This is a genomic window from Kribbella sp. NPDC050470 (assembly GCF_044458365.1).
Taxonomy (GTDB): Bacteria; Actinomycetota; Actinomycetes; order Propionibacteriales; family Kribbellaceae; genus Kribbella.
This window is the reverse complement of sequence record NZ_JBITHV010000002.1, coordinates 674,210-786,381: the sequence shown is the minus strand read 5'-3', so window position 1 is coordinate 786,381 and position 112,172 is coordinate 674,210. Positions and strand designations below refer to the sequence as shown.

The following is a 112,172-nucleotide window of genomic DNA, read 5'->3' as shown; positions in this document are numbered from 1 at the left end:
GCGGGCCCAGCAGGCGTTCGACCGGATCATGGAGATCGGGCTCGCGCTCGGTGGCACGATCACCGGCGAGCACGGGGTCGGCGTGCTGAAGCGGACCTGGCTGGCCGAGGAGATCGGCCCGGTCGCGCTCGACGTGCATCGGGCGATCAAGGCCGCGCTGGACCCGAAGAACATCCTGAACCCGGGCAAGGTGGTGGCCGAGTAGGGCGGCTGTGACCCAACCGCAACGGAACTGCCGAGGCCATTCGACGTCTATGGCCGTCGAATGTGACGTCCGGCCAGCACTATGGAAGGCAGTTGTCTGAATCTCCCGGGGGAATCGATGAGGCAGGGTAGGAGGCGCCCTATGCGCATGTGGCGAACCGGGCGCGCCTCCGCCGGTGCCTGTCGCCGTACCCTGCTGACCGCGGTCGTGACTGCCTCCGCCCTGGTCGGCCTGTCTGCCTGCGCGAACGGCGGCGGCCTGCGGGTCGAGGGCGCCGACGCGCCGGCCACCAGCGCGGCTCCCTCCGGCAGCCCCTCGGTGATGGGCGAGGGGATCGCTCCGGAGGAGACCGTCCGGACCCCCGCAGCGGCCGTCGACCTGGCCCAGGTGCGGGTCAAGCTGCTGGCCGACAAGCGCCTTCCGGACATCTCCCGGCGGGTGCTGACGAATTGCACGGTGATTTCGCGTTGCCTGAGCAGGGGTAAGTCCGTTGATGTTATGCACAACGGAACGCCTCAGCAGATCGTCCTGATCCACACCATCGAGAACTTCGTCTTCGGTATCTTCCTGATCGCGCTCGAACCCGCCGGTCCGCGGCCGATCTGGAGCCTGAAGGTCGAGCAGCCGACGATCAACGCCAGCCCGCAGGGTGACCTGGTGGTCGAGTCGAAGATCTACACACTCGACGACAAGGTCTGCTGCCCCTCGGGTCGGCGGGTCGAGGTCTACCGTTGGAACGGCCGGCAGATGACCAAGGTGAGCTCGACGGACAACAAGGGAGACTGAAGTTCGGTGGTACCGGAAGAACCGGCAGCGCGGATCCTGATGGTCGAGGACGACGCGGTGATCCGTGAGGCAACCCAGTTGACCCTCGAGCGGCATGGCTACGACGTCACCACGGCCGAGGACGGCCTGGAGGCGATCGAGCGTTTCGAGAAGATCCACCCGGACGTCGTGATGCTCGACATCATGCTGCCCGGGCTGGACGGCATCTCGGTGTGCCGCCGGATCCGCGAGACCAGCACCGTCCCGATCGTGATGGTGTCCGCCCGCGGCGACGCGCTGGACGTCGTACTCGGGCTGGAAGCGGGTGCGGACGACTACGTGACCAAGCCCTTCGACACCCAGGTCCTGGTGGCCCGGCTGCGCGCGGTGATGCGGCGGGCGGTGTCCGACCCGGAGCGGCCGGCGCCGACGGCCGGGTCCGGCGTGGAGTCGTTCGGCGACCTGGAGCTGGACCGGGAGGCGCTGGAGGTACGGCGGGGCGGCTCGTCCGTCCAGCTCACGCCGACCGAGCTCAAGCTGCTGATCGAGTTCGCCAACAATCCCGGGGTCGTGCTCAGCCGCTCCACGCTGCTGCAGCGGGTCTGGGACTACGAGTGGGGCGGCGACGGCCGGCTCGTCGACGTGCATCTGCAACGGCTGCGAACCAAGATCGGGGCCGACCGCATCGAAACCGTTCGCGGATTCGGATACAAGCTGCGGGCCTAATAGTGTCCTCCGGAGGCACACCGACCTAGGACGGAAGGCACTGACGTGGGACTGCGCGGGAAGCTCGGTCTGATCTTCCTGCTGGTCTCGTCGCTCGCGATCCTGGTGCTCTGCGTCGCGGTCTACACCCAGGCCCAGTCGGCCCGGCTGGACCGGACGCGGAGTTTCGCCGACGAGCGGATCCAGCTGGCCGCGTCCGCCTACGACCGCGACGGCGTGCCGGTGTTCGGGTCCAAGCTGGACGACCCGGACCTGCCGCCGCAGCTGCGGGACGCGGTGCTGGAAGGCAAGCGGGCGACGTTCAAGACCGGGTCGCCGAACGCGAAGATGTGGGCCGCGGTCGGGGTCAAGGACGGCAAGATCCTGTCGATCGTGCAGGACTACGAGACCAGCGACGACTCGATGAACGCGCTCCGGCAGGCGCTCATCCTCGGCGGGATCGGCACTGTCGGGCTGGTGGCGCTGGTCAGCGTGATCCTGGCCGGCAGCCTGTCCAAGCGGATCGTCGCGGTCGCCGGGACGGCGCGCCGGATCGCGGCCGGCGACCTGGATGCGTCCGCGGCCGAGGCGGTCGGCAAGGGCAAGGACGAGGTGCAGTCGCTCGCGACCGCCCTGGACACGATGGCCAGTTCGTTGCGCGGTCAACTGGAGGCCGAGCGACGGTTCACCGCTGACGTCGCGCACGATCTACGTACGCCGGTCACCGGGCTGACCACCGCCGCCGAGCTGCTGCCACCCGGGCGTCCGAGTGAACTGGTCCGCGACCGGGCCAAGGTGCTGCGACGACTCGTCGAGGACCTGCTCGAGATCGCCCGGTTCGACTCGGGCGTCGAGCAGGCCGACCTGGAGCTGGTCGGGCTGGGCGCGTTCGTCGGGTCGGCCGTCGGCCGGTTGCGGATGCAGCAGTCGCTCGCTCCGGACAGTGTCGTGGTCCACCAGAACGGCGCGGACGTCACGGTGTCCACCGACTCGCGCCGGATCGAGCGGATCCTGGCCAACCTGATCGTCAACGGGCTGCGGCACGGCAAGCCGCCGATCGAGGTCAAGGTGTCCGGCCGGACCGTCGAGGTGGTTGACCACGGCAACGGGTACCCGGAGGAGTTGATTGCCGAGGGCCCGCGCCGGTTCCGGTCCGGGATGGCCGAGCGCGGCGTGGGTCACGGCCTTGGCCTGACCATCGCCGCCGGCCACGCCAAGGTCCTCGGCGCCGACCTGACCTTCGGTACCGCCCCCGGAGTGGGCGCCCTTGCCCGCCTGGTCCTCCCGCCCGAACCTGAGACTCAGTCTTAACCGCGAGTCCCACAGCGGCGCGCGGGTTGCCGGCCTCCGGGGGTGGTGACAGAAACTGGGGGCCTTGCAGAGGAAATAGCCTGTGCAGGGCCCCCAGTTGGCGTGGTCGGGGCCCGCTACCTGGTCCCGTAGACGTTCAGCTCGGCGGCCGAGCCGAAGACCGCGCCGTTGAGCGAGCTCGTGCCGACGAACTTCACGTACCGGCCGGGCTTGGCGGTGAAGCTGAGCCGCTGGTTGGCCGTGGAGTTCGGGAACTCACCGGTCGCGACCGGTGTGCCCCAGTCCTGGCCGTCGGCGCTGACGTAGAGCTCGTAGCCCTTGAACATCCCGTTCGTCCCACTCTGCCGCGGCAGGTAGCCGAACCCGTCCACCTGGTACGTCGATCCGAGGTCGAGCGTGATGTGGTGCGGGAAACCGGCCGGCGGCGACACCTGAGACCAGGCGGAATGCCAGAGTGTGCTGGGGTTTCCGTCCAGCGCCTCGGTCGCGGCCCCACCGGTGGCGACGTCCTCACTGCTCACGTCGGCCACCGTGATCCGGGACTGCGGCACGATCCCCGGCGGCAGGACGGTCGCCTCTGCGGTGGTCGTCGCGCGGCCACCTGTTGCCGTCAGCATGTACTTGCCTTCCGGCGTGCCGGCCGGCGGCGTGACATCCCACTTCGTCGTCACACTGGTGCCCGCAGCAACGGTCGCGTGGGTCGCCGGAGTCGTTGCCGTGACCGTCCAGCCGTCGGGAGCGGTCAGCCCCAGCGTGATGTCTTTGGCGGCCACAACGTCGTTGTTGGTGAACGTGGTGACGAGGGTGTTCGCCTCGCCGGAGACCAGGCCGGTCACGCCGGTCAGCGCGATCGACGTGCAGTCGGCCGGCTCGGACGTCGTACCCAGGTCGGTGACGGCGAAGTCGTCCAGGATGAAATCGGCCTGGTCGCCACCGCCGGACAGCTTGCGCAGGCCGACCCAGTAGTCGCCGCCGCAACCGGCCACGAACTCCTGGCTGAAGGTCGCCTTCGTCCGTCGCTCACCGATCGGCGCCGCCTTGACCTCGACGGAGTCCGGCCGGTCGACGCCCTGCACCCAGGCGTACTGGCCGGCGCGACCGCTCTCGTAGCCGAAGCTGACCCTGTACTTGTGACCGGGCTGGAAGTTCACCGTCCACGGCGTCGTGCGGTAGACGAGGCCCGCGTTCTCCTCGTGCGACTTGAGCGACCACTCGCCGTCGAGCACGTCGTCGACGAGCTTCCCGTTCCACCCTGCTTGCGTGTACGGCGCGTGCTTCTTCGCGAGGCTCGTCCGTGGGTCGGTGACACCGCCGGAGTCGCCCTTCACGAACGGGCCCCAGCCTTGGTCGACGTTCTCGAAGTCATCGACCAACCCCGCGGCGGGCCGCTTGGTCTCGACCACGCGGACGTCGTCGATCCGGACCTTGGCGGCGCCGGCCGCCGCTCCGACGGCAAGTTGAGCGGTGGTGCCCTTGGCGGTGAAGACGACGCGGACGCGCTGGTAGTACGCGTCGTGCTTGTCGTCCGAGGCAACCATGTTCTGGGCGGTCGAGCGGGTGATGGTGTTCTTGACGCCGTCGACGGTGATGGTGGTCGGACGGGACTTGCCGGGCTCGACCTCGATCCAGGCGGAGGCGCTGTAAGTGCGGCCGGCGGTGAGGCCGGTGATGCGCTGCCGCAGGGACGACGCCTTGGCGCCGAGACTCGCGACGTACTGACCGTTGTCCAGCCGGGCGATCGTCGCGCCGGTGGCGTCCCAGGCCTGCAGGTTGCCGGCGTTGAAGCCCGGGTCCTTCAGGTGCGAGCCGTCACCCCAGTTCGCCGGACTCGGGGTCGGCGCCGCGTCGGGGTAGAGGACGTAGGGCTGGCCGGCGGTGGCGTCGAGGGTGACAGCGCCGTTGCGGACCGGGGCGCTCGCGACCTTGACCCGGCCGGTGTCGGTCAGCTTGTAGACCGAGAACTTCTCGACCCGGTTGAAGGCTGCCGGGAGCTGCCAGGTGGTGCGGCCGCCGGCCGGGTTGTAGTGGTACAGCTTCTTGTTGCCGTCCCACGGCAGCAGGTACTTGTCGCCGTCGAGCACCTTCGCGGTTCCGTCGTACACGGTCCGCTTGCCGTTCTCGACCGTCCCCCGGACGCCGCCGGTGAAGCTGATGCCGTCGGCGTTCCAGTCGGTGATCTGCTGCTGCTGGAGGTACTTGGCCGGCAGGTTCTTCTGCCAGATGTTGGTGTAGAACGCGTTCCAGTCGGTCTCGCCGGTCCAGCCCTCGAATTCGACCAGGCTGGTCTGGCCGAGGATCGGGTCGTTGTTCCAGACGTCCTTCTCGTGGTTGCGGACGAACCGGATGATCTTCGAGTTCAGGCCCTTGTTGGTGGCGCCGCCGTAGTCGAGGTCGTTGGCCCAGTGCGACCACAGCGACGTCCGCTCGTGCCGGTCGGCCCACTCGGTGGCGATCTGCCACCCCTGATCAGCCAGCTGCCGGGTCAGGCCATCGGCCAGCCAGCCGGACTGGTAGTACACGTCGATGTACAGTTCCTGCAGGTTCGCGTCGGTCTCGTCGCGGAGCTGCTGGAACCGCTTCACGATGTTGCCGGAGGCAAGGTCAGGGCGCTGCTTGATGTAGTAGCTCTGGTTCAGCCAGTTCCAGCCCTTGGCGTTCTTGTCGACCAGGTCCTCGCTGAACGCGTTCGCCTCCGGGTACGACTCGGTCGCGTTCACGTGCACCCCGAAGGCGGCGTTCCAGGCCTTGCCCTTCTTCAGCAGGGTGTTGAGGTCGGCGAGACCGCCGGCCCGGGTGTTGTAGTTGCCGCCGTAGTCCGGGTGCGCCGAGTCGTGGCCCTCCGAGCCGTACCCCTTCAGCACCGCTATCTGGCCGAGGCCGTCGGTGGCCAGCGAGATCCGCTTCACGTCGTCCAGAGTGCGCAGGAACGGGTGCGTCGCCTGGCTGGCGAAGTTGAACGGGATGTGCGTGACGACGCGGTCCTTGACCTGGTCGCCGCCCTTCGGCCCGGTCATGATCGAGCGGAACGCGATCGCGCCGTCCTGCCAGTCGACCGTCTGGTCCTGGTTCGCGTCGGGGGTGACCACGACCTTCGCCCAGGGCAGCGGTTCGGTGTACGGCGAGGTGTCGGCGCGGTACGTCCACTGGCCGCTCCAGACGCCGACGCGGGTCGTGCCGTCGGCGGCCTTCCGGGCGCGGTGCCAGAACCGGGCGCCGTCGTCGACGGACTGGCCGGACGGCTTGTCGTAGACCGAGTTCGACTCGATGCCGGCGGCCAGGCCGGTGGTGTTCACGAAGGCGTACGCCGCTCCGGTCGCGGACGGCTCCGCGGGCGTTGCGGATGTGATCGGAGTGATCTTGTCCGCGGTCCGGGTCGAGTCGGGGTCGAGCGTGGTGAACGCGGTCGTCGCGCCGGTGTCGGTGCTGGCGACGGACACCAGATCGTGGTTCGGGATGTCGATCGTGTGCACCCGCGACGCCTCGGTGTCCCGGACGGCGTCGACCTTGAACGTCGTCACCCGCCCGGTCACGCTCAGGCTCGCGTCCAGCTCGACGCCGGGAAGCGCGTCGAAGGCGAGTTCGTACGACGCCGTGCTGCCGCTGACCGCGGGTGGCGCGGTCAGGTGCGCGGTCCGCGCGACACCGTCGATCGTGACTGTCGAGATCGTCTCCGGTTGGCCGCCGAGCGCCTGGCCGGACGCGTTGTCGACGTACTTGATCACGCGTGGGAAGTCGGCTCCCACGGTGACCGTCAGCTCGTTCGACCGCAGCGTCAGGTCGCCGGCGGCGTGCGCGCCCGCAGGCACGCTCAGCACACCGGCAGCCAGTGCTACAGCCAGTACCCCATGCCCCACTGAACGTTTCATGCGGAGAAAGTTCGCACGTAACCGCTAGCAGGTCAAGAGAAACGAACAGTAATGAACAAGATCAGCCTCGCCTTCGGCTCGGCGGAGTGGGTGAGGTGGGGGGTTGGGTTCAGGCGGGAAGGATTTTGCCGGTGACCTCGCCGAGGCCGAGGGGGCCTGCGGGGGTGGTGGCCCAGGCGGTGATGGTCACTTGGTCGCCGTTCTCGAGGAAGGTGTGTTGCTTGCCGTCGAGGGTGAGTGGCTCGCGGCCGCCCCAGGTGAGTTCGATGAACGAGCCGCGCTGGTCCGGCTCGGGCCCGCTGATCGTGCCGGACGCGTACAGGTCGCCGGTGCGGACCGAGGCGCCGTTGACGGTCATGTGGGCGAGCATCTGGGCCGGCGACCAGTAGGTCTCCTTGTACTGCGGCGAGCTCACCAGGTGCCCGTTGAGCCGGACCTCGAAGGTGATGTCGTAGTTCTCCAGCTTCTCGCCGGCCAGGTACGGAAGGACCGGCGGATCCTGCGCCGGCAGCGGTACGGCGGCCTCCGCGAGCGCGTCGAGTGACACCACCCACGGGGAGATCGAGGTGGCGAACGACTTGCCCAGGAACGGGCCGAGCGGGACGTACTCCCACGCCTGCAGGTCCCGTGCCGACCAGTCGTTCACCAGCACCACGCCGTACACATGCTCGCGGAAGTCCTCGACGGAGACGGGCTTGCCGAGCGTGGACGGCGTACCGACGACGTAGCCGAGCTCGACCTCGATGTCGAGGCGCTGGGACGGTCCGAAGGTCGGCGCGGGCGCGTCCGGGGCCTTGCGCTGACCGGACGGGCGGACGATTTCGGTGCCGCTGGCAACGATCGTGCCGGACCGGCCGTGGTAGCCGACCGGGAGGTGCTTCCAGTTCGGGAGCAGCGGCTCGGAGTCCGGCCGGAACAGCCGGCCGAGGTTGGTCGCGTGGTGCTCGGAGGCGTAGAAGTCGACGTAGTCGCCGACCTCGAACGGCAGCTGCATCGTCACCGCGGACTGCGGGATCAGGTGCGGCTCGACCACGTCGCGGTCGTTCTCGTTGCGGACCAGGTCGAGCAGCCACTCCCAGGTCGCCTGCCAGGCCGGGCGGCCGAGCGCGAGGAAGTCGTTCAGCGACGGCCGGGCGAACAGCTGCGATCCGTCCAGCATCTGCGCGGACGCGACCGGCGCGAGATCGATGACCTGGTCGCCGATCGCGGCGCCCACCCGCGGCTCCTCGTCGTTGTGCCGGAACACGCCGAGCGGCAGGTTGTCCGGCCCGAACGGCGAGCCCGCGGGGATGTCGATCCAGCTCACTGCTGAGCCTCCATCAGTTTGAGGGCGGTCAGGTCGTGGCGCGGCTCCTCGATGCTGCAGGAGCCGAACGAGGTGAACCATCGGCGGGTGCTTGCCGCCTGGTCGTCCGAGAGTTCGTTCGCGCGGGCCGCGAGCTGCTCGGCGTCGCGATCGGCCAGTACGGCGGCCAACTCGTCCTGCGAAGCGCCGTCGAGCGAGGCGCGAGTGGCGAGCAGCACGTTGAGGAACCCGTGGTGCTCGAACCCGGTGTCTGCCGCGGTGTGCCGCACGGCGTTGTGCAGGCCGGCCGTGCACTTGAACGCGACCTCACGATCGAGGCAGGCGGTGATGAACGCCGCGACCTGGGCCTCCGACGGGAACAGCGCGGCGTCGAGGCCGCCGGTGCGGAGCTTGGCCGCGTACCCGGCGTCGGCGACGACGTCCAGGGCGCGCTCCCAGGCGCCGTCCAGGCCGACCTCGACGAACGCGTTCTCCTCGTCCAGGCAGTCGTCGCAGGCACGCACCACGCGGAGCGCGTTGCGGGACAGGTCTTCCTCGTTGCGCAGCCGCACCTCGACCGCTTTCACCTCGACGTCGGCGGACCGGTCGCCGTACCGGACGGCGGGCTCGATGCCACCGGCGCCGCCGGTGATCACGACGGTGACCTCGAGCGGGGCCGGCCCGGTCCGGGCGGCCTCGGCGGCGACCTTCATCAGGTCCTCGTCGGCGCACACGAACGGCCCGACCAGGTCGGCGTACGCGGACTGGCGGTGCGCCCGGTGCGCGGCGACCGCCTCGGCCAGCGGCAGGTCCCCGGGCGGGAACACGGAGGCGTCGTCGACCAGGTGCCGGAACAGGGCAGGGACGGTTGACATGGGTCCGAGCCTAACGGATGCTTTCGGTAAGCGGACGCATGCGTTCGACTATCGTACACCTGGAGTCAGTGAGATGGCGTTCTACCGGCAGGTCGGGGAGATTCCACCGAAGCGGCACACCCAGTTCCGGAAACCGGACGGCGGGCTGTACTACGAGGAGCTGATGGGGGAGGAGGGGTTCTCGTCGGACTCGTCGCTGCTGTATCACGCCGGCGTACCGTCCGCGATCGTCGACTCGCAGGTGTGGGAGCTGCCCGACCTCGCCACCGTCGCGAACCATCCGCTCACGCCGCGGCATCTGAAGCTGCACGATCTGTTCACGGACACGTCGAAGAGCAACGCGGTGGAGGACAGGCGGCTGGTGCTCGGCAACGGCGACGTCCGGATCTCGTACGTCGTCGCCGAGCAGCCGTCGCCGTACTACCGCAACGCGATCGGCGACGAGTGCGTGTACGTCGAGAAGGGGTCGGCGACCGTGGAGACCGTGTTCGGTGTGCTGAACGCGGTCGAGGGCGACTACGTCATCATCCCGCGGGCGACGACGCACCGCTGGCTGCCGGGGGTGGACGGCGTACACGCGTACAGCATCGAGGCAAACTCGCACATCGCGCCGCCGAAGCGGTACCTGTCCCGGTACGGGCAGTTCCTCGAGCACGCGCCGTACTGTGAGCGCGACCTGCATGCGGCGGCCGAGCCGTTGGTTGTGGAGGGCAACGACGTCGAGGTGCTGGTGAAGCATCGCGGCAACGGGCCGGGCGGGATCGTCGGGTCGCGAATGGTGTACGCGACGCATCCGTTCGACGTGGTGGGGTGGGACGGGTGCCTGTACCCGTACACGTTCAACGTGAGCGACTACGAGCCGATCACGGGGCGTATCCACCAGCCGCCGCCGGTGCACCAGGTGTTCGAGGGCTACAACTTCGTCGTCTGCAACTTCGTGCCGCGGAAGGTGGACTACCACCCGTTGTCCGTCCCGGTGCCGTACTACCACTCGAACGTCGACTCCGACGAGGTGATGTTCTACTGCGGCGGCGACTACGAGGCGCGCAAGGGCTCCGGCATCGGCCTCGGCTCCATCTCCCTGCACCCCGGCGGCTACGCCCACGGGCCGCAGCCCGCAGCCATCGAAGCCTCCCTCGGCGCCGAACGCTTCGAAGAACTCGCCGTCATGGTCGACACCTTCCGCCCCCTCGAACTAGGCGAAGCCGGCCAAGCAGTAGACGACGGCGTCTACGCCTGGACCTGGTCCGGCCGCCGCAACACCTGAACCGCGGTTGGGGTGGCTGTGGGAGTCTTGGGGGGTGAGTGTGGATGGGGCGTTTGTGGTGGGTATTGATCGGGAGGCGGTGCGGGGGCGGCGGGTGCATGTGCGGAGGGTGCAGCGGCGGGGAGCGTGGGTGACGCTGGCGCTCGGCGTGGTGGGGATCCTGGCGGCGCTGTACGCGTTGGTGTCGTTTCGGGGAGCGGGCCTGTGGCCGTTTGCGTTGTTGCTGATCGTGGCGATGGCGCCGCTGGTGCTGAGCACGGTGCTGTTCTTCCGGCTCGACGGCGAGCGGCAGCGGTGGTACGACGCCAACGACGTGCAGCCGATCGCGATGCGGATGTCGCCCAAGGCGCTCGAGTTGGCGTGTGAAGGGGCGGCGTACCCGGTGGTGTTGCCGTGGCAGACCGTCCAGGGGTTCCGGCAGGTGAAACTCTTCGGGCAGTACGCGCTGGAGCTTCAGCTCGCTCCGGGCATCGGCGCCACCACGGCTGGCGTCCGCGGTCTGGACCAGCCAGCCGTACGGACCGTCGTCAAGCCCAACCCGCTGCTCCGGCCGACCGGGCTCTTCCTGGTGAACGCGCTCGACCAGCCGGTGCACGTCATCGACCAGGCGCTCAAGCACTTCTCCGGCGGCCGCGCCGGCGTCGTCACCTGACCGGCCTGGGGTGGCTCGTTAGCTGCCGATCATGAGGTTGCCAGTGGCGAGCGGGGTGGCCAGTTCGCAGGCGCCGGTGGAGATGGTGCAGCGGATGATCGCGGCTCGCGTCTCCTGACCGGTGTCGGCGCGGATCAGCAGGTGCTGGTCGTCCTCGGCGACTGTCTGCAGGAAGACGCCGGACCACTCGTGCAGCAGGCGGCCGGTCTTCGCATCCAGGGCGGCTGCCATGCCGTCGCCGTACCCGTCGCGGTAGATGGGGCCGGCGATCGCGGTGGAGCCGTCCTGCGTGAAGCTGTCGACCTGGTACTCACACGTGCGCCACAGCCGCTTGCCACTCGCGATCGACAGCACACTCGTGCAGCTGTGCTGGTCGTTCAGAGCGGTCAGCGACGCGGCCACCGCACCATCGCCGGACACAGCCGTCGGCTTCGGCACGCTCTTGAGCGCGGTCGCCTTCGCGGCGCCCGGAGTCCACTCGTACAGAGTCCAGGTCTTGCCGTCCTGCGTGCCCGAGGCCTGGAAGTAGACCTTGCTGTTGACGTAGCCGAGCAGGGTCGCGTGCCAAACCCCTGGCACGGTGACCTTCTGGACCTTGTCCGCTTCCGCGTACACGGTGGTGCCCGCCTCGTCCTCACCGAGATCGGACATCAGGGTGGTGTTGTACGCCGCGGCCGTACCGTCCTCGGTGGTGACGATCCCGGTGACGTTCGGAGTCCGCCGCAAGATGGCGCCGTCCGAGCCCAGCGTCAGCATCTCGGTCGTGTTGTCGCCCGCGCTCACCACCGCGAGCACCGACTGCCGCAGCCGCGCGATCGCGTGGATGTCCTGCAAGCCGGGGACCTTGACGTCCCCACCGGCTCCACCGCGGACCGTCCGGCCGCTCAGGTAGGCGATCTGCGGCACCCGTCCGGTGGGGAGCTTGTCGAGTATTACGGCCGTCTTGACCGGCCCCGAGGGCTTCTGCGTCGGCTTCACGGCGACCGAGGCGTTCGGAGTCCGGCTCGGCGTGGACGGGCTCGGACTCGGCGTGGTCGCGCCGGCCGGGGTCGGCAGGCCGCCGAGCGGCTTGGCGGCAGACTCCGCGTCGGCGCGAGGACCCTGGCGGTAGGCGACGGCGCCACCAGTGGCGACCGCAGCCATGGCGATGGCTGCCACCACAGCGATGAGGGTTCGGTTCTTCTGCATCGGTGAGCTCCTTGGGTCACGATCCGGCAGTCCGCCGGTCGTGAGGTAGCGGCTCCGTCCCCGACTGTGACGCAGAGTATGCCGACTTTGTTCGCTAGCAGGGCAGGGCCTGGTAGGTGTACCCCTGGCGAGTCAGTTGAGTGAGCGCGCGGTCGAGCGCGGCGACGGTCTCGGCGCGGTTGCCGCCGCCGTCGTGCAGCAGGATGATCGCGCCGGGCCTTGCTCCTTGCAGGATCGCTCGCTCGATCTTCGCCGTACCCGGCTTGGACCAGTCGAGAGTGTCGACGTCCCACAGCACCTGGCGCTGGTGGTTCGACGCGGCGACCGCCTCGACGTGCGCGTTCGTGTCCCGGAACGGCGGCCGGAAGCACTTCGACTTCACCCCGGTCAGGATCTCCTGCCGCATCTTGTCCGCGGGGAGCTTGGTCAGCCTCGGGTGATCCCAGGTGTGGTTGCCGATCCGGTGACCCGCCGCCCTGGTCAGCGCGACCAGGTCGGGATGCGCGGCCGCCTCGCGGCCGAGGACGAAGAATGTTGCCTTGGCGCGGTGTTTCGCCAGCACCTGCAGGACCTTCGGCGTCCACTCCTTCTGCGGCCCGTCGTCGAAGGTCAGGTACAGGACCTTGCCGTGCGCAGCCAGGTTCCAGTCGGTCGTCGTGGATGTTGCCGTGGTCGACGTACGGCGTTGCCGCGCCGGCTGCTGCTTCTTCCGCGGCACCGCGGCCGGATGACGTACGACGGGAATCGTCAACGGCGCATGGGTTGAGGCCTGCACCGCAGGCGCTGCACTGGTGACGGAGTGGTCGGCCGGTTCGGCGGCCTGGGCGAGAACGGCACCGCAGAGGAGGGCGGCGACCAACGGCAGAAGCTTGCCGGGCGGCTTGGTCATGACGGGCATCCTCTCGTGCATGCGGGGCCAACCCGGCATCGGGGTGGGGCGCGTCGGCCGTATCGTTTGCGGTCCAGGCCGGCAGTCCCGGCGTGAGCGACTCGTGAGGCGGATGCATGACTGGTGAGACGGTCCGGCTGACCGTGATGGGCACCACCGACCTGCACGGCAACGTCCTCAACTGGGACTACTTCAAGGACACTGAGTACGACGACTCCGCGCACAACGACATCGGGCTGGCGAAGGTCTCCACCCTGGTCACCGCGGTCCGGGACCGCATCGCCGCCGACCCGCGCGCCCCGCGACCGCTGCTGCTGGATGCCGGCGACACCATCCAGGGCACCCAGTTGGCGTACTACTTCGCCAGGATCGCCCCGATCACCGACGGCCACCTGCACCCGGTCGCGGCCGCGATGAACGAGATCGGGTACGACGCCGCTGCCCTGGGCAACCATGAGTTCAACTACGGCCTCGATGTGCTGCGGAAGTTCCAGCAGCAACTCGACTTCCCGCTGCTTGGGGCGAACGCGCAGGACTGGACGACCGGCGAGCCCGTCTTCCCCCCGTACGTGCTGAAGCAGATGCAGGTGCCGGGCGAGCAGCCGATCACCGTCGGCATCCTCGGCCTGACCAACCCCGGGATCGCGATCTGGGACAAGGCGGTGGTCGAGAACAAGATCAAGTTCGGCGGTGTCGTCGAGCTCGCGCAGGTGTGGGTCCCGCGGGTTCGCGAGGCCGGCGCGGACGTGGTGATCGTGGCCGTGCACTCCGGGATGGGTCTGTCCTCGTCGTACGGCGACGCCCTGCCGGTCCCCGAGAACGCGTCCGCGCTGATGGTCGAGACCGTGCCGGGCATCGACGCCGTACTCGTCGGGCACGCGCACCAGGAGATCCCCGAGCGGCTGGTGACGAACCTCCAGACCGGCGAGCAGGCGGTGCTGACCGAGCCGCTGAAGTGGGGCATGCGGTTGTCGCTGATCGAGCTGGACCTGCGCAACGACCACGGCCAGTGGAAGGTCGTCGATCGGCACGCCCAGGTGCTGAACGCAAACACCGTCGACGCGGACCCGAACGTGGTCGCCGTACTGCAGCAGGACCACGACACGGTGATCGAGTACGTGAACTCGAGGATCGGCACCTGCACGGAGGCGATGTCCGCGGCGACCGCGCCGTGGGAGAGCACCACCGCGCTGGACTTCGTCACCTTCATCCAGGCCGACGCGGTCGCGAAGGCGCTGGCCGGTACGCCGGAGGCCGCGCTGCCGGTGCTGGCGATCGTCGCGCCGTTCAACCGGGCGGCGGCGATCCCGGCGGGTGACGTGTCGATCCGGGACGTGGCCGGGTTGTACGTGTTCGACAACAGTTTGCTCGCGGTGACGATGACGGGGACGCAGCTCGGGGAGTACCTGGAGTACTCCGCGCAGTACTACAAGCAGGTGACGGGGACCGGGCCGTTCACGTCCGACCAGGTGACCAACGCGCCGACGCAGACCGCGCCGAACGGCACGCCGGACTACAACTACGACATCGTCGGCGGGCTGACGAAGCCGCTCAGCTACGTGATCGACATCGCGAAGCCGGTCGGGTCACGAATCACGGACCTCGCGTACGGCGGGGTCGCGGTGGCGGCGGACCAGCAGTTCGTCGTGGCCGTGAACAACTACCGGCAGTCGGGCGGCGGCAACTTCCCCCACATCACGACCGCCCCGGTCGTCTACAACCGCCAGGTCGAGATCCGCCAGCTGATGATCGACTACGTCACCGCCACCGGCACTGTCGACCCGGCCACCTTCGTTGGCGGTGACTGGTCCTTGGTCTCCGGCGGTGCTCCCATCATCATCAACCCCTGATGTATGTGGTCGCTGTGCTCAACCTCTCCAAGCTCGCGCCGCTGGGCTTGGCCTGAATTAGGTCAGCCACTCGCAGAAGCCGCAGCCGACGGAGTCTGCGGCGAGCGGCCAGGCGGAGCGCGGTTCAAGGTCGCGGGCGATCTGCTCGGCGCGCGCATCGTGCCTGCGCTGGGCGTCGCCGCCGCCGTACGTCCCGGCTCGTACGTAGGCCCACTGGCGTTCGTCGGCGTGCACGAAGTACTGGCTCTCGCCTTCGGGGCCGCGTGCTTGCCACAGGCCGGGTTCAACCTCCGAGCACTGCGTGACCGGTCCTCCGGTCACGTCGGTGAAGCCGGTACAGGGTGCCTGGTCGGGGGCGAGGTTGCGGATGCTGACCTCCACCTCGGCGATGCGGGAACCGTTGGACGGCGGCTCGAAGACTAGGTAGTCGATCCCCGTGCTCGAGTACTCAACGGAGTACGGCCAGGTGCCGTCCAGGTCGGTTTGCAGCGGCCGCTCGACGACTTCCTCGATCCGCTGCTGCTCGGACCACACGTCGCCCAACATCCACCCCGCAGGCAGCCCGGCGAGCACCAGAAACCCGGCCGCAACCAGCAGCGAACCCCGCGACGGCCGAGCCCACTGCCGCCGCTGGCTGCTGTTGAGCACGCAGGCGACGACAAGCACGACTCCCGCCAGAAACACCAGCAACCGAGCCTGCCCCAACATCGCAACCCAGACCGCGCCGACGAGCAACCCCATGGCCACAGCCACCCCGACCCCGAAGATCGCCCCGACCCGCAACCGAACCGCCAGCACGATTACCGCGATGGCGGCGGCGATCACACCGGCGATGAGGCCGTACGCCATACCGCTCAGAACCGCAAGGCACTCCTCCTCAGGCAGGCACTCCCCAGCCGAGATCGCCGTCCCGACGATCCCGACCACCACCCCGACGCCCACCCCAATCCCCAGCCCCCCGAACACACTGGCCGTGACACCCGCCCCGAAACTCCGCTCATCCACCCCGGCACGATAAGCACCACCCCGGTCCACCCCGAGCCCACACACCCGCCACTACAAGTTCCTCCGCAAGCCCGGAGCTCGCATGAGCAGCCGTTGTGCGGAGGAAAAGTGTCAGCGGGTGGCGAAAAGTCTCCGGAGACTCGCGGAGATGACGACCGACGAGGCGCAGGACGCCGTACGGCGGGCGCCGTTGGTCATCATCCCGGTCGGGGCGCAGGAACAGCACGGCGGCGGGATGGCGATGGCCACCGACACCGTGTGGGCCGTGGGTGTCGCCGACCTCGTGGCCGAGCCGCTGGGTGGGCGTGCAGTGGTCGCCCCGGCCGTCCCGTACGGCGCCTCGCCGCATCACATGGCCTTCCCCGGGACGGTGTAGTTGTCTCCGGCAACCTTCATGAACGTGCTCAGGGACGGGGTCGCCAGCCTGCGGGAGCACGGTTGGCGGCAGTTCCTGGTGGGCGCTCGGGATCCCACTCGGCCCGGGGGCGCCGGTCAGGTGAGCTTGACCCCGGCGGCGCTGAGCTCGGTGAGAGCCTGCTCGGTCGTCGCCGGGGCGACTCCCGCGGTCAGCCGGGTCAGGACCGTCGTACCGAAGCCTGCCTGCTTGGCGTCCAGGGCGGTCGCGCGGACACAGTAGTCGGTGGCGAGCCCGCAGACGTCGACGTCGGTGACGCCCTTCTCCCGCAGCCAGTCCGCGAGCGCCCGGCCGTCGCCGTGGGACTTGCCCTCGAAGCCTGAGTAGGCGGCCGCGTACTCACCCTTGTCGAAGATCGCGTCGAACGGCTGCGGGTCCATGTTCGGGTGGAAGCTGACGCCGTCGGTGCCGGCGACGCAGTGCCGCGGCCAGGAGTCGACGTAGTCGGGGGTCTTGGAGAAGTGGTCGCCCGGGTCGATGTGATGGTCCCGGGTGGCCACGACGTACTCGTACTGCTTGTCACCCGGGTCGGCCTCGTACCACTTGTGCAGCAGCTCGCCGATTCGGAACGCCACGTCCGCACCACCCTTGACGGCCAGGCTCCCGCCTTCGCAGAAGTCGTTCTGCACGTCAACCACAATCAGTGCCCGGGCCATCGCGACGCTCCTTCTCCAGGGTCCTGTGCCCACGGTACAAGTGTCACCGCCCCGGTACGGCGAGCGCGCGCCGCGGGTGCGTTTTCGCCCCGGCCTGCGCTGACAGTTATCGTGTGGTGGCACAACGTCACAGGTCGGGTCACAAGTCGGGTTCGCGCACGGGGGATTCATGATGAAGAAGGCATTTCTGGCGGTGGTCACGACCGCGGCCGTGGTCGCTGCGGCCCTGATTCCCTCGGGCCGTCCGGTGGAAGCCGCGGCGCCGGGGTTCGCCTCGGCGGTGTCGGCGGTCAGCCAGACGACCTGGCAGACCAACGCCAGCGTGAACGCGCTCGCCGTCGCCGGGAACACCGTGTACGCCGGTGGCCTGTTCACCCGGATCCGGCAGCCCGGCAAGGCGCTCGGGCAAGGTGACGCGGCCCGGACCTACCTCGCCGCCTTCGACCGCAGCACCGGTCTGCCGACGCGCTTCGCGCCGACGCTGAACGGCGCGGTGTGGAGCATCGCCACGAGCCCGGACGGCAAGTGGGTCGTCATCGGCGGCGACTTCACCACGGTCAACGGTGTGTCCCGCAAGCGGGTCGCGTTGTTCAGCGCGGCGACCGGTGAGCTCGTCAGCGGCTGGGACCCGGCGGTCAACTACCGGGTCGCGGCGCTGGCGATCGGGGGCAACACCGTCTACGTCGGCGGATCGTTCGGCCGGGTGGACAACGTGGTGCGGAACCGGCTGGCCGCGATCAACCTGAAGACCGGAGTCCTGACGTCCTGGAACCCGGACGCCGACGACGACGTACACGCGATCGAGCTCTCGGCGGATGGGAAGCGGGTGTTCGTCGGCGGCGGGTTCGTGACCCTGCAGGGCGTGCCGCACCACGCGCTCGCGATGCTGAACACCACCACGGGCGCTGCCTACCCGATGCCGGCCGCCGCGGCGATCCCGGCGAAGACGGTCGACTGTGACAGCCGGGTCAAGGACATCGACATCCTCGGCAACAAGGTCTTCGTCGCGAACGCCGGCAGCGGCATCGGCTGCTATGACGGTGTGCTCGCGGCCGACGCGTCGACCGGCAAGCTGCTCTGGCAGAGCAAGTGCCTCGGCGCAACAGAGGCGGTCAAGGCGATCGGCAACTGGGTCTACAAGGGCTCGCACGCGCACGACTGCAGCCGGGACGGCGGCTTCCCGGACAAGACCGGCATGCACCACCTGCTGGTCTACAGCGGGATCACCGGCAAGCTCGGCCCGTGGTTCCCGAACACGAACGCGGGCGGCAGCACCGAGGTCGGTCCGCTGGCATTCGCGTCCGGCGGGAACGACGTCTGGGTCGGCGGCGACTTCACCCGGGTGAACGGCGTCCGCCAGCAGGGGCTGACCCGTTTCACCAACGCTCCCGGTGGCGCGCGGCCGGGGCTGCCGGCGGCGCCGAAGGTGTCCAGCACCCGGGTCAACCGGGCGGCGGTCAGCTTCCCGACCGTGCTCGACCTGGACAACATCTCGCTGACCTACACGCTGTACCGGGGCAAGACGAAGGTGGGGAGCTGGAAGCGTACGTCGTACTCGTGGACCAAGCCTGTCGTGACGACGTTCAGCGACAGCGGCCTGACCAGCGGCCAGTCGGTCGCCTACCAGGTCGAGGTCAGCGACGGCCGCAACGTCCGGAGGAGCGCGGCCGCCGCTGTCAGGATCCGCTAGCCCGGGATCAGGCTGCCGCCGGTGACGCGGAGGATCTCGCCCTGAATCGCGGTCGTCCGCGGTGAGGTGAGGAACAGGATCGCGTTGGCCAGTTCAGTGGTGTCCGGCAGTTTGCGGGCGCTGAACGTGGCCGCGATCTGCTCGAGCGCGGGTTTCGGGATCGCCCGGTGCTCACCGTTCTCCAGCGTGATCCCGGGCATCACCACGTTGACCAGTACGCCGTCCTGGCCCAGGTCGTGCTGGAGACTCGCGACCAGGCCGTGCAGCCCGGCCTTCGCGGCGGAGTACGGCCAGGAGCCGGGCAGACCGCGCTCGGCCAGGTCCGTCGAGATCAGTACCAGCCGGCCGTGCTCCGACCGTCGCAACGCGGGCGCCACCTGCTGCACGAGGTGGTAGTTGCCCTCGAGATTGCCGCGCATCACCGGAACCCACCAGTCGGCCGGGCCGTCCTCGACCTTCATCGGCCGGTCGTGGAACCCGGCGTTGCCCCAGTTGACCGCGTTCCCCACCACCACGTCCAGCCCGCCCCACCGCTGCACGGTCGCTTCCACCGCGGCGGCGATGGTGTCCGGCTCGTTCAGATCCATCGGTACGACGTACGCCGTACCGCCCGCCGCCTCGATCTCCTCGGCCACCGCCTCGGCCGCGTCCTTGCGCGCGTTGTAGGTGATCGCAACCCGCGCCCCTTCCCGCCCATATCCGATCGCAGCAGCCCGCCCGATCCCGGACGACCCACCCGTCACCAGCACCGCCACATCCTGCAACCCCAGGTCCATTGCCGTACCCTTCATGTAGTTAGTCGGCTAATCACAAAACTTAGCCGTCTAACTACCAGGATGCAAGGCAACTTTTGCGGCGTGCCGTGCATCCCCTCGGGTAGTGCTTTTCTACCGGGGGTGAGAGATGAATCGGTATGGCATCAGGGGAACGATGGCGGCGACGATCTTGGCGGCCGGCTTGCTGGTCGCGGCGGCGCCATCCACGGCACACGGCAGTACGGCGGGGGCCGCAGCTGCCTGTGAGGTCAAAGCAGGGGCGGTGACGGCCGGCGGGGACCACTGGATCCAGGGGTTCCGGGCGACCGCGCCGATCACCCGGACAGAGAACAGGGTCGTTGCCCGGGGCCTCTATCCGGACGGCCAGGCCCGGCTCAGCAGCAGCTGGGAGTACGGGTCGCACGCGGAACTGCCCGGGACGATCCACTCCGGCTTGGTCACCTTGGGAACCGTGCTGTACGAGCACGGGTACATGATGGAGCCGGACGGCAGCGGGCCCTTCGGATCGATGGATCGGATCGGGGGCGGCTGGGGAGCGTTCAAGGCGCTCGACCTGTCGACCGTCCTGACGTCGTCGACGACCGAGCGCTGGACCGGCTACGGTCTGCGGACCGACGGGATCCTGCAGCGCTGGAACGTCACCCACAACGCCGGGCAGCCGGTCTGGCGGCCCAGTGGTACGGCGACCGGGTTCGGGGCGGTCAAGGCGATGGCGTTGATCAGCCAGACCAGGACCTACGACACGTTCCTGATGAACACCGGCAGCGGTGGGCTCTACACGGTCCGGATCCCGACCACGACCCCGATGAAGCCGGTGGTGAAGAAGGTTCGGAGCTCCACCTGGCAGGGGTTCGAGTCGCTGGTGACGGCGCGCTGCGGCAGCACCGGCACGCTGCTGCTCGGCATCGACAAGGACACCGGCAACGGCTACCTGTACGCCGTCGGCCACGGCGCCACCGTGATCAAGGGCCTCGGCAAGGTGCCCGGAACGTTCACCAACCCGGTGAACTTCTCCTGGCGCCGGGACCGCGACCTGCCGACCGGCGCGTGAGCTTCGGGCGGCCGGCGGTCCGATCCGCCGGCCGCTACCGCCGTCGTGGCTGAACCAGGCCCGACTCGTAGGCGGTGATGACGAGTTGGGCGCGGTCGCGGGCGTGGAGCTTGGCGAGCAGGTGGCCGATGTGCGTCTTCACGGTGCCGTGGCCGACGTGCAGGTGGTCGCAGATCTCCTTGTTGGACAGGCCGCGGGCGATCAGGGACAGGACCTCGCGCTCGCGCTCGGTCACGCCGTCGAGTCCGTGCAGCGGCGCCTGGCCGGGCTCGGCCAGGCGGGCGAACTCGGCGATCAGCCGGCGCGTGATGGAGGGTGCGAGCAGCCCTTCGCCGGCCGCCACGACTTTGATTGCCTGGAGCAACTCAGTGGGCGGGACGTCCTTCAGGAGGAACCCGCTCGCGCCGGCGCGCAGGGCGGCGTACACGGAGTCGTCCAGGTCGAACATCGTCAGGATCAGCACCCGCACCCCGGCGTCCTCGCGGCAGAGTTGCCGAGTGGCCTCGATCCCGTCGAGGCGCGGCATCCGGACATCCATCAGGACGACGTCCGGCCGCTCGCGACGGGCGAGCTCGACGGCCTCCACGCCGTCCGCTGCCTCGCCGACCGTGACGAGACCGGGAGTGGTGTCGATCAGCACCCGGAAGCTGCCGCGCAACAACGCCTGGTCGTCCGCCACCAGGACCCGGATGTCAGTCACGCGCGCACTCCGATCGGCAGTTGGACGACGACCTCGAAGCCACTCGGCGATCGGGGCCCGGCCCGGAACGTCCCGCCGTACATGCTCACCCTCTCCCGGATCCCGATCAGCCCATGCCCTTCGGTCACCGGGCCGCCCACGCCGTCATCGGTCACTTCCAGCCGTACGGCGGATGCGTCACCGGAAACGTGCACCCGGCAACGACGTGCCCGCGCGTGTCTGGTGACGTTGGTCAAGCACTCCTGGACGATACGATGGACCGCCAGCTCGACCGCCTCCGGGAGCGGGTCGGTCACTTCGACGAGGAGTTCGACCTGGACCCCGGTGGATTCCACCCGGGCCGCCAGTTCCGGGAGCGCGGACAGACCTGCCGTCGGCGGCTCATCCGTCGTACGCAGGAGGCTGAGCATGTGGCGAAGCTCGACCAGTGCGTCGCGGCTCGTGGTCTCGATGACGGACAGCGCGTCGGAGACCTCTTCGGGCTTGACATGCAAGACGTGGTTGGCGACGCCGGCCTTGACCGCGATCAGTCCCATGCTGTGGGCAACGATGTCGTGCAGCTCGCGGGCGATCCGGAGCCGTTCGTCCGAGACCGCCTGCTCGGCGAGCGCTTGGGCCGCCCGCACCGCCGCGGCGCGCCGGTCCCGGACCACGCGACCTAGCGTCCAGGCGCCGTACATGCCGGCTAGGCCGGTCAGCACCAGGACGACACTCGTCGAGCCCTGCGGCGAGCCGCCGATCAGGGCGAGGACGAGGACGACGAAGGCGGTTCCGCCGCCCGCGCTGACCAGGCGCCTGGTTGCCGGCGGCCGTGGTCGCGCGTAGGTCAGGCCGACGACGTACAGGACGTAGCAGGCGGCGAGCAGCGGGTCGTGCAGGGTCTGGGTGGCGATCGCGGCGGCGGATGCGACGAGTACGGCGGCCAGCGTCGGCAGCGGCCAGATCCGCCGGACGGCGACCGGCACAGCGAGCGCCACCATCAAGATCAGGGACCACCAAGGAGCGTCCGAAGGAGCCGTGAAGGCGTACACGACGGCGATGAAGCAGTCGGCGGCGATCAACTGTCGCCGGGTCAACGCGGACTCCGTCACTCGACGAACCTAACCGACCGGCCGGCCGCCGACCTCGGACCCAGGTCTGTCGGCCCGCCGTCCGATGTGCTCGCCTGCCATCGACGGCAGCGTGGCCGGCATGGTCAAACTACTCACGATCGCTGCGCTCGCGATGAACGCGGTGACAGTGCCGGCACCGAGCCTGGACTGGGGCGAGTGCCCCGGTGGGCCGGGCGAGGTCGGGATCGAATGTGCGTCCGTGCAGGTCCCGGTCGACTGGGACGACCCGGGCGGCCGGCAGCTCACCTTGATGGTCGGCAGGTTGCGCTCGACCGCCGCCAAGCCGCAGGGCTCGGTGCTGGTCAACTTCGGCGGGCCGATGGGGATGAGCATCGACCTGATGCGCTCGTACGGCGGCGCCGAGGCGTTCGCCGGGTTGCGGCAGCAGATGGACATCGTCACCTGGGACATGCGCGGCGGGCCCAACGTGCCCGGCTTGAGCACCAACCTGGACTGCGAGTGGAGTGGGGCGCGACTGCCGCGGCTGCCGCGCAACCAGGCCGAGTTCGACCAGCTCGCGGCGGCGAACCGGGCCGTGGCGTCGAAGTGCCAGGCGAAAGATCCACAACTGTTCGAGTCGATGCACTCGGCCAGCCAGGCGCACGACCTCGAGGCGATCCGGCAGGCGCTCGGCGAGTCGAAGATCAACTTCTACGGGGCGTCGTACGGCGGCTTCCTGGCGCAGGCGTACGCCCGGCTCTACCCGCACCACGTCCGCGCCCTCGTGCTGGACGGGACCTGGAACCACAGCGCGGCCAACTGGGACCGTGAGTTGCCCAAGCTGGCGCGGGACGTGCAGAGCTTCCTGACGCGCTACTTCGATTGGTGCAAATGCTCACCGGCGAAGTGGCAACGGCTCGTGGCGAAGGCGAGTCGCACGCCGATCCCGGCTTCGGCAGCGGGGACGACGTACGACGGGAACGACCTGCGGGCGCTCGGACTCCAGCTCGCGAGGCGCGGGCCCGAGGCGTACCCGAAGCTGACCCAGGCGATCAAGCAGGCCCTCGCGGGTGACGCGTCCGGGTTCACGCCGGCTCGGCCCAACCCGCCGTACCCGTACACGCCGACGCCCGGCGTGGTCGAGTGCACCGACTGGCCGCGGCCGGCCAACCAGCGCGAGCTGCAGCGACAAGTACGGCGGATGGAGGCGGCAGCGCCGTACACGGGTGCATCCGGCACGATCGCCTACGCGATGTTGTCGTGTGTCGGCTGGCCGGTGCCGGTGCAGAACGAGCCGGCCGCGCTGCCGAAGGGACTGCCGCCGTTGCTGATGGCCGGCAACTGGAGCGAGTACGACTCGGCCGCGCGGGTGATCGACCAGGTCCCGGGGAGCGGGTCCGTGTACCACGACGGTCCGGGGCACACGCTCTACATGGTCAACGCCTGCGCCCGCGCGAAGATCGACGCCTACTTCGCGGACGGCGTCGTACCGCCGCGTGGTATCCGTTGTTGACACCAGTTAATTGCAGTAACTAGTGTCGCAAGATGATCACGGGACCGCACCAGCCGCGAACCATCAGCTACCTCGGACTGCGAGAGCTCGACGGGTGGCGGGTGAAGTACTACGGCATCGCGAAGAGCGGCCGGCCTGATGCTGCTCTGGTCGCGGCGGCTGAGCGTGCCGTGAAGCAACTGCCGACCTTCCTGGACGATGACGAGCCGCATGGCGTCGGGTTCGTCATCGTCCACGAGGCCGGCCGGCGTTCGTACGTCCTGATCGACTGGTGGGCCGCGCAGAACGAGATCCACCAGCGGATGCTGTCGGCTCCGGGCGACGAGCCGGACCAGCTCGCGCCACACTCGAGCGCTGCGATCGGCTGTGTCTGGGAGCTCGCGGTCACCGACTTCGAACGGCGCGCGTGGCTGCAGCATGTGCTCGCGAACCCCGGCGGCCCGGACCTCGACGCGTATCTCGCCGCCAGCTTCGAAGCCAAGCTATGACGTCCTTGCCCACGGACGTCGCCCTGGTCCACGCCTTCGTCAACACCCTCGACCTCCGCGAGTTCCGCCGTCACGGCGAACGCCTGCAGCCCCACGACACCTTGGATTCCCCGACTGCCCTGCGCGACTGGCTACGAGACCACGACCTCATCGAAAACCGCCAAGTCACCAAAGCGCACCTCGCGCAGGCGCTACGCCTTCGCACAGCCTTCCGCAACGGCACCAAGCAAACCCCCGGCGAGGCAACCCACCTGGACCTGACGCTCACCGTCACCGTCGATCCAGACTCCGGTGTCGCGCTGTCCCCCGCAGGTGCCGGCGTCGAGGCAGCCCTCACCAAACTCCTCCTGACCGCCGCCGACCTCACTGCTCGCGGCCGGTGGACCCGGCTCAAGATGTGCCCTGCCGACGACTGCCACTGGATCTTCTACGACCAGTCCCGCCCGGGCCGCGCCCGCTGGTGCTCGCCCGACCGCTGCGGCAATCGGACCAAAACCCGCGCCTACCGCGAACGCCGTACCTGAGGAAATCCGCTGGCCCCGCCGGGAGCGCGGTGGCTAGGGTGCGGGGGAGTCGAGAGTGCGAGGAGTTGGTGATGGTCGGTCGCCCCGGCACGCGCTGACGCACCTGTCATCGCGTGCTGCTTCGGTGGAGGTGGCACGGTTTCCCCTGCCCGGATTCGGGCTGACTCGAAGGAATCCTTGTGCCGTCTTTGTGGGCGGAAGCCGACTTTCGCAAGCTCTGGATCGGCCAGAGCGCCTCGTTGTTCGCCGCCTACGCCAGTCAGGTGACGCTGCCGTTGGTAGCGGTCGTCTCGCTCGGCGCCAGTGCTGCTCAGCTCGGCGGCCTGCGGGCCGCGCAGCAGGTACCGATCCTGCTGGTCTCCCTGTTCGTCGGCGTGCTGGTCGACCGGTGGCGAGCGCGCCGGATGATGGTGTACGCCGACCTCGGCCGGGCCGTCCTGCTCGGGCTCGTCCCGATCGCGTGGACGCTCGGGCTGCCGTTCCTGTACGTCGTCGCGTTCGTCATCGGCGTGTTCAGCGTGTGCTTCGACGTCGCCTGCCAGGCGTCCTTCACGCGGCTGGTCCGCCAGGATCAGCTTGCCCAGGGCAACAGCATCCTTGAGGGCAGCAAGTCGGCGGCGCAGATCTCCGGGCCGGCGATCGGCGGTGCGCTGGTGTCGTTGCTCACCGCACCGCTCGCGGTGCTGGGGAGCGCGGTCGGCTTCCTGGTCTCGGTCGTCTCGATCTGGCGTCTTCCCGACGCCCGGCCGGTCGCCCCGTCCGGCGGCATCCGGGACGGGCTGTGGCTGGTCGTCCGCGACAGCTCGCTGCGGGCGATCGCGATGGCGACCTGCGTCTACCAGTTCTTCTTCACCGCCATGATGACGGTGTACATCCTGTTCCTGTCCCGCTCGCTCGAACTGCCGGGCGCGGCCATGGGTCTCGTCCTGGCGGCCTTCGGCCCGGGTGCGTTGGCCGGGTCGCTGCTCTCCAGCCGGATGCCGCGCTGGTTCGGCTACGGCCGAGTCGTCGTCTTCGCCGCGCTCATCTCCGACCTGGTGATGCTCTCGACCGCCGCCTTGCACGGCTCGACCACGGTCACCGTGGCCGCCCTCGTCACCATCAACTTCCTGTACGGCGTCTTCAGCCAAACCGTCGACGTGGCCATCATGGCGATCCGCCAAGCCATCACCCCGGACACCGTGCAGGGCCGAGTGGTGGCCACCATCGCCTTCCTCGGCATGGGTCTGACCCCGGTCGGCGCCTTGCTCGGCGGCGCAGCGGCCGGCGTCTTCGGTGTTCGGGCAGCCCTCGTCGCCACGATCGCCGGTCTGTTCCTGTCCCCGCTGACCCTCAGCCTGTCCCCACTGGCACGCCTCGGCCGGATAGTCCGGTGAGGCGGGCTGCGCACTCGGCCGCCACGGCCTGGCAGAAAGACTCAGGGGTGTCGGGCTCGGGGATGACGTGGTGAACGGCCCCGACAGATTCGAGTGCCGCGGCGGTGATGCGTTGTGAGGCGGCCATCTGGGGAGCGTGGTGGTTCCTTCTTCCGGGGATGCCTACTTGGCAGTATTTGGCTCAGTGGCCTAGCCAATAGCCCAATGGGCCAGTTGTCAATAAGCTGGGTTGTATGGACTCGCCGCTGCCCGGAAGACTGGTACCGCCTCGTCCGGTACTTCGGTCGCGCCTCTACGAGCAGGTCGCCGACCAGATCTCCACCTGGATCAAGGAGAACGGCCTGCTGCCCGGTGACCGCCTGCCACCGGAGCGTGAACTGGCCCAGCGGCTCGGCGTCAGCCGGGCGACCCTGAGCCAGGCGCTGGTCGCGCTGGAGGTGATCGGCGTGGTCGTGGTCCGGCACGGCGATGGGACAGTGCTGACCGAGCGGGCCCGGACCGGAGCGGTGATCGAGGCGATCCGCGCGCATGCCGATCGGTTGCCGGAGATCATCGAGGCCCGCGACGCGCTCGAGTCGAAGCTGGCCGCGCTGGCAGCGGTACGGCGTACCGACGACGACCTCACCGCGATCCGGGCGGCGCTCGACCGGATGGAGCGCGACATCGAGACCGGCGGACGCGGGGTGGACGCGGACGAGCAGCTCCACGGCGCGATCACCGCGGCGGCGCGGTCGGACTTGCTCACCCAGATGATGGCGGCGATCCACGACCTGATCCGGGAGACCCGGTTGGAGTCGCTGTCCCAACCGGGGCGGCCGCGCGAGTCGCTGGCCGGTCACCGGAAGGTGGCGGACGCGATCGCGGCCGGTGACCCGGATGCCGCGGCCGCAGCGATGCACGAGCACGTCATGCTGGTCTCCGACGTCGCGCTGCTCCGCGAGCAGTCGTGACGGGACCCGAACATCTGGCGGTGGTCGCTGCAGGTCTCGGCGCCGGCGTGCTGACGTCGACGGTCGGGGTGGCGTCGCTGCTCAGCTTCCCGGTGCTGATCGCGCTCGGGATTCCGCCGGTCGTGGCGAACGTGTCCAACACCGTCGGCCTGCTTCCGGCCGCGGCCAGTGGGTCGTTCGGGTACCGGCGCGAGCTTCGCGAAGTGCCACGAGCCCACTCGGTTGCCGTCGTACTGACTTGCGCGATCGGCGCGATCGGTGGTGCGGCGCTGCTGCTGGCACTGCCGCCCGGTGTGTTCGCCTCGCTGGCGCCGTGGCTGATCCTGTTCACCTGCCTGATCGTCGGCGTGCAGCCGTGGATCACGAAGTGGCTGCGGTCGCGGCACGAGGGCCCGCACACCGAGCGGACCACGATGTCGCCGGCAACCACGTTCTTCGCCGCGCTGACCGGCGTGTACGGCGGCTACTTCGGCGCCGGCGCGGGCGTGATGATGATGGCGGTGCTCGGCCTCGGCCTCGATCTCGACCTGCGCATCGTCAACGCCCTGAAGACCCTCGCGCTGCTGGCCGCGAACCTCGTCGCCGGCCTCATCTTCGTCTTCGTCGCCGACCTTGACGTCACCGCCGCCGGCCTCCTGGCCGCCGGCTCCGTCGTCGGCGGCTACGTAGGCTCCCACATCGGCCGCCGCCTCCCGGCAACGCTGCTGCGCGTGCTGATCGTGGTCGCCGGGGTGACGGCCGCGGTCCTGATGCTGGGCTAGGCCGAGGTTATGCTCGAGCCGTCTTCTGCTGGGGAAGGAGCCCGATGACGGCACTACCGAACGACCTGCCCATCGTCGAGCGGGACGTGGTCCGGCTCGTCGTCCGCGACGACCAGGACCGGATCCTGCTCTTCCACACCCGCGAGTTCGGCGCCCCGGAGCTGGGGGTCTGGTGGGAGCTCCCCGGTGGCGGCATCGATCCGGGGGAGACCGTGGTGGACACGGCGTTGCGCGAGTTGCAGGAGGAAACGGGAATCGTTGCCACGGCCGACCAGGTGGGGACACCGACCTGGCGCCGTACGGCGGCCTTCCGGCATCGGGCGGCCCGGCACCTGCAGCACGAGGTGGTGTGCCAGGTGCGGCTCAGCGGACCGGGGCCGGACATCGACGAGTCCGGGCGGTTCGACGACGAGAAAGAGGACTACTTCGGCTTCCGGTGGTGGCCGATCGCCGAGGTCGTGGCCAGCGAGGAGCTGTTCTACCCCCGGAACCTGCCGGGCCTACTGACCGGGTTCCTGGCCGGTGAGGAGATCGACGAGCCGTTCGAGCTCTGGTCCTGATCCGCTAGAGGTGCTGGGTGATCGCGGCGGCCGCGATCAGCAGGCAGATGGCGCCGTTCAGGTAGCGGTGGGTGTAGAGGATGGCGACGAACTCGCGGATGGTTGCCGTCGGCCAGTAGTAGGTGGCGGTCGGGGAGCCGACGACCTGGCCGTTGACCTTCGCCCGGCGGGCGGTGAGGGCGGCGCGGAAGGCGTGGAAGTTGTTCGTCACGATCAGGCAGCGGTACTTCGGCTTCCGGGCGACCATCAGTTCACGGCTGAAGGTCAGGTTCTCCCAGGTGCTGGTCGACTTGTCCTCCCGCAGCACCCGGTCGGCCGGGACACCGCGCTCGATCAGGTACGACGCCATCGCGTGCGACTCGGGGATGTCCTCGTCCGGGCCCTGACCGCCGGAGGTGATGATCACCGGTGAGCGGCCCTTGCGCAGCGCCCGGTCGTACACCTGCTTCGCGCGGTCCAGCCGGCTCGCGAGCAGCGGCGGGACCCGGGAACCGCGCAGGCCGGAGCCGAGGACGATGATGAAATCGACCTTCCGGGACGAGCGGACCCGGCTGTAGACGAAGGCGTAGGCAAGGAAGCAGACGAACAGGAACGAGATGTAGGTCAGGACGCCGATCAGGACCGAGCGGACCGCGGCGAGTGGTTCCCAGCCGAGCTGCTGGACGGCGATGCCGAAGACGACCAGGCCGATGATGCCGAGCCCCGCGGCGAGGGAGAGCAGGTTGGCCGGGCGACGGCCCTCGCGGCGCAGCATCGTGATGCCGTTGACCACCAGGAACACCGCGAGGACGGCGATCGTCACCGGGATGGCGGCCAGGATCGCGACCACGAGCAGCCGGGCGGCGGTGTCCGAGACCGCGTCCAGCGCGAAGATCACGCCGAGCCCGGCGAACATCAGCGTCAGCACCAGGAAGATCCCGTTCCGGAACAACCGCCGGTCCCGCCAGAAACTCAGGCAGAACACCAGGAACCAGAACCCGGCCGCCCCGAAACAGATGATCATCGGGAGCCATCCAACCACGCTGTCCGTCAGGTGGAGTCGCGCCCGACCAGGGTGGTGCCGACGCGTTCGAACTGCTCCCCGCCGCCCGAAACCTTTCGCCGTACTCCAAGGGATAAGACCGTCCTGCCCGGGCGTGGGCGGATGTGCGAGAGTCGGGCCGGAGAGAAGGGGCCATCGATGACACAGCTGACCAACTGGGCCGGGAACATCAGCTTCGAGAGTCCGCTCGAGCGGCCGGCGTCGGTGCCCGAGCTGCAGGAGCTCGTCGCCCGGAACGAGAAGGTGCGCGTGCTCGGCACCGGGCATTCGTTCAACCGGATCGCCGACAGCACCGGCACGCTGGTCACCGTCGCGGACCTGCCGAAGGTGATCGAGGTGGGCGACGGCGGCGTGACCGTCGCAGCCGGGCTGCGGTACGGCGAGATCACCGCGGCCCTGCAGTCGCGCGGACTCGCCCTGCACAACCTCGGCTCGCTGCCGCACATCTCGGTCGCCGGCGCCTGCTCGACCGGGACGCACGGCTCCGGTGACACCAACGGCCCGCTGGCGGACGCGGTCAACGCGATCACGTTCGTCGACGCGTCCGGCGAGTTGGTCACGCTGACCCGCGGCGACGCCGACTTCGCCGGCTCGATCATCTCGGTCGGCGCGCTCGGGGTGACGGTGAGCCTGACGCTCGACGTGCAACCGTCGTACGAGATCAGCCAGGTCGTGTACGACGGATTGCCGGTCGATCGGCTCGGATCCGACTTCGCCGAGGTGATGGGCAGCGCGTACAGCGTCAGCGCGTTCACCGACTGGGTCGACCCGGACGTGATGGTCTGGCGCAAGCAGCGCGCGGGTGCGCCGATCGAACCCGACTGGCTCGGTGCGCACGTCGCCGACGGAGCCCGGCACCCGATCAAGACGATGCCGGCCGACTACGCCACCCAGCAGGGCGGTGTGCCGGGGCCGTGGAACGAGCGGCTGCCGCACTTCCGGCTCGAGTTCACCCCGAGCAACGGCGACGAGCTGCAGTCCGAGTACTTCGTGCCGCGGGCCAAGGCCGCCGAGTCCTTCGAGGTCTTGCGAGCCCTGGGCAACCAGCTGGCGCCGGTCATCCAGGTGTCCGAGGTACGCACGATCGCCGCCGACGAGCTGTGGCTGAGCCCGAGCCAGGGCCGTGACACGGTCGCCCTGCACTTCACCTGGATCCAGGACGAGGCCGCCGTACGCCCGGTCGTGCTCGCGCTCGAGGAGGCGCTCAACCCGCTCGGCGCCCGGCCGCACTGGGGGAAGGTCTTCGCGGCCGACGCGGCGTACCTGCGCTCGTGCTACCCGAAGGTCGCCGACTTCATCGACCTGGCCGCGAAGTACGACCCGAACGGCAAGTTCCGCAACCCTTACCTGGACACCTATTTACCCGCTCAAGCCTGATCCATCGGCTCGAGGGTTGTCGTGATGGTCCACAGCAGGTTGCGGAGCAGGCGACGGTCCTCGGGGCTGAGCGCGGCGAGGGCGCGGCGGCCGGCCCGGTCGTAGATCTTCTGGACGGTCTTGGCCAGCTCGGCGCCGCGGTCGGTGAGCTCGATGCTGACCTGACGGGCGTCGGTCGAGTTCTTCACCCGGCGTACCAAACCGGCGGTCTCCATCCGCTGGGTGGTCTTGGTCGCGGTCGGCACCTCGACGTCGAGCACCTTGGCCAGCTTGGCGACCGGCAGCGAGCCGTGGTGCAGGAGCTTGGCCAGCACGAGCTCCTGCCCGGTGTGCAGGCCGGTGCCGGCCAGCTCCTCGGCGACCGCCTTGCGGGCCGCGCGGTCCGCGAACCGCATCGCGACCAGCACGTCCGCCTCACTGGCCGGCGCGTCGGCGGGCCATGCCTGGGGTTCAGTGCTCACATGTGGCTCCGCGAGAGGAACGGATTCCGGGCGTCGTAGTCGCCGACGTACTCGGTCGGGATGGCGGCCTCGCCGCGGCTCAGCTGGCTGGCGTAGCGCGGGAGCTCGTCGCGGACCTTCAGGTGGTGCGCCTGGGACTCCTCGGGCGTGGTGCGGCCGACGATCTTGCCGCCCTCGACCAGGACCTTCAGCAGCTCGCGGTCGTCGCCGTCGTCCGCCGGCGGCTCGCCGACGACGATCAGCTCGACCTCGGCGACCCCGGCGGCCGTGCGCCGGCGCAACGCCCACTTCCGGCCGCCGATCGAGATCTTGTCCGGACTCTTCTTCGCCACCGGGAGCAGCGTGCCGTCGGCGTCCTCGCGGGCGACCAGCTTGTAGACGAACCCGCTGGTCGGGTGGCCGCTCCCCGTGACCAGCGCGGTCCCCACGCCGTACCCGTCGACCGGCGCCGGCGCCAGGGCGGCGATCTGGAACTCGTCCAGGTCGCTGGTGACGATGATCCGGGTCTTGGTCGCGCCGAGCGAGTCAAGCTGCTCACGGACCTGGCCGGCCAGCGACGGCAGGTCGCCGGAGTCCAGCCGGACCGCGCCCAGCTCGGGCCCGGTGATGTCGATCGCGGTCCGGACCGCCTCGGCCACGTCGTAGGTGTCCACGAGCAGCGTCGTTCCCTTGCCGAGGGCATCGACCTGGGAGGTGAACGCCTCCCGCTCCTTGTCGTGCAGCAGGGTGAACGAGTGCGCCGCCGTACCGGTGCTGGGGATGCCGAACCGGCGGGCGGCCTCCAGGTTCGAGGTGGCGGTGAAGCCGCCGATGTACGCCGCCAGCGCGGCGGCGACCGCGGCCTCCTCGTGCGTCCGGCGCGAGCCCATCTCGATACAGGGCCGGCCGCCGGCCCACCAGGTCATCCGGGACGCCGCCGAGGCGACCGCGGAGTCGTGGTTCAGGATGGACAAGAAAACGGTTTCCAGGAGCACCGCCTCGGCGAAGCTGGACTCCACCACCAGCACCGGGGAGCCCGGGAAGTAGATCTCGCCGTCGGCGTAACCGGAGATGTCGCCGGTGAACCGGTAGTCCGCGAGCCAGTCGCGGGTAGCCTGGTCCACGACACCCCGATCGGCCAGGAACGCGATCGACTGCTCGTCGAAGCGGAACCGGTCGAGCGCGTCGAGCAACCGGTTCACGCCGGCCACCACGCCGTACCGGCGGCCGTCCGGGAGCCGGCGGGCGAACAGCTCGAAGACCGATCGGCGATGCGCCGTGCCGTCGGCCAGGCTGGCCTGCAGCATGGTGAGCTCGTAGTGGTCTGTCAGCAGCGCGGTCGAGTGCGTCACAAGGGCAGCCTATTGCGAACGACGAACCGATGATGGAGAGAATGGACCGGTGAGCACCGCACCCAGCGAACTCGAGAGCCCCGAGGTCGACGAGGCGATCGAGCTGAGCCCGCCGTGGGTGACGATCGTCTGGAACGACCCGGTCAACCTGATGGACTACGTCACCTTCGTGTTCCAGACCTACTTCGGCTACTCCAAGCACAAGGCGGAGAAGCTGATGCTGCAGGTCCACCAGGAGGGCAAGTCGGCGGTGTCGAACGGGAACCGAGAGGCGATGGAACGCGACGTCGAAGCCATGCACTCCTACGGCCTGTGGGCCACCTGCGAGAAGTCGTGACACGGTTCCGCAAGCGCCGCAAGACCGTCGTCGTCAGTTTCGCCGAGCACGAGGCGGACATCCTGGCGAACCTGCTCCGCAACCTGGTCGAGCTCCTGTACGACGGGATGCCGCCGCGCGCCACCGAGTCGTCGGACCCGCTCGCCGCGCTGCTCGACAGTGACGGGCCGACGTCGCCGCCGGAGGACGTCGTACTGCAGCGGCTGCTGCCGGACGCGTACTCCGAGGACGACATGGCGTCGGCGGAGTTCCGCCGGTTCACCGAGCGCGGGCTGCGCGACGGCAAGATCACCGACGCCAAGCGGGTGCTGTCCGCCCTGGAGGAGTCCGGCGCCGACGAGATCGCCCTCGAGCCCGACGAGCAGCTGTCCTGGCTGCGAGCTCTCAACGATCTCCGGCTGGCGATCGGCACCCGCCTGGACATCAAAGAAGAAGACGACTACGCCACCTGGGAGAAACTCCCCGACGACGACCCCCGCCGCCTCACCTACGACCTCTACGACTGGCTCGGCTACCTCCAGTCAGCCTTACTCCACAACATTCGCTGAAGCCCGCGAAAGGACACCGCCTCCGGCGGCGGCTGCTCGTTCGGCGCGTCGCAGGCCGGGATTACGCTCCAGCCAGGTGGGCGAAGGCGGGTGTGGTTGCTGCGGATGAGACCTGCCGACAGGACGTAGGGGAGTCTGCTCGGTCAGGTGGCATCTGGTTCCTGCCTGAGCGCTGGCCGCCAGGGCGGGGACCTCCTGTCCGTCGGCACCACCAGGCAGACCCTGAGTCCACCCCATCAGGAGGGGTGGATATCCACTGGTGTTGTGCCTCCTCCTGGCGTGTGTCAGGGGAGAAGGCGTGACGCGCGGGGTTATCCGTCCGCGGGGGCGGTCGGTTGGTGTCGCGCTTACGATCGGCGGGTGAGTTATCCGAGGACTGGTGGGCGGCTGGGTGGGGTTCCGGACTTTCCGGGGGTTGAGCTTGGGGTGCTCGAGTACTGGGAGCGGGACGGGACGTTTCAGGCGTCGGTGGACGGGCGGGAGGCGGGGCAGGACGGGAGTAACGAGTTCGTCTTCTACGACGGGCCGCCGTTTGCCAACGGGTTGCCGCACTACGGACATCTGCTGACCGGGTACGTGAAGGATGTCGTGCCGCGGTACCAGACGATGCGGGGACGGCGGGTCGAGCGGCGGTTCGGGTGGGACACGCATGGGCTGCCGGCCGAGCTGGAGGCGCAGCGGGTGCTCGGGCTGAAGACGAAGGCGGACATCCTCGAGCTCGGGATCGAGAAGTTCAACGAGGCCTGCCGCGCCTCGGTGCTCAAGTACACCGGTGAGTGGCGCAGCTACGTCACCCGGCAGGCCCGCTGGGTCGACTTCGACAACGACTACAAGACGCTCAACCGCGACTACATGGAGTCGGTGATCTGGGCGTTCAAGACGCTCTACGACAAGGGCCTGGTGTACGAGGGACTGCGGGTCCTTCCTTACTGCTGGAACGACGAGACCCCGCTGTCCAACCACGAGCTGCGGATGGACGACGACGTCTACCAGCCGCGCCAGGACCCCTCGATCACGGTCGCGGTCGAGTTGGAGACTGGCGAGCGGCTGCTCGCCTGGACGACCACCCCGTGGACCCTGCCGAGCAACCTGGCGATGGCCGTCGGCCCGGACCTCGACTACGTCGTCGTGAACGATGCCGAGGGTCGTCCGGTGATCCTGGCCGAGGCGCGGCTGGCGGCGTACGCCGGTGCGCACGGCGACTTCGCCGGCCTCGGAGGCGAGGTGCTCCGCCGGCTCAAGGGGTCGGAGCTGATCGGCCGCCGCTACACCCCGCTGTTCGACTTCCTGGCCGGCACCGCCAACGCGTTCCAGATCATCGCCGCCGAGCACGTCACCACCGACGAGGGCACGGGCGTCGTGCACATGGCTCCCGCGTACGGCGAGGAGGACCAGACCGCCTGTGAAGCGGTCGGGATCCCGACCGTGCTGACCGTGGACGACGGAGCGCGGTTCACCGGCGTCGTCCCGCCGTACCAGGGGTTGCATGTCTTCGAGGCGAACCGGCCGATCATCCGGGACCTGCGGGCGTCCGGCGCGCTCGTCCGCGAGGACAGCTACGTGCACAGCTACCCGCACTGCTGGCGGTGCCGGAACCCGCTGATCTACAAGGCGGTGTCGAGCTGGTTCGTCGAGGTGACCCGGGTCCGGGACCGGATGGTCGAGCTGAACGAGCAGATCACCTGGGTCCCGGAGCACGTGAAGCACGGGCAGTTCGGCAAGTGGCTGTCGAACGCGCGGGACTGGTCGATCAGCCGGAACCGGTTCTGGGGCTCGCCGATCCCGGTGTGGCGGTCGGACGATCCGTCGTACCCGCGGATCGACGTGTACGGGTCGATCGAGGAGCTCGAGCTGGACTTCGGGGTGCCGGTCACCGATCTGCATCGCCCGTACGTCGACCAGCTGACCAGACCGAATCCGGACGACCCGACCGGGCGGTCCACGATGCGCCGGGTGCCCGACGTGCTGGACGTGTGGTTCGACTCGGGATCGATGAGTTTCGCGCAGGTGCACTACCCGTTCGAGAACACGACGTGGTTCGAGCACCACTTCCCCGGCGACTTCATCGTCGAGTACATCGGCCAGACGCGCGGCTGGTTCTACACGCTGCACGTGCTGTCGACCGCGTTGTTCGACCGGCCCGCGTTCTCGTCCTGCCTGAGCCACGGGATCGTGCTCGGCAACGACGGGCAGAAGATGAGCAAGTCGCTGCGCAACTACCCGGACGTGACCGAGGTGTTCGACCGGGACGGCGCGGACGCTATGCGGTGGTTCCTGATGTCCAGCCCGATCCTGCGCGGCGGCAACCTGGTCGTCACCGAGCAGGGCATCCGGGACGGCGTCCGGCAGGTGCTGATCCCGCTGTGGAACGCGTGGTACTTCTTCGCGCTGTACGCGAACGCAGCGGGCGCGTCGGGATCCTGGTCGACCGCGTCGACCGACCTGCTGGACCGGTACCTGCTCGCCCGCCTGCGGATCTTCGTCGGCGACGTCCAGGACCGGCTCGACCGCTACGACATCGCGTCCGCCTGCGACGCGGTGAACGACTACCTCGAGGTGCTGACGAACTGGTACATCCGGCGCTCCCGGGACCGGTTCTGGGCCGGCTCGGCGGAGGCGATCGACACGCTCTACACGGCGCTCGAGGTGGTCTGCCGGACCGCGGCGCCGCTGCTGCCGCTGGTGTCCGAGGAGGTGTGGCGCGGTCTGACCGGGGAGCGGTCCGTCCACCTGACCGACTGGCCGACGGCTTCCGACCTGCCGGAGGACGCCGGCCTGGTCGCGCGGATGGACCGGGTTCGGGAGATCTGCTCGGTTGCATCGTCGATCCGCAAGACGGCCGGGATTCGGGCCCGGCAACCGCTGCAGCGGCTCACCGTCGCGGCTGCCGACGCCGAGGAACTGCAGGCACTGGCTCCGATCATCAGCGCTGAGGTCAACGTGCGTGAGGTCGTGCTGACGTCCGCGGATGCGGCGGATGCGCCGGTGTCGCAGCGGCTGACGGTCAACGCACGGGCGGCCGGCCCGCGGCTCGGGCGGGACGTGCAGTCGGTGATCAAGGCTTCCAAGTCAGGTGACTGGTCGGTCTCCGCCGATGGTGTTGTGGTTGCCGGTGGCATCGAGTTGGCGGAGGGCGAGTACACGCTGGAGACCACGCTGGCCGAGGGCGGGGCTGCGAGTGGACTGCTGGCCGGCGGCGCCTTCGTCGTACTGGACACTGGTCTGACGCCTGAGCTGGAAGCCGAGGGGGTGGCGCGTGACGTGATCCGGTCGCTCCAGCAGGCGCGGCGGGACGCCGGTCTGGAGGTGACGGATCGGGTGCGGTTCTCGGTGACGGCGCCGGCCGAGGTGGTCGCCGCGGTCGAGGTGCATCGCGAGTTGATCATGGGGGAGACGCTGGCGGTGGAGCTCGCGTTGGCGGAGGGTCCCGAGGTGCGGGTCGAGGTCACTCCCTAGGGTTGGCCCCATGGAGACGCGCAGGCTTGGTCGTACGGGTCGTGATGTGGGTGTCGTCGGGCTCGGCGCCTGGCAGCTCGGGGCCGACTGGGGGTCGGTCGACGAGAGCGACGCGCTCGCCGTACTGCGGACCGCCATCGAGGGCGGGGTCACGTTCATCGACACGGCGGACGTGTACGGCGACGGACGCAGCGAGCGGCTGGTCGGTCAGGTCATCAAGTCGACAGCGCTCAACGGGTCTGGCGGCCTCACCGTGGCGACCAAGATGGGGCGGCGGGTCGAGCAGGTGCCGTCGGCGTACAACCTGGAGGCGTTCCGCGCCTGGAACGACCGGTCCCGGGAGAACCTCGGTGTCGACACGATCGACCTGGTCCAGCTGCACTGCCCGCCGACGCCGGTGTACTCGAACGACGCGGTCTTCGACGCGCTCGACACCCTGGTGGACGAGGGCCGGATCGCGTCGTACGGCGTGAGCGTCGAGACCTGCGCGGAGGCGCTGACCGCGATCGCCCGGCCGAACGTCGCGTCGGTCCAGATCATCCTGAACGCCTTCCGGCTCAAGCCGCTCGACGAGGTCCTGCCGGCCGCGCAGGAGGCGGGTGTCGGCATCATCGCCCGGGTCCCGCTGGCCAGCGGGCTGCTGTCCGGGAAGTACGACGAGAACACGGTGTTCGGCGCGGACGACCACCGCACGTACAACCGGCACGGCGAGGCGTTCGACGTCGGCGAGACCTTCTCCGGCGTCGACTTCGGCACCGGCCTGGAGGCCGTCCGCCGCCTGATGCCCTGGCTCCCCGCCGGCACCACCATGGCCCAGTTCGCCCTCCGCTGGATCCTCGACCAGCCCGGCGTCACCGTGGTCATCCCCGGCGCCCGCAACCCCACCCAAGCAGCCGCCAACCTCACCGCCGCCACCCTCCCCCCACTCACCCCCGACCAGTTGACGGCCGTCCGCGACACCTACGACACCCTCATCCGCCCCCAAATCCACAACCGCTGGTAGTCCGCATAGTGGACCGACCGCCGGGTTGGCAGGCCCGGTCCGGCGGCCCCTTTACCGTGGTCTCGTGCTGATCATAGAGCGTGCGACGTACGACGCGATCGTTGCGCATGCGCGGCGGGATCATCCCGACGAGGCGTGTGGGGTGGTTGCGGGGCCGGTGGGGTCCGGGCGGGCGGTGCGGTTCATTCCGATGCTCAACGCGGCGATGTCGCCGACGTTCTACGAGTTCGACTCCGGCGATCTGCTCCGCCTGTACAAGGAGATGGACGAGCGCGACGAGGAACCCGTGGTGATCTACCACTCGCACACCGCGACCGAGGCTTACCCGTCCCGCACGGACATCAACCTGGCCCAGGAGCCCGGCGCCCACTACGTGCTGGTGTCGACCCGGGACGGTGCGGAGTCCCCGGCGTACGACGGCCCGGTCGAGTTCCGGTCGTACCGGATCATCGACGGCGAGGTCGTGGAAGAAGAAGTCCGCGTGGTTGGTTCCTATGAAGAGACCGAAGGAGAGAAATAGAGATGGCGATCGAACTGCGCGTCCCGACGATTCTGCGCACCTACACCGGCGGTGAGAAGGCGGTGAACGGCGACGGCGCCACCCTGGCCGAGCTGATCGACAACCTGGAGGGCACCCACCCGGGCCTGAAGGAGCGCATTGTCGAGGGTCAGCCGGAGGAGCTGCGCCGGTTCGTGAACGTGTACGTGAACGACGAGGACGTCCGCTTCACCGGCGGCCTGCAGACCGGTGTCAAGGACGGCGACGTCGTCGTCGTGCTGCCCGCGGTGGCCGGCGGCTGATCATGCGCTTCGACAGCCTGCTCGACTCGGTCGGGGGCACGCCGCTGGTCGGGCTGCCCAAGCTGTCGCCCTCGGCCGACGTCCGGCTGTGGGCCAAGCTGGAGGACCACAATCCGACCGGCTCGATCAAGGACCGGGCCGCGCTGCGGATGCTGCTGGACGCCGAGAAGGAAGGCCGGCTCCGGCCCGGCAACACGATCCTGGAGCCGACCTCGGGCAACACCGGGATCTCGCTGGCGATGGCGGCCAAGCTGCGTGGCTACCGGATGGTCTGCGTGATGCCGGAGAACACCTCCGAGGAGCGCCGGCAGATCCTGCGGATGTGGGGGGTCGAGATCATCTCCTCCCCGGCCGCGGGCGGCTCGAACGAGGCGGTCCGGGTGGCCAAGCAGGTCGCCGAGGAGCACCCGGACTGGGTGATGCTCTACCAGTACGGCAACCCGTCGAACGCGGCCGCGCACTACGACGGCACCGCGCGCGAGATCCTCGCCGACCTGCCGTCGGTGACGCACTTCGTGGCCGGCCTCGGCACCACCGGAACGCTGATGGGCGCGGGCCGGTTCTTCCGCGAGCACAAGCCCGAGGTGCGGATCGTCGCCGCCGAGCCGCGGTACGGCGAACTCGTCTACGGGCTGCGCAACCTCGACGAGGGCTTCGTCCCCGAGCTGTACGACGAGACGCTCATCGACGCCCGGTTCTCGGTCGGCCCGCGGGACGCCGTCCGCCGGGTCCGGGAGCTGCTCGACAACGAAGGCATCTTCGCCGGCATCTCGACCGGCGCGATCCTGCACGCCGCGCTCGGCCAGGCGGCCAAGTGCGTGCGCGAGGGCGAGTCCGCGGACATCGCGTTCGTGGTCGCCGACGGCGGCTGGAAGTACCTGTCCACCGGCGCCTACGAAGGCACCATCGACGAGGCCGAAGACCGCCTCGAAGGCCAGCTCTGGGCCTGATTCCCAGGCGCTACCTGTCCAGGATCCAGGCCGCGGACCGTGGCGGGGCCGTCCTCCGGACCCGGTCGGCCGGGGCTGGGGGTCGGTAGTCACCGGGTGGGCCGGCGGAGGAGCCCGTCCCGGTGCCGGTGCCTTATTGTTGCCTTGGGCACCTGATGGATACTCAGGTCATCTGCGGCCTACGGTTGCTTGAAGAGGATCCTGCGTCCGATCCGGGGATGAACGCCGCGGCCCTTGCAGCTGGTGCAGGGGCGCTGTGCGTAGCTGAAGATGCTGCCGTGGTGCCGCCCGGCGCCTTTGCAACGGTGGCACTTGGCGTTCGGGTGCAGCGACAGCGAGACGACGTACAGAGCGAACGCCGCCATGGCCAGCACCAGCATCGTCCCGGTCGGCCCGAGAGTCGCCAGGACATCCGCCATGGTGCTGTTGGTCTCCGCAGCCTGACCGGCGGCCTGCCCAGCGGCCGTGGCGTTCTCCGGTTGCGGATTCGGTGCGGCGGTGGTGCTCAGCGCCACCACGATGTGGTGCGCCAGATTCATGGCATCACGAAGGGCGGTCGTACAAACATCGCTCCAGAGTGGCGCGCATCACGCGAAAAGGCAACTCCGGAGAGTAAAGATGTGGATAAGTCCGGCGTGTCGGTTGATCACGTTAGGTAAGGCTCGCTTCAGAACTGCCCGATCCCGGGTTTGTCCAGAGGTGTGGCCGGCCGGCCCGCGGCCGCCGGTTAAGCTTTCCGGCGTGGCTGACGCACCGGTGGGGATCTTCGACTCAGGCTTCGGGGGACTCACGGTCGCGAGGGCGGTGCTCGACCAGTTGCCGCACGAGCCGATCCTCTACCTGGGCGACACCGCGCGGCAGCCGTACGGCCCGAAGCCGATCGCCGAGGTGCGTGAGTACGCGCTGGAGTGTCTCGACCACCTCGTCGAGGCCGGCGTGAAGATGCTCGTGATCGCCTGCAACTCGGCCAGTGCGGCGATGCTCCGCGACGCCCGCGAGCGGTACGACGTACCGGTCGTGGAAGTGATCCTGCCCGCCGCCCGCCGCGCCGTCGCCGCGACCCGGAACCAGCGCGTCGGCGTGATCTGCACCCGCGCGACCGCGGCCTCGCTGGCCTACGAGGACGGTTTCGCCGCGGCGCCGCAGGTCGAGCTGTTCACCAGGGCCTGCCCGCAGTTCGTCGACTTCGTCGAGTCCGGCGTGACGTCCGGCCCGGAGCTCCTCGAGGCGGCCCACGAGTACCTCGACCCGCTGGTCGAGGCCGGCGTCGACACCCTGATCCTCGGCTGCACGCACTACCCGTTGCTGACCGGCGTCATCTCCTACGTGATGGGTGACAACGTCACCCTGGTCAGCAGCGCGGAGGAGTGCGCCAAGGACGTGTACGGCGTGCTGACCAAGACCGGCCTGCTCCGCCCGGACAACCTGCCCGAGCCGCGGCACCGGTTCGTCACCACCGGTAGCCCGGCCGAGTTCGCCGCGATCGGCTCCCGCTTCCTCGGCCCGGTCCTGTCCGGCGTCGACCAGTTCGCCTGGATCCGCTGACCCCGCGCCGGCACCTCGTCGTACCAGCGCTCGATCGTCCCGGTTCGTTCTCGCGGGTGTGACGGGTCTCGCACTGGATGTTGTCCACGGCACCGGATCGAGCGTGGATGTGCGCGAAATCATTGCCAGGCAGCTGGATCGGCTCTTCGGTGACGCCACCGGCTTCCCTGCGAAGCAGGCAACCCGCCGGTAATGTTCAAGCTATGAAGCTCACCGTGCTCGGCTGCTCCGGGTCCGTCCCCGGGCCGGACTCGGCCGCCTCGAGCTATCTGGTCACCGCCGACGGGTTCAACCTGATCCTGGACCTCGGCAGTGGCGCGCTCGGCTCGCTCCAGCGGCACCTCGCCGTCCCGGAGATCGGCGCCATCGGCCTGTCCCACCTGCATCCTGACCACTGCATGGACCTGTGCGGCCTGTACGTCTCGGCCAAGTACGCGCCAGGCTCCCCGATCCCGCGGATCCCGGTCTACGGCCCACCCGGTACGGCGTACCGGATGGCGCTCGCGTACGACCTGCCGCTCGACCCGGGGATGGAGGAGGAACTGGAATTCCACAGCTGGAAGGACGTTCAGCAGATCGGCCCGTTCACGGTGCGCACCGCGTCGATGGTGCACCCGGTGCCGGCGTACGCGATCCGTGTTGAGCACGGCAACAAATCGCTCGTCTACACCGGCGACACCGGGCCGAACGAGGCGCTGATCGAGCTCGCCCGCGGCGCCGACCTGCTGCTGTCCGAGGCCGCCCTGCAGGACAACAACCCGCGCAACCCGACCGACCTGCACCTCACCCCCGCCGACGCCGGCGAACAGGCCAAGAAGGCCGGCGTCAAACGCCTCGTCATCACCCACGTCCCACCCTGGTACGACCGCGAGACCCAGGCCGAGAACGCCCGCAAGACCTACCCCGGCTCGGTCGACCTCGCCACCCCGCACGCCGTTTTCGAGATCTGACGCCGGGCGCTGGACAAATCTGGATTCTGAGATCTACTCTCAAATTAGAGTTGATCTCAGAAGGGGTATGTCATGGATACAGATCCGCGCCGGTGGTGGGCGCTGGGGGCGATGTCGGTCAGTCTGCTGGTGGTCGGGCTGGATCTGACCGTGCTGAACGTGGCGTTGCCGACGCTTGCGACCGAGCTCGGGGCGTCGACAAGTCAGCTGCAATGGTTCGCGAACGCGTACACGCTGGTGCTCGCGGCGCTGTTGCTGCCGGCGGGGTTGCTGGGGGACCGGTTCGGGCAGAAGCGGCTGCTGATCTTCGCGCTGGTGATGTTCGGCGCCGCGTCGGCCGCGTGTGCGTTCTCGTCGTCGCCCGAGCAGTTGATCGCGGCTCGGGCGGCGCTCGGGGTCGGGGCGGCGTTCCTGATCCCGCTGTCGATGTCGCTGCTGAACGTGCTGTTCGCGCCGGAGGAGCGGGCGCGGGCGATGACGATCTGGGTGATGGCGAACTCGCTCGGCATCCCGCTCGGGCCGGTGCTCGGCGGTTGGCTGCTGGACAATTACCGCTGGGGCTCGGTGTTCCTGATCAACCTGCCGCTCGTCGCGGTCGGCCTGGTCGCGGTGGCCGTGCTGATCCCGGCGACCCGCGGTCATCGTTCGGGACGGATCGACGTACTCGGGATTCTGCTGTCGGGGGCAGGTCTGGTGGCGCTCACCTACGGGTTCATCACGGCCGGGGAACGTGGTTGGGGCTCGATCGTGACGCTTGGGTGCATCGCGCTCGGGGTGGGGTTGCTGGCGGCGTTCGGGGCGTGGCAGGTGCGGGCGACAGATCCGCTGGTCGACCTTGCGTTGTTCAGGTCGCCGCGGTTCATGTGGGGGACGGTGCTTGCGACGTTGGCGTCGTTCGCCTTGATGGGCTTGCTGTTCGTGCTGCCGCAGCTCTTCCAGGCCGTGCAGGGTGCGGATGCGTTGTCGACCGGGCTGCGGTTGCTGCCGATCATCGGCGGCCTGCTGGTCGGAGCGAAGATCGCCGAACGGCTCGTCGTCGCGGCCGGGGCGCGGGTGGCCGTCTCCGTCGGCTTCGTCCTGATGCTCGCCGGGCTGGCGATGGGGGCCTTGGGCAACGTCAACTACGGCTACACGGCGATCTGGGTCAGCCTGGTCGGGCTCAGCATCGGGTTCACGTTGCCGCCGGTGATGGAGCTGGCGATCGGCGCGCTGACGGTCGAACGCAGCGGCTCGGGTTCGGCGCTGATCCAGGCGTTGCGTCAGGTCGGCGGGACGATCGGGGTCGCGATCCTCGGGACGGTGCTCAACTCTGCGTACCGGGACCGGCTGGACGTCTCCGGACTGCCTGCTGACGTGGCGCACGCGGCTCGCGACAGCGCATCCGGAGCCGTGGCCGTCGCAGCCCAGGCGAACCTGCCGGCCTTGGCCGAGTCGGCCCGCGATGCCTTCATGCATGGCATGACCGCAACCCTCTGGACGTGCTGCGCGGTCGCCTTCGCCGGACTCGTCCTCGCCCTGGCCTTTCTCCCACGCCGGCCCGTGTCCGCCGAGAACGCGCCGGAAGAAGTTGCCACAATCGGTTCATGACGACGGACAAGCCGGCCGGGTTGCGCGAGCGGAAGAAGGCGAAGACCCGGGCGGCCATTCAGGAGCACGCGCTGCGGCTGTTCCGGGAGCAGGGGTACGCCGAGACGACGGTGCAGGAGATCGCGGCCGCCGCCGAGGTGTCGCCGGCTACGTTCTTCCGGTACTTCCCGACCAAGGAGGACACCGTCGTCTTCGACCGGCTCGACCCGGTGATGATCGACCTGTTCCGGTCCCAGCCGGCCGGCCTGAACCCGACCGAGGCGTTGCGCGCGACGCTCCGGGACGGCGTGGCCGGGCTGTCCGACGAAGAGTGGCAACTCGAGACGGAGCGGCAGCGGCTCGTCCTCGGCGCCCCGGAACTTCGTGCCCGGATGCTCGACCAGTTGTACGCCACCATCGACCTGCTCGCTGAGCTGGCCGCCGAACGCGTCCAACGGCCGGCTGACGACCCCGCCGTACGCGCGTGGGCCGGTGCCGTGGTCGGAGTCGTGATGGCCACCTACGAGATGACGCCTGACCTGTCCCTGCCGGACAGCCTCCGGTTGATGGACCAGGCCTTCGAGCACCTGCAGGCGGGGCTGCCGCTATAGCTCGGTGATGGCAACCGACATGGTCGCGCCGGGGATCGGCATGGCGAGCGCCTCGGCGTCGATCGCTTCCCTGTCGCCGGGGGAGAGCTTGATGGATCGGACGTCGACGTTGCCCTTCCGGCGGCCCCAGGTCCCGACGAGCTTGCCGTTCAGCAAAAGTCCGTTCGGGTGGAACGTGTCGTGGAGGTGGATGCGCGGCTTCAGGCCCGGGGCGATGAACAGCCCGTGCTTGTCCTGACCGAACAGGCGCAGATCCGGTGCCGCGAGGAACCTCACGCCCGTCACCTCCGGTGCGGAGCGCATCGCGTCTCCGTCCGCCGTACGAATCCACCCCTGCCGGCCTTCGAGGTCTACCGGCGTTAACTCGTCCGCCAGCCTTCGCCACACCGCGGCTGCGTCCGGCTTCGACAACCCCGCCCACCAGGCGAACGCCTCGACCGTGGTCGGGCCGAACGCCTGCACATGCCGCCGACACAGGTCCAGATGCGCATCCCAGAAGTCGATCTCGGGTCGCGGAACCTCCCGGACGTACAGCGCAATCGTCGTCCACCGAAGCGCCAGCCGCCCACTCCCACACGACCCCCGCAACTCCGGCCCCCGCCCACCGCGATGCTCACCACCCGCCAGGTCCCGGCAGATCCGGTCGGCCTTGTCCTCGATCGCCTTCCGCTCCTCCGGATCCAGCGGCAACCGCCCGATCGTGAACACCCCGAAGTCCACCTCCGGCAACACGTACACCGCCCACCGCGGACTGTAGGTCTGGATCAACCCAGGAGCCTCCCAAGCCCCGGCCTCACACTCCTCCACACGCCCGTACAACCCCACCAACGCATCCCGCGGAGCCGTGTCCTGCAACCCGAACCGAGCCGCCTCCACATAAGCACCAACGGGCAACCGCTCGACCAGCCGATTCACCCACAACCGGTAGCGAACGGCTTCCTCGTAACTGATCGAGAGGCTCACCCAGCAGATTCTGCTGGGCGGAGGGGTGCGTCGCCGGGTTGGAGGTTGAAGTGGGTGGCAGCGGAGGCGTTGCGGATGACGAGTTCCAGGTAGCCGGTGCCGGAGCTGCCGGGGATCAGGCCGGGGGTGTTGCGGGGGACGGCGGTGAGGTGGGGGTAGCAGGTGACGTGGGTGATGGTGGTGTCGCCGGTGAGGGTGCGGTGGGTGACGGGCAGGGTTTCGCCCAGGGCGAAGCCGGCTTCGGCGGGGAGGCAGTTGAGTTTGCAGTTGCCGAAGTTGTCGATGACGCTCACGGTCGGCGGCTCGTCCGGGGTCAGGGGTACGACGGTTGCCGTCGAGACCACCGGGCGGTCGTCGGCGACCCACTTGGCGAGCAGCGGCAGGTACCAGAGGCTGCGGAACTGGGTGTCCGCGATGGTGTCCACGTCGGCAGGCGTGAGGTTCGTCCACGATGCCGCGGCGAGGACCTCGCGGATGTCCGTGACGAACACCTTGTCGATGTCGAGTTCCCGCCGTACCAGGGCCAGGGCTCGTGGGTTGAACGTGCTCGCGACCAGGTGCTGACCGAACCAGAAGTAGCAGAACGGCACGCCGTTCGGCCAGGCGCCGTCGCGGGGCGCGATGTTGAGCAGGGTGATGGTCGGATGGCCGTCCTCGCCCAGGGACTGCGTCGATCTCAGGCAGTCCAGCAGGGTCAGGGCCGCGAAGGCCTCCGGGTCGGGGCCGTCGGCGGCCACGATGGTCGGGGTCTGGCCGAAGAGCGCGCCGATGCGGGTGCTGAGCCGGGCCCGGGCGTTCCCGTCGGAACAGTCGGTGATGTAGGTGATCGGGTACACGATTCTCCAAGTGACGTTTGCAGCCGGAAGGAAATGAGAGAGGCCCCCGACGCGTCGGGGGCCTCTCTCGCTGCAAGCATCAGTGCGTGCGCCGCTAGAGTCCTCCGCATCGAGGGCTCAGCATTCGCATAGCGGCGTACCAGGTCACGAGATGCGATGGTACTAGCGACTTTGGCCGTTGTCGAAGTACGAGACCAGCGCCGGGTCCAGGGCCGGGATGTCGATCGGGGTGCCGTTCTCCCGCAGGGACGTGGTCGCGGCGTACCCGGCGGCCACCGCGGCGCGGGCCGCGACCGGCGACGTGAGCGTCGCGCCGCCCTCGCGGACGAACCGGATGTACTCGTCGACCAGCCGCGGGTCCGCGCCGGCGTGACCGCCGTCGGCGTCCGGGATGTCGACGACCAGGTCGGCGTCGTCGCGGTACCCGGACCGCTTGCTGTTCCACACCTTCACCACGCCGCCCGGGCTGTCGCCGAAGTTCTCCAGCCGGCCCTCGGTGCCGATCACGGTGTAGTTGCGCCAGTAGTCCGGCGTGTAGTGGCACTGCTGGTAGGTGAGGTAGACGCCGTTGTCCAGCAGCAGGTTCGCCATCGACAGGTCCTCGACGTCCATCACCGGCGCCATCCCCTGCTGCGACAGCGGCGGCCAGTTCGACTCGGACACGAAGTCCGCGAACCGCTGCCCGGACCGATCCAGCCGGTCCTCGATCCCGCCGTACAGGGTGAGTGCGCCCATCGCGTTGACGCGGGTCGTGTAGCCGCCGGCCAGCCAGTGCATCACGTCGATGTCGTGGGCGCCCTTCTGCAGCAGCAGGCTGGTGGTGCGGCGCCGGTCCGCATGCCAGTCCTTGAAGTAGAAGTCGCCACCGTGGCCGACGAAGTGCCGGCACCAGATCGCCTTCACCTCGCCGATCGCACCGGACTGGATCAGGTCGCGCATCGTCAGGACGACGGGCATGTGCCGCATGTTGTGGCCGACGTACAGCCGGGAGCCGCTCTCGTAGGCCGCCTGCAGCACCCGGTCGCACCCGGACGTGGTGATCGCCAGGGGCTTCTCCACGAACACCGCGACGCCGGCCCGGAGGAAGTCGATCGCCGGGTCCTCGTGCAGGTCGTCCGGCGTGGTCAGGAAGACCCCGTCGAGCTTCTGGTCGAGCAGCTCGGTGTGGTCGGCGTGTGTGGTGGCTTCCGGGTACTGCGCCTGCGCGGCGTCTCGCTGAGCGGCGGCCGGGTCGGCGAGCGCCACGACCTCGGACCCTTCGCCGGGACGGTGGGCGTACTGCGCGATGCGGCTGCGGGCGCCGAGGCCCACCACACCGAACCGAAGATCAGTCATAACCAGGCAACTCCTGCACATAGTTGTTTGCAGCACCCTAACTCCGAGCAGTTCCGTCCTTCAATCACCCGTCCTCCAGCTGGAATTGCCCCAGTCGTCATCCGGGCAACACCAGCGGCTCGACCGGTGACGTCACCATGACGGAATGTGAGCCTCCACTACGTGGCACTGGGCGACTCGACCACCGTGGGTGTCGGGGACCCGATGAACGGCAGTAGCACGACCGACCTTGCCGGTGCCGGTGCGCGCCCGGGCGAAGGGTGGCGGGGCTGGGCCTCGCTGCTCGCCGACGCCCTGGCCAGCTCCCACCGTGTGACGTTCTCCAACTTCGCGACCAGCGGCGCCACCGCGTCCGCCGTCGCGACCGACCAACTGCCCGACGCGGTCTCGACCGAGGCCCCGATCGACCTCGCCTCCCTGATCGTCGGGGTCAACGACACCCTGCGTTCCACCTTCGACCCCGGCCGGATCCGCGACTGCCTGTACCTGTGCGCCGAGCAGCTGACCGGGCGCGGCGCGCTGCTGCTCACCGTCCGGTTCCACGACCACGGCCAGGTGTTCGGGCTGCCCGCCTGGCTGCGCCGGCCGCTGTGGCAGCGGATCGAGCAGGTCAACCTCGCGTACGACGACCTGCACGCGAGGTTCGGCGGCATCCGGCTGGACATGGCCGACTACCCGGAGGTGTATCGCCGGGACTTCTGGAGCGTCGACCGGCTGCACCCCGGTGAACGCGGTCACCGCCGGCTGGCCCGCGGGTTCGCCGACGAGCTCGCCCGGCGTGGGCTGCAGATCGACGTACCGCCGGAGCTGGACTGCGCCTACCGGCCGCCGAGCAGGTGGGCGGACGCGGTCTGGATGGTCCGCGAGGGCGTGCCGTGGCTCGGCCGCCGGGCCGGCGACCTGACCCCGTGGGCAGCCCGGATGGCAGTCAGCCAGCTCAAGCCCGCCACCAATGCGGAGGTGCAGCGCGTGGAGGCATAGGGCATGACTGGCAGTTCCCTGCGTGCTGCGCGGCACTTGGCGGGCGCCTCGGTGCACTGGAGGGAAGGTCACGATGGATCCGCATCGAGCCCTCCCCTCCAGCACACCGAGGCACTCCGCCGAGCACCTGCTCGCGACTGCAGGGAACTGCCAGTCATGCCCTAGGGTCGGGGGCATGGCGCGTATCGATGGACGTACTCCCGACCAGCTTCGGCCCGTGACGCTGACCCGGAAGTGGCTCGACCACGCGGAAGGCTCGGTGCTGGTCGAGTTCGGCCGCACCCGGGTGCTGTGCGCGGCGAGCGTGACCGAGGGCGTGCCGCGCTGGCGGAAGGGCTCCGGGCTGGGCTGGGTCAGCGCGGAGTACGCGATGCTGCCGCGGTCGACGAACACCCGCTCGGACCGGGAGTCGGTCAAGGGCCGGATCGGTGGCCGCACGCACGAGATCTCCCGGTTGATCGGGCGTTCGCTGCGGGCCGTGATCGACTACAAGGCGCTGGGTGAGAACACGATCCTGCTCGACTGCGACGTGCTGCAGGCCGACGGCGGCACCCGGACGGCCGCGATCACCGGCGCGTACGTCGCGCTCGCGGACGCGGTCTCGTACCTGCGCGACCGCAAGCTGCTCAAGTCCGAGCCGCTGACCGGCTCGGTGTCCGCGGTCTCCGTCGGCATCATCGACGGCGCCCCGATGCTCGACCTCTGCTACGAGGAGGACGTCCGGGCCGAGACCGACATGAACCTGGTGATGACCGGCGACGGCCGGTTCATCGAGGTGCAGGGCACCGCCGAGGGCGCGCCGTTCGACCGCTCCGAGCTGGACAGCCTGCTCGAGCTCGGTACGGCGGGATGCTCGGAGCTCACCAAGCTGCAGCAGGAGGCGCTCGCGTGACGCGGGTCTTGCTTGCCTCGAACAACAAGAAGAAGCTAGAGGAGCTGCGTCGCATCCTGACCCCGATCGTGCCCGGGATCGAGGTGCTCGGACTGGGCGACGTACCGCCGTACGAGGAGCCGGCCGAGACCGAGCCGACGTTCGAGGGGAACGCGCTGCTGAAGGCGCACGCGGCGATGGCGGCGACCGGCCTGCCGTCGATCGCGGACGACAGCGGGATCTGCGTCGACGCGCTGAACGGGATGCCCGGCGTCCTGTCCGCGCGCTGGTCGGGGCCGGCCAAGGACAACCACGCGAACAACGTGCTGCTGCTCGGCCAGTTGGAGGACGTGCCGGACGAGCGGCGCGGGGCGTCGTTCATCGCGGCAGTCGCGTTCGTGCGGCCGGACGCCGAGGACGAGATCGTGATCGGCGAGATGCGCGGGCACGTCATCCGCGAGCTGCGCGGTACCGGCGGCTTCGGGTACGACGTCCTGTTCGCCGCCGATGGCTACGACCGGACCACGGCGGAGCTGTCGATCGAGGAGAAGGACGCGATCAGCCACCGGGGCAAGGCACTGCGAGCCCTCGCCCCGATCGTCGCGAAGGCGCTGGGAGGGTAACCATGCTGTTCGCAGGATCGGATCGGGACGGGGTCGCGGACGGCAGGATCACCACCGCGTACCGGCGCTGGGCCGAGGCACGCGTGGTCGAAGGCCGGATCTACCGCACCAACGCCGGCCGGATCGAGATCGAGAGCGTCCGCGAGGTCAACCCGGACCTGATCGCCGACAACGACGACGACGTCGCGGCCGCGGACCGCCGCAACGCGAAGGACGTGCGCCGCCGGCTGCGCGGCAACGAGGACTGGCCCACGTTCCTGATCAGGTTCCACCTGGTCGAGGGTCCCGACCCCCGCGAGCAGCTCGCCGCCCAGTCGACGCTGACCGCCGCGGACCTCGAGGACCTGACCGCGCGCCTGGAGAAGTTCGACTCGCTCAGCCACCACGGCCCCTGGACCACCGCCACGCTGCGCCTGATCCAGGCCAAGCCGGCCACCCGGGCCGCCGACCTCGCCACCGAGCTCGGCCGCGAGACCGCCCCCTTCAAGCTCGACGTCCGCAAGCTGAAGAACCTCGGCCTCACCCACAGCCTCGAAGTCGGCTACGAGCTCAGCCCCCGCGGCACGGCGTACCTGGACTCCCTGCACATCTGAGGGGTAGGGGGCGGTTTCTGAGGGGTTGTCTCCGATGTGGGGACCGGGGCCGGAATCCGATCGTGAGATCAAGCGGCGAATCCGCCGCCGGTCTCACAGGAGGAATCATGAACCGCAGGTGGTCAGCCCTCGCACTGTCCGCAACCGCAGTGGGCGCGTTCGCGTTCACCGCCACCGAAGCCGCCGCCGACCCGCATCCGGACCGGGAGTTCACCGCGGTCTCGACGGATCCGCCCGGTTGGCCGGACGAAGGCACCGGTTACCCCGGTGACGGTGCCAAGGTCCCCGAGTACAGCTACCCGAACTACGACCCGGCGTACGAGCAGCCGCAGCGCCACCCGCGGTACGGCGTGACGCCCGTGCAGGACGTGCCCGCTGCCGAGGTCAGCAAGGCCGACACCGGAGACACCGCGCTGCAGGTCGGCGCCTCCGCGCTCGGCGCCGCCGGACTCGCGTTCGGCGGGATCTGGATGCTCCGCAGGCACCACCGCGCGGCCACGTAGGCGTATCCGGAGGAGGGGGACCAGCTGTCCGGCGGGCCTGCACGCCGGACAGCTGGTACAGACAGGCCAGGCCGGCGGGCGCAGACTGAACCCTGTGGGAGGGGGAGCTGCCGGGCTTGCGGGTCGGGTCGAGGAAGCGGAGGTCCTCGGATCCGCGATCCGGGGAGCAGCCGAAGGTCGGCCGTGTGCGGTCTTCGTGCACGGTGAGGCAGGTGTGGGCAAGACCCGTCTGGTCCAGGCCGTCTGCGCCGAGGCCGCAGACAGCGGCATCGCCGTCTTGTGGGGACGCTGTGTCCGCTTCGGCGCGGTGGACTCGCCGTACGGGCCGCTGGTCTCCGCACTGGAGGGTTGGGTCGAGTCGGCCGAGCCCGCTGAGGTGACCGAGGTGCTCAAGGCAGTCCCGGCCGCAGGCGAGTTGTTGCCGTCGCTGGGAGGCTTCGCCGACGACCGTGAGGTCCGGCTGTTGTCCGTGGTCGATGCGCTGGTGATGGCGATCGCCGTGCGCCGGCCGACGGTTCTCGTCGTGGACGACGTGCAGTGGGCCGATCCGGCGTCGCGGGACGCGCTGGCCTATCTGGTGGCCGGATTCCGCCGGCAGCGGCTGGCGGTCCTGACGACGTGTCGCGACGAGGAGCTCGGCACCGGTCATCCGATGCACAGCTGGCTGGCGGATCTCCGCCGGCTGCCGGCGGTGAGCGTCGTACGCCTGGACCGGTTGAGCTGGGACGAGACCGAGCAGCAGGTGGCGATGTTGCTCGGCGGGCGTCCACATCACCGCCTGGTGGACGACGTCGTACGACGGTCCGACGGCAACCCCTATCTCAGCGAGCTACTCCTCGAGGGAGTCCCGGTGACCGCCGACGAACTGCCCGCCGGTCTGCCGGCCGAGCTGAGCGGCGCGTTGCTCGCCGCCTGGCACCGGCTTCTGGCGACGGCGCGCGAGGTCATGCGGCTGCTGGCGGTCGCGGGCCGGCCGACGTCGATCGACGACCTGCGGGAGGTCGCCTCGGCGCACGGGATCGGTCCTGCTGCGGTGACCAGCGCGCTGGCCGAGGCGACGAACACCGGGATCACCGTGGCGCAGGGGGCGGGCTTGTGCTGGTTCCGGCACTCGTTGCTGGCCGAAGTTCTGTACGCGACCTTCGTGCCCGGCGAGGCCGAGTCGGTGCACGCCGCCTGGGCGAAGACGCTTGCCGCGCGTCCGGCGACCGGCCTCGACGAGGTCCAGCGACAGGGCGATCTCGCGTTGCACTATGAGGCTGCCGGTGACCTGAAGGCCTGTTTCGAGGCGTCGCTGCGAGCGGCCGACCTGGCGAGCGGGATCAAGGCCCGGCGCGAGGAGGCGGTCCATCTGCGTCGGGCGGCAAGCCTGATGATCCACACTGGAAAGGTCGACGACGAGGTGCGCCTGCTGGAGCGGGTCGCGCGGGCGAACGACCTGGTCGGCGACGGCGAGGCGAGCTTCCAGGCGTGGAGCCGCGCGCGCGAACTCGTGGACGAACGCACGGACCCGCTCCAGGCCTGCCGGCTGCTCAGACGCTGGGCGGACTCGGCCTTCGCGACCGGCCGGACCCGTGGGCGCCCGATCGCCGAGGCGGAGCACGCGGTCGAGCTCAGCCGGGGCTTCCCCGACAGCGAGGAGTACGCCGAAGCCCTTGCCTACCTGAGCTGGTGCCAGTGGTGGAACAACGAGCTCGAGCTGTCCGCGACGTACGCCGAAGAAGCCGTGCAGGCCGCTCACCGCTCGGGTGCGAAGGCGGCGTTGAGCCTTGCGTACGCCGCTCGCGGAAATGCTGACCGCCACAGTGAGCGAGCGGACCAGGACACCGCCACCGGCTTGGGATTCGCCGAGGAGACCGGCGATCCGGAACTGATCTGGCGGATGCTCGTGATCCGCCAGAACTACCTGAGCCGGCGCGGCCGGGTCGACGAGTGCATCGACCCCACCAAGCGGTTCCTCGCGTTCGCCCTCAACGCCGGAGCGCAGTCGGTGGCGGTCTTCGCGGCCGGGCTGCTGTCCCACCACCTGCTGATGTTCGGGCGCCTGCAGGAGAGCGCGGAGGTCATCCGGGAAGGACTCTCCCTGAGTGGTCTGCCGAATGCGGCCGCGATGGTTCGCCTGAGTGCGGCCGCGTTGGCGGTGCGGCAAGGCGACACGGACGTCGCGGGCCTGCACCTCGAGCGGGCGAAGGAACTGATCCCGGGACTCGAGAGCCGGGTGGGCCTGTTCTCGCAGCCGGTCCTGGCGGAGTACCTGCTCGCCACCGGCCGAGCCGAAGAGGCGCTCGACCTGCTGTCGCACACGATCGGCGCGCAGAACGTCGACACCCGCGACGCCGACGAGCTGCTGGTGTGGGGAGGACGCGCCGCGGCAGAGCTGATGGGCGCTGCCAGGGACCGGCAGGACAGCAACGCCCTGCAGACGACCCAAGCCGCCTTCGACAACCTCCGCGCCGCGCGCAGCACGATGCAGCCGGCACCCTTCGAACCCGGCGGTCCCGCTGACCTGATCCAACCGGCGATGCAGGCGTTGTTCGAGGCGTCCGCGACGTCCACCTCGGCCGCCTGGGCGGACGCCGTACGGCGGTGTGCCGTCGCGGGACTGCGTTGGGACGAGGCCGTCGCCTCATCACGGTGGGCACAGGCGCTCCTCGACGAAGGGGCCGCCCGGTCCGTCGTCGCCGTACCGCTGCGGTTTGCGCACCGGTTTGCTGGCGAGGTCGGTGCGCGGCCTTTGCTCAACCAGGTCGAGGCCTTGGCGGCTCTCGGTGGCATTCCGCTGCAGGAACCGACGCAGCCCGTACCGGACGAGGCGCCGGAACGCTTGCGTTCGTTGACTAAGCGGGAGCACGAGGTGCTGTCCTACCTGGTGGCCGGCCGGACGTACGGCGAGATCGCGAAGGCGCTGTTCATCAGTGAGAAGACGGTCAGCGTGCACGTGTCGAACCTGCTGCACAAGACCGGCACGTCGTCCCGCCATGAGGTGGCTGCGCTGGCAGTCCGGCTCGGTCATCCACCGCCGGACTAGCCGTTCTCCAGTCGGCCCAGCGCGCGGCGGGTAGTGCGGTCGGCGGACGCCGGTCGGCCGACGGCTGCGCCGTACAGCGGTATCTCGTCCCTGAGCTGCAGCAGGCCGGACAGCTCGTCGTCGAGGAAGCCGCCGAGGTTGACCACGCCTAGAGCGAGCCCAGTCGCCGCGAGTACGACGTTCTGCGCGACGTGACCCGCTTCGAGCAGCAGATAGCGGTGCCCGCGGTCGCCGTACTTGTCCATAGGGCGCGCGGACAGCACCAGTACGACGGCAGCCTCGGCAGCCCACGCCTGGTCCAGAAACAGCCTGCTGACGGATGACGGCGGCACCGCAGCCTCCTGGACGACCTCGAGGCCGACCGCGAGCGGCACGTAGTGGTAGATCCCGGCCGGCAGGTCGTCCACGCAGCGCACGATGACGCTGAGCTCGAGCGGATAGAGCCCGCCTCCGGATGGCACCGGTCGATCGACTACGTAGAGCGGGCCGTCATCGGTCACTCCGGTGCTGCCGTAGCCGACCCGCAGTAGCGTCGCGAGCTCCGCGAAGCCGATCGGCCCGTCCTGGAACGCGCGACAGGACACCCGGTCGCGGACCAGGTCGGCCAGCGGCATGTCGAGCTTGATGCCCGGCGGCAGCGGGATCCACGGCGCCGTCGGGTCCTCTCGTCCTGGGGTCGGAAAGTCGGGCATCTCAGGCCAGTGGGTGTGGGGCGAGGTTGAGCTCGTCCAGCCGGGCCGGCGCCGGGCGCAGGCCGATCCGGGCCGGCATCTCCAGCAGCCGCGATCCGCCGAGCCGCGCCTGGTTCGCGCCGAACCAGATCGGCACGAAGCCCGGCACCAGACCGCGCACCACCCGGACGCCGACGGCCTCGACATCAGGCGGCGTCACGTCCACCGCGAGCACGTCCGGCGCGACCTGGGCCAACGACCGCACGAGCGCCCCCAGGCTGTCGTCGCCGGGGGACGCGTCCGGCCACGGCAAGCGCGGGCTGTCCCGGAGGAATCCCAGACCCTCGGCAGCAGGGTCGGCGTACAACAGGTCGTGGTCGTCTATCGTCGCGACCTTCGCCGGTGCGGCGGCCAGCTCCACCATGCGAGCCCGGACGGCCGGCAACCGGAGCCGACTGCGCAGCAGCGGCCGGACCTGCGCCACCTCCAGCACCGCGGACCGAGCAGCGACCACCGGGTCCATCGCAGCAGCAGCCCCGACCACGGCAGCCGGTGCCCGGTCGGACCACGCGACGGCGAGTACGGCGGTGGCCGCCGTGTCGGTCGGGAGCAGATGCACCGTCAGCTCGACACCACGCCGTGCATGGGTCGCGGCGATCCCGCGGATCACCTCGTCGGGCACGTCCGCCGCTGCAACGCAACGGCCGGCCAGCTGATGCGTCCATGCGATCGCGAACGCGTCCCGCTCAACCACCTCGAGCAACGCTCGCAGCGTGGCGCTGTCCCGATCTGCGCCGGCCGCGAAGCCGTTCGACGTGGCTGGGAACAGCGCAGCCGGGGACCGGTAGCCCAGATGCGTCGCCAGCAAGGGGATCCAGATCTCCTGGCCGGTCACCAGCGACTGCGCCGGCACCCACTCCAGCTCGGTCTCCGGCCGCCACGGCTGGAAGGGCAGGTCGTCGTACTGGTGGTCGGCGAACAGCACCAGGTCCCGCGGATGCAGGCCGGGCCGGTCCAGTCCGTCGTACGTCGACGTGAGCTTGCGCTCGGGGTGCCAGGTCATGGCGGCGTACCGCTCGAGGGCCTCGCCCAGCGCGCCGTCACGCGCCGCACGGTGGGTCCAACCCTTGCCGGTGCACGAGATGAACGCGTCGCGGCCGGTGCGGAAGTGAGCGTTCGCCAGCTCGGCGCGTACGACGTACGGACGCTCTGGCTCGTCGACATCCTTCGGCATCACCTCCAGGACGCGGACGACACCGCACAGCCGATCGACAGTCCGCCGTTCGACCTCGTCCATGTCGGTGACGACCGCTGCCGATGGTCGCTGGACCTTCGCACACGCCGGACAGTCCGGGCGGGGCAGCACCGGATGCAGCTGCTCGGCGCCAGTCCGCGCGTCGAGGGTCAGCACGCCGTCGGCGAGCTGCGCCTGAGTGACCATCGCCAGCAGCGCTGGCAGCACGGGCCGGGCCGCATCCGGCGAGCGACGGGCATCAAGCTCTTCCTCGACCGCCATCGCTGCCGCGAAGTCCTGCTCGCACGCGAGCGCTCGCATCCGCCAGCACAGGTAGCACGAGCCCTCGCCGGCCAGCACCAGCGGACCAACGGTCGCCCGGTGCCCTCGTACGGCAACGTGCAGCGTCGGCACGCCTAGCCGCAGCCCGATCGTGTTGACCCAGGAGTGCAGCACCGGAAGCGCACCGTCGTCGGCCGCGATCACCAGATCGGCTCCCGTCATCACCGCCGGCAACTCTTCGCGCTGTCCCGGGTACGGCGCGGGAACCCAGCGGGCAGGCAGTATCGCCGACCCCGCCAGGGCCGTGGTGAGTTCCGGGTGGCCGACCAGGACGACGTGCGCCCCGGACAGCCGGCCGGTCATTCGCCGAGGTTCGCGAACCGCTGGACAGCGCCGGCGTCTGCTTCGCCGAACGTGCCCTGCTCCCCGGATGTCTCGAAGATGCCCATCATGGCGCAGCGCAGCCCATCCAGGTGCGCCGAGCCGGCGTCCGCGCCGGCAAGGATGTCCCGGACCTTGACGTAGCCCGCCCATTCCTGGTCGGTCACCGTCTCCAGCCCGTCTTTCATGCTCTGCAGCTTGGCCTTCAGCTCGTCCAGCTCCGGAACGGCCATCGTTCCCCCTCCCGTCGTCCCCAGTCGCAGTATCGACCGGGGACGGACGGGCCACAAGGTGCGAGAGGCGGGACTCGAACCCGCACGCCCGGGGGCACCGGCACCTAAAGCCGGCGTGTCTGCCGTTCCACCACTCTCGCCGAGGGAGTCGCCTCCCCTTCGCAGGACATCCTAGGGGAGGCGACCGGGCTCAGCGGCTCTGGAGGGCGTCGATGAAGACCTGGCGCAGGTCGCCGGGGTTGCGGGCGACGTAGCTCTGGCCGCCGGTGGCCTTGGCCAGGGCGCGGAGCTCGTCGGCGTTCGCCTCCGGGCCCATGCCGAGCGCGATGATCCGGACCGGGCGGGCCGGGTCGGTCAGGCTCTCCAGGGTCTTCACGGTCTGCTGCAGGGTGGGGCTGCCCGGGTCGTCGTTCTTGCCGTCGGTGAACAGCAGGATCGAGTTGACCGCGCTGGAGTCGTACTGCTGGCGGACCGCCCGGACCGCGGCGATCGCGGTGTCGTACAGACCGGTGCTGCCGTTCGGGATCGGGCGCTGGATCTTCAGGTTGTCGAGGATCTTCTTGCGCTGCCGGTCCGACAGCGGCGCGATCGGGACCAGTTCCTTGTAGTCGGCGTCGTCCGGGCCGATCTTGGTGGAGAACGTCCACAGGCCGAGCGAGGCGCTGTTCGGGAACAGCGACAGGCCGCCGCCGGCCGCCTCGATGGTGAGCTGCATCCGGGTCTTGGCGCCGACCTTCTCGGCCATCGAGCCGGAGATGTCGATCACCGCGAGCGAGTGCGTGGACAGCGACAGCCGGGTCCAGTTCAGCAGCGTCTTGTCGATCGTCTCGCCGTTCGGCTTCGGCAGCTGGGTGACGTCGCCGACACCGCGGCCGCCGCTCAGCGGGCTGAGCTGCGCGTCCCGGAAGCCCGAGTCGTCCCGGGCCTGGCCGGACCCGTCGGTCAGCAGCTCGGCGGCGAGCGCCTTGGCGGCGTCGGTCGCCTGCTGTGCCTCGGACTTGGCCGTGACCACGACCGGGTAGTCCAGCACCAGCGTGCCGGTGGACGGCACGATCGCCCGGAGCTGGGCGTCCGGGTGGTCGTCCTGGTACTTCACGAACGTCTGCTCCGACACCGGCACGACGACCTTGCTGCTGTCCTGGTCGGCGCGGCCGAGCAGGGCGTTCGGGTCGGTGTACGGCTTGGCCATCGAGCCGAGCCGCTGCGCCAGCGGTACGACGACCGACGCAACCTGGGTGTCGGACGCCGACGTCCGCTGCCGCTCCGACTGGATCGCGAGCAGCGACAGCGCACCGGGCGACGTGCTCAACGGGTCCAGCAGAGCCGGCTCGGCGCCGCCGAGCGCACGCAGCCAGGACGAGGTGTCGGCGAAGTTGGTGTTCCGTCCGACCAGCACCAGCGGTGAGGAGGCGACGGACGGTACGGCGACGGTCGGCACGCTCTGGCCGTCGTCGGCCTGGGCGACCCAGAGCGAGGAGTCCGGGATCCACAGGTCGGGACGGTTGTCGCTGTTGCCGGCGATGTCCTGGGCGACCTTCGCCGAGGGAGCCGCGCTGATGGTGAACTGCAGACACGGAGTTCCGTCGTCGCCGCCCTTGCCGGCCAGCGACTTGGCCGCCGACTCGAGTGCGGGCTGCAACTCGGGCGTGGTGCTCAGCGAGATCTGCGTGGGATCGTCGCACGACTGGCCGCCGCCGCTCAGGAAGCCGTCGGCTCCCGACTCGGATCCGAAGGACCGGACCACGAACACGGCGCCCAGCGAGATCACCAGAAGCCCGACCGCGGTGATGTACACCGATCGACGGTTGTTGTTACTTCGCGTCACCGCAGAGGAATGTTTTCCCATCGCGGCAGGTCCCTCCCTCCCAGAGGCTGACTGCGCGCGCAGATTACCCGCTTTCGGCTGGTCACGGCGAAGATCGCCGTGGTTCCGGACACACCCCCGGAACGGCCGCAACGCGACGCTGAGGGGTGCGGGAGTACCGGTCTTTCACAGGAACGCTGGAAAACTCACCGACGGTAGCGCTCCGGCTGCGGTCCGCTGAGATGGGCGTGTGATCCAAATCACACTGGATCGCCGACTCAAACGACCGTTCCATAGACCAGTCCCGTGAAACGGTCGAAGGTTTCCCCCTGCCGGAGCCACCAGGTGGCTCGGTCACGGTGACTCAGAGACCCAGGTCGCGGCGGAGCTTGGCGACGTGGCCGGTCGCCTTGACGTTGTACTGCGCGACCGCGATCTTCCCGTCCGGGTCGACGACGAAGGTGGAGCGGATCACCCCCGTGACCTTCTTGCCGTACATGGTCTTCTCGCCGAACGCGCCGTACGCGGTCAGGACCTGCTTGTCCGGGTCGCTCAGCAGCGGGAACGTGACCGCGTCCCGCTCGCGGAACTTGGCCAGCTTCGCCGGCTTGTCCGGGGAGATGCCGAGCACGGCGTACCCGGCGGCCTGCAGCGAGTCGAGCGAGTCGCGGAAGTCGCAGGCCTGCTTGGTGCAGCCCGGGGTCATCGCGGCCGGGTAGAAGTAGACGATCACGTTCCTGCCGCGCAGGCCGGCCAGCGAGACCTCGTTGCCGTCGGCATCCGGCAGGGTGAACTCGGGTGCGGTGTCGCCGACGGACAGACGTTCGGACATCAGGGCCCTCCACACGGATCGGTTGACTGTGCGCAATGTTACGTGCGGGATAACTGGAGACGGTTCCGGGTGCGAGCGCGGCCGACCTGGGTGAAGATGCGCAGATGAGCCGCGCACCGTCCCGCCCCGCGGGCCCCCAGCTGTTCGACGGGTACCTCGACCCGCGGCGTCCGCACGCCGGCGCGTACGACGAGATGTTCGACCCGGTCGACGGGGTCCGGACGGCGTACAAGCGGCTGCACGACTCGCTCAAGCCGCTGCAGCCGGGCGACCTCACCGCCCGGTCCGAGGCGCTGGACCGGGCGCTGGTCGACCAGGGCATCACCTTCAGCCTGTCCGGCCAGGAGCGGCCGTTCCCGCTGGACCTGGTGCCGCGGGTGATCACGGCCTCGGAGTGGTCCCGGCTGGAGCGCGGCATCGTGCAGCGGGTCCGCGCGCTGGAGGCGTTCCTGGCCGACATCTACGGATCGCAGCAGATCGTCGCGGACGGTGTGCTGCCGCGGCGGCTGATCACCTCGTGCGAGCACTTCCACCGGCAGGCGGCTGGGATCGCGCCGCCGAACGGGGTCCGGATCCACGTGGCCGGGATCGACGTGGTGCGTGACGAGCAGGGTGACTTCCGGGTGCTGGAGGACAACCTGCGCAGCCCGTCCGGGGTGTCGTACGTAATGGAGAACCGCCGGACGATGACCAGGGTGTTCCCGGACCTGTTCGCCAAGCACCGGGTCCGTGCGGTCGGCGACTACGCCGTCCACCTGCTCAGAGCGCTCCGGGCGGCCGCTCCATCGAGTGCGACCGACCCGAACGTCGTCGTACTCACGCCGGGCGTCTACAACTCGGCGTACTTCGAGCACTCGCTGCTGGCCCGCCAGATGGGCGTGGAACTGGTCGAGGGGCGTGACCTGCTCGCCCGCAACAACGTGATCTACCTGCGCACCACCGAGGGCGAGCAGCGGGTGGACGTGATCTACCGGCGGATCGACGACGACTTCCTGGACCCGGTGCAGTTCGTGCCGGACTCCGTGCTCGGTGTCGCGGGCCTGGTGAACGCGGCGCGGGCCGGCAACGTGGTGATCGCCAACGCGATCGGCAACGGCGTCGGCGACGACAAGCTGATCTACACCTACCTCCCGGAGATCCTGAAGTACTACCTGGGCGAGACTCCGCTGCTGCCGAACGTCGACACCTACCGCTGCTGGCTGCCGAACGAGCAGACCGAGGTGCTGGACCGGCTGGACGAGCTCGTCACCAAGCCGGTCGAGGGCTCTGGTGGGTACGGCATCGTCTTCGGGCCGGATGCCTCGCCGAAGGAGCTGCTGGCCCAGCGGCGCCGGATCAAGGCCAATCCACGCGGCTGGATCGCGCAGCCCGTCGTACAGCTCTCCACTGTGCCTACCAAGGTCGGCGAGCGGCTGCAGCCGAGACATGTGGACCTGCGGCCGTTTGCGGTGAACGACGGCGACGACGTGTTCGTGCTGCCGGGCGGACTGACCCGGGTGGCCATTCCGGAGGGCAGTCTGGTCGTCAACTCGTCGCAGGGTGGCGGGTCGAAGGACACCTGGGTGCTGGCGCCCAGAGCCTCCGACGAGGACGCCGAGCTGCGCGGCCGCGGGCTGGGCGCGACCGGGGTCAAGAAGGACGAGGCCTCGACGCTGGAGCAGGGGCCGGAGCTGAACATCGCCCAACAGCAGCAGCAACAGTGATGGGGAGGTGCTGACGATGCTCGCACGCAACGCCGAGTCGCTGTACTGGATCGGCCGGTACGTCGAACGCGCGGACGACACGGCGCGGATCCTCGACGTGTCGGTCCATCAGCTGCTCGAGGACGCGACAGTCGACGCCGACACCGAGAGCCGCACGCTGCTGTCGGTCCTGGGCATCACCCCGCCGGACGGCACCCAGCTGGACGTGTGGGGGCTGACCGAGCTGGTCGCGATGTCGCCGGAGACCGGTTCGATCGTGTCCTCGATCGGGAGCGCCCGGGAGAACACCAGGGTGGCGCGCGAGGTGGTGTCCAGCGAGCTGTGGCAGTGCATCAACGCCATGTGGAACGCCGTACCCGAGCGGCAGCGGGCTGCTCGCCGGGTGGGGCCGCACGAGTTCTTCACGTTCGTGGAGAACCGGGCGGCGATGTTCGCCGGGCTGGCGGACTCCACGATGAGCCGGGACGACGGCTGGCGGTTCCTGGTGCTCGGCAGGTCGGTGGAGCGGGTCGACATGATCGTGCGACTGCTGATGTCCCGGGTGGGCGACAAGCCGACGTCGCCGGGATGGGTGACCGTACTGCGCTCTGCGGGTGCTCACGACACGTACTTGCGGACGTATCGCGGGGCGCTGGACGCGTCGCGTGTGGTGCAGTTCCTGCTGATGGACAGGCTCTTCCCGCGGTCGGCCTTCCACGCGCTGACACAGGCTGAGTCCTGCCTGGTCGAGCTGGACCACGGGCCGTCTGCCCGGATCGGTGCCGGTGCGGAGGCATCCCGGCTGCTGGGGAAGGCCCGTAGCGACCTGGAGTTCCTGCGACCGGCCGAGCTGCTGGACGACCTCACTGGCCGGCTGCAGGCATTGCAGACGACAGTGCGCGAGGTCGGCGAGGCAGTGTCGAGGCAGTACTTCCATGCAGTGCCGTGGATCGAGTGGAACAACGCGGAGGTGAACCTGTGACCGGGGTGGTGGGGCGGGGAAGGAATCGAGCACAGTGGCGTCTTCGCGTAGTCCATACAACCGGCTACCGCTATGCGACTGCAGTGACACAGTCCTACAACGAGGCTCGGCTCACTCCGCGCAGCGATGACCGGCAGAACCTCATGGTCGCCCGCCTCGAGACCGTCCCGGCGACCAGGGCCTACAAGTACACGGACTACTGGGGCACTGAGGTCAGCTCCTTCGACCTGCACACGCCCCACACCGAGCTGAAGGTCGTTGCCGCCTCGGTGGTGGAGACGACCGAGCAACCGGCGCCGACCGTCGACGCCACGTGGACGCAGATCCGGGCGGAGGAGAACCTCGACCGGTACGCCGAGTACCTCGAGTGGACGGCGTACGTGCCGAAGCATCGTGAGCTCGCTGCGGTGGCCCGGTCGCTGCGCAAGGGCATAACGCCGCAGGAGACCGTGCTGGCGGTGTCGAAGTGGGTGCACGACAGGCTGAAGTACCAGCGTGGCACCACTGGCGTGCACTCCTCTGCTGTCGACGCCTGGCAGGCCGGAGAGGGCGTGTGCCAGGACTACGCGCACCTGACGCTCGCCATGCTCCGGGCCGTCGGTGTACCCGCGCGCTATGTGTCCGGCTACCTCCACACCAAGCCCGACGCGGCGGTGGGCGAGACAGTCGTGGGGGAGAGCCATGCCTGGATCGAGGCGTGGACCGGGGAGTGGTGGGGCTTCGACCCGACCAACGACATCCCGATCGGGCACCGGCACGTCTGGGTGGCCACCGGCCGCGACTACGCCGACGTGTCCCCGCTCAAGGGCATCTACTCCGGCGGCGCGGCGACCGCAATCGAGGTGACCGTCGACATGACCCGGTTAGCCTGAGCGCATGCGGGCGATGACAGTCACGACGGGGAAAGCTGACTCAGCCGCAGTAGGAGAGGTGGAGGAGCCGCCGGACTCGGACGGTTCGATCCTGGTCGAGGGACTGCTCACCGGGATCTGCGGCACGGACGTGGAGCTGGTCTCCAGCGGGTTTGGCCGGGGCAGACCGGGCTCCGACCACCTGGTGATCGGCCACGAGTCGCTCGGCCGGGTCCTGGAGGCCCCGGAAGGCTCCGGCTTCAGTCCCGGCGACCTGGTGGCCGGTGTGGTCCGCCGGCCCGACCCGGAGCCCTGCCCAGCCTGTGCACGCGGCGAGTGGGACTTCTGCCGCAACGGCCTCTACACCGAGCGCGGCATCAAGGAGATGGACGGGTACGGCGCCGAACGCTGGCGAGTCGACCCGTACTTCGCCGCCCCGGTCCCGCAGCAGCTCGGACACCTCGGCGTACTGGTGGAGCCGGCCAGCATCCTCGCCAAGGCGTGGGAGCAGGTCGACCGCGTCGGGTCGCGCTCGTGGTACGGACCCGAGCAGGTGCTGGTCACCGGAGCCGGTCCGATCGGCCTGCTCGCCGCTCTGATCGCATCGCAGCGCGGGTACGGCGTACACGTGCTGGACCGGGCCACGGAAGGGCCCAAGCCCGAGCTGGTCCGGGCCCTCGGCGGCACCTATCTCACCGATCTGGCTGACCTGCACGTCACGCCGGACGTGGTGATCGAGGCGACCGGCGCCGGGCAGGTGGTGTTCGACTGCGCCAAGCTGCTCGCCCCGGCCGGGGTGATGTGCCTGACCGGGATCTCGCCTGGTCCGGCGACCATCGACGTACCCCTGGACGCCGTCAACCGCCAGCTGGTCGTCCGCAACGCCGCGCTGGTCGGGTCGGTGAACGCGGCCAAGCGGCACTACGCGGACGCGGTCGACCTCCTGCAGGCCGCCGACAAGGCCTGGCTGGAGGGGCTGATCACGCGGACCGTGCCGCTGTCGGAGTGGCCGAGCGCATTGGGCCGGGAACCGGAAGACATCAAGGTGGTCGTCGACTTGCAGCGATGACCTGCGAGGATGGACTCAGCAGGGCCTGCACGGCCATTCCGGGGCAGGTCCAGGAGACGAAGGGAGTGTCGACAGGTGCCGGACACGCAGGCTCGGACCGCCGAGCAGATCGAGGCGGACATCGCCGCCACCCGCGCGCGCCTGGCCTCGACCGTGGACGAGCTGGTCGACCGGGCGCACCCGAGGAACGTTGCCAAGCGGCAGGTCGAGCAGGCGAGGGCCCAGGTCTTCGACGAGCGCGGCCAGCTGCGAACCCAGAAGATCGTCGCGGTCGGCGGCGCCGCAGTCGGCGTGGTCGCCGTGCTGCTGCTGATCCGCCGGCTGGTGGGCCGCCGGTGACTCCACGCAAGCGGCTCTCCGACGACAAACTGCCGATCCGGATGCTGCACGACCGGGTGCTGGTCTCCCTCGAGCAGGAGGGCGAGCGGAAGTCCTCGGCGGGCATCCTGATCCCGGCCACGGCCCAGATGGGCCGCCGGCTGGCCTGGGCGAAGGTCGTCGCGATCGGGGCCAACGTACGGACCGTCGAGGTGGACGACCGGGTGCTGTTCGACCCGGAGGACCGGGCCGAGGTCGAGGTCCGCGGCGACGACTACATCCTGCTCCGCGAGCGCGACCTGCACGCGGTCGCCGCCGGCCGCCTCGAGGACGGCCAGACCGGCCTCTACCTCTGATCGAGGCCGTACAGGCGGACGGCGTTCTCCCGGGCCCACAGCGTGGCCACACGGACGGCGTCGTCCGCAGACCAGTCGCCTTGCGCCACGAAGCCGTCGAGCACGGAGCCGACGGCACGCCGCCACAGCGTGGCGCCGAGGAAGTGCAGCTCCGCCGGACCCCACGCGTCCGAGGAGTAGAGCAGCTTCGCGAACGGCGCCAGCTCCAGCCCCTCGGCCAGTACGGCGGCCGCCCGCGCACCGACGTACATGGTGGTGAGCCCGAGGTCCAGGTGCACGTGCGGGAACACATGTGCGAGGTATGCCGCGTTGCGGTGGAACGGATAGCAATGCAGCAGCACCACCTGCGTGCCGAGCGGCTCCACGCGACGCAGCCACTCCGTCAGCAACACCGGATCGGCTCTATGCAGTTGTAGATCCGTGTCACCGAAGCCGACGTGTAGCTGTAGCGGCAGCCCGCGTCGCGCGCCGGTCCACAGCAACCAGCGCAGCAGCACGGGATCAGCGACTCGCCCAGCACCCGACGAGTACCACCGATCCAGAGCAGCCAGTACGTCGGCGCTACTCGGCTCGGCCGGGTCGAAGTCGAACCCGTACCGATACGCCACGATGCTCTTCAGCCCGACAGCCCCAGCAGTCCGCTCCGCCAAACGCCTTACCAGCGCATCGGGTACGGCGGCCACGTCGGACTCCTGCGTGGCGACGTACTCGAGCTCGGCCTCCAGCCGCACCACCTCGTGCGCGAGGGAACCACTGAGCTTCGCCAGCTCGTCGACGCCGGTCACTGCATCACCCAAGTAGCCGGTGTCGACCAAGTAGTCGCTCACCCCGGCCGCATGCAGGAACAAGCTGTTCACGTCGGCCGCCTGGGACCGCGCGGTCAGATACTCGTCCGGTGCTGCGTGCGGAGCCAGTCCGAGCAGCGGAGCGCAGTACCGGCGGATCGCCAGGCCCAGCTGCGAGTCGAACGTCGACATCCACAGCGGGACGGGCCGGTCGGACTCGGTGATCAGCTGCTCGAAGCCGGCTCGGTCGAGGGGTCCTTTGACGGCCCCGTGCACGTGGTGATCCACCAGCGCCAAGCCGTCCAGGTGCTCAGCCAACATGGCTGCTCAGCCGGAAGCGCGACGGAACCGACGCCTCGCCCGTCACCAGACCGCGGACGAACTCACCGACCAACGGCACGAACTTGAACCCCTGCCCGCAGAATCCAGCCGCGACCGTGATCGGCCCGACCCGGTCGATCACGAAGTTGTCGGTGGGCGTGTTGTCGTACAGGCAGCTGATCGCCGTCGACCTGGTCAAGTCCAGGCCGGGGAACCACTCCTCGACGTACCGCACCAGCTGTTTGTCCCGTTCCGGCTCGGCTCCGAAGTCCCGCTGGTCCGGATCGACCTCCGGACCGGTGGCGTGCAGGCCGACCTTCACGCCGGACCCGGGTTCGAACAACCCGTAGCGGCCCCTGTGGACGAACGACGGCCAGTCGAAGTCCGCCACCGGCTCGAAGAACCGCGGCTGCTCCTGCGTCACCCGGAACGGCGGCAACGGCACCAGCCCGGTCAGCAGCTTCGGCGCCCACGCACCGGCCGTAACCACGACCTGCCGCGCCTGCACAGCCCCATCGGGTACGTCGAGCTCGACCACATCACCCTGGACCCGCAAGGCCCGCACCGGCGACAGCTCCCGGAACTCCGCGTTCGCCACTCGCTGCAGTGCACTGACAGTCCGGTCGGCGTACAACCGCCCGGACCCAGGTTGGTAGAGCACCGGAGTCTCGAACCGCATACCCTGCCACCGCTCGGCCGCCTCGGTTGCTGTGAGCACCTGTCCGGTCGGGTGCAGGGCCCGGAAGGTCTCGACGGCCGCCTCGTCGACTCCGTGGTCGATCCCACCGGTCACCTCGAACAGCGTCTCGCCGGACTCGTCCTCCAGCGCCCGCCACAGCCCACGCGCCTGCTCGGTCAGCTGCGCGACCTCAGCGTTGTCCGCTGCCGGCCGGAACAGCCGTGTGCCACCATGCGACCCGCCACGCACATGCCCGAGCTCGTACTGCTCCAGTACGACGACCTCGCGCCCGGCAGCCGCCAACGCCCGCGCAGCCGCCGACCCCATCGCGCCCGCGCCGACCACTGCCACGTCGTACGTCATCTCATCCGGCCCTGGTCGTCGTACCGGGCGCGCATCAAGCCCTCGACGGCCTGGTGGTCGGAGCGCGGCGAGTCGTGCAGGGCTGCCATCGTGCTGGCCCGATCGGCTTCGGTCCGGTTCTGCCCCAGCTTCACCTTCGCGGTCACCTGATCGACCCGCAGGGTGAACGCCTGCAGCTCCGGCAGCAACTCGTTCGTCCGGTCGCGCGCCCACTCGTCGCCTCGCCAGCGCGCGTCCGGGTCGCTCGGGTTGAGCGTCTCCTCGTGGTCCTTGACGAGCCGGGTCAGGTGCGCCCGGACGGCGTCCGGGTCGTCCAGCGGCACCGCCTGCCCACGCAGTTCGATCGCCACGAAGTTGTACGTCGGCAGACCGCGGCTCGCGTACCACGCCGGGCTCACGTACACCGACGGCCCGAGCACGCTGATCAGGATCCGGGCGCGCTGCCGGATCGACTCCGCGAACGGGTCGAGGGCAGCCACATGGGCGACGATCTCCAGGCCGTCGTCCCGCCGTACCTGGACCGGGACGTGCGCGATCCGCAGGTCGGGCTGGTCCGTCACGAGCGTGGCGAACGGCTGCGCCTCGATCAGCCGGGTCACCTCGTCCAGGTCAGGCTCCACGTAGTCGGGGGCGACGTACATCCGGGCTCCGTTCCGTTGTCGGCGGTCTCCCTGCAGAGTAAGGCCATGACTTCTGCCGACCTGCTGCTCCGCAACGCCCGCCTGGTCCGCGACGGCGCGCCGGCCGATCCGGTCGACATGCTGATCTCCGCCGGAACGATCGCGTCCATCGGGTCCGCCGAGCCCGACGGCGCGGAGGTGGTCGACCTCGACGGCCGCTACCTGATGAACGGGCTGTGGGACCACCACGTGCACTTCCAGCAGTGGGCCCTGTCCCGTCAGCACCTAGACCTGTCCTGTACGACGTCCGCGCGCGAGGTCGCGGATCGGGTCCGGGACCGGCTCGCCACCAACCCGCCACCAGCCGGGGGCGCGCTGCTCGGGTACGGGTTCCGCGACGGGCTCTGGCCGGACCAGCCGCTCAAGTCGCTGCTCGACGACGTGTCGGGCGACGTACCGGTCGCGCTCGCCAGTGGCGACCTGCACTCCGGCTGGCTGAACAGTGCGGCGATGCGGCAGCTCGGTGCGGTGGACCGGCCGAGCGGTCTGCTGCGCGAGACGGAGTTCGCGCCCGTGATGAAGCTGCTGGCGACCGCTCCGGCCGTCGTCGGCGAGTTGGTCGCCGATGCCGCGCGTACGGCGGCCTCCCGCGGCGTCGTCGGGGTCGTCGACCTGGAGAACGCCCGCAACACGGAGGTCTGGAGCGACCGGTACGCGGCCGGGATCGACGTCCTCCGGGTCGAGTGCAGCGTCTACCCGGAGAACCTCGACTGGGCGATCGAACAGGGGCTGCGGTCGGGGGACGCCGTACCGGAGACCGGTGGCCTGATGACGATGGGGCCGTTGAAGGTGATGACGGACGGCTCGCTGAACACGCGGACGGCGTACTGCCACGATCCGTACCCAGGGATGGCCGAGGACGCCTACGGGCTGCTCGTCGTACCACCGGAGGTGCTGGTGCCGCTGATGCAACGGGCCTTCGACCACGGGATCACGAGTGCGATCCACGCGATCGGGGACCACGCGAACCGGCTGGCGCTCGACGCGTTCGAGAAGGTCGGCTGCGCCGGGACGATCGAGCACGCGCAGTTGCTCGCGCCGGAGGACTTCCCGCGGTTCCGCGAGTTGGGTGTGGCGGCGAGCGTGCAGCCGGTGCATGCGCTGGACGATCGCGACGTGGCGGATCGGCACTGGGCCGGGCGGACTGGGCGAGCCTTTGCGTTCGGTGGGTTGCTGGCGGCGGGCGCTGAGTTGCGGCTGGGGTCGGATGCGCCGGTGGCGCCGCTCGATCCGTGGCTGTCGGCGGCGGCTGCTGTGCATCGTTCAGGTGACGAGCGCGAGTCGTGGCATCCGGAGCAGGAGATCCCGGTTGGCGCTGCGCTGGACGCCTCGACCCGCGGCGGCCGGACTCCGCGTGCGGGCGCTCCGGCCGACCTCGTCGTACTCGACGCCGACCCGATGCTCGCCGCAATCGACGAGCTGCGGGCCTTCCCGGTCCACTCGACCCTGCTCGCGGGCCGGTGGACCTGGCGCGCCTAGAAGCTGTTCGGGCCGAAGCGGAAGACCGCGACGAGCAGCGCGAGGATCAGCAGGACGGCGTTGATGGCGATCGGCTGCGTCTCCTTGCGGCGGGCGTGCGTGATCGCCGCGCCGAGCATCAGCACGGCGAGGCCGGTCGCGGCGAGCGGGACCAGGACCGGGGCGATGTCGAGGACGGCGGGCAGGATCAGGCCGAGCGCGCCGAGCACCTCGGCGGCGCCGATCAGCTTGACCGTGCCGGGCGAGAAGTCCTCGACCCATTGCATGTTCGGGTTCGCGAGCAGCTTGCGCCGTTCCTGCGTCAGCTTCATCACGCCGGCGCCCAGGAAGAGGGCGGCGAGCAGCCCCGCGACGATCCACAGAAAGACGTTCATGTCCCACTCTCAGTCATTGGTTGACGAATCAACTCAACGCTAGACCCGGATGACTTGAAGCGTCAACTAATGTCGTAAAATGTGCTCATGGACGACGGGGTGCGGTGGCTGGAGCAGGACGAACTGGCGAGCTGGATGGCGTTCGCGGCCCTGATGTTCAAGCTTCCCGGCGCGCTCGACTTCCAGCTCCAGCGCGACTCCGGGCTGAGCCATTTCGAGTACCTCGTGCTCGCCGGGCTGTCCGAGTCGCCCGGCCGATCGCGGCGGATGAGCGATCTGGCCGGCTTCGCGAACGGCTCGCTCTCGCGGCTGTCCCATGTCGTCAAGCGCCTCGAGCAGCGCGGCTTCGTCGAGCGTCGCCCCGCCGAGGACGACGGCCGGATCACCGTCGCGACGATCACCGACGCCGGGTACGACGTCCTCGTCGCGGCCGCTCCTGGTCACGTCACGACCGTCCGCGAGCTCGTCATCGACGCCCTGACTCCGGAGCAACTCGTCCAGCTGAAGACCATCGCCGACCAGATCCTCGCCAAGGTCGACCCGGGAAAGCCCTGCTGAATCGCCGGCAAATCGCTTGCTCCGAGCGAACGGTCGTGCTTTTATTTTGCTGTGAGCAAGGGCGAACAGACACGGGCTGCCGTGCTGGACGAGGCCGCGCGGGTGGTCAGCGCGGCCGGCCTGAGCGGTCTCACCATCGGCCTGCTGGCCGACCGCATGCAGCTGTCGAAGAGCGGCCTGTTCGCGCACTTCCGCTCCAAGGAGCAGCTCCAGGTCGCGGTGGTCGAGCGTGCGGCCGAGCTGTTCGCCGAGCGCGTCGTCCGCCCTGCGCTCCAGGCGCCCCGCGGTGAGCCGCGCCTGCGTGAGCTCTTCGACCGCAAGCTCCGCTGGGACAACGGCGATCTCGCCCTGCCCGGTGGATGTTTCTTCGCCAGCGTCTCCGCCGAGCTCGACGACGCGCCGCCGAGCCCGGTCCGCGACCGGGTCGTGAGCGCCGAGCGCGACTACGGCGACCTGCTCGCCAACGTGTTCCGGACCGGCATCAGCGAGGGCCACTTCCGCCCCGACGCCGATCCCGAGCAGTACGCCTTCGACATCCGCGGCGTCCTGCTCTCGTACCACCACGCCAGCCGGCTGCTGGCCGACCCCAAGGCCGAGGACCGAGCACGTACCGCCTTCGAGGCGCTCGTCCGGGCGGCTCGCCTCTGACCCTGACCTGATGATCTGGAGTAGTCGACATGGCAGCAAAGAAAAGCACGAACGTTCGGTTCTTTAGATTCGGATTCAGCCTGCTCGAGCGGGTCGCGCCGGGCGTCGGTGCGGGGGTGCTCAACCGGCTGTGGTTCCGGGTCCCCGCCGTACCGGAGAAAGCTCGGCGGCCGCGCGGTGAGCTGCCGGCCGCGACCCCGTTCGACGTCGACGGGATCCGCGGCCGGTCGTACGGCGCGGGGCCGACCGTCTACCTCGTGCACGGGTGGGGTGGCTGGGGGTTGCAGCTCGGCGCCCACATCAAGCCGCTGGTCGACGCGGGCTTCCGAGTGGTCACGTACGACGCCTGGAGCCACGGCGACTCGGCTCCGGGCCGCGAAGGTAAGAACGCGTCCACCCTCCTCGAACTCGCCGACTCGCTGAAGACGGTGGTCGCCGCACAAGGTCCGGCGTACGGCGTGATCGCGCACTCGCTGGGTGCACCCGCGACCGCGTTGGCGATGCGCGACGGGCTCGACGTCGACCGCGTGGTCTTCATCGCCACGGCGACGGACTTCACGGACTGGCTCGACCAGTTGCAGGCGGCCCTCGGCTTCGGAGCGCGGATCCGGGCCGGGTTCCTCCGGCGTTTCGAGGCGCGCTTCGGCCCGATGGACTCGTTCCATCTGAACGCGGTCATCCCGGCCATCGCCGAGCGCCGCGCGCTGCCGCTGCTCTTGCTCGTCCACGATCGCTCCGACCCGGAAACGCCGTACCAGGGCAGTGTCGACGTCACCGGCGACTGGCCGGGCGCTCGCCTGGAGACGAGCGACGGGCTGGGGCACCGGCGCATCCTGCGCGACCCCGACCTGGTGAAGAAGGCGGTCGAGTTTCTCGCGGAGCGAGCGCCGGGCGACCGGCGATCCGGCCGGCAGGAGAGAATGCTGGGGTGATCTTCGAGACCTCCAGCCGGTTGCCGGACTTTCCGTGGGACAAGCTCGCGCCGTACAAGCAGAAGGCGGCCGCCCATCCCGACGGGATCGTGGACCTGTCCATCGGCAGCCCGGTCGACCCGGTGCCGGACCTGATCCAGCAGGCGCTCGCGGACGCAGCCGACGCACCGGCGTACCCGACCACGATCGGTACGTCGACCGTGCGGCAGGCGGCCGTGGACTGGATGGCCCGGCGTCTCGAGGTGCCCGGCGTGGACCCGCAGACCGGCGTGCTGCCGGTGATCGGCACCAAGGAGCTGATCATGCTGCTGCCGACGCTGCTGGGGATCGGCGCCGGCGACACCGTGCTCATCCCGGACCTCGCCTACCCGACGTACGAGGCCGGTGCCGCGTTGGCTCGGGCCACCAGCGTTCCGATCGCCGACCCCACGACGTACGACGGGCCGGTGCGGGTCGCCTACCTCAACTCCCCGCGGAACCCGTCGGGTGAGATCACCTCGCCCGAGGACCTGCGCCACGCCGTCGAGTGGGCACGGGCGAACGACGTGCTGCTGGTGAGCGACGAGTGCTACGCCGAGTTCGGGTGGGATGCGCGGCCGGTGTCGGTGCTGCACCCGGACGTGTGCGGCGGCAGCTTCGACAACCTGCTGGCGGTGCACTCGCTGTCGAAGCGGTCGAACCTCGCCGGCTACCGGGGCGGTTTCGTGGCCGGTGACGAGACGGTCGTCGCGGAGCTTCTTGCCGTGCGCAAGCACGCCGGCCTGATGGTGCCGTCGCCGATCCAGGCGGCGATGGCGGCCGGCTTCGCGGACGACGCCCACGTCGACAAGCAGCGGGAGCGGTACCTGCGGCGCCGCGCCGTACTGCGCGATGCCCTGACCGACGCCGGCTGGGTCATCACCCTGTCCAACGGCGGCCTGTACCTGTGGGCCGAGCACCCGGACCACGACTCCTACGGCTCGGTCGGCGCGCTCGCGGACCGCGGCATCCTGGTCGCCCCGGGAGCCTTCTACGGTACGGCGGGGGAGCGGCACGTCCGCGTGGCGCTGACCGGCACCGACGAGCGTATCGACGCCGCGGTGAAAAGACTGCAGGAATAACAGAACTTCCACGTCCTGTGTGACGTCTTCCTCTTCGACCGCATCTTTAGTGGGTAAGTTGCGGTGAGGGGAGAGGGGCGATCACATGACGTGGCGGGTTCTTGGGGTGGGTTTGGCGGCGGTGCTGCTTGCGGCAGGCTTGCACGCGCCCAGTGCTTCGGCGGACGACGAGCCGACGCCGTCGGAAACGCCGTCGTCGGCGGCCGTCGAGGAGCCCACGCCGACGCCCACTCCAACTCCAACTGCGACCCCAACCGAGACGCCGACGCCGACGCCAACTCCGACGCCCACGCCGACGCGGACGGCGGCGGCCGCGGAGTGGGAGATCACGCTGGACCCGATCGCCGCGTCCTGGGAGGACCGGCCGACGGTCTTCACAGGCAGGATCAACCAGCCGATCACCGGGTCGTACATCACCCTGTGGCAGCGGGTCCCCGGCGCCTGGGTGCTGCGCGCGTCCACCCGGACCACGACCGGCGGCGTCTACAGGTTCAGCTACACCTCGGCCACGCCGGGCACGTGGGCGTTCCGGACCATGATCGGCGTCAAGGCCGAGACCGCGCTGGCGATCTCGCCGTACCAGTCCTCCAACATCCAGGACCGCAAGATCGTCCTCAACACCCCGGCGCCGTGGTACGCGACGCTGACCGGCGCCTCGGTCACCGGCCGGATGACCCCGGCCGAGCCGGGCAAGGAGCTCGCGCTGCAGGACTACCTCGGCAGCGGCAGGTGGCGGCTGCTCGCGATCGGGAAGATGGACAGCTACGGCAGATTCCGGCTGCGGGTGCCGGACGACGTGCCGGCGACCCGGACCGTCCGTGTGGTCACGCGCTGGGTGACGCAGCCACAGATGGAGTACTCCGGCCTGGCCACGATCGTGGTCAAGGCAGCGCTGAACCCCAAGGTGTACGCCGTCTCGGCCTCGATGGTGCCGTACACGTACCGGTCCGGCTGTCCTGTCGGGCCGTCGTCGCTGCGGCTGATCCAGCTCAACTACTGGGGTTTCGACGGCAAGGTGCACCGCGGTGAGCTGATCGTCCGGGACGCCGCCGTGTCGAAGATGATCACGGTCTGGACCTCGACGTTCGCCTCGAAGTTCCCGATCCGGCAGATGCGCCGGGTGGACCGGTTCGGCGGCAGCGACATCAAGTCGATGGAGGCGGACAACACGTCGGTCTTCAACTGCCGCCGGGTCACCGGCAACCCGTACGCCCTGTCGCCGCACTCGTACGGGTGGGCCATCGACATCAACACCGTCGAGAACCCGTACCTGGCCGCCAACGGCGTCTGGTACCCGTCGAACGGCCTCGCCTACCGCAACCGCTCCATCGTCCGTCCCGGCATGCTCTTCGCCAGCAGTACGGCGACCAAGGCGCTGATCAACCAGGGCTACTTCTGGGGCGCGTACTGGAGCAAGCCCGACTACCAGCACTTCCAGCCGAAGTGAGGGCAGTCGCCGCGGCGGCGGTCCTCTCGGTGCTGCTGGTGGGGTGCAGCGGCGAGGAGACACCGCAGGCTGCTCCCACCCCAACCCCGTCCATCCCCGAGACCGTGGGTGGGACCGTGCCCGTGCCCACCAACACGCTGAGCACGGTCAAGCCGACGGATGCCGCCGTACCGCCTCAGTTGCCGGAGGAGGCGACGGCTCCGCCGCCGGCCACCGCTGGACCGCTCACTGCACGCAACCTGCCGACGCCCGACAAGCTTGGCTCGGGCTGGAAGACGTACGTCGACCCCGGCGGTGCGGAGGTCGGCTTCCTGGGCAACGACACGTGGACCCGTCGACGTGAGCCGCACCAGGCTGCGTATGAAGCGTTGCCGGTCGGCTGCGCCGGTCAGCTGCCGTCCGGGTCGTTGCCGGTGCCGCAGTACGCACTGCAAGGCGCCTACCGCACAGCGGACGACAAGCCCGGCACAGCGCTCCTCCTGCGGTTCACGGCTGCTGACAAGGCGACGGCGTACCGCGCTGGTTACCAGGCGCGCATGGCAGCCTGCGGCGACGGCGGCGACCTCAGCGTGAAGCAGCTGTGGTCGGAGGACAGCGCAGCAGCCGGAGTACGGCGCTATGGGGGCGACGAGGCGGAGCAGTACGTCGATGTGTCCGTGGTGCAAGGCTCCACGGTCGCCCTGCTCGCCGCCGCGTCCGCTGAGCCCGACAAGCAGTCCGACTGGGCGCACGACGTCGTACAGGCGCTGCAAGCTGTCATCGATGTCCCGTAACAGAAGTTTTATTACCTTTCAGTATTTGTTGTCTTACACTCCCGTTATGGGTGACTTCGACCGGTATGCCCGCCACACCGCGGACCTCGACGCGCCGTACGCGGTGGTCGACCTGGCCGCGTTCCGGCGGAATGCGGACGACCTGGTCCGCCGCGCCGGGGGGACACCGATCCGGATCGCCTCGAAGTCGGTCCGCTGCCGCGCGCTGATCGCGGCCGCGCTGGAGCGGCCCGGGTTCCACGGCGTGATGAGCTACTCGCTGCCCGAGGCGCTCTGGCTGGCCGGCAACGGTGTCGACGACATCCTGCTCGGTTACCCGACCACCCACCGGACCGCGCTGCGCTCGCTGGCCGAGGATCCCGAGGCGGCCGCGCGGATCACGCTGATGATCGACTCACCCGAGCACCTGGCGTTCATCAAGTCCGTCACCGCCGGCGGCGCCCGGATCCAGGTCTGCCTCGACGTGGACGCGTCGCTGCGCGTCCTCGGGCAGCATCTCGGGGTCCGGCGTTCCCCGCTCCGGACGCCGGCCGAGGTCGCCGGGCTCGCCCGCAAGGTGGTCGCCGACGACGCCTTCGAGTTGGTCGGAGTGATGTTCTACGAGGCGCAGATCGCCGGCCTCCCGGACACGTCGCCGGCCGTCCGCTGGGTGAAGCGCCGCTCGGCGGCCGAGCTGGCCGACCGTCGCGGCGCCGTGGTCGATGCCCTCAAGCAGTTCGCCCCGCTGCGGCTCGTGAACAGCGGCGGCACCGGCAGCCTCGAGGTCAGCAGCGCTGATCCGGTCGTCACCGAGGTCACCGCCGGCTCCGGTCTCTACGGCCCGACCCTCTTCGACAAGTACGACGTCTTCCAGCCGGCGCCCGCGGTCTTCTTCGCGCTGGACGTCGTACGGCGGCCGGCGCCGCGGATCGCCACGCTCTTCGGCGGCGGGTACGTGGCGTCCGGTCCGGCGAAGAAGTCGCGGCTGCCGTTGCCGACCTGGCCGGCCGGATTGAAGCTGCTCGGGACCGAAGGCGCCGGCGAAGTGCAGACTCCGGTCCAGGGGAAGTCGGCCGACACGCTGCGGCTCGGGGACCGGGTGTGGATGCGGTACGCGAAGGCGGGCGAGATGCTGGAGCGGTTCGATGTCGTGCACGCGATCGACGGTGACGAGCTGACCGCGCTCGCGACGTATCGGGGCGAGGGGAAGAACTTCGGATGAGCACCTGGCGGAACTGGGCCGGCACCGAGTCGGCGACCGGCGTGGAGCTGCTCCGCCCAGCGTCCGCCGACGAGCTCGCGGCCGCGGTCAAGGCCGCCGCCGAGCAGGGCAAGAAGCTCAAGGCAGTCGGTTCCGGCCACTCGTTCACCGGCTGCTCGGTGCCCGAGCAGGTGATGATCCGGCTCGACGGGCTGTCCTCGATCACCAATGCGGACAAGGCGTCCGGCCTCGTCACGGTCGGCGCCGGCACCGGCCTGCGCAAGCTGAACGCCGGGCTGGCGGCCTTCGACCTGGCGATGGCGAACCTCGGCGACATCGACAAGCAGACCATCTCCGGCGCGATCTCCACCGGCACGCACGGCACCGGCGTACGGCTCGGCGGCCTCGCCACCCAGGTGGTCGGGCTCGAGCTGGTCACCGCCGACGGGTCGGTCCTGCACTGCTCCGCGGAGGAGAACGCGGACGTCTTCGACGCGGCCCGGATCTCGGTCGGCGCGCTCGGCGTGATCACCTCGCTGACCCTGCAGTGCGTGCCGGCGTTCCTGCTGCGGGCACAGGAGATGCCGCTGCCGCTGCCCGAAGTGCTGGACGGCTTCGATGAGCTTGCCGACGGCAACGACCACTTCGAGTTCTACTGGTTCCCGCACACCGACATCGCGCTCACCAAGCGGAACAACCGGGTCGCGGCCGGCGTCGGCGCCTCCCCGGTCAGCTGGATCCGCGGCTGGGTCGACGACGAACTGCTGTCCAACAAGGTGTTCGAGCTGACCAACCGGCTGGCGACCCGCCGACCCGGGCTGGTGCCGCGGATCAACCGGGTCGCGTCCCGCGCACTGTCGGCCCGGGAGTACGTCGACGCGTCGTACAAGGTGTTCTGCTCCGAACGCAACGTGGTCTTCCGCGAGTCGGAGTACGCCGTACCGCGGGAGCACGTGGTCGAGGTGATCCGCCGGCTCCGGGCCTGGATCGACGCTTCGGGAACGCACTACCCGTTCCCGATCGAGATCCGGGTGGCCGCGGCGGACGACATCTGGCTGTCGACCGCCCACGGCCGCGACACCGCCTACATCGCCATCCACCAGTACCACCGGCTCGAGCACGCCGAGTACTTCCGCGCCTTCGAGCGGATCGTCGCCGAGTACGACGGCCGGCCGCACTGGGGAAAGCTGCACACGTTGACCGCGGACGACCTGCGTGCCCGGTATCCACGGTTCGACGACTTCCTCGCCGTACGCGACCGCTTGGACCCCAACCGTGCCTTTTCGAACCCTTACAGCCGGCAGGTCTTCGGCTAGCCTGCGGGCATGACCGGTGTGGAGAAACTGGACGCAGTAGCCGAGGACTGGCAGAAGGCGCTGGCGATCGTCGCGCACCCGGACGACCTGGAGTTCGGGTCGGCCGCCGCGGTCGCTCGATGGACCAGGCAGGGCAAGGAGGTCGTGTACTGCATGCTGACCTCCGGTGAGGCCGGCATCGACGGCGTGGCGCCGGACGAGTGCGGCCCGCTGCGCGAGGCCGAGCAGATCGAGTCGGCGCGGATCGTCGGCGTGTCGGCGGTCGAGTTCCTCGGCCAGCCCGACGGCACGATCGAGTACGGCGTCGCGCTCCGCCGCCTGATCACCTCCGTGATCCGGCGGCACCAGCCGGAGATCGTGATCACCAACAACCTCCGCGACACCTGGGACGGCGACGTACTGCTGAACCAGGCCGACCACATCAACACCGGCCGCGCCACCCTGGACGCGGTCCGGGACGCGGCCAACCGGTGGATCTTCCCGGACGCGGGGGAGAAGTGGAACGGCGTACGCCAGGTCTGGGCCTCCGGCTCACCCACCGGCCGGCACGCCGTCGACACCACCGACACCTTCGACGTCGGCGTCGAGTCGCTCCGCGCCCACAAGGCCTACATCGAAGGCCTCGGCTACGACTTCGACCCCACCGAGTTCCTCGAAGGCATCTCCCGAACCACCGGCACCCGCCTAGGCACCAAATACGCCGCCCCCTTCGAAGTCTTCACCCCCTAACCCCCTCCGACCCGGCTGCTGGCCGTCGAGTTGTCGATTTTGGTTGGGAATCGCGGTGATTTTGCGCCAATGTTGACAACTGGGCGGCCGCTTTCGCTCTGAGGTCACGCCGCGCGGTGGGGGTGGTGGCGGGCGCGGAGGTCGGTGGTGATGCGGGCGATGACGGTGTTGGGAGCGGCGAGGAGGTCCCGGGCGGTGACCACCCGGACGAGCCAGCCGGCGCGTTCGAGGTTCTCCCGCCGGCGGATGTCGCGTTGCCACTGCACGGCATCGGTGAGGTGGTGGGCGCCGTCGTACTCGATGGCGATCTCGAGCTCCGGGTATGCCAGGTCGGGCGCCGCGAGCCAGCCGCCGTCGGAGTCGAGGACGACGTGCCCGACGGTGGGCTCGGGCAGTCCGGCGAGTACGAGTAGCAGTCGAAGGTGGGTCTCCATCGGAGAGTCAACTCCGGCCCGGACGAGTCTCGCCGCCTGCCGCGCCAGCCGGATTCCCCGCGCGCCGACAGTCGACTCGGCCAATGCCGACAACGACTCAGGAGTTGCCGGCGTACGACGTACCAGCGAGTCGCCCGCGATGACGAGCGAGGTGAGATCGCTACCGCCGGCGAGATCCAGGAACGTCCGCTCGGGCGACGTCACCGGCAAGCCGTTGACCGTCCATCGATCGAGCTCCCGCACCTGGTGCGCCACCAGACCGCGAACCCGAGGCGCAGAACGCGTCGGGTCCTGCCGAACACTGACATGCACCCGCTCGTCAGCCGGCCCCGACGCACCCCACAACGCCAGCGCAGTGTGATGACTCAGCACGCCGCCCGGCGCGATCAAGAGCGCAGCCTCCGCCCTAAGCCGAAGGCTCACCGCTACGCCGGCAGCAACGTACACCGACCCGAGCACCCGCCGATACCGCCGACCCCGCAACATCCCACGAGAGACCCCAACACCCCCCGCACCCGCAGCACTAACCAGCCCTCCCTCGAGATCCTCCACCCCACAACGATCCCCCAATCCCCCCAACCCCCGTCGCCGCTTATCCACACCCCCCGATTCCGGACGCCGAGTTGTCGATAACGGTCGTCGAAGGCCCCAGTTTCCAACCTGGATTGACAACTCGGCGGGTTCAGCGCTCGGGGAGGTCGAGGGCGATCGTGAGGTGGGGCGGGGTCCGGGCGCCGAGTTGTCGACAAGGGTCGTCGAAGGCCCCAGTTTCCAACCTGGATTGACAACTCGGCGGGTTCACCGGTCGGGGACGTCGAGGGCGATGGTGAGGTGGGGTGGGTTCGGGCGCCGCGTTGTCGATAAGGGTCGTCGAAGGGCTCAGTTTCCGACCTGGATTGACAACTCGATCGGGGTCAGCCGTCGGGGAGGTCGATCGTGAGGTGGGGCGCACCCGCGCAGGGCGCTCCCGATACGGCTGGGTTCGGGCGCCGAGTTGTCGCGATAAAGGTCGTCGAAGGTCTCAGTTTCCGACCTGGATTGACGACTCGGCGGGGTCAGCGGTCGCGGAAATCGTGAGGCGTACGGGGGTCGGCCTACACGGCACGTCCGGGGTGGGTTCGGGCGCCGAGTTGTCGATAAAGGTCGTCGAAGGCCTCAGATTCCGACCTGGATTGACAACTCGGCGGGTCAGCGGTCGGGGAGGTCGAGGGCGATCGTGAGGTGGGGTGGGTTGGGGGATGGGCGGCGGGGTTCGCGGTCGCCGGCCTCGTCGCCGGGAGGCGGCGGGGTGTGCCAGGAGCGGACGAGGACTCGGCCTTTGCGGGACAGGCGGAGGAGGTCGATCTGCTGGACCTGGCTGGCTGGGATGCCGAGTTGGGCGAGACTGCGGTTCGCCATGGTGCAGGCGGCGTCGTGCTTGCGGGGCGACAGCTTGTGCTGCAGTACGACCGCGATCGTCCCGTCGGGCAGGTCCTCGATCCGCTGGAAGCGCATGCCCTTGTCGAGCGAGTGCGACTTCAGCGCAAGGGTGATGTAGTCGGTGTCGGACAGTCGTCGGTCGGTCTTCGCGCGCGCAACCACTTCATACCGGGCCATGCCTCGATCATCCGTCGCCCACCACCGGTTTTCCAGCAACGCCCCTGGCAACTACCTGCCCCCACCCAGGCCAACTACTGCCCCACCACGCCAACTCCGATGGCCGCCCACGGGAACCCGAGGCCCTGAACAGCAAATATCCTGTTCAACCCCACCACCACGAGCGCACGCCCCCCATCCCCGGCAACATCCGCAGCCCGCAGCACCTTGTAGCCCGCAGCGCCTGCGGCACCCCGCAGCCTGCGGCACCCCGCAGCCCGCGGCACCCTATGGCCCGCGGCGCCTGCGGCACTCCCCGCAGCCCGCGGCACGCAGTCCGCGGTGCCGGCGGCGGTACCCCGCGCAGCTCTCGGCAGGCAGTCCGCGGTGCCTGTGGCACTCCGCGCAGTCCGTGGTGCCCGGTACTCCGCGCAGCTCTCGGCAGGCAGTCCGCCCGCGGTGCCTGTGGCACTCCGCGCAGCCTGCGGCACCCGCGGCACTCGCAGCCCGCGGCGCCTGCGGCACCCGCGCAGCCTGCGGCACTCGCAGCCCGCGGCGCCTGCGGCACCCCGCGCAGCCTGCGGCACTCGCAGCATCCTGTAGCCCGCGGTGCCAGGCACTCCGCGCAGCCCGCGCGCCTGTGGCACCCCGCGGCACCCGCAGTCCGTGGTGCCTGCGGCACCCCTCGCGGCCTGCGGCACCCGCGGCAACCTGTAGCCCGCGGCGCATGCGGCACTCCGCGGCGCCCGCGGTTTGAGGTTGGGTGGGGGTCAGAGGTGGAGGAGGCGGGTGGCTTCGGTTAGGACGGTGGGGGAGGCGAGGGATTGCCAGCGGGGGATTTGGTCCTGGAGGAATGGGCGGAGAGTGGGTTCCAGGGCTGGGGCGTGGTCGAGGACGTCTAGTTCGTTGACGATTGTAAGGTCGACGAAGTCGCGGAGGTCGGCGCCGGACAGCTCCTCGGAGGTGCCGGTGAAGCGGTCGGTGACCGTGTGGTGCTCGGCCAGGTCGCGCCAGGTGGTCTCGCGTTCGCAGGAGCCGTAGCGGTAGACGATCAGCTCGGCCTCAGGGCCGATGACGGCTTCCAGGACGGGACGTTCCTGCTGCCAGTCGAACAGGTGGGTGGGGAACCCATCGGTTCCGTACGCCGCATGCGCGAGGCCGGCCAGCACCAGGGTGTCGGACGCGCCGAGGGTGGTCAGGCGCTTGGCGACGCGGTGGAGGTGGACGTACAGGCTGCCGCCCGCGTGGTCGAGCTCGTCGGCGCCGCGCACCAGCAGCAGCGATCCCATGTCCTGAAAAGCGCTCATCTGACCCCTTCATCCGGAGTGGCCAGGGCCCCGCAGGGACGGCCCAGGGAATCACGGTAAGGCTTCACTCACCCCCTCGCCCAGCAATCCGGCGCGGCGGCTTCGTCACATTGTCTTTTCGGGTACGGCGTGGTGCCGCTGCCGCATGCGTGGTGTGCGGGTGCGGGTGCGGGTGCGGGTAGCTGCCGTTTGGTGCTTTCCACCCTCGTGCGGGAGGTGCGCACGAGAAGCTCGCAGTGCCGGGTGGAAAGCACCAAACGACAGCAGTTGTGGAACAGGCCGAGCCCCTGGCTGAGGCAGACCCGTGGAACAGGCCGCGGCGTGGGTCAGTCGAGGTCGGCGAGGGCTTTGCGGGCGGCTTCCAGTTCGGCTTCGAGGGCGGCTACCTTGGCGGCCTGCTGCTCGCGGGCGGCTTCGATGACCTCGTCGATGGGGGTGGAGAGGTCCTCGTGCAGTTCCTTGGCGGCGCGGGAGACCGCGGCGGCCGCGACGGCGAGGTTGCGGGCCAGGTAGGTGGTGCCCTGCTTGAGCTCGGCGTGCCACTCGCCGTCGGCCGTGCCGGTGACGGTCAGCGTCAGCTCGAGGGTCTTGGTCTTCTTGCCGGCCGCCTTCTTCGCCGGAGCCTTCTTCGGCTTCTCCGCGGCCACGACAGCCTCGACAGCCTCGGAAGCCGGCGCCGGGTCGGCAGCCGGGCCAGCGGTGTCGGGAGTGTCGGCGACGTCAGACGGCGCTTCTACTGCCAGAGTGTCTACAGTCATCGTTGCGGCGATCTCCTTCTGAACATCGCCCGCCGTGAGCGGGCTGGCGCTGAGCGTCTATTAGAACATACGTTCGAAGCCCAGCGCCAATCCGCCACACCACATCAAACCTCAGCTTTGCGTCTCCGACCGGTCGCCCGACCACTCGAGGTGGAAGGTCCCCTCGCGGTCCGTCCGCCGGTAGGTGTGCGCGCCGAACAGGTCACGCAGACCCTGGATCAGCGCAGCCGGCAGCCGCTCCGCCCGCAGACCGTCGTAGTACGACAGTGCGGCCGAGAACCCAGGCGCCGGTACGCCGACGGTCGCAGCCGTGGCGACCACTCGACGCCAAGCCTCCTGACCGTTCGAGACGGCGTCCTTGAAGTAGTCGTCGACGAGCAGCGACGGCAGGTCGGCGTTCCGGTCGTACGCCTCCTTGATGCGGTCCAGGAAGCGCGCCCGGATGATGCATCCGCCCCGCCAGATCGTCGCCATCGCACCCAGGTCGATGTCCCATCCGTACTGCTCGCTCGCCGCCCGGATCGCGTCGAATCCCTGCGCGTAGGCGACCAGCTTCGACGCGTACAGCGCGTGCCGCACGTCCTCGATGAACGCGTCCCGGTCCACGTCCGCCTTCGTGTCGGCCGGCCCCGGCAGCACGCCGGCGGCAGCAGTACGCCGTACGACGTCGCCCGACAGCGACCGGGCGAACACGGCCTCGGCCATGCCGCTCACGGGGATGCCCAGGTCGAGCGCAGACTGCACGGTCCACCGACCGGTGCCTTTCTGCTCCGCCTGGTCCAGTACGACGTCCACGAACGAGCCGCCCGTGGTCGGGTCGGTCTGGCTGAGCACCTCGGCAGTGATCTCGATCAGGAACGACTCGAGGTCGCCGGTGTTCCACTCCCGGAACACGTCGGCCAGCTCGGCCGGCGACAGACCCAGGACGTGCCGGAGCAGGTCGTACGCCTCCGCGATCAGCTGCATGTCGGCGTACTCGATGCCGTTGTGCAGCATCTTGACGAAGTGACCGGCGCCGTCCGGCCCGACGTGCACGCAGCACGGCTCGCCGTTCACGTGCGCGGAGATCTTGGTCAGCATCGGCTCGAGCGCCGCGTACGACTCCGGGGAGCCGCCGGGCATGATGCTCGGGCCGTTCAGCGCGCCCTCCTCGCCGCCGGACACGCCGCTGCCGACGAAGTGCAGGCCCTTCTCGCGCAGCGCGGTCTCCCGGCGCCGGGTGTCGGCGAAGTGCGCGTTGCCGGCGTCGACGACGATGTCGCCCTCGTCCAGCAGCGGCACCAGCTCGTCGATGACCGCGTCGGTCGGCTCGCCCGCCTTGACCATGATGATGATCTTGCGCGGCTGCTCCAGTGACGCGACCAGCGCGGGCAGGTCGGCGGCGGGGACGAACTCGCCCTCGTGGCCGAACTCCTTGACAAGGGCGTCGGTCCGGCTCTGCGACCGGTTGTGGACGGCGACACGGAACCCGTTGCGCGCCAGGTTCCGGGCCAGGTTGCGGCCCATCACCGCGAGGCCGGTGACGGCGATCTGGGCTGGAGCAGAACTCATCGAATCTCCCGCTGGTCAGTGTGGTGTCGGACCCAGTCTGTCGCGCGCGGCAAGGGCGCGATCCGGCGGGCCCGACCCGTGGGACGGCCAGCCAATTTGCCCGCGAGGTCTTCTCAACCACCCGATCGCGATGGTAGACATCTCAGAAATCGATTTCCCACGAAGTCGGAAGGCCGCCCACATGCTCCGTCGTGTCGCCGCGCTCGCCCTCAGCGCGCTGCTCGCCCTCCCTGTTCTGACCACCCCGAGTACGGCGTCAGCCGCCAAGGAAGCCGCCAAGGAAGCCGCCAAGGAAGCCGCCGAGGAAGCCGCCGAGCAAGCCGCCAAGCATGCGGCGCTGAACGGCCCGGTCGGCTGGGACGTGTACCGCAATCTCGACCGCCTGCCCGAGCTCCAGACCGGCGTCCGGACCAAGCAGTTCTCCAGCTTCGGCCGCGACGGAACCAACAACGACGGCTTCGACGGCAAGTACTCCTGCGTGCGGACCACCGCGCAGGGCTGCGTGATCGCCGAGGACGAAGGCCCGGGCGAGGTCGGGACGATCTGGTTCACCCGGGACGACGGCAACGTCACCAAGACCGGCACGATCACGATCGAGCTCGACGGCAAGCAGGTGATCCACACGTCCCTGCAGGACTTCGCTGACGGCAAGCTGGGCGCGCCGTTCGTGTTCCCGCTGGTCGCGAACGCGAAGGAGACCAGCGGCGGCGTCTACGTCCGGGTGCCGATGCCCTACCAGCGCTCGATGCGCATCACCACCCAGAGCAACCCGTACTTCTACCACGTCGGCTACCGCGAGTTCCCCGACGCGAGCGGCATCCGCACCTTCGACCCGGCCGACAAGGCCGAGGACGTCGTCGCGCTGCTGAAGGCGTCCGGCACGAAGGACCCCAAGCCGGCCCAGCCCAACAGCCAGACCCGGACCACGAGCCTGAACCTTGCCCCCGGCAAGCAGATCACGCTGGCCGACACGAAGGGAGCAGGTGCGCTCAGCGCGCTGCGGCTCAAGCTGCCCGAGATCGTCGGCCTCGACCTGAAGTCGTTCGCCGACGACGGACGCGCCTTCACCGGCAGCAGCAAATTCACGGTCAAGGTCGACCCGGCCAACACCGGCGTGCAGCTGATCCGCCGGATGGACCTGCGGATCGGCAACCAGCGGGCGAAGGTGCTCGTCGACGGCGTCGAGGCGGGCGAGTGGGCGCCGTTGAAGGCAGAGGGCGCGCAGTGGCACGACCAGGTCGTCGACCTCCCGGCCGCGCTGACCGCCGGCAAGTCGCAGCTCACGATTACCAACGAGTTCGTCTCGTCCGACCTCGACTTCAACGAGTTCACCTACTGGGCCGACTCGATCGTCGGCGGTACGGCGAAGCGCACCGACACCCTCGACCTCGGCCCGAACCACCTCGCGGAGGAGCAGGCGCACGGCTACGTCATCACCAAGCAGAACTGGAGCGGCATGCACTCGATGGCGTACGCCGCGACCGAGGAGGATGCGGCCCGCGTCGAGCCGTCCGACTCGCTGCTGGCCGGTGTCCGGGTGCAGGTGACGATCGACGGCAAGAAGCGCGTCGACGCCCCGATCGGGGAGTTCTTCGGCTCCGGTCTCGGCGAGAACCCGGTCCGCTCGCTGTTCTTCGCGATGGACCCCGACGGCTGGTACTCGTCCTGGTGGCCGATGCCGTACGCCGCCCGTGCCACGATCATGCTGGTCAACAAGTCGACGTACCCCCTGACCGGGCAGGCCGAGACGACGACGGCGCGGGACGCGCGCAAGGCGGTCGACCTGCTGACCGGGAAGACCGGCTACTTCACCGCGATCTCGCACCGCGGCGAGACCACGCAGGGCAGCGACTGGACGTTCGCGGACGTGAGTGGGCGCGGGAAGTTCGTCGGCGTCTCCCAGACGATGGAAGGTTTGCTTGCCGACGGCAACACGCGCGGCTACCTCGAGGGTGACGAGCGGGTGTACGTCGACGGCGAGCGGTCGCCGGCGATCCACGGCACCGGGACCGAGGACTACTACGAGTCCGGCTGGTACTTCAACGCCGGCACCTACTCGACCCCGTTCCACGGCAACTCCGCACACGAGGTCAAGGCCGGGTTCTGCACCTACGAGTGCGACGGCGCCTGGCGGTTGCACATCACCGACGCGATCGGGTTCCAGAACCAGCTCGACTTCAGCATCGAGCATGGCCAGCAGGACGACCACCCGGCGATCTACGGCTCGACGGCGTTCCTCTACACGGCTGCGCAGTTCGGCGCACGCGAAACCGACCGGGTCGACACCGGCTCGGCGCAGAGCCGGCAGCAGCACGGGTACGTCGACACCGCGACACAAACTGAGCTGACGTCCGTGTACGAAGGTGAGTACGACGACATCGTGCTGACCGACCAGGTCCGGTCGACGACCCAGCCGATCAAGTTCAGCGTGACGATCGACCCGGCCAACCGCGGCGTGACGTTACGCAGGACGAGTGACCAAAACACCTCCGGCCAATCGGCCAAGGTGTTCGTCGACGGCAAGGACGCCGGCACCTGGCTGCAGCCGCTCGGCAACGATCGGCAGCGTTGGCTGGACGACAACTACCAGTTGCCTTCGGTACTCACCTTCGGTCGCACCGAGCTCGACATCGAGCTCCGCCCGACCGGGCCGAGCTGGACGGCATCGTCGTACGTCGTCCAGTCCCTGGTCCTCCCGTACGGCGACAACCGTGCACCCGGCGCGGTTGCCGCAGTGACTGCGGCCGGGCGGACGAACAACGCGATCGACGTTCGCTGGTCCGACGCGGTCGACGAGAGCGGCGTCGCGCAGTACAAGGTCTATGGCACAAAGGCCGGCGGCTCCGAGAAGCTGATCGGCACGAGCCCGCTGCCCGGGTTCCTGCACCGGGATCTCGGGCTGCACGAGACCTGGTCGTACCGGGTCGCCGCGGTCGATCTCGCCGGACACACCGGCGCGAAGTCGGCGGTCGCCCAGGCGACGACCGGCAACACGCTGCGGGTCGAGGGTGAGTCGATGCTGCCGCCGGTTTCCTCGACCGTGCCGGTGGATCCGCAAGGCAACTGCTGCGGGGTGAGCTGGTCGAACGGCACCCAGGCCTGGATCCACGGAACCAAGGCCGGCGACAAGGTCGTCCTCGGGTTCACCGTCCCGACCACCGGCTCCTACGACCTGTCGACGGTCCTCACCAAGGCCGCCGACTACGGCATCGCGGAGCTCGAGGTGGCGGGAGCCAAGGTGACGTTCGACGGCTACGTGGCGGCCGGAGTGAGCACGCAGCAAGTGGATCTGGGGACCGCGCAACTCACCGCAGGCAGCCATCAGCTCACCATCACGCTGACCGGGAAGAACCCGGCCGCGACCGGCTACCTGGTCGGCCTCGACTTCCTCGACCTGGTGCTCAACTCATGATCCGCAAGGTTCTTGCCACAATTGTCGGCTTGGCATTCCTCACGACGCCGCTGCAGGCCGCGGCGTCTCCCGATCGGGTGCGCATCACGCCGTACGTCGAAGTCGACAAGGTGGTTGCGGCCGGGCCGTTCACCAAGGTCTACGACCCGAGTGTCGGCGAGACCGGGCCCTGGTACTACAACGATCACACCCTGGTGCAGAACCGTGAGACCGGCGTCTGGCACGTGTTCGCGATCACGCATGCCGAGCCGGCGAACCCGCTCGACGAAAAGAGCTTCGGGCACGCCACCGCGCCGACACCCAACGGTCCGTGGACCAAGCAACCACCTGCGCTGGTCGCCGATCCGGCGGCGGGCGAGAGCCACATCTGGGCGCCGTACGTACTCTACGACGCTGGGACGTACTACATGTTCTACGCCGCCGGCACGCCGGACCACACGGCGTACCGGATGCACCTCGCGACGTCGACCGATCTCGTGCACTGGACCCGGGACGCGGCGAACCCGCTGTTCACCGACGGGTTCGACGGCCGGGACCCGATGGTGCGCAAGGTCGGCGACCAGTGGGTGATGTACTACACGGCCAACTCGACCCCGGCCGGCGGCAACCACATCGTTGCCTACCGCACCAGTCCTGACCTGAAGAACTGGAGCGAGCGGCGGACGGCGTTCCAGCACCCGGTGACGGGGACGTTCGGTGGCCCGACGGAGTCGCCGTACGTCGTGCAGCGCGGCAGTGACTGGTACTTGTTCGTCTGCTGCGACGGCGGTTACGAAGTCACCAAGGTGTACAAGAGCAAGGACCCGCTGCACTTCACGGTGGATCAGTTGGCCGGCACGATCCCGGCGCACGCGGCGGAGGTCGTCCAGGACGGCAGCGACTGGTACGTCACCGGAGCGGGCTGGGGGAAGGGAGGTCTGTTCGTCGCGCCGCTCGATTTCGCCAAGGTGCAGGTGACGAAGGGCCGTGTGGTGAGTACGGCGAACTACCGGGCGACGATCGAGACGAGTCCACGCGCGGCGCTGACCGGTCTGCAGGTCGACCCGGACGGTCGCAGTGACTACCGTCCGGTCCTGGACTCGAGCGGCCGCTCGACCGCGCCGTACCTTGCGGTCGGGAACTTCGGCGCGACCGACCTCAGCGGTCCGGCGGCGCGCGTGGACGCCGGCAGATCGTCGCTGAGACTGCGCGGCATCTCCTTCGGGGACGAGCCGGTCACGGCGGACTGGTCGTTCGACTTCGGCGCGACCACGTTCGACACCAGGCTCGACTGGACGGTGCACGACGACACCAACGCTCCGGTCTGGGAGGTCGCGCTGAACGTCGACTCGGCGCTGGCCGACCAGGGTGACCCCGGCGGCTTCGGACGGAACGGCGACGTCCCAGGGCTGCCGCGGTGGTCGATGGCGACCGGCGGCGGACTCAGTGTCGTGACGGCGTACCGGCCGGGCTCAGCGTGGTCCGCGGACAACCACTGGTACGACCCGCCGAACGGCTCGGTCGCCTGGCAGCCGCTCTGGCAGCCGGGAGGACGGCCACTCCCACCGGGTTCGTACGACGGTGGCCGGTGGCGGCTCGGGTTCTCCGGAACCGAGCGGGACGTCGCGTTCGCCGAAACCCTGGCCGATAGTCTCGGTGGGTGACCACACTCAGCCTTGACCCCCGCAGTACCGCACTGGTTCTGATCGACCTGATGCCGCGGATCGTGGCGCTGGAGACGGCGCCGCTGAGCGGTCCGGAAGTGCTTGAGCGATGCGTGGCGCTCGCGAAGGCGACACGGTCCGTCGGCGGGTTGGTCGTGAATGTGCGGGTGGAACGGCCCGGGGTCGAGGTGCAGCCGGAGGGCAGCGGGTTCGCGCCCGGCGCGGCGCCGGAGCCGGGTGATCTGGAGATCGTGAAGCGGACGATCGGCGCGTTCGGCCGGACCGAGCTGGACCACGAGCTCCAGACCCGCGGGATCGAGACGGTCGCGCTGGCCGGGATCGCGACGAACTTCGGCGTCGAGTCCACCGGCCGGGCCGCGGACGACCTCGGCTACGACACCGTCTACATCACGGACGCGATGACCGGGCTGGACGGCCGGGCCCACGAGCTCGCGGTGTCGATGATCTTCCCGCGGCTCGGCACCACCTGCTCCGGCACCGAGTACGTCGCCGCCCTGGGCCCCAACGCCTGAGTTTGTCACCGGCCGGCTCGGGCACAGGGCGGCCATGCTCCCCACTGCGACGTTTCCGGACGCCGCCCGGGCGATCCGCGACGTACTGCTGCCGGTGGTTGCGCAAGGCGCGATCCTGCGTCGCCCGGCGGCCTCCAGATCGGCCGAGCTCCTGCACGCCGACGACCACGCGCTCCGCCGGGTGCGGGCGCTGCGGGACAAGTACGGCGAGGGGCCGCTGCTGATCCGCCTTCCGGGCCGGACCATCGCGCTCGTCCTGGACCCCGGCCACGTCCACCGCATCCTGCACGAGACCCCCGAACCGTTCTCCGCGGCAACCAGTGACAAGGTCGGCGCGCTGAACCACTTCCAGCCGCACGCCGTCCTGGCCACCGACCCGCCGCTGCGGGCACCGCGCCGCGAGCTGAACGAGGAAGCGCTCGACACCCACCAGCCGGTCCATCGCCACGCCGAGTCGATGACCGCCGCCATCACCGAGGAGCTCCAGCTCGAAGGGACGTTCGGCTGGACCGACTTCCGGGCGGTCTGGTCGCGGATCGTCCGCCGGATCGTGCTCGGCGACGAGGCCCGCGACGACACCGAGCTCACCGACCTGCTCGACGTCCTGCGGTCGAACGCCAACTGGGCGACGCTGCATCCACGCAACCGGAACGCGCGGCAGCGGCTCGATCGAAAGCTGGCCGAGTACGTCGAGCACGACGCGCCCGGCAGTCTCGTCGATGCGCTGATGCTGAGCTCGATCAAGCGGGACAGCCGGACCGTGGCGCCCGGGGGAGGGCTCGATCCGGCCGGTCAGGTGCCGCACTGGTTGTTCGCCTTCGACGCCGCGGGCATTGCGCTGTGGCGACTGCTCGCCGTACTCGCGACGAGGCCCGACGTCGCCGAGCAGATCGCCAAGGACGACTCTCCGCTGCGGGCGTACGCCGGCGGCGCTGTTCTGGAGTCGCTGCGCTTGTGGCCGACGACGCTCGTCGTACTGCGCGAAGGCCGGACCGAGACCTTCTGGGATGCGGGTACGGCGCCGCCCGGGACCGAGTTCGCCATCGTGAGCTCGGTCTTCCACCGCGACGACGAGGCGCTGGACTTCGCGAACGACTTCGTCCCCGAGGTCTGGCTCGACGGCCGCTCGGACGGGTCGTGGCCGCTGATCCCGTTCAGCGAAGGCCCGGCGGTCTGTCCGGGCAGGAACGTCGTACTCCTCACCACCAGCACCGCAGCCCACCACCTCACCTCCAACTACGACCTCGACCTGGACCCGCACACCCGAGCCAAACTCACCCGCGGTCCCTTGCCCGCCACCTTCGACCACACGGCACCCCGCATGGGTTTCTGGAGGAAGCCATGAAGGCCAGACCGGCCGAGATCGGCGACCCGACGAGCACGGCTTCATCGTCCTCCGCGACCCCGAAGGCAACGAGTTCTGCGTCATTCAGGTCGACGACTAGACCGCGAGACGGCCACCGTCGATCGGGAGTGTGGCGCCGTGCACGAGGGCGGCTTCTTCTGAGGCCAGGAAGACGATTCCGGCGGCGATCTCGGAGGGAGTGCCGACGCGGTTGAGTGGGGTGGTGCCGGCCAGGTCGCCCAGCCCGTCGCCGAGCACCGCGGTCCCTTCCGTTCGGGTCGGCCCCGGGCTGACCGCGTTCACGCGCACGCCGTCCGGCCCGAACTCCGCCGCCCACGCCTTGGTCAGCAGCTGCAGCGCCGCCTTGCTGGAGCCGTACAGCGCCGCGCCGGCCATCCCGAACGACGCGACCATCGTGGTCAGGTTGACGATCGAGCCGCGGCCGTGCTCGGCCATCAGCGGCGCGAGCTCGGCGACCAGGTAGAACGGTGCGCGCACGTTGACGGCGTACACCTCGTCGAAGTCCGCGGCCGCGACCTCGGCCGTCGGCGCGAACGGGAACAACCCCGCGTTGTTGATCAGTACGTCGACCCGTCCGCGACCCAGCGCGATCGCCTGCTTGGCCAGCGACCGGACGCTGTCGAGATCGGCCAGGTCCGCCTGCACGAAGTCGGCCCGCCCGCCCGCGCCCCGGATCGCCTCGACCGCGGCGGTGCCCCGGGCCACGTCCCGGCCGCTGATCACCACGTGCGCACCCCGCTGGGCGAGCTGATTCGCGACCTCGCGCCCGATCCCGCTGTTTCCGCCGGTGACCAACGCAGTCTGCCCGGCAAAGTCCTGAGTCATCGCAGTCCTGTTCGGTAGTTGGAGTAATTGCTCCAATCCTTCGCCGGAGAAATTGGAGTATCAACTCCAAAAAGCTAGGCTGGGTGCCGTGGGACTGACGAAGAAGGGACAGGCGACCCGGGACCGGATCGTCGCGGCGGCGTCCCAGCTCATGCTCGAGCAAGGGGTCGCGCGGACGACGATCGAGGACATCCAGGCCGCGGCCGGGGTCAGCCCGTCGCAGCTGTACCACTACTTCCCGGGGAAGAACGCGCTGGTGTTCGCGGTCATCGAGTACCAGACCGGCCGGGTGATGGACGTCCAGCACCAGGGGCTCGACGAGCTCGACACCCTCGGGTCACTCAGCCAGTGGCGTGACCTGATGGTCGGCATCCTGACCGAGACGCAGTGCGCCGGCGGCTGCCCGCTCGGCTCCCTCGCCAGCGACCTCGCCGAGAGCGACCCGGTCGCCCGCGTGCAGCTGGCCAACGCCTTCGCCCGGTGGGAGGAACTGATCCGCGACGGTCTGGTCCGGATGCAGAAGCGGGGCGAGCTGAGCGAGGCCGCCGACCCCGGCGATCTCGCGGTCGCCATGCTCGCCGCCGTACAGGGCGGCCTGCTGCTCAGTCAGGTCCGCCGCGACCCCGCGCCGCTGCGGACCGCGGTGGACACGATGATCGCCCACCTCCGCACGCTGACGACCTAGGCGAAGAGGCTCGCGTTCGAGTGGGTCCACTCCTGCAGGGTGCGGGGTTCGTGGCCGGTGACCATCGCGACGGTGTCGTTCACCGAGGTTTCGTCGATGATGCCGTCCCCGAAGAAGCTCTCGATCGCATCGGCGTACGGCGCGGGCATGGAGGCCTGCAGTTCGTCATGCGTCTCCGCCCGGCTCATCGGGTACGGCGTCAGCGCACGACCGAGCGCCTCGCCAAGGATCTGTAGCTGCTCAGGTGGCGTGAGGGCGACCGGGCCGGTCAGGCGGTGGATCGCACCGGCGTGGTCCTCGGTGAAGGCGCGGACCGCAACGTCGGCGATGTCGAGGGGATGGATCGTGGAGATCGGGACCTCGGGGAACTGCACGCGGACCACGTCGCCGGCGCGCAGCTGGTCCAGCCAGCGCAGGGTGTTGGACATGAAGGAGTTGGGCCGGAGGAAGGTCCACTCGAGGCCGGATGCCTTCACCGCTTCCTCGGCCGCGTGATGGTAGGCCGCGATGGCGTTCGAGGTGTCCGCGCTGTCCAGTGAGCTGCTCGACAACAGCGCGACCTTGCGGACCCCCGCGCGTACGGCGTTGTCGAGCAACTCCTCGACCCGGTCGTAGCCGCTCAGCAGGAAGATGCCCGTCACACCGTCGAGCCCGTCGACGAACGTGTCCGGCTGGTTGAGATCGCCGTACACCGGGGCGATCCCCGCAGGCAGGGCGGCTTCCTTGCGCAGCAGCGCGCGTCCTGGCAGACCCGCGGCCGCCAGGGACTGCACCACCGCGCCGCCTGCGTTGCCGGTCGCACCTGTCACCAGAACGGTCATGCCAGCTCATTTCTGTAGGCCTGCACGGCTGCCTGAAGCTCCATGCGCGGGTCGTCCCGATGGTAGATGCGCTCGTCGGGCTCGATGTTGTCGAGGAAGGTCTGGTACATGACGGCGTAGATCAGATGGTTGAGGACCGTCATCGGCCGGAGGGCGCGCGGGGGATCGGCGTCGGGCCGGTGCTTCACCCACGTGGTCGTCCACACGTCGAGCGCATCGGCCCGCTTGGCTTCCGGCAGCCAGTCGAGCAGCCGCGAGATGTCGGTCGCCGGGTGTCCGACGAAGGTGTCCGCCCAGTCCACGATCGCTCGCGCGGTGCCGTCCGAGCGCCAGTTGCCGGGGTGGAAGTCGCCGTGCACCAAGGTGATCGGCAGTCCCGCGATCTGGAGGTCGGCGACCATCGCAGGCAGTCGGGTCAGCAGTTCCTCGACGTCCACGCGGTCGGTCGCGGGCAGTTCGACGACGTCGAGGAGACGCCTGACTTGAGCAGCCAGGCCATCCGGGAGCATTCGAGGCGCTCGCAACCCGTCGAGGTCGTCTGCGAGTTGGGCCTGTACGGCGACCCACCGGCTGACCACGTTCTCGACGGTGGCCGGATCGGGTTCCCAGCAGTCGACTCCCGGGGCGTGGGCGAGCAGTGACCAGCGGTCCGCCATCGACCGGCCGAGGACGGTCGGCGCGAGCGTCTCGTCGTACCGCTGGACCTGCTCGATGATGTCGGCGTCCACGCTGGCGAACCGGCTCGTCGCCTTGACCCACGCGCCGTCGAACCGCATCAGGCACGACAGGTTCCACGTCTTCACCTGGACCGGCTCGCCCGGTCCGATGATCGACCGCGCCCACTCGGCCATTCGTTCCGGCCCGTCCACCTCGGCCCACGTTGCCCGCCGCGGCTGCGGCGCGACGATCGCGTCCCAGCCGTCGTACGGCGTCTCGTCCAGCACACCGGACCGGGGTTCGCCCATCGCCTGCACGTGGTACACGGTCCGCCCGCCCCGACCGATCACGTCCTCGTCCGCATGCACCAGCCGCAGTACGACGGTCCGCACCCCCAGCACCTGCTCGAGCCGACGGGTCACCCCCTCGACCTCCGACCACCATGCCGGCCCCACCTCGAACGCCGGCAAGCGCCCCACATACCGGGCCCCCACACTCACCAACGCCTCAACCCTCTTGACTTCCACCCGCCAAGTGTCCCCACCCGCCACCCGTAGGTCTCCAGGTTTTCGGAAAGAAGGTGTCGCCAGGTGGCAATGACCTTCCGAAAAGGTCAGCGCACTGGGCAGGACGGGCCGCAGGGCGTGGCGTTCAGGCCCGGGTGGGTACGGCGCAGTACCAGCGAGTGTGAGCCGGCGGCGACATCGGCAATGATCGGTCTCAGCGATCCGCGATGGCGCAGGCGCGGACGATCGGCCAGGGCCTGCAGGATGTCCACCGTACTGACTCGGCCGCTTTGGCACGCCTCGGCGATCAGCGCCGCCGACTGCTCCAGCGACGGCGTGACGCCGACGATATCCAGTACGGCGTGCGCGGGTGTCCGCCGCGGTGGGACGACCCGGGAGAGACGGTCGGCCCAGTGCGCATCGCGGTGAATGACGAGCTCGGGCCGCGCCACCACCCGGCGCCGCTCCGGAATCGTCAGGTGAATCGGACGATTGCGGTCCGGTGCGATCAGGCCGAGCTGTTCCGCCGCGGTGTAATGGCTCCACGCGGCGTCGGGTCCGGCGTACAGCAGCGCTGCCAGCAGCCTCTCGTCGTACCCGATCGGCCCGGTGTGTGTCGCGTAGACACCGGGATGGACGGTCTGCCATCGCCTGCTGCGCAACGGCCGCCTGATCCGCGCCGCGGCCAGCCGGCTGTCCGGAGCTGAGCTCGCGAGACGATCCGGCCTTGGTCGTGGATCAGCGCGTGCAGCCCACCATCCGCGAGTTGCCGCTCCCACCACCACTCCATCCGTCCACCCTCCCCGATCCCACTCCCGCCCCGCAGACGCCCTGTGGATAACCGGCTCTCCGGAAGAAGGTGGTCGCTCAGTGACCACTTTCTTCCGGAGACCGCCGATGGCTGAGCCGGTGCCAGGTGCGTGGGCCGGACTTGAGTACGACGTCGGCGCTCAGGTCCACGGTGTCGGCTGGATCGGCGGCTCGGGTTCCGTTGATGGTTACCGCGCCGGCGCGGATCAGGCGGCGGAGGGCGGAGTTGCTGTCGGACGGGCGTGCAGCCTGGAGGAGTTCGAGAACGGTCGGTGTGTGGGACGGGACCAGGACCTCCGGGATGTCGGTCGGCTGGTGGCCCTCTGAGAACGTGCGGGTGAACGCCTCGAGCTCGGCCCGGGCCGCGCCGGCGCCGTGGTAGCGGGTGACGACGGCTGCGGCCAGCCGGAGCTTGGCGTCGCGTGCCGCCGGCCCACCGGCGGACGCGGCCGCACCAAGAGCGGCGACTGTGTCGAGGGCAAGCTCGGTGTAGACGTGCGCGTAGCTCTCCACCAGCGAGTCCGGGATGCTCATCAGCTTGCCGAACTTGTCCCGCGGGCTGTCGGTCAGCCCGATGTAGTTGTTCAGCGACTTCGACTGCTTCGCCCGGCCGTCGATCCCCGGCGTGATCGTGGTCGTCATCACCACCTGCGGCGGCGCCCCAAGTCGCTGCTGGAAGTGCCGGCCGAGCTGCTCGTTGAACAGCTGGTCCGAGCCCACGATCGTGAGATCGCTGCGCATCGCGAAGCTGTCGTATCCCTGCAGCACCGGGTAGACCAGTTCGTGCACCGCGATCTCCCGCCCGGCCGCGACCCGCTCCCGGAACATGTCCCGAGCCATCAGCTGGGCCTGCGTGACCTGGCCGAACAGGCTCAACAGCTCCGCCACGGCCATCCTGTCGTACCACTCGGAGTTGCGGCGGATCTCCAGCACCTCGGGGTCGGTGCGCAGCACGAGTGACACCTGTTCGAGGAAGGACTGCGCGTTCGCCTCGATCTGCGCCGGGGTGAGCTGCGGTCGGGTTTCGGAGCGGCCGGTCGGGTCGCCGACCCGCGTGGTCACGTCGCCGAGCAGGAAGACAACCTGGTGGCCGAGGTCCTGCAGCTGGCGCATCATCCACAGGTTGACCGCGTGTCCGAGGTGCAGGTCGGGCGCGGTGCAGTCGACGCCGTACTTGATCCGCAGCTGCCGGCCCGTCGCCAGCCGTTCGAGCAGCTCGCTCTCGCCGACGATGGTGTCGGTGGTACGGCGTAGTCGCTCGACCACCACCTGAGGTTCGACCATGGGATTCCTCTCGAGACAGGAGGCACCCCGCAGACGCCTCCGGACGACAAAGGCACAGGAACCGGGTTCCTGTGCCGGAGGCTCTGGGTGGAGCGAGGTGCGGGTACTACCGACTGCCGGCCCCTCCCAGAGCCGGTCGATACGCCACACGTCGCTTGATCACGCTCGACACAGTAGCAAACGACTCGTCGACTAGGCTCCTGGATTGTGACGGAGGAGCGCGTTGTGCTGCTGGACGAGGCCGGCCGGGCGATCGGGACCGAGGCCAAGGCGACGGTCCACCATGCGGCGACCCCGTTGCACCTGGCGTTCTCCAGCTACGTCGTCGACGAGGCCGGCCGGGTCCTGATCACCCAACGGGCGTTGGACAAACCGACCTGGCCCGGGGCGTGGACCAACAGTTGCTGCGGGCACCCACTTCCGGGCGAGCCGGTGGTGGACGCGGTACGGCGCCGCCTCGTCGACGAGCTCGGGATCGTCGCGGACCTGGTCGACCTGGTGCTGCCGGAGTTCCGGTACCGCGCCGAGATGCCGACCGGCGTGGTCGAGAACGAGCTGTGTCCCGTCTACCGGGTTCCCTGGACCGGCGACCCCACGCCGAATCCGAGCGAAGTCGCGTCGTACCGCTGGGCCGAGTGGCCGCTCGACCTCCCGGAGCTGTCTCCGTGGTGCGTCCTCCAGCTCACCGAGCTGCGCCGACTCGGCCCCGACCCGCTGGCCTGGCGCACCGCCGACCCGGCCGACCTCCCACCCGCCGCGCGCCTATGATTTGAGGTCGCGCTCCAGCAGATCGGCGTGCAGCGCGACGGCCGTCGTGCTCGCGTGGCCCGCCGCGCCGATCGCAAAGAGGCTCGGTACGGCGGTCGTTCCCACCGCATAGACGCCAGGGACTGTGGTCCGGCCGTTGCTGTCGACAACCACCGCGCCATCGTCGACCTGGCAACCGAGGCGAGCCGCCAGATCACTCTGCTGATGCTGGCGAACGACCACGAACACAGCCGCTGGGAGCAGCACATCACCGCCCTCGAGTACGACACGACCATTAACCACAGCCTCGACCTTCTCCCCGCGCACCCGCACGCCGGCAGTGTGCAATCGAGCCAGTTGTTCGTCGCTCAACTCGTCGCCGTCGGTGCAGAGCACGACCTCGTCGCTCCACCGGCTGAGCAACAGTGCGCGTTCGACCGACCGATCCGGCAAGCCCCGCATGCCCAACTGCACCAGCGGCTGGTCGCGAACTTCCCACCCGTGACAATGCGGACAGGCGACCACCAACCGTCCCCAGGCCTCGGCGACGCCTGGCACATCCGGCAGTTCGTCGCGCAACCCGGTTGCGAGCACGATCGCTCGCGCCTGCACGCTCGGACCCTCCACCGGGTCGACCACGAAGTCGTCGCTGATCTCGCTGACGCGAGCAGTCCGCACCTCGACGCCGTACTGCTCGAGCTGTTGGCGTCCGGCGGCGAGTAGCTCGGCCGGCGACGGACTCCCCACTCCCAGGTAGTTGTGCACGTGCGCGGCCGTCCGGTTGCGCGGGTGGCCGTCGTCGAACAGCACGACCCGCAGTCGCGCCCGCGCAATCGTCAGCGCAGCCTGCAGCCCGGCTACACTTCCGCCGACCACTGCCACGTCGTAGGCGATCATTATTCGAGAGTACTTGTAGCAAATATCGAGATCAGCTCTGGAGCTCGCGGAGGAGATCCGGACCGGGCCACGGGCGGCGGTTCGTCTCGGCCTCGCGGATCAGCTGCACGAGTTTGGCGTTGACCGGAGCGGGGCGGCCGAGGGAGTCGGCGAGGCGGACGACTTCGCCGTTCAGGTAGTCGATCTCGGTGGTGCGGCCGGCCTGGAGGTCCTCCCACATCGACGTGCGGGCGAGCGGGTCGATCGCGAGCATCTTGGCGGCAAGGCGACGGAACAGGAAGTCCGGCAGCCGGAGGATCATCGGGAAGCGGTGCATCGGGACCGGCAGGAGCTTGGCCGGTTCGATGCCGGCAGCATCCAGGAGCCCGAGCGTCTCGGCCTGCGCCGCGGCCAGGCAGCGCCGGTACGAGCGCTGCGACAGCTCGTCCCGCAACGGCAGGTCGGACAGCGCGTTGATCGGATTGTTCAAGTTCAGCAGGAGTTTCGCCCACTGCACCGGCAGGATGTCGTCGTGCTGCGTCAGCGGCAGCCCGGCCTTGGCGAAGGCTTCCAGGTACGGCGCCAGCCCCGGATGACGCTGGATGTCGAGCGCTCCCTCGGTGCCCTGGTGGAAGACGCCACCACCCCGGTTCAGCACGTTGAACGGGACCATCCCGGTGACCACGGCCTGATCGGTCAACCGCTCTCGCAGCAGTTCGCCGTTGCGGACGCCGTTCTGGAAGCTGATGACGAGCGCGCCGGGCTTGAGGACTTCGGCGAGCTCGGCGGCCGCGCCCTCGGTCGCCGCGGACTTCACCGTCACCAGGACCAGATCCGCCTCGGCGGCCGCGGCGGGTGACGTCTCGTACCGAACGTCCGCCGCCTCGACCCGCAGATCCGCGCCGAGGTAGTCCGTCAGCCGCAGCCCGTGCGTGGCCAACTCGTCCGCCAAGCGCTGCCGCCCGACGAACGTCACCGGCGCTCCGGTCGCGGCCAGCCTTCCGCCGACGTAGCACCCGATCCCGCCGGCGCCGTACACCACGATCTTCATGAGTCCACATCCAACCGGATCACACCGCGATTCGGGACCATCTAGGTGGTCTTGGCGGGGAGCTCGACGACGAAGCGAGCTCCGCCGCCGGGGCGCTCGGTGACGGTGATGGCGCCGTGGTGCCACTGGACGTGCCGGGCGACGATGGCCAGCCCGAGGCCGACGCCGCGGCTGCGGTTGCTGGTCTCGCCACGGCCGAAGCGTTCGAAGATCCGGTCCCGGTCGGCCGCGGGGATGCCGGGCCCGGCGTCGTCGACGGTGATGACGACACCCAGGCCGCCGGCTTCGACCCCGACGCCCTTGCAGCCGCCGGCGTGGTCCTCGGCGTTCTCGACCAGGTTGGCGATCACGCGCTCCAGCCGGCGCTTGTCCGCCTGCAGCGTCAGGCTCTCGGCCTCCGGCTCGACAGTCGTCACGTCCCGCCCGGCGGCCGCGTTCGCAGCGGCGCGGACCAGATCGGCGATCCGGACGATCTCCCGGCTGCCCCGGTCGCCGCCGTCGTCCCGGGAGATCTCCAGCAGGTCGATCACCAGCCGCCGGAAGCGCTCGAGATCGTCGCCGAGCAGCTCGACCGGCTCTCGTACGGCGCCCGGCAGCTCGGTGCGATGGTTCTGGATCAGCTGCATCGAGTTCAGCATCGTCATCAGCGGCGTCCGCAGCTCATGGCTGACGTCCCCGGCGAACCGCGCGTCGGCCGCCACCCGGCGCTCCAGGTCGGCCGCAGTCTGGTTGAACGACCGCGCCAGGCCACGCAGGTCGCGGTCGTCCTCGACCTGCAGCCGGGCATCCAGCTGTCCGCGCGCCACCGCGTCCGCGACCCGGGTCAGCGCGGCGAGCGGGCGCAGCGCCAGCGTGCTCGCGAGCCGTCCGACCGCGAGACCGATGAGCACGGTGACGAGCCCGGCCAGGATCAGCGTGAGCTTCAACGTCCGCAGCGTGTTGTCCAGGCTGCCGAGCGGATGCCACTCGAAGAAGACCTCTCCTGGCCCGCGCAGCGGTACGCCGACGGCGAGCACCGGCTGACCACCGACCACCAGGCGGCGTTGCGCCGTACTGCCGTTGCGGACCTGCTCGAGCAGGTCGGCGGGCAGGTCGGACGGCCGCCCGGTCATCGAGTACCACTGGCCGTCGTAGAACACCATCGAGGAGGCGGAGTCGGTGGACGGCAAGCTGTTCAGCAGGTCGATCACGCTGACGTCCGGCTTGAGGGTCGCGGTGCCGCACTCGACGTGCTCCCGGTCCGGCCGGCAGGGTTGCGGTGGGCCGAACAAGCCGTACTGGAACGCTGCCGCGTTGTCGGCTGTCTGCACCTGCGCCGACGTCTCACGCTGGTCGGTGAGGTACTCCGAGACCACGGTCCAGGTGACGAGAGCGAGGACCGCGGACAGTCCGAGCGCGAGCAGCCCGTAGGCCAGCATGACCCGGCCGCGCAGGCTGAGCCCGATCCGTTGCCGCCCCCACCGCGCCAGCCGCCTCCGCACCGGTCAGCTCACCAGGCGGTAGCCCAGGCCGCGCGCGGTGACCAGGTGCGTCGGGCTGGCCGGGTCGTGCTCGATCTTCAGCCGCAGTCGGCGGATGTGCACGTCCACGATCCGGCTGTCCCCGAAGTACCCGTAGCCCCACACCTTCGACAGCAGCTGCTCACGGCTCAGCACCTTGCCCTCGGCGCCGGCCAGCTCGGCGAGCAGCTTGAACTCGGTCCGGGTCAGCGACAGCACGGTGTCGCCCCGGGTCACCTCGTAGCCCAGCACGTCGATCCGCAGGTCGCCGACCACCAGCACCTCTGACTGCCGCGCGTTGGCCGGCTCGACCCGGCGCAGCAGCGCCCGGATCCGGGCCGACAGCTCCTTGGCCACCAGCGGTTTGGTCACGTAGTCGTCCGCTCCCGCCTCGAGCCCGGCCACCACGTCGTGGCTGTCGGTCCGCGCGGTCACCATGATCACCGGTACGTCGCTGGCCCGGCGGATCTCGCGGCAGACGGAGAAACCGTCGCGGTCGGGCAGCATCAGGTCCAGCAGCACCACGTCCGGCGGCTCCCGGCGCAGTGCGGCCATGGCGTCGTACCCGTTGGCGGCCTCGGCGATCTGGTAGCCCTCGTCCTCCAGGGCCAGCCGCAGGACCCGGCGGATCCGCGGCTCGTCGTCGACCAACAGCAAGCTGTGTGTCACCGGTCCAGTGTGACCCACAGCAGGCCCAACTGTGAGTGACGTCTGTCATGACTTCGTCATCTTCGCGCGGACTCGCGGTGACAAGGCTCTGACGGTTCTGTGACCGGCCTTCCGTACGGCGCTCGCCGTCCTAGCTTCGGCCTCATCGAGTCCCGGAGGAGGACCAATGGCCAGAAGACGGCTGGCGGCAGTATCCCTTGCCGCCGTGGCGACGCTCGCGCTCGCCGCATGCAGCAGTGGTGGCGGATCACCGTCCGGATCCGGAAGTACCGCGGCCACACCGGTCACCGGCGGCACCCTGAACATGCTCGGGGCCGGCGATGTCGACTACATGGATCCCAACATCAGCTACTACTCGGTCGGCTACCTGAACCTGCGGATGTGGAGCCGCCAGCTGTTCACCTACCCGGCCGAGCCGGGCGGCGCGAACACCAAGCCGGTGGCCGACCTGGCCACCGAGATCCCGACCAAGGACAACGGCGGGATCAGCGCCGACGGCAAGACGTACACGATCAAGATCCGGCCCGGCGCGCAGTGGAACACGTCCCCGGCCCGGCAGGTGACCGCCGCCGACATGGTCCGCGGCGTGAAGCGGACCGCGAACCCGGTCCAGCCGTTCGGCGGCATCCCCGACTTCGCGAACCTGATCGTGGGCTACAAGGCCTTCGCCGACGGTTTCGCCAAGGTGGACAAGACCCCGGCCGCGATCCAGGCCTACATCGACAAGACGCCGCTGCCCGGCGTGGTGGCCAAGGACCAGACCACGGTCGAGTTCCACCTCACCCAGCCGGCCACCTACTTCGTCGACATGCTCACGCTGCCGGCCTTCTCCCCGGCCCCGGTCGAGGTGCTGAAGTACCTGCCGGCCAGCACCGAGCTCGGCAACAACTACCCGTCCGACGGCCCGTACAAGGTCGACTCGTGGGTGCCGACCAAGTCGATCACGTACTCGCGGAACCCGGCTTGGGACGCATCCACCGACCCGGTGCGCAAGGCGTACGTCGACAAGATCGTGGTGAACGAGACCGTCACCCAGGACTCGGTGCAGCAGCAACTGCAGACCGGTACGCCGAGCGCCGACATGGAGTTCGACGTCCCGCCACCGCCGTCGCAGCTGCCGGCCCTGCAGGCCAAGAATGACCCGAACCTGACCATCGGCGACACCGCGAGCTCGAACCCGTACGTCATCTACAACACCGTGTCGCCGAACAACAACAAGGCGCTGGAGAACCCGAAGGTGCGTCAGGCGATCAGTTACGCGATCAACCGTGACCACATCCTGCAGGTGCTCGGCGGCAAGACGCTGAACCCACCGCTCACCCACGTGCTGCCGGACGTGATCACCGGGTCCAAGCAGATCGACCCGTACCCGTACGACCCGGACAAGGCCAAGCAGCTGCTCGCCGAGGCCGGGTACCCGCACCTGACGCTGAAGTTCCTCTACCGGAACGCGACCGAGGGCAGCAGCAAGACGTTCCAGACGATCCAGCAGGACCTGTCCAAGGCCGGGATCACGGTCACCGGTGTGCCGTCGCCGAACGCGGACTTCTACGTGAAGTACCTGCAGGTGCCGGACGTCGCGCGGCGTGGGGTGTGGGACCTGTCGCTGGCCGGCTGGGGCGCGGACTGGTACGGCAACGCGGCGCTGTCCTTCTTCAACCCGTTGTTCTCCGGCGAGCCGTCGTTCCCGCCGATCGGCAGCAACTTCGGCCTCTACAACGACCCGGAGACCAACGCGCTGATCAAGCAGGCGATCGCGGCGCCGACGACCGACGCGGCCGCCGAGCTGTGGGCCAAGGCGGACGCGCGGGTGATGGACCAGGCCGCGTTCTACCCGCTGACCAATAACAAGCAGGCGAACTACCACGCCGAGCAGGTGAACAACGCCGTCTACGTCCCCTCGATGCAGAACTACGACCCGACCAACGTGTGGCTCTCCAAGGACAAGCAGGGCGGCTAACCTCATGGCCCTGCTTGAAGTGAGGGACCTCAGGGTCTCCTTCGACACCCCGGACGGTACCGTCCGTGCCGTCCGGGGTCTGTCGTTCGACGTCGAGGCCGGGCAGACGCTGGCGATCGTCGGCGAGTCCGGCTCCGGCAAGAGCGTCGCCACCCAGACCATCACCGGCCTGACCCGGGGCGCTCAGGTCTCCGGTACGGCGTACTTCGACGGCACCGACCTGATCACCGCCTACCCGGCCACCCTGCGGCGGTTGCGCGGGGACCGGATCGGGATGATCTTCCAGGACCCGCTGTCCAGCCTGCACCCGCACTACCGGATCGGCTGGCAGATCGTCGAGATGATCCGGGCGCACGACCGGGCGATCGGCAAGGCGGAGGCCCGGCAACGCGCCGCCGACCTGCTCACGCTGGTCGGCATCCCGCGGGCCGCGGAGCGGATCGACGACTACCCGCACCAGTTCTCCGGCGGGATGCGGCAGCGGGTGATGATCGCGATGGCAATGGCCCTCGACCCGGCGCTGCTGATCGCCGACGAGCCGACCACCGCCCTCGACGTGACCGTGCAGGCCCAGGTGCTGAACGTGATGCGCCGACTGCAGGACCAGTTCGGCACGGCGATCATCCTGATCACCCACGACCTCGGCGTGGTCGCGGAGATGGCCGACGACGTGGTCGTGATGTACGCCGGCTCGGTGATGGAACGCGCGCCGCGCCGCGACATCTTCTACCACAACCATCACCCTTACACCCAAGGGCTGCTGGCCTCCCTGCCGGCCCGCTCCGGCGAGCGGCTGACGCCGATCCCGGGCAGCCCGCCGAGCCTGATCAGCCTCCCGGCCGGGTGCCCGTTCGCGTCCCGCTGCCCGCACGTGTTCGACAAGTGCCGCGCGGAGACGCCGCCGCTGGCCGACGTCGGCGGCGACCCCCGGCACCAGTCGGCCTGCTGGTTACCCCACGACGTAAGCGAGGCGATCGCTTCATGAACGACGACGTACTGCTGAAAGTGGAGAACGTCCGCAAGGAGTTCCCCACGCACTCGCGGGAGGTGGTCCGGGCGGTCGACGGGGTCTCCCTCGAGGTCCACAAGGGTGAGACCCTCGGCCTGGTCGGCGAGACCGGCTGCGGCAAGTCGACGCTGGCCCGCTGCATGGCCCACCTGTACGACGTGACGTCCGGCTCGGTCTGGTTCGACGGGACCGAGATCAGCACGCTGTCCCGCAAGGCGATGCGTCCGATCCGGCGTGAGGTCCAGGTCATCTTCCAGGACCCGTACGGGTCGCTGAACCCGCGCCGCCGAGTCGGCTCGATCATCGGCGACCCGTTCAGCATCCACGGCATCGCGTCGGGCCTGGACCGGAAGAAGAAGGTCCAGGAGTTGATGGAACTGGTCGGGCTGAATCCCGAGCACTACAACCGGTTCCCGGCCGAGTTCTCAGGCGGTCAGCGGCAGCGGATCGGGGTCGCCCGGGCGCTGGCGCTGCGACCGAAGCTGGTGATCTGCGACGAGCCGGTGTCGGCCCTGGACGTCTCGATCCAGGCGCAGATCATCAACCTGCTGGCCGATCTGCAGCGCGAGTTCGACCTCACCTACGTGTTCATCTCGCACGACCTGTCCGTGGTCCGGCACGTCAGCGACCGGATCGCGGTCATGTACCTGGGCCAGATCGCGGAGATCGCGCCCACCGCCGATCTGTTCGCGCAGACCCGGCACCCGTACACCCGGGCGCTGCTGTCCGCGCTGCCGGTCGCGGATCCGGACACCGCCGACAGCCGCGAGCAGATCATCCTCGGCGGTGACATCCCCGCCGCGACGAATCCGCCGGCCGGCTGCCGGTTCCACACCCGGTGCCCGAAGGCCCGGGCCGACTGCGCAGCGGGCGAGCCGGCGCTGGTCGCCGTACTCGACGATCCCGACGACCACCGCACGGCCTGCCTCCATCCGCTGGAACTGGGCGAGGACCTGTCCACCGCCATACCGGATCTCAAGGCCTCATGACCACCGCGCTGGAGTTGGTGGACACCTCGGTCGAGGCGCCGGCGATCGAGGGGCGCAGCCCGTTTGCGCTTGCATTGCGGCGGTTGCGCCGGGACAAGGTCGCGGTGGTCTCGCTCGGGGTGATCGTGCTGATCGTGCTGATGGCGGTCTTCGCGCCGCTGTTCGCGCACGTCACCGGGCACCCGCCGAACGAGCAGTACCGCGACATCGGGCTGACCGAGGACGGGCTGCCACGCGGACCGAACGGGACGTTCTGGTTCGGCACCGACGACCTCGGCCGCGACATCCTGGTCCGGATCGCGTACGGCGCCCGCGTGTCCCTGCTCGTAGGCGTCATCGCCACCGCGATCACCGTCGCGATCGGCGTCGTCCTCGGGCTGGCCGCCGGGTTCCTCGGTGGGATCGTCGACACCGTGCTGGCCCGGCTGATCGACGTCGTACTGTCGGTGCCGTTCCTGCTGGTCGCGATCGCGCTGGTGTCGGTCACCGGGCCCAGCCTGACCGTGACCGTGCTGGTGATCGGGTTCTTCAGCTGGGCGTCGGTGGCCCGGATCGTGCGCGGGCAGGTGCTGTCGCTGCGCGAGCGTGAGTTCGTCGAGGCGGCCCGGTCGCTCGGCGCCGGCGACGTCCGGATCATGTTCGTCGACGTGCTGCCGAACGTGCTGGCGCCGGTGATCGTCTACACCACGCTGCTGATCCCGGTGGTGATCGTGACCCAGGCGACGCTGTCGTTCCTCGGGCTCGGGCTGCCGCCGCCGACCGCGGACTGGGGCGGGATGATCAGCGCGTCGCAGAACTACTACACGACCGCGTGGTGGTTCATCCTCTTCCCCGGTCTGGCGCTGCTGATCACCACGCTGGCGTTCAACCTGTTCGGCGACGGGGTCCGGGACGCCTTCGACCCCCGAGCGGATCGGACCTAGGACATGGCACTGTTCCTGATTCGCCGGGTCGGCCACGGGATCCTCGTCCTCTGGCTGATCACGGTGGCGGTGTTCGCGCTGTTCTTCGTTGCTCCGAGCAACGTCGCGCAGACGCTCGCGGGCCGGCAGGCGACGCCGGAGACGATCGCGCTGATCAAGCACCGGCTCGGGCTGGACCTGCCGGTCTGGAAGCAGTACCTGCATTTCGTCGAGAACGCGGCGCAGGGCAACCTCGGGTACGACTACTACCACCAGGTGCCGGTGACCACGATCATCGGGCAGGCGCTGCCGATCACGGTCTCGCTCGCGCTCGGAGCCGCCGTACTGTGGTTGCTGCTCGGGGTGTTCAACGGGGTGATCTCGGCGGTGCACCCGCGGTCGCTCGCCGATCGTGGGCTGACGCTGTTCTCGTTGTTCTTCTACTCGTTCCCGTCGTTCCTGCTCGGGTTGCTGCTGCTGTACTTCCTGTACTTCCGGCTCACGCTGTCCGGGTTCGACTGGTTCCCGGCCGGCGGCTACTCGGCGCTGAGCGCGGGCTTCGGGCCGTGGTTCCAGCACCTGCTGCTGCCGTGGATCGCGCTGGCTTTGTTGCTCGCGGCCACGTACACCCGGCTGACCCGCGGCTCGATGCTCGACGTGCTGGGGGAGGACTACATCCGTACGGCGCGATCGAAGGGCCTGCGGGAGAGTCGCGTCATCGTCCGGCACGGCCTGCGCAGCGCGATGACGCCGGTGGTGACGCAGTTCGGCATCGACCTGGGTCAGCTGGTCGGCGGCGTGGTCGTCATCGAGACGGTCTTCAGCCTGCCCGGACTGGGCAAGACCGCGGTCACCGCGATCAACCAGCAGGACCTCCCGGTCATCATCGGCATCGTCCTGTTCGCCTCGGCCGCTGTCGTGGTGGCCAACATCCTGGTCGACATCGCGTACGCCGTCCTGGACCCGAGAGTGCGGCTGCACTAAATCAGTTGGTGGCTCTCCGGGATCGACCTACTCTGGGCGCATGGCTACTTGCCTCTGTGTCTAGCTGCGGACCCGCTTCCACGCCAGAAGTGTGTCCACCAGCTTTCACGGAGAGTAACCATGATCACCGTCCGCGGTGTAGATATTCGCGTCGGCGCCCACCTGCTGCTGTCCGACCTTTCCTTTCACGTCAGCCCTGGCGACCGCGTCGGGCTGGTCGGCCGTAACGGGGCCGGCAAGACCACCCTGATGAAGACGCTGGCCGGCGAGGACCGCGCGGCCGCCGGCTCCATCAGCGTGACCGGCTCCGTCGGGTACCTGCCGCAGGACCCGCGGGCCGCCGACCCGGCCATCACGGTCACCGACCGGATCCTGTCCGCTCGCGGGCTGGATGTCGCCGTCCGCGACCTGCGCAAGGCCGAGGCCGCGATGAGCACCGCCACCGGCGAGGCGCAGGAGCGGGCGATGGCGGCGTACGCCCGGGCCGAGACGCGGTTCCAGGCGGGCGGCGGCTACGCGGCCGAGGCGGAGGCGGCGCGGCTGGCGGCCGGCGTCGGCCTGCCCAACCGGGCGCTCGAGCAGCCGGTCGGCGAGTTGTCCGGCGGTCAGCGGCGCCGGGTCGAGCTGGCCCGGATCCTGTTCGCGCAGCACGACACGCTGCTGCTCGACGAGCCGACCAACCACCTCGACGCGGACTCGGTGCAGTGGCTGCGGCAGTTCCTGCTCGGCTACCCGGGCGGCCTGATGGTCATCAGCCACGATCGCGAGTTGCTGGCGGCAACGGTCAACCGGGTGTTCCACCTGGACCCGCAGCGGACCACGATCGACCTCCACAACACCGGCTGGGCGAAGTACCTCGACCAGCTCGAGCTCGACGAGCGTCGCCGTACCCGGGAACGGGCCACGGCGGAGCGCAAGGCCGCGGTCCTGCACGCCCAGGCGGCGAAGATGCAGGCCGGCGCCAACACCGCCGTCGCCGCGCGCAACATGGCGCGGCGGGCGGACAAGCTGCTCTCCGACCTCGAGCCGGTACGGCGTGCCGCCCGGGTGGCCCGGATCCGTCTGCCGGAGCCGGCGCCGTCCGGGAAGACTCCGCTGCGCGCCACCGGTCTGCGGAAGGCGTACGGCGGCCTGCAGGTGCTGGACGGAGTCGACCTGGCCGTGGACCGGGGGAGTCGCGTGGTCGTGCTCGGGCTGAACGGCGCGGGCAAGACCACCCTGCTCCGGCTGCTCGGCGGTCGCGAGGAGCCGGACGCCGGCCAGGTGGTCCCCGGTCACGGGTTGCGGCTCGGGTACTTCGCCCAGGAGCACGACACCCTGGACCTCGCTGGGACTGTCCGGCAAAACCTGGCGTCGGTCGCGCCCGGCCTGACCGACGGCGAGGTCCGGAACGTGCTCGGCTCGTTCCTGTTCAGCGGTGACGACGCGGAGAAGCCGGCGCACGTGCTGTCCGGCGGCGAGAAGACCCGCCTGGCGCTGGCCGGGCTGGTCCACTCCGGCGCCAACGTGCTGCTGTTGGACGAGCCGACCAACAACCTGGACCCGGCTTCGCGCGACGAGGTGCTCGGAGCGGTCGGCAGCTACCCGGGCGCAATCGTCATGGTCACCCACGACGAGGGCGCCATCGAGGCCCTCCGGCCCGACCGGGTCCTGATCCTCCCCGACGCCACCGAAGACCTCTGGACCGACGACTACCTCGACCTGGTGTCGCTCGCGTGAGCGCCTGGTGCAGTTCGACAGGAGGTGTGCGTCGATCGAGCCGGCTGCCCGGCGGATTCAGCCGGGCAGCTTCCGGCCGTGGACGTATACGTCCTGTCGATCTGTACCCCTCACCCCAATCGCTCCTCGAGGTGGACGGTGATCTCGTCGCCGGGGTGCTTGCCGATCAGGTCGCGGAGCGTGCCCTTCACCGGGAGTTTGTGGGTGCCGTCGCCCAGCGCCATGAACGAGCTCTCGAAGGGGTGGCCGTCCATCGTGCCGCGGACCTTCACCAGGCCGCGGGTGCCGAAGTACTCGGCCGAGCCCGGCATCTGCACGAAGGTCCAGCCGCCCTTGGCGTCGCTCTTCTGCAGCGGCGCGGTGAACGTCTTGTCCAGCTTTCCGGTCTTCTTGGTCACGGTGAGTTCCTCTCTCGGGGTGCCTTCACCCACTAGGTAGAGACAGAGCACCGGTTTTCGACATCTATTGTTGATCGGTGATCACCATCCGCCCGGCAGGGCACTCCGCCGTACCCGAGGTGCTGGCTTTGCTGGACGGCGCGACCGAGTGGCTGGTCGCGCGGGGACGGACCGACCAGTGGGGCACCGAGCCGCACTCGACGAACCCGCGGCGGATCGCGCAGATCACCGGGTTCGCGGACGACGGCGGGCTGTGGGTGGCCGAGGACGACGGGCGGGTCGTCGGGGCGCTGGCCGTGGGGGACGCGATGCCGTACGTGCCGCCGGCCGAGGAGCCGGAGCTGTACGTGCGCCTGCTCGTGACGGACCGGGCCTCCGCCGGCCAGGGCATCGGTACGGCGTTGCTCGACCACGCCCGCGAACTGGCACGAGACGCCGGCGTCGGGCTGCTGCGGGTGGACTGCTTCGCCGGTGGCGACGGGGCACTGGTCCGGTACTACGAGAAGCAGGGCTTCACCCGGATGGTCGAGTTCGCCGTACCGGTCAATGACTCGGAATGGCCGGGTCAGGTCCTCTTCCAGCGGCTGTGATCGACCGGTGCACGGTGCCGTGTGCGTCGCTGCAGTGCGCGTCCACCTCGTCGCCGGTGGCGTGATCGACCTGGAGGGTCGAGTGCGTCAGGTTGTGACGCTCGGCCAGTAGCGCCTCGATCCGCACGCGGATCTGGTGGCAGTCGAGTCCTTCCGCGACCAGGATGTGGGCGGAGGCGGCCGGCTCGCCGGAGGTGATCTCCCAGACGTGCAGGTCGTGCACCTCGACGACCCCCTCCACGGCGCACAGCTCGGCGCCGAGAGCCTGCGGGTCGAGTCCGGCGGGCGCGGCCTCGAGGAAGATCCGGCCGGAGTCGCGGACCAGCGAGACGCCGGCCTTCAGCATCAGCGCGGCGACGATCAGCGCGGCGATCGCGTCGGCGCGGGCGAAGCCGGTGACCAGGACGACGAGACCGGCGATCGCGGTCGCGATGAACGCGAACAGGTCGTTCAGGATGTGCTGGTAAGCGCCCTCGACGTTCAGGCTGCTGCGATTCGCCTTGCTGATCATCCAGGTGGCGATCAGGTTCACCACGATGCCGACCACACCGGTGATCAGCACCAGCGCGCCCTTCACCTCGGGCGGGTCGATCATCCGGTGGATCGCCTCGTAGACGAAGTAGGCCGCGAGCAGCAGCAGCGTGATGCCGTTCGCCTGCGCGGACAGGATCTCGACCCGCTTGAGGCCGAAGGTGAACCCCCCGGCCGGCGGCCGGGCGGCCAGCCGGATCGCGATCAGGGCCAGCACGATCGCGATCGCGTCGGTCAGCATGTGGGCCGCGTCGGTGATCAGCGCGAGCGAGCCGGCCGCGATACCGACGACCACCTCGGCGGCCATGAAGCCGACGATCAGCGCAAGCGCACCGCTCAGCAGCTTGCGGTCCGCGTCGGCGCTGACCCCGTGGCCGTGACCGTGGCCGTGTTCCTCGCTCATGCGTCGGACCTTTCGGGGTGGATGGCGTCGGTGTGCTCGGTGTGCGCGACCGCCAGGTCGACGAGCATCCGGACGTGGGCGTCGTCCAGGCGGTAGTACGCCATCCGGCCGTCCCGTCGTACGGCGACCACCCGGTGCGCCCGCAGCAGCCGGAGGGCGTGGGAGGTCGCGGACTCGCTCATCCCGGTGACGGCAGCGAGATCGCAGACGCACAGCTCGCCGTCGAGCAGCGCGACCAGCAGCTTCAGCCGGCGTGGATCGCCGAGCAGGCTGAACACGTCTGCCGTGTCGACCACGTCCGCCTCGGCGGGCATCCTGGCGTTGACGCTGGCCACCCGCTCCGGATCCACGAGCCGGACGTTGCAGGCATCCGCGCTCTGCACATCTGCAGAACTCTTCATACGTTGAGGCTAGAGCATCGGAAGGCGACACGCCAGGTCCCCGGGCACAATCAGTCCGTGAGCGACTACCCACAGGTGGCTACCGACGAGCGCCCGATGCTGGAACAGTTCCTGGACTTCCACCGCGCAGCCGTCCTCCGTGCCCTGGACGGCCTCACCGACGAGCAGGCCGCTCAGCACCTCCTGCCGGCGACCGAGCTGACCGTCGGCGGAATCGTGAAGCATCTGGCCGCGATGGAGGACCTCTGGTTCAGCCACAAACTGCTCGACGCACCGAGCGCCGAGCCGTGGCGCTCGGCGCCGTTCGACGAGGACCCGGACTGGGAGTTCCACTCGGCGGCGGCTGACTCGGTCGCCGTACTGCGGGAGTTGTACGTCGAGGCATGCGACACCAGCCGGCGGATCACCGCGCGGATCGACTCACTGGATGCGTTGGCCGCCCGGGCGTCGTTCGGGGAGCAGCTGGTCAGCCTGCGGTGGATCTATCTGCACATGATCGAGGAGACCGCGCAGCACCGCGGTCACCTCGATCTGCTGCTGGATGCGCTGCGCCAGAAGTAGTCGCCGAGGAGGTGCTGGGGCACGTGACCGGGGCCACATCGCGGTCTGAGACGATCGTCACGGCCGGTCATGTCCTGAGTAAGGACTGTGTGAAGAATCAGTGCTGACCGCCCGCCCGAGTGTGGATCACCCGGCGCCGGACCGTAGGTTCGAATCCGGGTGTCAGTCGAGGTCAGGAGTGAACGAAGTGCAACGGGGCTCACGGGGCGTGCCGTCGGCATGCCCGCGATCAGCGGCGCCGGGATCGTCGTGACGACGCTGAACAAGATTCTTGCCATCGCCGGGGTGGTCATCACCCTCGGCGGGGTGGCGCTCGGCTTCCGGTCGGTCTCGGCCGGTGGCACCGTCTGTGGTTCGGCGTTCCAGCCGGCCGCGGGCATCACCCCGATGGCCTGCGACAACGCCCTCAACAGCGCCGGCACGCTGGTCACGATCGTGATCAGCGCGGGCGTGCTCTGCCTGATCGCCGCAGCGGCCGTGAAGGTCGTCCGGGACAAGGTCAGCGCCTGAGCATCCAACCGTTCCGGCTGGACGTGCCGGAGAGCGACCTGGCCGACCTGCGCGCACGCCT

At 69.5% G+C, this 112,172-nt stretch carries 110 protein-coding genes and 1 tRNA gene (2 of these 111 running past the window's edge); 67 read left to right on the top strand and 44 right to left on the bottom strand.

The window, feature by feature from the left end; all coding sequences use genetic code 11:
• The 4 genes from ACIBGM_RS08385 to ACIBGM_RS08370 all read left to right on the top strand — a co-directional run.
• Positions 1-205, top strand: partial view of an FAD-linked oxidase C-terminal domain-containing protein gene (locus tag ACIBGM_RS08385; RefSeq protein ID WP_360528869.1) — the end only. It extends 1,172 nt beyond the left edge of the window; 205 of the gene's 1,377 nt are visible here — the last part of the coding sequence; its start codon lies beyond the left edge, outside the window; the stop codon is at positions 203-205.
• A 141-nt stretch (positions 206-346) separates the two neighbouring features.
• Positions 347-991: a hypothetical protein gene (locus ACIBGM_RS08380; protein ID WP_360528872.1), complete on the top strand. Its 645-nt coding sequence runs from the start codon at positions 347-349 to the stop codon at positions 989-991.
• 6 nt (positions 992-997) lie between these two features.
• A complete protein-coding gene (gene cseB, locus ACIBGM_RS08375) occupies positions 998-1,696 on the top strand; it encodes a two-component system response regulator CseB (protein ID WP_360528875.1) in 699 nt (232 codons plus the stop codon).
• Positions 1,697-1,741: 45 nt separating this feature from the next.
• Positions 1,742-2,986 (top strand): HAMP domain-containing sensor histidine kinase, encoded by a 1,245-nt coding sequence (locus ACIBGM_RS08370; RefSeq protein ID WP_360528878.1) that lies wholly within the window; start codon positions 1,742-1,744, stop codon positions 2,984-2,986.
• Positions 2,987-3,102: 116 nt separating this feature from the next.
• On the opposite strand, the gene ACIBGM_RS08365 is transcribed toward ACIBGM_RS08370, so the two are convergent.
• The 3 genes from ACIBGM_RS08365 to ACIBGM_RS08355 all read right to left on the bottom strand — a co-directional run bounded on the left by ACIBGM_RS08365 (position 3,103) and on the right by ACIBGM_RS08355 (position 9,012).
• Entirely contained in the window at positions 3,103-6,852 is a 3,750-nt protein-coding gene (locus ACIBGM_RS08365) for an endo-alpha-N-acetylgalactosaminidase family protein (protein ID WP_396384907.1), read from the bottom strand.
• Positions 6,853-6,961: 109 nt separating this feature from the next.
• The gene (gene fahA, locus ACIBGM_RS08360) at positions 6,962-8,158 is read right to left on the bottom strand and encodes a fumarylacetoacetase (RefSeq protein ID WP_396384906.1); all 1,197 of its coding nucleotides are present in this window, start codon (positions 8,156-8,158) and stop codon (positions 6,962-6,964) included.
• A complete protein-coding gene (locus ACIBGM_RS08355; protein WP_360528887.1) occupies positions 8,155-9,012 on the bottom strand; it encodes a hypothetical protein in 858 nt (285 codons plus the stop codon). Before ACIBGM_RS08355 ends, fahA begins: the two co-directional genes overlap by 4 nt.
• Before the next feature lie 73 nt (positions 9,013-9,085).
• Here ACIBGM_RS08355 and ACIBGM_RS08350 point away from each other — a divergent pair, with 73 nt between their 5' ends.
• Positions 9,086-10,279 carry a homogentisate 1,2-dioxygenase gene (locus tag ACIBGM_RS08350; protein WP_396384905.1) on the top strand — a complete coding sequence of 398 codons (1,194 nt, stop codon included), beginning with the start codon at positions 9,086-9,088 and terminating at the stop codon, positions 10,277-10,279.
• A gap of 130 nt (positions 10,280-10,409) precedes the next feature.
• Positions 10,410-10,931: a hypothetical protein gene (locus ACIBGM_RS08345; RefSeq protein WP_360528893.1), complete on the top strand. Its 522-nt coding sequence runs from the start codon at positions 10,410-10,412 to the stop codon at positions 10,929-10,931.
• Positions 10,932-10,949: 18 nt separating this feature from the next.
• On the opposite strand, the gene ACIBGM_RS08340 is transcribed toward ACIBGM_RS08345, so the two are convergent.
• The gene (locus ACIBGM_RS08340) at positions 10,950-12,119 is read right to left on the bottom strand and encodes a hypothetical protein (protein WP_396384904.1); all 1,170 of its coding nucleotides are present in this window, start codon (positions 12,117-12,119) and stop codon (positions 10,950-10,952) included.
• Between the two features lie 94 nt (positions 12,120-12,213).
• Positions 12,214-13,008 carry a polysaccharide deacetylase family protein gene (locus ACIBGM_RS08335; RefSeq protein ID WP_396384903.1) on the bottom strand — a complete coding sequence of 265 codons (795 nt, stop codon included), beginning with the start codon at positions 13,006-13,008 and terminating at the stop codon, positions 12,214-12,216.
• A gap of 116 nt (positions 13,009-13,124) precedes the next feature.
• Between ACIBGM_RS08335 and ACIBGM_RS08330 the strand changes: the two genes are divergently transcribed.
• Positions 13,125-14,858 carry a bifunctional metallophosphatase/5'-nucleotidase gene (locus tag ACIBGM_RS08330; RefSeq protein WP_396384902.1) on the top strand — a complete coding sequence of 578 codons (1,734 nt, stop codon included), beginning with the start codon at positions 13,125-13,127 and terminating at the stop codon, positions 14,856-14,858.
• A 57-nt stretch (positions 14,859-14,915) separates the two neighbouring features.
• Here the strand turns inward: ACIBGM_RS08330 and ACIBGM_RS08325 are convergent, their stop codons facing one another.
• Complete coding sequence (locus ACIBGM_RS08325) at positions 14,916-15,863, bottom strand: hypothetical protein (protein ID WP_396384901.1); 948 nt, start codon at positions 15,861-15,863, stop codon at positions 14,916-14,918.
• 148 nt (positions 15,864-16,011) lie between these two features.
• Between ACIBGM_RS08325 and ACIBGM_RS08320 the strand changes: the two genes are divergently transcribed.
• A complete protein-coding gene (locus ACIBGM_RS08320) occupies positions 16,012-16,239 on the top strand; it encodes a creatininase family protein (protein ID WP_360528908.1) in 228 nt (75 codons plus the stop codon).
• A 116-nt stretch (positions 16,240-16,355) separates the two neighbouring features.
• On the opposite strand, the gene ACIBGM_RS08315 is transcribed toward ACIBGM_RS08320, so the two are convergent.
• A complete protein-coding gene (locus ACIBGM_RS08315) occupies positions 16,356-16,934 on the bottom strand; it encodes a nicotinamidase (protein ID WP_396384900.1) in 579 nt (192 codons plus the stop codon).
• A 172-nt stretch (positions 16,935-17,106) separates the two neighbouring features.
• Between ACIBGM_RS08315 and ACIBGM_RS08310 the strand changes: the two genes are divergently transcribed.
• Positions 17,107-18,624 carry a WD40 repeat domain-containing protein gene (locus tag ACIBGM_RS08310; RefSeq protein ID WP_396384899.1) on the top strand — a complete coding sequence of 506 codons (1,518 nt, stop codon included), beginning with the start codon at positions 17,107-17,109 and terminating at the stop codon, positions 18,622-18,624.
• On the opposite strand, the gene ACIBGM_RS08305 is transcribed toward ACIBGM_RS08310, so the two are convergent.
• On the bottom strand, positions 18,621-19,415 hold the full coding sequence (locus ACIBGM_RS08305; RefSeq protein ID WP_396384898.1) for an SDR family NAD(P)-dependent oxidoreductase: 795 nt from the start codon (positions 19,413-19,415) through the stop codon (positions 18,621-18,623). The two genes, ACIBGM_RS08310 and ACIBGM_RS08305, sit on opposite strands and share 4 nt — an antisense overlap.
• Before the next feature lie 139 nt (positions 19,416-19,554).
• Between ACIBGM_RS08305 and ACIBGM_RS08300 the strand changes: the two genes are divergently transcribed.
• The gene (locus ACIBGM_RS08300; protein ID WP_396384897.1) at positions 19,555-20,451 is read left to right on the top strand and encodes a hypothetical protein; all 897 of its coding nucleotides are present in this window, start codon (positions 19,555-19,557) and stop codon (positions 20,449-20,451) included.
• A gap of 34 nt (positions 20,452-20,485) precedes the next feature.
• Here the strand turns inward: ACIBGM_RS08300 and ACIBGM_RS08295 are convergent, their stop codons facing one another.
• Both ACIBGM_RS08295 and ACIBGM_RS08290 read right to left on the bottom strand, forming a co-directional pair.
• Positions 20,486-21,151: a response regulator transcription factor gene (locus ACIBGM_RS08295; RefSeq protein ID WP_360528923.1), complete on the bottom strand. Its 666-nt coding sequence runs from the start codon at positions 21,149-21,151 to the stop codon at positions 20,486-20,488.
• The gene (locus tag ACIBGM_RS08290) at positions 21,148-22,242 is read right to left on the bottom strand and encodes a sensor histidine kinase (RefSeq protein ID WP_396384896.1); all 1,095 of its coding nucleotides are present in this window, start codon (positions 22,240-22,242) and stop codon (positions 21,148-21,150) included. Before ACIBGM_RS08290 ends, ACIBGM_RS08295 begins: the two co-directional genes overlap by 4 nt.
• 100 nt (positions 22,243-22,342) lie before the next feature.
• On the opposite strand from ACIBGM_RS08290, the gene ACIBGM_RS08285 reads away from it, so the two are divergent.
• The 7 genes from ACIBGM_RS08285 (at position 22,343) to ACIBGM_RS08255 (ending at position 28,375) form a co-directional block, all read left to right on the top strand.
• Entirely contained in the window at positions 22,343-23,716 is a 1,374-nt protein-coding gene (locus ACIBGM_RS08285; RefSeq protein ID WP_396384895.1) for an alpha/beta fold hydrolase, read from the top strand.
• A 32-nt stretch (positions 23,717-23,748) separates the two neighbouring features.
• Positions 23,749-24,204: a hypothetical protein gene (locus tag ACIBGM_RS08280; RefSeq protein WP_360528932.1), complete on the top strand. Its 456-nt coding sequence runs from the start codon at positions 23,749-23,751 to the stop codon at positions 24,202-24,204.
• The gene (locus ACIBGM_RS08275; RefSeq protein WP_360528935.1) at positions 24,201-24,728 is read left to right on the top strand and encodes a CGNR zinc finger domain-containing protein; all 528 of its coding nucleotides are present in this window, start codon (positions 24,201-24,203) and stop codon (positions 24,726-24,728) included. The genes ACIBGM_RS08280 and ACIBGM_RS08275 overlap by 4 nt, the downstream gene beginning before the upstream one ends.
• A 179-nt stretch (positions 24,729-24,907) precedes the next feature.
• A complete protein-coding gene (locus ACIBGM_RS08270) occupies positions 24,908-26,104 on the top strand; it encodes an MFS transporter (protein WP_396384894.1) in 1,197 nt (398 codons plus the stop codon).
• Between the two features lie 233 nt (positions 26,105-26,337).
• On the top strand, positions 26,338-27,054 hold the full coding sequence (locus ACIBGM_RS08265; protein WP_396384893.1) for a FadR/GntR family transcriptional regulator: 717 nt from the start codon (positions 26,338-26,340) through the stop codon (positions 27,052-27,054).
• Between the two features lie 20 nt (positions 27,055-27,074).
• Positions 27,075-27,815 carry a sulfite exporter TauE/SafE family protein gene (locus ACIBGM_RS08260; protein ID WP_396384892.1) on the top strand — a complete coding sequence of 247 codons (741 nt, stop codon included), beginning with the start codon at positions 27,075-27,077 and terminating at the stop codon, positions 27,813-27,815.
• Positions 27,816-27,859: 44 nt separating this feature from the next.
• Positions 27,860-28,375, top strand: coding sequence for an NUDIX hydrolase (locus ACIBGM_RS08255; RefSeq protein WP_396384891.1), 516 nt, complete (start codon positions 27,860-27,862; stop codon positions 28,373-28,375).
• 4 nt (positions 28,376-28,379) lie between these two features.
• Here the strand turns inward: ACIBGM_RS08255 and ACIBGM_RS08250 are convergent, their stop codons facing one another.
• The gene (locus ACIBGM_RS08250; RefSeq protein WP_360528950.1) at positions 28,380-29,378 is read right to left on the bottom strand and encodes an ElyC/SanA/YdcF family protein; all 999 of its coding nucleotides are present in this window, start codon (positions 29,376-29,378) and stop codon (positions 28,380-28,382) included.
• A gap of 177 nt (positions 29,379-29,555) precedes the next feature.
• On the opposite strand from ACIBGM_RS08250, the gene ACIBGM_RS08245 reads away from it, so the two are divergent.
• Complete coding sequence (locus ACIBGM_RS08245; RefSeq protein ID WP_396384890.1) at positions 29,556-30,794, top strand: D-arabinono-1,4-lactone oxidase; 1,239 nt, start codon at positions 29,556-29,558, stop codon at positions 30,792-30,794.
• On the opposite strand, the gene ACIBGM_RS08240 is transcribed toward ACIBGM_RS08245, so the two are convergent.
• A complete protein-coding gene (locus tag ACIBGM_RS08240; RefSeq protein ID WP_396384889.1) occupies positions 30,785-31,255 on the bottom strand; it encodes a MarR family winged helix-turn-helix transcriptional regulator in 471 nt (156 codons plus the stop codon). The genes ACIBGM_RS08245 and ACIBGM_RS08240 overlap by 10 nt on opposite strands.
• The gene (locus ACIBGM_RS08235; RefSeq protein WP_396384919.1) at positions 31,252-32,541 is read right to left on the bottom strand and encodes a nicotinate phosphoribosyltransferase; all 1,290 of its coding nucleotides are present in this window, start codon (positions 32,539-32,541) and stop codon (positions 31,252-31,254) included. The genes ACIBGM_RS08240 and ACIBGM_RS08235 overlap by 4 nt, the downstream gene beginning before the upstream one ends.
• A 94-nt stretch (positions 32,542-32,635) precedes the next feature.
• Here ACIBGM_RS08235 and clpS point away from each other — a divergent pair, with 94 nt between their 5' ends.
• The 7 genes from clpS (at position 32,636) to ACIBGM_RS08200 (ending at position 39,681) form a co-directional block, all read left to right on the top strand.
• Entirely contained in the window at positions 32,636-32,923 is a 288-nt protein-coding gene (gene clpS, locus ACIBGM_RS08230) for an ATP-dependent Clp protease adapter ClpS (protein WP_131361796.1), read from the top strand.
• Positions 32,920-33,471 (top strand): DUF2017 domain-containing protein, encoded by a 552-nt coding sequence (locus ACIBGM_RS08225; RefSeq protein ID WP_360528962.1) that lies wholly within the window; start codon positions 32,920-32,922, stop codon positions 33,469-33,471. The genes clpS and ACIBGM_RS08225 overlap by 4 nt, the downstream gene beginning before the upstream one ends.
• Positions 33,472-33,831: 360 nt before the next feature.
• Positions 33,832-36,927, top strand: coding sequence for an isoleucine--tRNA ligase (gene ileS, locus ACIBGM_RS08220; protein ID WP_396384888.1), 3,096 nt, complete (start codon positions 33,832-33,834; stop codon positions 36,925-36,927).
• A gap of 10 nt (positions 36,928-36,937) precedes the next feature.
• A complete protein-coding gene (locus tag ACIBGM_RS08215; RefSeq protein WP_396384887.1) occupies positions 36,938-37,930 on the top strand; it encodes an aldo/keto reductase in 993 nt (330 codons plus the stop codon).
• A gap of 64 nt (positions 37,931-37,994) precedes the next feature.
• Positions 37,995-38,450, top strand: coding sequence for a Mov34/MPN/PAD-1 family protein (locus tag ACIBGM_RS08210; RefSeq protein ID WP_396384886.1), 456 nt, complete (start codon positions 37,995-37,997; stop codon positions 38,448-38,450).
• Positions 38,451-38,452: 2 nt separating this feature from the next.
• Positions 38,453-38,731 carry a MoaD/ThiS family protein gene (locus ACIBGM_RS08205; protein ID WP_360528977.1) on the top strand — a complete coding sequence of 93 codons (279 nt, stop codon included), beginning with the start codon at positions 38,453-38,455 and terminating at the stop codon, positions 38,729-38,731.
• Positions 38,731-39,681 (top strand): PLP-dependent cysteine synthase family protein, encoded by a 951-nt coding sequence (locus tag ACIBGM_RS08200; protein WP_396384918.1) that lies wholly within the window; start codon positions 38,731-38,733, stop codon positions 39,679-39,681. Before ACIBGM_RS08205 ends, ACIBGM_RS08200 begins: the two co-directional genes overlap by 1 nt.
• 179 nt (positions 39,682-39,860) lie before the next feature.
• Here the strand turns inward: ACIBGM_RS08200 and ACIBGM_RS08195 are convergent, their stop codons facing one another.
• Complete coding sequence (locus ACIBGM_RS08195) at positions 39,861-40,220, bottom strand: hypothetical protein (protein ID WP_396384885.1); 360 nt, start codon at positions 40,218-40,220, stop codon at positions 39,861-39,863.
• Between the two features lie 202 nt (positions 40,221-40,422).
• On the opposite strand from ACIBGM_RS08195, the gene murI reads away from it, so the two are divergent.
• From murI to ACIBGM_RS08175, 4 genes are all read left to right on the top strand, one after another.
• Positions 40,423-41,226 carry a glutamate racemase gene (gene murI / locus ACIBGM_RS08190; protein ID WP_360528983.1) on the top strand — a complete coding sequence of 268 codons (804 nt, stop codon included), beginning with the start codon at positions 40,423-40,425 and terminating at the stop codon, positions 41,224-41,226.
• 203 nt (positions 41,227-41,429) lie between these two features.
• Positions 41,430-42,176 carry an MBL fold metallo-hydrolase gene (locus tag ACIBGM_RS08185; protein ID WP_396384884.1) on the top strand — a complete coding sequence of 249 codons (747 nt, stop codon included), beginning with the start codon at positions 41,430-41,432 and terminating at the stop codon, positions 42,174-42,176.
• 72 nt (positions 42,177-42,248) lie between these two features.
• The gene (locus ACIBGM_RS08180) at positions 42,249-43,763 is read left to right on the top strand and encodes a DHA2 family efflux MFS transporter permease subunit (RefSeq protein WP_396384883.1); all 1,515 of its coding nucleotides are present in this window, start codon (positions 42,249-42,251) and stop codon (positions 43,761-43,763) included.
• On the top strand, positions 43,760-44,353 hold the full coding sequence (locus tag ACIBGM_RS08175) for a TetR family transcriptional regulator (protein ID WP_396384882.1): 594 nt from the start codon (positions 43,760-43,762) through the stop codon (positions 44,351-44,353). Before ACIBGM_RS08180 ends, ACIBGM_RS08175 begins: the two co-directional genes overlap by 4 nt.
• On the opposite strand, the gene ACIBGM_RS08170 is transcribed toward ACIBGM_RS08175, so the two are convergent.
• From ACIBGM_RS08170 to ACIBGM_RS08160, 3 genes are all read right to left on the bottom strand, one after another.
• Complete coding sequence (locus ACIBGM_RS08170) at positions 44,348-45,316, bottom strand: DNA glycosylase AlkZ-like family protein (protein WP_396384881.1); 969 nt, start codon at positions 45,314-45,316, stop codon at positions 44,348-44,350. The two genes, ACIBGM_RS08175 and ACIBGM_RS08170, sit on opposite strands and share 6 nt — an antisense overlap.
• The gene (locus ACIBGM_RS08165; protein ID WP_396384880.1) at positions 45,313-46,152 is read right to left on the bottom strand and encodes an SAM hydroxide adenosyltransferase; all 840 of its coding nucleotides are present in this window, start codon (positions 46,150-46,152) and stop codon (positions 45,313-45,315) included. Before ACIBGM_RS08165 ends, ACIBGM_RS08170 begins: the two co-directional genes overlap by 4 nt.
• A gap of 162 nt (positions 46,153-46,314) precedes the next feature.
• Positions 46,315-47,487: a Gfo/Idh/MocA family oxidoreductase gene (locus tag ACIBGM_RS08160; protein ID WP_360529001.1), complete on the bottom strand. Its 1,173-nt coding sequence runs from the start codon at positions 47,485-47,487 to the stop codon at positions 46,315-46,317.
• Positions 47,488-47,634: 147 nt separating this feature from the next.
• On the opposite strand from ACIBGM_RS08160, the gene ACIBGM_RS08155 reads away from it, so the two are divergent.
• The 6 genes from ACIBGM_RS08155 to ACIBGM_RS08130 all read left to right on the top strand — a co-directional run bounded on the left by ACIBGM_RS08155 (position 47,635) and on the right by ACIBGM_RS08130 (position 54,086).
• The gene (locus tag ACIBGM_RS08155; protein WP_360529004.1) at positions 47,635-48,468 is read left to right on the top strand and encodes an SGNH/GDSL hydrolase family protein; all 834 of its coding nucleotides are present in this window, start codon (positions 47,635-47,637) and stop codon (positions 48,466-48,468) included.
• Between the two features lie 175 nt (positions 48,469-48,643).
• Positions 48,644-49,360 (top strand): ribonuclease PH, encoded by a 717-nt coding sequence (gene rph / locus ACIBGM_RS08150; RefSeq protein WP_360529007.1) that lies wholly within the window; start codon positions 48,644-48,646, stop codon positions 49,358-49,360.
• On the top strand, positions 49,357-49,962 hold the full coding sequence (gene rdgB, locus ACIBGM_RS08145; RefSeq protein ID WP_360529010.1) for an RdgB/HAM1 family non-canonical purine NTP pyrophosphatase: 606 nt from the start codon (positions 49,357-49,359) through the stop codon (positions 49,960-49,962). The genes rph and rdgB overlap by 4 nt, the downstream gene beginning before the upstream one ends.
• 2 nt (positions 49,963-49,964) lie before the next feature.
• Positions 49,965-50,555 carry a hypothetical protein gene (locus ACIBGM_RS08140; RefSeq protein ID WP_396384879.1) on the top strand — a complete coding sequence of 197 codons (591 nt, stop codon included), beginning with the start codon at positions 49,965-49,967 and terminating at the stop codon, positions 50,553-50,555.
• Between the two features lie 107 nt (positions 50,556-50,662).
• On the top strand, positions 50,663-51,058 hold the full coding sequence (locus tag ACIBGM_RS08135; protein ID WP_360529016.1) for a hypothetical protein: 396 nt from the start codon (positions 50,663-50,665) through the stop codon (positions 51,056-51,058).
• A gap of 94 nt (positions 51,059-51,152) precedes the next feature.
• Positions 51,153-54,086 (top strand): AAA family ATPase, encoded by a 2,934-nt coding sequence (locus ACIBGM_RS08130; RefSeq protein ID WP_396384878.1) that lies wholly within the window; start codon positions 51,153-51,155, stop codon positions 54,084-54,086.
• Here the strand turns inward: ACIBGM_RS08130 and ACIBGM_RS08125 are convergent.
• The 6 genes from ACIBGM_RS08125 to bcp all read right to left on the bottom strand — a co-directional run bounded on the left by ACIBGM_RS08125 (position 54,083) and on the right by bcp (position 59,523).
• Entirely contained in the window at positions 54,083-54,778 is a 696-nt protein-coding gene (locus ACIBGM_RS08125) for a SagB/ThcOx family dehydrogenase (protein ID WP_396384877.1), read from the bottom strand. The two genes, ACIBGM_RS08130 and ACIBGM_RS08125, sit on opposite strands and share 4 nt — an antisense overlap.
• A 1-nt stretch (position 54,779) precedes the next feature.
• Positions 54,780-56,636, bottom strand: coding sequence for a TOMM precursor leader peptide-binding protein (locus ACIBGM_RS08120; RefSeq protein WP_396384876.1), 1,857 nt, complete (start codon positions 56,634-56,636; stop codon positions 54,780-54,782).
• A complete protein-coding gene (locus tag ACIBGM_RS08115; protein ID WP_360529028.1) occupies positions 56,633-56,887 on the bottom strand; it encodes a hypothetical protein in 255 nt (84 codons plus the stop codon). The genes ACIBGM_RS08120 and ACIBGM_RS08115 overlap by 4 nt, the downstream gene beginning before the upstream one ends.
• 59 nt (positions 56,888-56,946) lie before the next feature.
• Positions 56,947-57,027, bottom strand: a tRNA-Leu gene (locus ACIBGM_RS08110).
• 50 nt (positions 57,028-57,077) lie between these two features.
• On the bottom strand, positions 57,078-58,682 hold the full coding sequence (locus tag ACIBGM_RS08105; protein WP_360529031.1) for a substrate-binding domain-containing protein: 1,605 nt from the start codon (positions 58,680-58,682) through the stop codon (positions 57,078-57,080).
• Between the two features lie 373 nt (positions 58,683-59,055).
• The gene (gene bcp / locus ACIBGM_RS08100) at positions 59,056-59,523 is read right to left on the bottom strand and encodes a thioredoxin-dependent thiol peroxidase (protein WP_360529034.1); all 468 of its coding nucleotides are present in this window, start codon (positions 59,521-59,523) and stop codon (positions 59,056-59,058) included.
• Between the two features lie 194 nt (positions 59,524-59,717).
• Here bcp and ACIBGM_RS08095 point away from each other — a divergent pair, with 194 nt between their 5' ends.
• The 6 genes from ACIBGM_RS08095 to ACIBGM_RS08070 all read left to right on the top strand — a co-directional run bounded on the left by ACIBGM_RS08095 (position 59,718) and on the right by ACIBGM_RS08070 (position 64,781).
• On the top strand, positions 59,718-61,226 hold the full coding sequence (locus tag ACIBGM_RS08095) for a circularly permuted type 2 ATP-grasp protein (RefSeq protein WP_396384917.1): 1,509 nt from the start codon (positions 59,718-59,720) through the stop codon (positions 61,224-61,226).
• Between the two features lie 16 nt (positions 61,227-61,242).
• Positions 61,243-62,187, top strand: coding sequence for an alpha-E domain-containing protein (locus tag ACIBGM_RS08090; RefSeq protein WP_360529040.1), 945 nt, complete (start codon positions 61,243-61,245; stop codon positions 62,185-62,187).
• A complete protein-coding gene (locus tag ACIBGM_RS08085; RefSeq protein WP_396384875.1) occupies positions 62,184-63,059 on the top strand; it encodes a transglutaminase domain-containing protein in 876 nt (291 codons plus the stop codon). Before ACIBGM_RS08090 ends, ACIBGM_RS08085 begins: the two co-directional genes overlap by 4 nt.
• Before the next feature lie 4 nt (positions 63,060-63,063).
• Entirely contained in the window at positions 63,064-64,107 is a 1,044-nt protein-coding gene (locus tag ACIBGM_RS08080; protein ID WP_396384874.1) for a glucose 1-dehydrogenase, read from the top strand.
• A 75-nt stretch (positions 64,108-64,182) separates the two neighbouring features.
• On the top strand, positions 64,183-64,446 hold the full coding sequence (locus ACIBGM_RS08075) for a DUF3618 domain-containing protein (protein ID WP_360529046.1): 264 nt from the start codon (positions 64,183-64,185) through the stop codon (positions 64,444-64,446).
• Positions 64,447-64,487: 41 nt separating this feature from the next.
• A complete protein-coding gene (locus ACIBGM_RS08070) occupies positions 64,488-64,781 on the top strand; it encodes a co-chaperone GroES (protein WP_131362142.1) in 294 nt (97 codons plus the stop codon).
• Here ACIBGM_RS08070 and ACIBGM_RS08065 read toward each other — a convergent pair.
• From ACIBGM_RS08065 to ACIBGM_RS08055, 3 genes are read right to left on the bottom strand one after another with little or no spacing between them, the layout of a single operon-like run.
• A complete protein-coding gene (locus tag ACIBGM_RS08065) occupies positions 64,772-65,884 on the bottom strand; it encodes an amidohydrolase family protein (RefSeq protein WP_396384873.1) in 1,113 nt (370 codons plus the stop codon). The genes ACIBGM_RS08070 and ACIBGM_RS08065 overlap by 10 nt on opposite strands.
• Positions 65,877-66,929 (bottom strand): FAD-dependent oxidoreductase, encoded by a 1,053-nt coding sequence (locus ACIBGM_RS08060; RefSeq protein WP_360529051.1) that lies wholly within the window; start codon positions 66,927-66,929, stop codon positions 65,877-65,879. The genes ACIBGM_RS08065 and ACIBGM_RS08060 overlap by 8 nt, the downstream gene beginning before the upstream one ends.
• Positions 66,926-67,570 (bottom strand): FMN-binding negative transcriptional regulator, encoded by a 645-nt coding sequence (locus tag ACIBGM_RS08055; protein ID WP_396384872.1) that lies wholly within the window; start codon positions 67,568-67,570, stop codon positions 66,926-66,928. The genes ACIBGM_RS08060 and ACIBGM_RS08055 overlap by 4 nt, the downstream gene beginning before the upstream one ends.
• A gap of 45 nt (positions 67,571-67,615) precedes the next feature.
• On the opposite strand from ACIBGM_RS08055, the gene ACIBGM_RS08050 reads away from it, so the two are divergent.
• Positions 67,616-69,088 carry an amidohydrolase gene (locus ACIBGM_RS08050; protein WP_396384871.1) on the top strand — a complete coding sequence of 491 codons (1,473 nt, stop codon included), beginning with the start codon at positions 67,616-67,618 and terminating at the stop codon, positions 69,086-69,088.
• On the opposite strand, the gene ACIBGM_RS08045 is transcribed toward ACIBGM_RS08050, so the two are convergent.
• Complete coding sequence (locus tag ACIBGM_RS08045) at positions 69,085-69,462, bottom strand: DoxX family protein (RefSeq protein ID WP_360529060.1); 378 nt, start codon at positions 69,460-69,462, stop codon at positions 69,085-69,087. The two genes, ACIBGM_RS08050 and ACIBGM_RS08045, sit on opposite strands and share 4 nt — an antisense overlap.
• Positions 69,463-69,549: 87 nt before the next feature.
• Here ACIBGM_RS08045 and ACIBGM_RS08040 point away from each other — a divergent pair, with 87 nt between their 5' ends.
• The 9 genes from ACIBGM_RS08040 (at position 69,550) to ACIBGM_RS08000 (ending at position 78,145) form a co-directional block, all read left to right on the top strand.
• Positions 69,550-70,020 (top strand): MarR family transcriptional regulator, encoded by a 471-nt coding sequence (locus tag ACIBGM_RS08040; RefSeq protein WP_360529063.1) that lies wholly within the window; start codon positions 69,550-69,552, stop codon positions 70,018-70,020.
• A gap of 51 nt (positions 70,021-70,071) precedes the next feature.
• On the top strand, positions 70,072-70,668 hold the full coding sequence (locus tag ACIBGM_RS08035) for a TetR/AcrR family transcriptional regulator (protein ID WP_360529066.1): 597 nt from the start codon (positions 70,072-70,074) through the stop codon (positions 70,666-70,668).
• Positions 70,669-70,697: 29 nt separating this feature from the next.
• A complete protein-coding gene (locus ACIBGM_RS08030) occupies positions 70,698-71,600 on the top strand; it encodes an alpha/beta fold hydrolase (protein WP_396384870.1) in 903 nt (300 codons plus the stop codon).
• A complete protein-coding gene (gene dapC / locus ACIBGM_RS08025; protein ID WP_360529102.1) occupies positions 71,600-72,700 on the top strand; it encodes a succinyldiaminopimelate transaminase in 1,101 nt (366 codons plus the stop codon). The genes ACIBGM_RS08030 and dapC overlap by 1 nt, the downstream gene beginning before the upstream one ends.
• An 85-nt stretch (positions 72,701-72,785) precedes the next feature.
• Entirely contained in the window at positions 72,786-74,147 is a 1,362-nt protein-coding gene (locus ACIBGM_RS08020) for a M15 family metallopeptidase (RefSeq protein WP_396384869.1), read from the top strand.
• Positions 74,144-74,920 (top strand): hypothetical protein, encoded by a 777-nt coding sequence (locus tag ACIBGM_RS08015; protein WP_360529075.1) that lies wholly within the window; start codon positions 74,144-74,146, stop codon positions 74,918-74,920. Before ACIBGM_RS08020 ends, ACIBGM_RS08015 begins: the two co-directional genes overlap by 4 nt.
• 46 nt (positions 74,921-74,966) lie before the next feature.
• Positions 74,967-76,121 carry an amino acid deaminase/aldolase gene (locus tag ACIBGM_RS08010; RefSeq protein ID WP_360529078.1) on the top strand — a complete coding sequence of 385 codons (1,155 nt, stop codon included), beginning with the start codon at positions 74,967-74,969 and terminating at the stop codon, positions 76,119-76,121.
• Entirely contained in the window at positions 76,118-77,416 is a 1,299-nt protein-coding gene (locus ACIBGM_RS08005) for a D-arabinono-1,4-lactone oxidase (protein WP_360529081.1), read from the top strand. The genes ACIBGM_RS08010 and ACIBGM_RS08005 overlap by 4 nt, the downstream gene beginning before the upstream one ends.
• Positions 77,417-77,425: 9 nt before the next feature.
• Entirely contained in the window at positions 77,426-78,145 is a 720-nt protein-coding gene (locus ACIBGM_RS08000; RefSeq protein ID WP_360529084.1) for a PIG-L deacetylase family protein, read from the top strand.
• A 104-nt stretch (positions 78,146-78,249) separates the two neighbouring features.
• Here the strand turns inward: ACIBGM_RS08000 and ACIBGM_RS07995 are convergent, their stop codons facing one another.
• The 5 genes from ACIBGM_RS07995 to gndA form a co-directional block, all read right to left on the bottom strand.
• Positions 78,250-79,065, bottom strand: coding sequence for a hypothetical protein (locus ACIBGM_RS07995; protein WP_360529087.1), 816 nt, complete (start codon positions 79,063-79,065; stop codon positions 78,250-78,252).
• Between the two features lie 702 nt (positions 79,066-79,767).
• Complete coding sequence (locus tag ACIBGM_RS07990; protein ID WP_396384868.1) at positions 79,768-80,175, bottom strand: hypothetical protein; 408 nt, start codon at positions 80,173-80,175, stop codon at positions 79,768-79,770.
• A 749-nt stretch (positions 80,176-80,924) separates the two neighbouring features.
• On the bottom strand, positions 80,925-81,461 hold the full coding sequence (locus ACIBGM_RS07985) for a DUF6817 domain-containing protein (RefSeq protein ID WP_360529093.1): 537 nt from the start codon (positions 81,459-81,461) through the stop codon (positions 80,925-80,927).
• Positions 81,462-81,787: 326 nt separating this feature from the next.
• Complete coding sequence (locus ACIBGM_RS07980; RefSeq protein ID WP_396384867.1) at positions 81,788-82,219, bottom strand: DUF6319 family protein; 432 nt, start codon at positions 82,217-82,219, stop codon at positions 81,788-81,790.
• Positions 82,220-82,330: 111 nt separating this feature from the next.
• Positions 82,331-83,770, bottom strand: a complete 1,440-nt coding sequence (gndA, locus tag ACIBGM_RS07975; RefSeq protein WP_360524887.1) for an NADP-dependent phosphogluconate dehydrogenase — start codon at positions 83,768-83,770, stop codon at positions 82,331-82,333.
• A gap of 181 nt (positions 83,771-83,951) precedes the next feature.
• On the opposite strand from gndA, the gene ACIBGM_RS07970 reads away from it, so the two are divergent.
• Genes ACIBGM_RS07970 through ACIBGM_RS07955 form a run of 4 tightly spaced genes read left to right on the top strand, consistent with a single transcriptional unit; the run spans position 83,952 to position 90,703 of the window.
• Complete coding sequence (locus ACIBGM_RS07970) at positions 83,952-87,182, top strand: DUF2961 domain-containing protein (RefSeq protein ID WP_396384866.1); 3,231 nt, start codon at positions 83,952-83,954, stop codon at positions 87,180-87,182.
• 29 nt (positions 87,183-87,211) lie between these two features.
• On the top strand, positions 87,212-88,825 hold the full coding sequence (locus tag ACIBGM_RS07965) for a family 43 glycosylhydrolase (RefSeq protein ID WP_396384865.1): 1,614 nt from the start codon (positions 87,212-87,214) through the stop codon (positions 88,823-88,825).
• Positions 88,822-89,358 carry an isochorismatase family protein gene (locus tag ACIBGM_RS07960; protein WP_360524896.1) on the top strand — a complete coding sequence of 179 codons (537 nt, stop codon included), beginning with the start codon at positions 88,822-88,824 and terminating at the stop codon, positions 89,356-89,358. Before ACIBGM_RS07965 ends, ACIBGM_RS07960 begins: the two co-directional genes overlap by 4 nt.
• 34 nt (positions 89,359-89,392) lie before the next feature.
• Positions 89,393-90,703 carry a cytochrome P450 gene (locus ACIBGM_RS07955; RefSeq protein ID WP_360524899.1) on the top strand — a complete coding sequence of 437 codons (1,311 nt, stop codon included), beginning with the start codon at positions 89,393-89,395 and terminating at the stop codon, positions 90,701-90,703.
• A gap of 96 nt (positions 90,704-90,799) precedes the next feature.
• Here ACIBGM_RS07955 and ACIBGM_RS07950 read toward each other — a convergent pair whose 3' ends face one another.
• A complete protein-coding gene (locus tag ACIBGM_RS07950) occupies positions 90,800-91,549 on the bottom strand; it encodes an SDR family oxidoreductase (protein WP_360524902.1) in 750 nt (249 codons plus the stop codon).
• A gap of 88 nt (positions 91,550-91,637) precedes the next feature.
• Between ACIBGM_RS07950 and ACIBGM_RS07945 the strand changes: the two genes are divergently transcribed.
• On the top strand, positions 91,638-92,234 hold the full coding sequence (locus ACIBGM_RS07945) for a TetR/AcrR family transcriptional regulator (RefSeq protein WP_396384864.1): 597 nt from the start codon (positions 91,638-91,640) through the stop codon (positions 92,232-92,234).
• Here the strand turns inward: ACIBGM_RS07945 and ACIBGM_RS07940 are convergent.
• The 4 genes from ACIBGM_RS07940 to tyrS form a co-directional block, all read right to left on the bottom strand.
• Positions 92,231-93,055 carry an NAD(P)H-binding protein gene (locus ACIBGM_RS07940; RefSeq protein WP_396384863.1) on the bottom strand — a complete coding sequence of 275 codons (825 nt, stop codon included), beginning with the start codon at positions 93,053-93,055 and terminating at the stop codon, positions 92,231-92,233. The genes ACIBGM_RS07945 and ACIBGM_RS07940 overlap by 4 nt on opposite strands.
• Positions 93,052-94,239, bottom strand: a complete 1,188-nt coding sequence (locus tag ACIBGM_RS07935) for a phosphotransferase family protein (RefSeq protein WP_396384862.1) — start codon at positions 94,237-94,239, stop codon at positions 93,052-93,054. The genes ACIBGM_RS07940 and ACIBGM_RS07935 overlap by 4 nt, the downstream gene beginning before the upstream one ends.
• Positions 94,240-94,325: 86 nt before the next feature.
• Positions 94,326-94,880: a hypothetical protein gene (locus ACIBGM_RS07930; protein WP_396384861.1), complete on the bottom strand. Its 555-nt coding sequence runs from the start codon at positions 94,878-94,880 to the stop codon at positions 94,326-94,328.
• A gap of 205 nt (positions 94,881-95,085) precedes the next feature.
• Positions 95,086-96,312 (bottom strand): tyrosine--tRNA ligase, encoded by a 1,227-nt coding sequence (gene tyrS, locus ACIBGM_RS07925; RefSeq protein WP_396384860.1) that lies wholly within the window; start codon positions 96,310-96,312, stop codon positions 95,086-95,088.
• Between the two features lie 207 nt (positions 96,313-96,519).
• On the opposite strand from tyrS, the gene idi reads away from it, so the two are divergent.
• The gene (idi, locus tag ACIBGM_RS07920; RefSeq protein WP_360524920.1) at positions 96,520-97,080 is read left to right on the top strand and encodes an isopentenyl-diphosphate Delta-isomerase; all 561 of its coding nucleotides are present in this window, start codon (positions 96,520-96,522) and stop codon (positions 97,078-97,080) included.
• Here idi and ACIBGM_RS07915 read toward each other — a convergent pair.
• The 4 genes from ACIBGM_RS07915 to ACIBGM_RS07900 are packed head-to-tail and all read right to left on the bottom strand — an operon-like array spanning position 97,075 to position 101,154.
• Positions 97,075-97,956 (bottom strand): NAD(P)/FAD-dependent oxidoreductase, encoded by an 882-nt coding sequence (locus tag ACIBGM_RS07915; protein ID WP_360524923.1) that lies wholly within the window; start codon positions 97,954-97,956, stop codon positions 97,075-97,077. The genes idi and ACIBGM_RS07915 overlap by 6 nt on opposite strands.
• Before the next feature lie 31 nt (positions 97,957-97,987).
• On the bottom strand, positions 97,988-98,986 hold the full coding sequence (locus ACIBGM_RS07910) for a 2-dehydropantoate 2-reductase (protein WP_360524926.1): 999 nt from the start codon (positions 98,984-98,986) through the stop codon (positions 97,988-97,990).
• 41 nt (positions 98,987-99,027) lie between these two features.
• Positions 99,028-100,467 (bottom strand): ATP-binding protein, encoded by a 1,440-nt coding sequence (locus ACIBGM_RS07905; protein WP_396384859.1) that lies wholly within the window; start codon positions 100,465-100,467, stop codon positions 99,028-99,030.
• Between the two features lie 3 nt (positions 100,468-100,470).
• The gene (locus ACIBGM_RS07900; protein ID WP_360524932.1) at positions 100,471-101,154 is read right to left on the bottom strand and encodes a response regulator transcription factor; all 684 of its coding nucleotides are present in this window, start codon (positions 101,152-101,154) and stop codon (positions 100,471-100,473) included.
• Between the two features lie 166 nt (positions 101,155-101,320).
• Here ACIBGM_RS07900 and ACIBGM_RS07895 point away from each other — a divergent pair, with 166 nt between their 5' ends.
• From ACIBGM_RS07895 to ACIBGM_RS07870, 6 genes are all read left to right on the top strand, one after another.
• Positions 101,321-103,114 carry an ABC transporter substrate-binding protein gene (locus ACIBGM_RS07895; RefSeq protein ID WP_396384858.1) on the top strand — a complete coding sequence of 598 codons (1,794 nt, stop codon included), beginning with the start codon at positions 101,321-101,323 and terminating at the stop codon, positions 103,112-103,114.
• Positions 103,115-103,133: 19 nt separating this feature from the next.
• Positions 103,134-104,099 (top strand): ABC transporter ATP-binding protein, encoded by a 966-nt coding sequence (locus tag ACIBGM_RS07890; RefSeq protein ID WP_396384857.1) that lies wholly within the window; start codon positions 103,134-103,136, stop codon positions 104,097-104,099.
• A complete protein-coding gene (locus ACIBGM_RS07885) occupies positions 104,096-105,112 on the top strand; it encodes an ABC transporter ATP-binding protein (RefSeq protein ID WP_396384856.1) in 1,017 nt (338 codons plus the stop codon). Before ACIBGM_RS07890 ends, ACIBGM_RS07885 begins: the two co-directional genes overlap by 4 nt.
• On the top strand, positions 105,109-106,035 hold the full coding sequence (locus tag ACIBGM_RS07880; protein ID WP_396384855.1) for an ABC transporter permease: 927 nt from the start codon (positions 105,109-105,111) through the stop codon (positions 106,033-106,035). The genes ACIBGM_RS07885 and ACIBGM_RS07880 overlap by 4 nt, the downstream gene beginning before the upstream one ends.
• Before the next feature lie 3 nt (positions 106,036-106,038).
• Complete coding sequence (locus ACIBGM_RS07875) at positions 106,039-106,998, top strand: ABC transporter permease (protein WP_360524947.1); 960 nt, start codon at positions 106,039-106,041, stop codon at positions 106,996-106,998.
• A 120-nt stretch (positions 106,999-107,118) separates the two neighbouring features.
• Positions 107,119-108,717: an ABC-F family ATP-binding cassette domain-containing protein gene (locus ACIBGM_RS07870; protein ID WP_360524950.1), complete on the top strand. Its 1,599-nt coding sequence runs from the start codon at positions 107,119-107,121 to the stop codon at positions 108,715-108,717.
• Between the two features lie 110 nt (positions 108,718-108,827).
• On the opposite strand, the gene ACIBGM_RS07865 is transcribed toward ACIBGM_RS07870, so the two are convergent.
• Complete coding sequence (locus ACIBGM_RS07865) at positions 108,828-109,115, bottom strand: DUF1905 domain-containing protein (RefSeq protein WP_360524953.1); 288 nt, start codon at positions 109,113-109,115, stop codon at positions 108,828-108,830.
• A gap of 77 nt (positions 109,116-109,192) precedes the next feature.
• On the opposite strand from ACIBGM_RS07865, the gene ACIBGM_RS07860 reads away from it, so the two are divergent.
• Positions 109,193-109,705: a GNAT family N-acetyltransferase gene (locus tag ACIBGM_RS07860; RefSeq protein WP_360524956.1), complete on the top strand. Its 513-nt coding sequence runs from the start codon at positions 109,193-109,195 to the stop codon at positions 109,703-109,705.
• Here the strand turns inward: ACIBGM_RS07860 and ACIBGM_RS07855 are convergent.
• Together ACIBGM_RS07855 and ACIBGM_RS07850 are read right to left on the bottom strand one after the other, a co-directional pair.
• Positions 109,659-110,639: a cation diffusion facilitator family transporter gene (locus ACIBGM_RS07855; protein WP_396384854.1), complete on the bottom strand. Its 981-nt coding sequence runs from the start codon at positions 110,637-110,639 to the stop codon at positions 109,659-109,661. The genes ACIBGM_RS07860 and ACIBGM_RS07855 overlap by 47 nt on opposite strands.
• Complete coding sequence (locus ACIBGM_RS07850) at positions 110,636-111,040, bottom strand: metalloregulator ArsR/SmtB family transcription factor (RefSeq protein WP_360524961.1); 405 nt, start codon at positions 111,038-111,040, stop codon at positions 110,636-110,638. The genes ACIBGM_RS07855 and ACIBGM_RS07850 overlap by 4 nt, the downstream gene beginning before the upstream one ends.
• A 57-nt stretch (positions 111,041-111,097) precedes the next feature.
• Between ACIBGM_RS07850 and ACIBGM_RS07845 the strand changes: the two genes are divergently transcribed.
• From ACIBGM_RS07845 to ACIBGM_RS07835, 3 genes are all read left to right on the top strand, one after another.
• Positions 111,098-111,601: a DinB family protein gene (locus ACIBGM_RS07845; RefSeq protein WP_396384853.1), complete on the top strand. Its 504-nt coding sequence runs from the start codon at positions 111,098-111,100 to the stop codon at positions 111,599-111,601.
• A 219-nt stretch (positions 111,602-111,820) separates the two neighbouring features.
• Positions 111,821-112,111: a hypothetical protein gene (locus ACIBGM_RS07840; RefSeq protein ID WP_396384852.1), complete on the top strand. Its 291-nt coding sequence runs from the start codon at positions 111,821-111,823 to the stop codon at positions 112,109-112,111.
• Positions 112,057-112,172, top strand: the start of a protein-coding gene (locus ACIBGM_RS07835) for an epoxide hydrolase family protein (RefSeq protein ID WP_396384916.1). Its footprint extends 1,093 nt past the window's final position; only the first 116 of its 1,209 coding nucleotides appear in the window; its start codon is at positions 112,057-112,059; its stop codon lies beyond the right edge, outside the window. The genes ACIBGM_RS07840 and ACIBGM_RS07835 overlap by 55 nt, the downstream gene beginning before the upstream one ends.

Bases quoted from the DNA above. Each gene is read 5' to 3' on its own strand.
- ACIBGM_RS08380 (WP_360528872.1), top strand. From the start codon at position 347: ATGCGCATGTGGCGAACCGGGCGCGCCTCCGCCGGTGCCTGTCGCCGT.
- ACIBGM_RS08365 (WP_396384907.1), bottom strand. From the start codon at position 6,852: ATGAAACGTTCAGTGGGGCATGGGGTACTGGCTGTAGCACTGGCTGCC.
- ACIBGM_RS08355 (WP_360528887.1), bottom strand. From the start codon at position 9,012: ATGTCAACCGTCCCTGCCCTGTTCCGGCACCTGGTCGACGACGCCTCC.
- ACIBGM_RS08350 (WP_396384905.1), top strand. From the start codon at position 9,086: ATGGCGTTCTACCGGCAGGTCGGGGAGATTCCACCGAAGCGGCACACC.
- ACIBGM_RS08340 (WP_396384904.1), bottom strand. From the start codon at position 12,119: ATGCAGAAGAACCGAACCCTCATCGCTGTGGTGGCAGCCATCGCCATG.
- ACIBGM_RS08335 (WP_396384903.1), bottom strand. From the start codon at position 13,008: ATGACCAAGCCGCCCGGCAAGCTTCTGCCGTTGGTCGCCGCCCTCCTC.
- ACIBGM_RS08330 (WP_396384902.1), top strand. From the start codon at position 13,125: ATGACTGGTGAGACGGTCCGGCTGACCGTGATGGGCACCACCGACCTG.
- ACIBGM_RS08320 (WP_360528908.1), top strand. From the start codon at position 16,012: ATGACGACCGACGAGGCGCAGGACGCCGTACGGCGGGCGCCGTTGGTC.
- ACIBGM_RS08315 (WP_396384900.1), bottom strand. From the start codon at position 16,934: ATGGCCCGGGCACTGATTGTGGTTGACGTGCAGAACGACTTCTGCGAA.
- ACIBGM_RS08310 (WP_396384899.1), top strand. From the start codon at position 17,107: ATGAAGAAGGCATTTCTGGCGGTGGTCACGACCGCGGCCGTGGTCGCT.
- ACIBGM_RS08305 (WP_396384898.1), bottom strand. From the start codon at position 19,415: ATGAAGGGTACGGCAATGGACCTGGGGTTGCAGGATGTGGCGGTGCTG.
- ACIBGM_RS08300 (WP_396384897.1), top strand. From the start codon at position 19,555: ATGGCGGCGACGATCTTGGCGGCCGGCTTGCTGGTCGCGGCGGCGCCA.
- ACIBGM_RS08285 (WP_396384895.1), top strand. From the start codon at position 22,343: ATGGTCAAACTACTCACGATCGCTGCGCTCGCGATGAACGCGGTGACA.
- ACIBGM_RS08280 (WP_360528932.1), top strand. From the start codon at position 23,749: ATGATCACGGGACCGCACCAGCCGCGAACCATCAGCTACCTCGGACTG.
- ACIBGM_RS08275 (WP_360528935.1), top strand. From the start codon at position 24,201: ATGACGTCCTTGCCCACGGACGTCGCCCTGGTCCACGCCTTCGTCAAC.
- ACIBGM_RS08265 (WP_396384893.1), top strand. From the start codon at position 26,338: ATGGACTCGCCGCTGCCCGGAAGACTGGTACCGCCTCGTCCGGTACTT.
- ACIBGM_RS08255 (WP_396384891.1), top strand. From the start codon at position 27,860: ATGACGGCACTACCGAACGACCTGCCCATCGTCGAGCGGGACGTGGTC.
- ACIBGM_RS08250 (WP_360528950.1), bottom strand. From the start codon at position 29,378: ATGATCATCTGTTTCGGGGCGGCCGGGTTCTGGTTCCTGGTGTTCTGC.
- ACIBGM_RS08245 (WP_396384890.1), top strand. From the start codon at position 29,556: ATGACACAGCTGACCAACTGGGCCGGGAACATCAGCTTCGAGAGTCCG.
- ACIBGM_RS08235 (WP_396384919.1), bottom strand. From the start codon at position 32,541: ATGCTGCAGGCCAGCCTGGCCGACGGCACGGCGCATCGCCGATCGGTC.
- ACIBGM_RS08215 (WP_396384887.1), top strand. From the start codon at position 36,938: ATGGAGACGCGCAGGCTTGGTCGTACGGGTCGTGATGTGGGTGTCGTC.
- ACIBGM_RS08205 (WP_360528977.1), top strand. From the start codon at position 38,453: ATGGCGATCGAACTGCGCGTCCCGACGATTCTGCGCACCTACACCGGC.
- ACIBGM_RS08195 (WP_396384885.1), bottom strand. From the start codon at position 40,220: ATGAATCTGGCGCACCACATCGTGGTGGCGCTGAGCACCACCGCCGCA.
- ACIBGM_RS08185 (WP_396384884.1), top strand. From the start codon at position 41,430: ATGAAGCTCACCGTGCTCGGCTGCTCCGGGTCCGTCCCCGGGCCGGAC.
- ACIBGM_RS08180 (WP_396384883.1), top strand. From the start codon at position 42,249: ATGGATACAGATCCGCGCCGGTGGTGGGCGCTGGGGGCGATGTCGGTC.
- ACIBGM_RS08175 (WP_396384882.1), top strand. From the start codon at position 43,760: ATGACGACGGACAAGCCGGCCGGGTTGCGCGAGCGGAAGAAGGCGAAG.
- ACIBGM_RS08160 (WP_360529001.1), bottom strand. From the start codon at position 47,487: ATGACTGATCTTCGGTTCGGTGTGGTGGGCCTCGGCGCCCGCAGCCGC.
- rph (WP_360529007.1), top strand. From the start codon at position 48,644: ATGGCGCGTATCGATGGACGTACTCCCGACCAGCTTCGGCCCGTGACG.
- ACIBGM_RS08140 (WP_396384879.1), top strand. From the start codon at position 49,965: ATGCTGTTCGCAGGATCGGATCGGGACGGGGTCGCGGACGGCAGGATC.
- ACIBGM_RS08135 (WP_360529016.1), top strand. From the start codon at position 50,663: ATGAACCGCAGGTGGTCAGCCCTCGCACTGTCCGCAACCGCAGTGGGC.
- ACIBGM_RS08125 (WP_396384877.1), bottom strand. From the start codon at position 54,778: ATGCCCGACTTTCCGACCCCAGGACGAGAGGACCCGACGGCGCCGTGG.
- ACIBGM_RS08120 (WP_396384876.1), bottom strand. From the start codon at position 56,636: ATGACCGGCCGGCTGTCCGGGGCGCACGTCGTCCTGGTCGGCCACCCG.
- ACIBGM_RS08115 (WP_360529028.1), bottom strand. From the start codon at position 56,887: ATGGCCGTTCCGGAGCTGGACGAGCTGAAGGCCAAGCTGCAGAGCATG.
- bcp (WP_360529034.1), bottom strand. From the start codon at position 59,523: ATGTCCGAACGTCTGTCCGTCGGCGACACCGCACCCGAGTTCACCCTG.
- ACIBGM_RS08095 (WP_396384917.1), top strand. From the start codon at position 59,718: ATGTTCGACCCGGTCGACGGGGTCCGGACGGCGTACAAGCGGCTGCAC.
- ACIBGM_RS08090 (WP_360529040.1), top strand. From the start codon at position 61,243: ATGCTCGCACGCAACGCCGAGTCGCTGTACTGGATCGGCCGGTACGTC.
- ACIBGM_RS08080 (WP_396384874.1), top strand. From the start codon at position 63,064: ATGCGGGCGATGACAGTCACGACGGGGAAAGCTGACTCAGCCGCAGTA.
- ACIBGM_RS08070 (WP_131362142.1), top strand. From the start codon at position 64,488: ATGCTGCACGACCGGGTGCTGGTCTCCCTCGAGCAGGAGGGCGAGCGG.
- ACIBGM_RS08060 (WP_360529051.1), bottom strand. From the start codon at position 66,929: ATGACGTACGACGTGGCAGTGGTCGGCGCGGGCGCGATGGGGTCGGCG.
- ACIBGM_RS08055 (WP_396384872.1), bottom strand. From the start codon at position 67,570: ATGTACGTCGCCCCCGACTACGTGGAGCCTGACCTGGACGAGGTGACC.
- ACIBGM_RS08050 (WP_396384871.1), top strand. From the start codon at position 67,616: ATGACTTCTGCCGACCTGCTGCTCCGCAACGCCCGCCTGGTCCGCGAC.
- ACIBGM_RS08045 (WP_360529060.1), bottom strand. From the start codon at position 69,462: ATGAACGTCTTTCTGTGGATCGTCGCGGGGCTGCTCGCCGCCCTCTTC.
- ACIBGM_RS08040 (WP_360529063.1), top strand. From the start codon at position 69,550: ATGGACGACGGGGTGCGGTGGCTGGAGCAGGACGAACTGGCGAGCTGG.
- ACIBGM_RS08030 (WP_396384870.1), top strand. From the start codon at position 70,698: ATGGCAGCAAAGAAAAGCACGAACGTTCGGTTCTTTAGATTCGGATTC.
- ACIBGM_RS08020 (WP_396384869.1), top strand. From the start codon at position 72,786: ATGACGTGGCGGGTTCTTGGGGTGGGTTTGGCGGCGGTGCTGCTTGCG.
- ACIBGM_RS08010 (WP_360529078.1), top strand. From the start codon at position 74,967: ATGGGTGACTTCGACCGGTATGCCCGCCACACCGCGGACCTCGACGCG.
- ACIBGM_RS08005 (WP_360529081.1), top strand. From the start codon at position 76,118: ATGAGCACCTGGCGGAACTGGGCCGGCACCGAGTCGGCGACCGGCGTG.
- ACIBGM_RS08000 (WP_360529084.1), top strand. From the start codon at position 77,426: ATGACCGGTGTGGAGAAACTGGACGCAGTAGCCGAGGACTGGCAGAAG.
- ACIBGM_RS07995 (WP_360529087.1), bottom strand. From the start codon at position 79,065: ATGTTGCGGGGTCGGCGGTATCGGCGGGTGCTCGGGTCGGTGTACGTT.
- ACIBGM_RS07990 (WP_396384868.1), bottom strand. From the start codon at position 80,175: ATGGCCCGGTATGAAGTGGTTGCGCGCGCGAAGACCGACCGACGACTG.
- ACIBGM_RS07985 (WP_360529093.1), bottom strand. From the start codon at position 81,461: ATGAGCGCTTTTCAGGACATGGGATCGCTGCTGCTGGTGCGCGGCGCC.
- ACIBGM_RS07980 (WP_396384867.1), bottom strand. From the start codon at position 82,219: ATGACTGTAGACACTCTGGCAGTAGAAGCGCCGTCTGACGTCGCCGAC.
- gndA (WP_360524887.1), bottom strand. From the start codon at position 83,770: ATGAGTTCTGCTCCAGCCCAGATCGCCGTCACCGGCCTCGCGGTGATG.
- ACIBGM_RS07970 (WP_396384866.1), top strand. From the start codon at position 83,952: ATGCTCCGTCGTGTCGCCGCGCTCGCCCTCAGCGCGCTGCTCGCCCTC.
- ACIBGM_RS07955 (WP_360524899.1), top strand. From the start codon at position 89,393: ATGCTCCCCACTGCGACGTTTCCGGACGCCGCCCGGGCGATCCGCGAC.
- ACIBGM_RS07950 (WP_360524902.1), bottom strand. From the start codon at position 91,549: ATGACTCAGGACTTTGCCGGGCAGACTGCGTTGGTCACCGGCGGAAAC.
- ACIBGM_RS07940 (WP_396384863.1), bottom strand. From the start codon at position 93,055: ATGACCGTTCTGGTGACAGGTGCGACCGGCAACGCAGGCGGCGCGGTG.
- tyrS (WP_396384860.1), bottom strand. From the start codon at position 96,312: ATGGTCGAACCTCAGGTGGTGGTCGAGCGACTACGCCGTACCACCGAC.
- ACIBGM_RS07915 (WP_360524923.1), bottom strand. From the start codon at position 97,956: ATGATCGCCTACGACGTGGCAGTGGTCGGCGGAAGTGTAGCCGGGCTG.
- ACIBGM_RS07910 (WP_360524926.1), bottom strand. From the start codon at position 98,986: ATGAAGATCGTGGTGTACGGCGCCGGCGGGATCGGGTGCTACGTCGGC.
- ACIBGM_RS07895 (WP_396384858.1), top strand. From the start codon at position 101,321: ATGGCCAGAAGACGGCTGGCGGCAGTATCCCTTGCCGCCGTGGCGACG.
- ACIBGM_RS07885 (WP_396384856.1), top strand. From the start codon at position 104,096: ATGAACGACGACGTACTGCTGAAAGTGGAGAACGTCCGCAAGGAGTTC.
- ACIBGM_RS07880 (WP_396384855.1), top strand. From the start codon at position 105,109: ATGACCACCGCGCTGGAGTTGGTGGACACCTCGGTCGAGGCGCCGGCG.
- ACIBGM_RS07875 (WP_360524947.1), top strand. From the start codon at position 106,039: ATGGCACTGTTCCTGATTCGCCGGGTCGGCCACGGGATCCTCGTCCTC.
- ACIBGM_RS07870 (WP_360524950.1), top strand. From the start codon at position 107,119: ATGATCACCGTCCGCGGTGTAGATATTCGCGTCGGCGCCCACCTGCTG.
- ACIBGM_RS07855 (WP_396384854.1), bottom strand. From the start codon at position 110,639: ATGAGCGAGGAACACGGCCACGGTCACGGCCACGGGGTCAGCGCCGAC.
- ACIBGM_RS07850 (WP_360524961.1), bottom strand. From the start codon at position 111,040: ATGAAGAGTTCTGCAGATGTGCAGAGCGCGGATGCCTGCAACGTCCGG.
- ACIBGM_RS07840 (WP_396384852.1), top strand. From the start codon at position 111,821: ATGCCCGCGATCAGCGGCGCCGGGATCGTCGTGACGACGCTGAACAAG.